The following is a 113,587-nucleotide window of genomic DNA, read 5'->3' as shown; positions in this document are numbered from 1 at the left end:
GCCCGGCACTGGCGCAAGCCCAGGATCGCGATGGTCCTCGAAACGCAGGAGAACGGGGTCCTTGTAGAATAGCGGGAGGAGCGATTTTGTCGGATTTTCTCGTGTGTTTTTGGTTATCGTCAACTCAGGTTCCAGTCTGGCGAGGAGCGCCGTGATCGTTCAGCCCATGTTGCTCTTGCATTGCCGCTTTCATGATGTTCGCGTTTCGCATCGAACGCTTCGCAGCGGATCAGCTCTGACTATGCTCGTTCACGCCGCTCGCCATCAGAATTTGACGTTGAAGTTGAAGCGGGCCGACTGGTCGGACATTCCCGAGCCGAACTGGCCGCCATAGGAGACGCCGAGGGTGGCGCTGGACGTAATCGCGTAATCGAGACCGGCTTCGATCACCGCGGCATCCCGGGCGATCGGAGCCCCGCCGACGGCGAAGGCATTGCTGCCGTCGCCCACAAAGCGCACGGTCGAGGTCGGCGCCATGTCACCGAAAGCATGACGCCAGCCGACCATGCCCTTCGCATTGAGCGCGGTCCCGCCGATGTCGAAGGTCGTCGAGGCACGAAGGCCGAACGTCGTGAAGGTCGAGTCGGTGTTGGCCGAGGCGCCGGTCAGCGCCGCTGCGCCGCCCTGCTCGGTGAAACCATCGGTATGGAAGTTCACGTAGGCAAGGTTGGTAAAAGGCTCGACTCGGGCGCTACCCGCGCTGAATCCATAGGCGAGTTCGCCGAACATCTGTGCTGTTGCTGTGTTGTAGCCGCCCTTCAGGCTTCCGTCGAAGCCGGGAAACGCCACGCTCCGGTTGGTCGAGACGTCGTGCCAGGTGTAGGCAGCACCCGTCCGGAACGCGAGATCACCCCAGGCCGTGCCGCCGTAGAGTCCGACATAGTAGTTGTCGCTTGAACCAGAGGAGCGGCGATCCTTCACGTCGAAGGACGTTTGGCTGTAACCGGCGACGGCGCCGAAGCGCCAGGTGTCGAACACCGGCGCATCGGCGCCGATGAAGAAGCCGCCGGTCTTGCGGCCGAGACGGGCGGCGTTGCCGTCACTACTCGTATGGCCCCACGAGCCGAACGCCTGGCCCCAGACCGCGAAACGGTCGGTATTCGCCTTCACCGTCACAGGCTTTCCGCCCTCATAGGTCGAGACCGTACCCGACGCGCCGACGGCATCGAAGGCGGCGCGAATGCGATCATTGATGGCACTGCGGACGAAGCGGCTGTCCTCGATCAGCGCGGTCTTGGTTGATGAGTGGATCTCGCCTGAGAGCTGATTGAAGGCATATTGCGCCTGTGGAGCGGACAGGTTCAACACCGCACTGTAGACCCGATTGCCGAAGCCCAGACTTTCGACGCCGCCGCCAGTGGCGATCTGGTTCGCCGTAATGCCGATTGCGGCGAAATCGATAGCGTTGCGGGTCATCGTCAGAGTAACGTCGCTAGCGTCATAGCCGAGCGTCGGCGTGAGGAAGGCCAGATTGGAGCTGACGCTATCGAACGTCCCCGTCCTGCCGCCATTGGTCGTCGTGCTGAGGATGATGTAGGTGGTGCTGGGCGCATAATGGCCCGAACCCGCCAGCACATTGACCGAGCCGCCATTGATCGCGATCGATCCCGTGGCGTTGATGCGACTAGCCTGACCGGCGGTGTTGACGGTGACCTGATAGATCGAGCCTGCATCGAAGGTGACGTTGCCGGCCGCGCTCATCGTGCCGATGCCGCCTGCCACGCCCGGGGCGACGGTCGCGCCGCTGGCGATCGTCAGGCCGCCGACCGAACCACTACCCGTGAACAGGCCGCCCGAGACCGCGGCGGCGCCGGTGATGGTGCCGTTGTTGGCCGTCGTTCCCGCAGTCTGAATCAGGCTGCCATTGATCGTCCCCTCATTGTTGACGATACCCGACGTGTTGAAGTTGCCGCTCCATATTCCGCCGGCCGTATTGTTGATCGTGCCGGAATTGGAGGCCACAGTGGCATTGTAGGTGCCGTTGTTGGTGACGAGCCCGGCATTGTCGAGAGCGTCTGTCAAGGTGCCGTTGTTCGTAATGACGCCGCCGGCACGGTTGAGAATGCCGCCGGGCGCCGTCAGCGAGCCGCCCGCAGCGACCGTGACGGCGCCACTGTTGGTCAGCAGCCCCGCGAGGGTGTAGTCGCCAGTCGCGGACACCGTGAGGGTCGCGCCATTGGCGTTGTTGAAAGTGCTGTCGCCGGTCAGCGTGCCGCCAACAGTGAAGATGCCGCCGGCATTGTTGGCGATCGCGCCATTCAGCGCACCGCCATTGGCGTTCACGGTGCCGTAGTTGATCACGTCGCTCGAGACGCCACCCCCCGTCTGGGTGAAGATCGCGCCGGCATTGTTGGTCACGCTGCCGGCCACCGTGCCGGCGTTCCGGAACGTGGCGTTGTTGATGACATCGGAGGTGATACCGCCGGTCGCCGTGATCGCCAGCGTGCCACCATTGATGGTCGTCGTGCCGGTGTAGGTGCTCATCGCCGAGAGCGTCAGCGCACCACCGCCGGCTTTGGTCAGGCTCTTGCCGTCCCAGCCGCTGGCGAAGGGACCGGTCTGGTTTGTCAGCGCCACATCGACATTGAAGGCGTCCGTGCTGTTCGTCAGCGTGAAAGTGCCGTTGCCTTGCGCCGCGCCGACGGTCCAGATCAGGCCGAGGCCGATGTTGTAGTCGAGATTGTCAACGCTCCTGCCACCCGTCACCCTCAGGTAATCGACCGGGTTTGACGAGCCGCCGATGGTGATGTTTGCGAAGTCGCCGGAAATGCCGTTCGTCGTCGCGAGGACCGTGAACTGGGTGCCCGCCAGTGCGCTGGCAGACGAAGGCGCCGTGAGGCCGGCAATTTTCAGGGTTCCGCTCAGCGACGCGGAGTCCGCCGTGATGGTCGGCTCGTTCGCGCCCAGGGTGACGTTCAGTGTCGAGCCGGTGTCCTGCGTGAAGGCTCCGGTCACGGCGAGTTGTGCGGCTCCGCCGATGGCCGTGACCGCACCGCTCTGTGTCGTGTAGCTTGCGGCGCTGAACGTGCCGGTCTGACCGAGCGCCAGCGTGCCATTGCCGACCGTGACCATGCCCACCGAACTACCCGCGCCGGTCAGCGTGGTCGTGCCGCTGCCGATCTGATTGAGCGCGCCGTTACCCGACATTGCGCCGGCGAAGGTGAACGCATCGGAGCGGTTGAAGGCCAGCGTGCCGTTGTTGGCGACATGGCCCGTGATGCTGCCGGTCGCGCCCCCCTCGCCGATTTGCAGCGTGCCGCCCGAAATCGTCGTGCCCCCGCTATAGCTGTTGGCGCCAGTCAGGATCGTCGTGCCCTGGCCGATCTGCTGGACAGCGCCGCTGCCGGAGATATCGCCGCCAAATGTCACCACGTCAGAGCGGTTCAAGGCGAGCACGCCGTCGTTGGAGACATTGCCGGTGATCGAGCCGATTACACCGCCATCGCCGAGTTGCAGCGTTCCGCCCGAAATCGTCGTGCCGCCCGCGTAGGTATTGCTGCCGGCGAGGATCGTTGTGCCGCTGCCGATCTGCTGGACAGCGCCGGTGCCGGAGATGTCGCCGGCGAAGGTCACCGCATCGGAGCGGTTAAAGGCGAGGACGCCGTTGTTGACGACGTTGCCGAGGATCGAGCCGGTTACACCGCCATTGCCGATTTGCAGGGTGCCTCTCGCGATCGTCGTGCCGCCGCTATACGTATTGTCGCCGGTCAGGATGGTCGTGCCCCCACTGATCTGCCGCACCGCGCCGCTGCCCGAGATCACGCCGCCAAAGGAGGCAACATCACCGCGATTGAAGGCGAGCACGCCGTCGTTGACGACGTGGCCGAGGATCGAGCCGGTCGCGCCGCCGTTGCCGAGTTGCAGGGTGCCGCCGGAAATCGTCGTGCCGCCAGTATAGGTGTTGTCCCCCGTCAGGATCAGAGTGCTGCTGCGCCGCGCCGCTGCCCGAGATGTCGCCGGCGAGTGTCAGCGTCCCGGTTCGGTTGAACGCGAGCACGCCGTCGTTGATGACGTTGCCGATGATCGAGCCGGCGCCGCCGGCGTTGCCGAGTTGCAGCGTACCGCCCGCGATCGTGGTGCCGCCACTGTAGGTGTTCTCGCTGGTCAGGATCGTCGTGCCCGCGCCGATCTGCCGGACAGCGCCGCTGCCCGAGATGACGCCGGAGAAAGTCACTACGTCGCTGCGGTTGAAGGCCAGCGTGCCGTTGTTGGTCACGTCGCCCGTGATGCTGCCAGTCGCGCCACCGTCGCCGATCTGGAGCGTGCCGCCCGAAATCGTCGTGCCCGCCGAGTATGTGTTGCTGCGGGTAAGGATCGTCGTGCCGTGGCCGATCTGCCGCACGGCGCCGCTGCCGGAGATGTCGCCATAGAAGATCACCGCATTGCTGCGGTTGAAGGCGAGCACGCCGTTGTTGACGACGTCGCCGAAGATCGTGCCCGCCCCGCCGCCATTGCCGAGTTGCAGCACACCGTCCAAAATCGTCGTGCCGCCGCTATAGCTGTTGACTCCCGACAGGGTCAGCGTGCCCCCGCCGGTCTTGACCAGCGCGCCGCCGGCGCCTGAAATAACGCCGCTCACCTCGGTCGAAAACCCGTTCGAGCCGACCGTCAGTTCGTTGCCGCCGAGGTTGTAGTCGCCGGCGCCCGCGATCGACCCAGCGCTCAGCTTGCCGTCGCCGTTCGGGCCTAAGCTGCCCGAAAAATCGACCGTGCCGACCAGACTATTGGTGATGGCGGCATTGCCCGCCGTGCTGGTGCCGTAAAAATACAGGCCGCCGTTGTTGGTGATGGCGGCGCCGCCCGCCGTGCCGTTGTCGACGAAAGACAGGACGGCGTTGCTGGTGATGGTGGCGCCGCCCGCCGTGCTGCTGCCGTAGAAAGACAGGCCGTCGTTGTTGGTGATGGTGGCGTTGCCGGCTGTGCTGCTGTCGCTGAAAACCATGGAGCCGCTGTTGGTGATGGTCGCATTGCCCGCCGTGCTGCTTCCGTGGAACGACAGGTTGCCGTTGTTGGTGATGGCGGCGCTGCCGGCTGTGCTGGCGTTCCAGAAATATAGGTATTGGTTGTTGGTGATGGCGGCGCTGCCGCCCGTGCTGTTGTCGTAGAACGACAGGTAGCCCTCGTTGGCGATGGTGGCGCTGCCCGCGCTGGTGCCGTTGCGGAAATTCGTCGTGCCGGTGTTCGTGATGCTGGTGATGCCGCTGGTATCGGCGTTGACGACATCGAACGTGCCGCTATAGCCCGCCACGTTCACAGCGCCCAGGATCGCGCCGGCCATGCTTGAATCGCCGAGTTGCAACGTGCCGGCGTTGATCGTCGTGCCGCCGGTGTAGCTGTGTGCGCCCGTCAGAACCGTCGTGTCGGGGCCGCCCTTGGACAAGGACGCCGTACCGGCCAGCGTCGTGCCAATCGCGCCGGGGCCCCAGAGGTAAATGCCGCCCGCGGCCTCGATCGTGCCCGCGCCGGTGGCGGTGCCGCCATAGAAGTTGAGGAACTGCACGCTGAGCTTGTGGCCCGCGGCGATATTCAACGTCGCCCCGGCGGCATTGGTGAAACTGTTCACCCAGGACATGTCGCCGCCGGTGAGCAAGACGCTGCCGCCGCTCTGATTGTTTAAATAGCTCAACCCCATCCGGACGTCGCCGCCGATGACATTGATCTGGCCGCTGTTGTAGACGTTACCCGCTGGCGACAATTGCGCCGTGCCACCGGGGCCTTCGAAGGTGATGACGCCGCCGGCATTGTTGTTGATGTCGCCATTGCTCCTGACGATGCCGTCGGTGCCGACATTGATGGCGGCGTCGTTGTTCAGCACGCTGCCAGTGTCGTAGAGGGCGGCGCGCGCGCCCAGATTGATCCGGCCCGCGCCAGTGTTGGAAATCGACCCGGCGAGCAGGTTGTCATCACCAACGTTGACGACGCCGCCCGCATTGGTCAGGCTGGTGATGCCGCTGGTGTCGGCGTTGACGACATCGAACCTGCCGCCGGATCCCAGCGTGAGTGCGCCGATGATCGCGCCGGTCGCGCCGCCGTTGCCGAGTTGCAGAATGCCGCCCGAAATCGTGGTACCGCCGTTATAGCTGTTGGTTCCCGACAGGGTCAGCGTGCCCGTGCCGATCTTGGCCAGCGATCCACCCGCGCCTGAAATGACGCCGCTCACCTCGGTCGAAAGCCCGTTCGAGCCGACCGTCAGTTGGTTGGCGCCGAGGACATAGCTGCCGGGCCCCGCGATCGAGCCCGCGCTTAGCCTGTGGTCGCCGTTCGGGCCGGTGCTGTACGAAAAATCGACCGTGCCGCCCGAATTGTTGGTGACGGCGGCGTCGCCCGCCGTGCTGGCGTCCCAGAAAGTCAGCTCGTAGTTGTTGGTGATGGCGGCATTGCCGGCCGTGCTAGTGTCGTAGAAATACAGACCGGCGTTGTTGGTGATGGCGGCACCGCCCGCCCTACTGTTCTCGAAGAAAGACAGGCCGGCGTTGTTGGTGATGGTGGCGCCGCCCGCCGTGCTGGTGCCACGGAAAGACAGACTGCTGGTGTTGGTGATGGTGGCATCGCCGGCCGTGCTGTTGTCGAAGAAATACAGATAGCCATAGCTGGCGTTGGTGATGGCGGCATTGCCCGCCGTGCTGGTGTTGTTGAAAGAAAGGTAATTGTCGTTGATGATGGCGGCGTTGCCCGCCGTGCTGGCGTCGTAGAAGTACAGGTTGCCGTTGTTGGTGATGGCGGCGCTGCCCGCCGCGCTGTTGTTGTAGAAATACAGGTTGCCGTTGTTGGTGATAACGGCGCTGCCCGCCGTGCTGGCGTTGTTGAAATCCAGAGTGGAGGTGTTGGTGATGGTGGCGCCGCCGGCCGTGCTGTTGTCGTAGAAAGCCAGGTAGCCGCTGTTGGTGATAGCGGCGCTGCCGGCGCTGCTGTTGCTGTAGAAGTATAGGCCCCCGTTGTTGGTGATGGCGACGCGGCCACCGTTGGCAACGATGCCGGCGCCGTTGAAGGTGAGGGCACTGCCGTTGATGAAATCGTAATCCGGGCCACCCGCATTGAACGTCCAGCCGTCTATTATGGTATTTGAGGAAAACGACAGGCTGGTGACGGACGAAGCGCCGAACGTGGCCGTGGTGGTCGGCGCGGCGCCGGAACTCCAGTTGGCGTCGTTATTGTAATTGCCGTCGGCCGGACTGGCGAGCCAGGTCGCGTCCTGCGCCCGGGCCGGAGCCGAATAGGCCGTGGCTGTCAGCGCCGTCGAAACCAGCAATGAGGCGCGCAACAGGCGGCCCGATGACGTTGCGCGGTTCCAAACGACGCCGCGCGATGAAGCAGCGCCGCGGTCGGAGGTCGAAACTGTTCTTGAACCCATGTTCCCCGGCTCCAACAGAGACGCGCGGCCGCTGGATGCCGGATTTCGATTCACCCCCGCCTACGTCATTCCTGTCCGTTTCTGTCATCGCGCGCCGGGGAAGTCCTGAATCGGCCACCGCCATGTTCTGAAGCTTTCCGACATTTTCTGAATGGACCGCATCTGGCCGCGTTTTATGGTAATTGGAGACATTTTTAGCGGCTGTTTGCCGTTGCGGGGGTAGTACGGCGTGTTGCAATTTTTAGGATTTGAACTGGATCGGAAACGCGTGGAACTGCGCGGGCCGGACGGCGCCGTCATCAAGGTCCGGCTGAGAAGCCTCGAAATGTTGAAGTTTTTCGCCTGCAATGCGGGGCGAGTTCTCAGCAAGCAAGAACTGATGGAGGCGGTTTGGCCTGGCGTCCATGTCGCCGAAGATAGCCTGTTCCAGTCCATTCGCGAGCTTCGCAGCGCGCTGGGCGACGAGCAGCGGCAGATCATCAAACTGATGTCCGGCCGCGGTTACCTGTTCGTGGCTGAGGTGTCGGACACGATGGACAGGGACGCGCCGGAACAGCCGGCCCCGCCGTTCGTCCCCGAGACAAACAACGAATCGGCGCTGGGCCGGCACCGTTTTGGCATGCGGCGCCGCGCCGCACTCCTGGCCATGGCGGGACTGGGCGTATCGGCCTTGACGGCGGCGCTCTGGCTGCCCCATCTCCTGATGGGGTCACCCATGACCATCGCCGTGATGCCCATGGCGGCGGGCGACAACCCGCAGGCCGCCCGGATGGCGGCTGACGTCACCCGTGACCTCACCGACGGACTCGCGAAAATCGACGCCATCCGTGTGGTGGTTCCTTCCGACGCCGCGAAGGGCGCCGATTACGTCGTCAGCAGCGAACTGGAGAAGGCAGCAACTGCGTGGAATTTGCGTGCGCGCATGACCGAACCGGCAACCGGCGCGGTCAAATGGACAATATCGCTTTCCGTTGATCTGGCCGCCGCCGATGCGCAACGTCAGCAGACCCGCCTGACCGCTGGAATGGGCCACGCGCTGTCGCTGCGCATCAATGCGCTTCAGAATACCGATGAACGCCGGGCCGAAGGCGTGCCGACCGGCCCCGCCAAGGTCGCCATCGAGCAGGCGACGGCCTCGATCGACCAGACGACGCTGGAACGCTTTCGCGCCGCGCAGGTGATCCTGGAAAAAGCCCTTGCCGACGACGCCGACAATGTCGACTTGCAGGTCGCGCTGGCGGCTTTTCAGCTCCGCGGCATTCAGATGGCCTGGTATCCCACCGAAGAGCGAGAGACGGTCGAGACCAGCATCGGGGCGATCATGGCGCGCGCGTTGCGCGCGCAGCCGGACTACATCCCGGTGCTGGAAGCGCATTGCCGGTATCTGTCGACGACAAACCGATTCGTCGAAAGTCTGGTCGCATGCGGCAAGGTGCTCGCCCGCGATCCATGGGATGGGATCGCGCTGTACCTCATCGGGCTGTCCCAGGTTTTCCTCGGCCGCTTCGACGATGCACTCGCCACGTTCAAGCAGGCGGACAGCTTCGATACGCCCCCGGTCGCGCGTTGGACCTGGGCGATTGGGGCAGGTTTCACCTATCTGCTCATGGGCCGCGCCGAAGAAGCCTTGCCCTGGTTGCAACGGTCGATCGCGATCACGTCGGCCAGCGGGCGCACACATCTGCTGTTGGCCGCCGCCTATCAGCAATTGGGCCGCGTCGCCGAAGCCCGGGCGACGATGACCAAGGCCCTTGAGCTGAGGCCCGGCTCGACCACGCTCAATGTGCCGGCGCCGACCAAAAACACCAGCCCGGTGTATCTCAAGGCTTCCGAACGGATCGTGAGCCTGATGGCGGCAGCCGGGCTGCCGGAGAAATAGCGCTGCGCAGGAGTGGTAAGGACAACAGTGTGGGCCCGGCCGAAATCGTCGGACAGTTCTGCCGCCCGACCTAATGGTTCATACGCGGACCAAAATGCGCCCCCTCGGATGCGCTGGCGTAGACCGTCGCGGCCCAGATGAGCGCAGCCGGAAAAATGCGCTTCGAGCGGCCAAACGCCCCCCCATCGTAGGAACGAAAATAGAAGAGAAGCAGAACTTTCGTGTGCAGTTTTTGCACACGGTCTCAGATACCTAGTTGATTTTATTCGCTTATATGTCCAGTCCACCATCGGGGCGATTGCCGCCTTATGCTCTTGGTATCTCGACATTTTTAGCGTCAATTGGTTGGTTGATGCGGGCGGCATGGCCACCGATCCTCATATCGGCGACATATACGAAGTAGGTAAGCTCCTCGCTCGAGCGGTAAGTCTGAAGGCAGTCCTTCTGCGCCTACCAAATCCTATGGCCTGAAGTGCTGTCTTCTTTCGAGTGCTGGGCGGAATCCTTCCGAAATATCGGAAGCTTGCGCCCGGTTTTTGCTGCACCTTGGAAAGTGGCACGCTGTTTTGTGACCTGGTCGATGGTCTTTCAACTGCGGCGAACAGGACGGGGAACCGCCTTTCCAAGATTGGCAGTTGCCGACCACAAGCAGATGGTGGCCATCCTGGGCTGCGCCGCACTAGGCGTTCGCAGACACAATGGCAAACGGACAAACAGTAAAATCGGCGCCGGGAGCCGGCACCGTTTTCGACTACAGTCGGTCCAGAACGTTACCGCCGCAGCGCGTACACGCGCCCCGCTGGCTCGTTGCCCACCGACAGGGCCATGTCGTCATCCAGAAGCCGCGTGATCCGGGCGAAGCCGGTGAACGCCTTCCTGGCTTCTTCAGCCGACATCTGCCCCGACAAGGCGGCCGCGCAGCAGTTCAGCGCGCATTGATAGACGGGGCCACGTCGCCCGGTCGGCCACTTACGCAAAAACACCATGGCCTCGGCAACACTGTCGATTTCCTCGATAGGGTGTCCCTGCCCGCGTGAGATCCGCACGGGCGAAAAAAAATGCAAATAATCCATCGTATCCTCCCGCTCGGTCGCGACGTGTTCGACCGAACCCCATCAAACGCGCCATCATCCACTTGGTTCCATAAAAAACGGACGCTTGGCAAAAAAAGGGCAGGTTTGCCCGCCGCGACTGCGATGTCGTCGCGCCGGCGCTTGAAAGCGCCACGAATCGGACTCGCCGGTCAGAGTGCAAGCATCATGCCGCGCGATAAGCGCGATCCCCATTGAATATCTTTAAGGCCAAAGCCGGCAAATCAGTCGATTGCCCCTTCCCTCGCGTCAGGCGTAACCTTGACGGTCAACGCGTGAGGGCGCGTGCTGCAAGAAGGGGACAATTGCAATGACGATACAAGGCGCATCGCCGGATCTATATAACGAGGATCTCGCACCGGCCAAGATACGAAACTGGGGACCATTCTCGATCTTCAACGTCTGGACGTCGGACGTCCACAGCCTCTGGGGCTATTACCTCGCCGCCAGCCTTTTCCTGTTCTGCGGCGGCTTCGTCAACTTCATCATCGCCATCGGCATCGGCTCGCTCATCATCTACGCGCTGATGAACATGGTCGGCTATGCCGGCGTGAAGACCGGCGTGCCTTACCCAGTGCTCGCCCGTGCCTCCTTCGGCATCTGGGGCGCCAACATACCGGCGCTGGTGCGCGCCATCGTCGCCTGCTTCTGGTACGGCGCACAGACGGCGGCCGCTTCCGGCGCCATTGTCGCGCTGCTGATCCGCTCGCAATGGTTCGCCGATTTCAACGCAAACACCCATTTCCTCGGCCACTCCGGACTGGAAGTGATCTGCTTCGTGGTCATCTGGGCGCTGCAGCTGCTGATTATCCAGAAGGGCATGGAGACGGTGCGCCGCTTCCAGGATTGGGCCGGGCCGGCAGTCTGGGTGATGATGCTGATCCTGGCCGTCTATCTCTGCGTCAAAGCCGGGACCTTCGCCTTCACCAGTGACATTCCGATGGATGTGCTGCTCGAAAAGACCAAGGATGCGGGCGTGCCAGGCACGCCGGGATCGTGGACGTCGCTGTTCGCCGTCGCCGCGATCTGGGTGACCTATTTTTCGGCTCTCTATCTCAACTTCTGCGATTTCGCCCGCTATGCACCGGACAAGGCATCGCTGCGCAAGGGCAATATTTGGGGTCTGCCGGTCAATCTCATCCTGTTCTCGCTGGTCGCTGGCGTCACCACCATTGCCGCTTACGACGTCTATCACGAGGTGCTGCTGCACCCCGACCAGATCTCGGCGAAATTCGGCAGCTGGTTCCTGGCCGCGCTCGCCGCGTTGACCTTCGCGGTGGCGACGCTCGGCATCAATGTCGTGGCCAACTTCGTCTCGCCGGCCTTCGACTTCTCCAACGTCTTCCCGCGCCAGATCGACTTCAAGAAGGGCGGCTACATCGCGGCACTGATCGCGCTCGTGCTCTATCCCTTCGCGCCTTGGGAAGGCAGCGCTGCATCCTTCGTCAACATCATCGGCGCGACGATGGGGCCGATCTTCGGCGTCGTGATGGTCGACTACTACCTGATCCGGAAGGGGGAGGTCGACGTCGAAGCGCTTTATCGCGAGGATGGCGAGTTCCGCTTCCAGGGCGGCTGGCATGTCAATGCCTTCATCGCTGCCGGCATTGGCGCCGTCTTCTCCTCGATCCTGCCGAACTTCACCAACTGGCTGCCATCCTGGTGGGGCGTCTATGGCTGGTTCTTCGGCGTCGGGATTGCCGGCATCATCTATTACATGCTGCGCACCGCGGCCGTGGGTGCCGGCGCCAAGACGGCGAAGGCTTGAAATGAGGCAGTAGGCAGAAAGGCAGGGAAAGCAGCCGCCTCCTCCCTACTGCCTACTGCCTACTGCCTGCTGCTACCATCTCGGCCAACCGGCGCACCGTGTTCCAGTTGCGCGACGTGCCGATGCCCAGGCGTTTGTGATTGGCGGCCGCGAGCAGCCGTGACCTCGGTCGTTCTCGCGAAAAGACGACCCAGATGTCGCCGCCGCGTGACATCACCTTCTCATCGGCGGCGGCATAGGTCTCGAGCGCCGCCGCCGCATCGTCGGGCACGGGCTTGCGCATTATCCGTACCGCCACCTGGTCACCGGTCTCGGCGGATTCAGCCGGAAACGGATTGCCGGCTGCAAGCCTCAGCCAATCTTCGGCAGCGCGCACGATGATGTCGACATGGCGGCCGAAAGCTTTTTTGAAGGCGGCTTCGAGACGCTGCTCGAGAACGGCGACGTCCGTCGCCGGTGCCTCGAAGACAAGATTGCCCGTCGCCACGAGCGTACGGACATTCTTCAGCCTGAGGTCCTCCGCCATCGCCTTCAGGTCGGACATCACGACCCGGCGCCCTTCTCCCAGGACGATGCTGTAGAGAAGGGCGACATAGGTCTGCATCAGTTGCCGAACCCCGCCTGGTGCCGCCTATACCAGGCGCGATTGTTCGACCGCCGCCTCGATGAAGCTGGCGAACAGCGGATGCGGGTCGAGCGGCCGGCTCTTCAGCTCGGGGTGGTATTGCACGCCGATGAACCAGGGATGGTCGGGGTATTCGACCGTTTCGGGCAGCACGCCGTCGGGCGACATGCCGGCAAACACCAGGCCGCAATCCTCCAGCCGCTGCTTATAGTCGATATTGACCTCGTAGCGGTGGCGGTGACGCTCGGAAATCTGCGTGTCGCCATAGATGTCGGCGATCTTGGAACCCTTGGCGAGCTCGGCCTGATAGGCGCCGAGCCGCATCGTGCCGCCGAGATCGCCGGTTGCCCGGCGCTTCTCCAGCATGTTGCCCTTCAGCCACTCCGTCATCAGGCCGACGACCGGCTCCTTGGTCGGGCCGAACTCGGTCGAGGAGGCCTCATCGACCCCGGCCAGGGATCGCGCCGCCTCGATGCAGGCCATCTGCATGCCGAAGCAGATGCCGAAATACGGCACCTTGCGCTCACGCGCGAATTTCGCCGCCAGGATCTTGCCTTCCGAGCCGCGCTCGCCGAAACCGCCGGGCACCAGGATGCCATGCACCTTTTCCAGCCACGGCGTCGGATCCTCCTTCTCGAAGATTTCCGATTCGATCCAGTCGAGCTTGACCTTGACGTGGTTGGCCAACCCGCCATGCGACAGCGCCTCGATCAGCGATTTATAAGCGTCCTTGAGGCCGGTATATTTCCCGACGATGGCAATGGTCACCTCGCCTTCCGGATTGTGGATGCGGTTGGATACGGCCTGCCACGGCTCCATGCGCGGCTTCGGCGCCGGGTCGATGCCGAAAGCGGCCAGCACTTCCGAATCGAGCCCTTCCTTGTGGTAAGCCATCGGCACGTCGTAGATGTGCGGCACGTCGAGCGCCTGGATGACCGCGCTCTCCCTGACATTGCAGAACAGCGACAGTTTTCTGCGCTCTTCCTTGGGTATGGCCCGGTCGGCGCGGACCAGCAGGATGTCGGGCGCGATGCCGATGCCGCGCAGCTCCTTGACCGAATGCTGGGTCGGCTTGGTCTTCAATTCGCCCGCGGTCGGGATATAGGGCATCAGCGTCAGATGCACATAGACGGCGTTGTTGCGCGGCAGGTCGTTGCCGAGCTGGCGGATCGCCTCCAGGAAAGGCATCGCCTCGATGTCGCCCACGGTGCCGCCGATTTCGCACAGCACGAAATCATAGTCATCATTGCCGTCGAGGACGAAATTCTTGATCTCGTCGGTGACGTGCGGGATGACCTGCACGGTGGCGCCGAGATAATCGCCGCGCCGCTCGCGCTCGATGATGTTCTTATAGATACGGCCGGTGGTGATGTTGTCCTGCTGGTTGGCGGAACGGCCAGTGAACCGTTCGTAATGGCCAAGATCGAGATCGGTCTCCGCGCCATCATCTGTGACGAACACCTCGCCATGCTGATACGGCGACATCGTGCCTGGATCGACATTGAGGTACGGATCGAGTTTTTTGATGCGTGCGCGATAGCCCCGCGCCTGCAAGAGAGCCCCTAGGGCCGCTGCGGCAATGCCTTTTCCAAGTGAGGAGACCACGCCGCCTGTGATGAATACATATCGCGCCATGGGAGTCATCGCTTAACGCGGCCGGATTGATTCCGCCAGAGAAAAAACCGCCGCTAAGGCTTTTTCCCAAGAAGGCGCTCGAACCGTGATCCGAAAATGGGATCCGGTTTTCGGATAGGCCCATCGAACGGGCTGGCCCGTTCCACTGGAACGCGACCGTGAACGAGGCAAAACAAAAGGGCCGGCTGAACCGGCCCTTCTGGCAAGCTGCTGCAAACGTCAGATGATGACGACCTTGGTGCCGACCTTGACACGGCTGTAGAGGTCCATGACGTGCTCGTTCATCATGCGGAAGCAGCCATTGGAAGCGCTGGTTCCGATCGACTGCGGCGCGATGGTGCCGTGGATGCGCAGATGCGTGTCCTTCTTGCCGTCATAGAGGTAGATGGCGCGAGCGCCGAGCGGATTCTGACCGCCGCCGGGCATGCCGTCCTTGTACTGGGCATAATGCTTGGGCTCGCGCTTCTGCATGTCCAGCGTCGGAATCCAACGTGGCCACTCCTGCTTGTCGCCGACCGCCACGGTGCCCTTGAACTGCAATCCTTCGCGGCCGACCGCGATGGCGTAGCGGCGGGCGGTGGACGATGATTCCACCAGATAGAGCCGGCGAGCACTCGTATCGATGACGATCGTGCCGGCCTCGTAACCGGTGAATTCCACGTCCTGTGGCACGAACTCCGGCTTTACCTTGAATGGCTTCTTGGCGTTTTTCCTGGCGAGCGCCGAATCCAGCGCACGGGTCTCGGGCAGATAATTGATCGAGGACGATGCCATCTGGCCGCCAAACAGTCCGGCGAAGAGGCCGCCGCCGGTGCGCTGCTTCTGGCCAGGCAGCTCGCTGCGCAATTCGCCATTATTGCCGGTCAGCGCAACGTTCATCACCTCGGCCGATTCCGGTTCGGCTGAAGGAATCGGCTCGATCGGCGTCAACGGCTCGATGATCTTCGTGATCTTCTTGACCGGCTTGGCCGCAGCCACTTCGGTCGCCGGGGCAGTCTTGCCTCTCTTGGCCAGGAACGCCTGCCGTTCCGCCTCGGCCTTCGCCTTCGCCGCCTCGCGCATCGCCATCTTCCTGGCTTCCAGCGCCTTGGCCTTGGCAGCTTCCTTGTCAGCGACGATCTTGGCCTCGATCTTTTTGATCTGGGCGAGATCGTCCGGTGTCGGATTTTTCTTCTTCTTGAGAAGCCTCAACTGCGCCGCATCGCTCTTGGCTGCGACGTTGATGGCATCGGTCTTGCCGACCGACTGATTGGCGGCCAAATTGGCTGGCACGCCGGCGAAAGCCGGGGAGCTCATGCCGAGTGCGGCGCAAAGTCCCAGGAAGATGAAGCTGCGAAGCTGCATGGCGAAGATCCGATCGTTCAATATTTGTTGCCCACGGCGTCGCCCGGCGTCCCCCAAGGACACCGAAAATGCCGCGCGCAATCTATAGTCGAATAAGCGCGGGCGCCTCAAGCGCGAGGCCGCTGCACTTCCCGTCGAATCTTCGTGATGCCGCCGCATTTGCCGCGACTGTGGTCAAACGACAACAGATCGGCTTATGAAGATCAGAGCGCCGAGAGACTGGCCGCGAGAACCCGAGCTGAAAGCAGTTCGGTTACGACGGCCGCAAGCGCCGGAAGCCGGCGTTCGCACGCCGGCATTACCTTGCTGTCACATGGTCTTGAGAAGGAGCCCAGACTACTGGTTCGGAACCTGCGGGGCTGCAGGCGCGGTGCTGGTGCCGTTGGCCGCCGGCGGCGTGGCCGGAGCATTGGCTGGCGGCGTCGTCGCGGCTCCGTTGCCGGAAGGCGGCGTCGGGGTGGTCGTGCCAGGCAATTGGTTGAGTACGCCCTTGCCGGCGCCGTCCGATGTCGCGGGAACGCGGTCGAGGATGTCGATCGGCTTCTCGCCGTAGCGGGCAATGATCGACAAGGTCAGCGACGTCACGAAGAAAGCGGCCGCCAGAATCGCCGTCGCCCGGGTCAGCGCATTGGCGGCGCCGCGCGCCGTCATGAAGCCGGATCCGCCACCAATGCCAAGGCCGCCGCCTTCGGAGCGCTGCAGCAGCACAACGCCGACAAGGGCCAGAACGACCATGAGGTGGATGACGATCAGTACGGTTTGCATAGTTTATCCTGGCAATGCCCTGCCCGGCCGCGGACACGACCGGGGAATTGGAGGCGGCTCAATACAATGCTTTCACGGCATTTCCAAGCCCGTGGCCGGAATATGGGAAGCAAGGCGTCCTTTACAACGATTTCCCGTGCGCCGCGGCAGCTTCGGCGCCGCGCGAAGTCATCAAGAGATGCTGCGATAGGCTTCCGCGATGCCCAGGAAGTCGGCCGCTTTCAGGCTGGCGCCGCCGACCAGCGCGCCGTCGACATTCCTGACCCCAAGCAGTTCCACTGCATTGGAGGGCTTGACCGACCCGCCATAGAGAATGCGCATCTTGCCTGCGGCGGTGCCGAGCTTGTCCGACAGTTTTTCGCGAATATGCGCATGCGCCTCGGCTACATCCGCGACGGTCGGCGTCAGGCCGGTGCCGATCGCCCACACCGGCTCATAGGCAACGATCGTGTTGGACGCGGTGGCGCTTGCCGGCACCGAACCCGCAACCTGGCGTGACAACACGTCCAGCGTCGCGCCCGCTTCGCGCTCCTGTCGCGTCTCGCCGATGCAGACAATGGCCACAAGCCCGGCGCGCCAGGCTGCGGAGGCCTTGGCCTGGACTGTGGCATCATCCTCGCCGCGCTGTTCGCGGCATTCGGAATGGCCGACGATGACGTGGGTCGCGCCCGCATCCTTCAGCATCTCCGCGGAGATGCACCCGGTATAGGCGCCGCTCTCCTTGGCGTGGCAATCCTCACCGCCGGCATGAACCGGCGTACGCGACAGAATCTCGGCGGCATAGGCGAGCAAGGTCGCGGGAACGCAGACCAGCGCCTCGGTATCTGCGTCGAGCCCGCTCATGAAACCGTTGCCGATCATCCTGAGTTCGTTGAGCGAGGCCCTGGTACCGTTCATTTTCCAGTTGCCTGCGACGAGCGGGCGAATTCCTGGCGTCATCGTTTGCTTCTCCGGGTGACATTCGGCTGGCGTTCTCACTACCAAAATCAAGCCACAAAGCAATCGACAGTGGACCGGAAGGGCGCTATTGCGCTTGTTTCAGACTCGGCGCATCCGAAATGCGCATAAATCGGAAGTAACGATGCTTGGTATATTGAGAAGCGCGGCGGGCACCTGGGTCGCGAAGTTACTGCTTTCGCTGCTGGTGGTCAGTTTTGCGGTCTGGGGCGTATCGGGACGGCTGATGGGTGGTCTTGCCGGCCACGACTCCGTCATCACGGCTGGCGGCACCAAGGTGTCGATCAACGAATACCGCCTTGCCTATGACCGCCAGCTCGCCGTCATGTCGCAGCAGTTCGGCCAACGCCTCACCCACGAACAGGCAAAGGCGCTCGGCGTCGACAACCAGGTGTTGGCGCAGCTTGTTTCGGGCGCGGTCCTCGACGAACAGGCTCGCAAGCTCGGCCTTGGCCTGTCCAAGGACCGGCTGGCCGAACTCACCCGCGAGGATCCGGCGTTCAAGGGCCCCGGCGGACAGTTCGACCGGAGAGCCTTCGAATACAGACTGCGTGAGGTCGGCATGCGCCCGGAGGATTATTTGAAGAATCGGGCCCAGGTCGCGGTGCGCCAGCAGATCGTCGAGGCGGTTTCGGACGGCCTCAAGGCGCCTGACACCTTCTTCAAGGCGGTGGCCCTGTACCGTGGCGAGGATCGTACGGTCGACTATCTGACCTTGCCGAAGGCGCTGGTCGAACCCATCGAGGCGCCGAGCGACAGCGCGCTGCAGGCCTATTTCGAGGCCAACAAGAAGACCTATGCCGCGCCCGAATACCGCAAGTTTTCCTATGTCAGGCTCGAGCCGCAGGACATCATGGATACGAGCTCGGTGACCGACGCCCAGGTCAGCGACGACTACAACAAGAACAAGGCGCGCTACACCACTCCGGAGATGCGCACCATAGAGCAGCTTGTGTTCAAGACGCCAGACGAGGCCAAGGCCGCGCTCGATTCCTTGAAGTCCGGCGCAACCTTCGACAAGCTCGTCACTGCGGAAGGCAAGACCCCGGCCGACACGCTGCTCGGAACGCTCGCCAAGGACAAGATCGCCGACAAGGCGGTCGCCGACGCTGCTTTTGCGCTCAACGTCAATGAGGTGAGCCCTGTCGTGCAGGGTGCCTTCGGTCCCGTGCTGCTGCGCGTCACCGAGATCAAGCCCGAAGTCGTGAAGCCGCTGGCCGAAGTGTCGGACCAGATCCGCAAGGACCTGGCGCTGGGCGAGGCAAGCCGCATCCTTCTGGACGTGCACGACAATTACGAGGACAGTCGCGCCGCCGGCAGTTCGCTGGCTGACGCTGCCGCCAAGCTGAAGCTGAAGGTCGTCACCGTCGACGCGATCGATCGCAGTGGCCTGCGGCCCGATGGCTCCATCGTCAAGGACCTGCCGGAATCGCCTGCTCTGATCAAGGCCGCCTTCGAAGCCGAACCGAATACCGAAAACGAGGCGCTGACCACGGCCGATAACGGCTTCATTTTCTATGAAGTGGCTTCGATCACGCCGGCCCGCGACCGCACGCTGGACGAAGTTCGCCAGAAAGTCGTTGCCGACTGGACTGCGGCCGAGACGGCCAAGCGGTTGACCGCCAAGGCGCAGGAGCTGGAAAAGCGGCTCAAGGCCGGCGCAACGCTCGACGTCATCGCCGGCGAGCTCAAGCTGGAAAAGCAGACCAAGCGTGGCCTGAAGCGCGAGGCCGACGACGCCGATTTCGGCAAGGAAGGTGCAGCGGTGATGTTCGGCGTCGGCGAAGGCGGCACCGGCCTGATCCCCTCTCCCACCAGCGACGCGCAAATCCTGTTCAAGGTCGCCGAGGTGTTCGAACCCGCCGGGGCCGACGCCAGTTCGGTGCCCGAGGACGCGCGCAAGTCCTTCACCGCCGGCATGTCGGACGACCTGCTCGACCAGTTGGTAGCGCAGTTGCAGACGCAGTACGGCGTCCGCGTCGACCAGGCCGCCGTTGCCCAAGCCTCGACAAGATGAGCGCGCTGAAAACCCATATCGCCAAGGTCGCGACCGGCACCGCCCTGTCCTTCGACGAGGCGCGCGAGGCCTTCGACATCATCATGTCGGGCGATGCTACGCCCGGTCAGATCGGCGGCTTCCTGATGGCGTTGCGTGTGCGCGGCGAGACGGTGGACGAGATTTCGGGCGCCGTCGCCACCATGCGCGCCAAGATGCTTCGCGTCGACGCACCTGTCGGCGCCATCGACATCGTTGGCACCGGCGGCGACAATTCGCACTCCGTCAACATCTCGACGGCATCCGCTTTCGTCATCGCCGCCAGCGGGGTTCCGGTCGCCAAGCATGGCAATCGCGGGTTGTCTTCGCTGACCGGTGCGGCCGACGTCCTGACCGCGCTCGGCGTCAAGATCGATCTCACGCCGCAGGCCATCGGCCGCTGCATCCACGAGGCCGGTGTCGGCTTCATGTTCGCGCCGGCACATCACCCGGCGATGAAGCATGTCGGCCCGACCCGCGTGGAGCTCGGCACCAGGACCATCTTCAACCTGCTCGGTCCGCTCTCCAATCCGGCCGACGTGCGCCGGCAGATGGTCGGCGTGTTCATGCCGGAATGGATCATGCCGGTGGCCGAGACGCTGAAGGCATTGGGCACCGAGCATGCCTGGGTCGTTCATGGTGACGGCTACGACGAGATCACCACCACGGGCGAAACGCATGTCGCCGAACTGATCGGCGGCGAGATCCGCACCTTCACCTTGACGCCCGAAACGGTTGGTCTGGCCCGTCACACCAAGGAAGAACTGCGCGGCGGCGACGCTGCCTACAACGCCGAGGCGTTGCGCGCTATGTTGGGTGGCGCCGTGGGCGCTTTTCGCGACACCGTGCTGATGAACGCCGGTGGCGGCTTGGTGGTGGCTGGCAAGGCGACGACGCTCGCCGACGGCATGGCGACGGCGGTGCAAGCCATCGACAGCGGTCGGGCGCTGCAGGTTCTCGACCGGCTGGTCGAGATTTCGAACGGTTAGACAGATGTCGGACATCCTGCGCAAGATCGAGGCCTACAAGCGCGACGAGATCGCGACGGCCAAGGCGCGCGTGCCGCTGGCCGAGATCAAGGCGCGGGCGAAAGACACTGACGCGCCGCGCGGCTTTCTCGCGGCACTTGAGGCGAAGCGCAGGTCCGGCGGCTTCGCTCTGATCGCCGAGATCAAGAAGGCAAGCCCGTCCAAGGGCTTGATCCGCGCCGACTTCGATCCGCCAGCGCTCGCGCGGGCCTATGCAAAGGGCGGCGCCGCCTGTCTTTCGGTGCTGACCGACGCACCGTCCTTCCAAGGCGCGCCGGAATTTCTCACCAAGGCAAGAGCCGCCGTCACCCTGCCCGCGCTGCGTAAGGATTTTCTGTTCGATCCTTATCAGGTCCATGAAGCTCGCGCCTGGGGGGCGGACGCCATCCTGATCATCATGGCCAGCGTCGATGACGATTTGGCGAGCGAGCTTGAAGCGACGGCATTCGAACTCGGCATGGATGCGCTGATCGAGGTCCACGACGAGGCCGAGACGGAGCGCGCACTGAAGCTGTCGTCGCAATTAATCGGCATCAACAACCGTAATCTGCGAACATTCGAGACCCGTCTCGAAACCTCGGAACGACTGCGGGCGATGGTGCCGGGCGGTTACTTGCTGGTCAGCGAAAGCGGCATCTTCTCTCATGACGACTGCCTCAGATTGCAAAAGAGCGACATCGGCACCTTCCTGGTCGGCGAAAGTTTGATGCGCCAGCAAGATGTGACCGCCGCAACGCGCGCGTTGCTCACCGGCAAGGCAGCGGCCGAGGCTGTCTGACGATGACGGCCGCCCTCACCCATCTCGGCGCGCAGGGCCAGGCCAACATGGTCGATGTTGGCGGCAAGGAGGAAACGACGCGCACCGCTGTCGCCGAGGGTTTCGTCTCGATGCGGCCCGAGACGCTGAAGATGATCCTGGCCGGCAATGCCAAGAAAGGCGATGTGCTGGGCACCGCGCGCATAGCCGGCATCATGGCGGCGAAGAAGACGCATGAGCTGATCCCGCTCTGCCATCCGCTGCTCTTGACCAGGGTCTCCGTCGACATTGAGCCCGATCCTGCCCTGCCCGGACTGAAGATCACCGCGCTGGCGCGCGTCACCGGCAAGACCGGCGTCGAAATGGAAGCGCTCACCGCGGCTTCGGTTGCCTGCCTGACCATTTACGACATGGCCAAGGCGGTCGACCGCGCCATGGTCATCACCGGCATCCGGTTGGTCGAAAAGACCGGTGGCAAATCGGGCGATTACAAAGCCGCTGGCGAAGATGGGGCGGTCGCCTGATGGCGCTGCTTCCGGTCGCAGCAGCGCTCGAACGCCTGCTGGAGGGTGCTGCGCCGCTTGCGAGCGAAAGTGTTTCGCTCCTCGAGGCCATGGATCGTGTTCTCGCGGAACCGGTGGTGGCGTTGCGCACCCAGCCGCCCTTCAACGCCTCTGCCATGGACGGATACGCGGTCCGCGCCATCGATGTCGCGTCCGTGCCGTCCCGGCTTTCGGTGATCGGCATGGCGGCGGCCGGGCGCGGCTTTGACGGCGCCGTCGGCAAGGCCCAGGCCGTGCGCATCTTCACCGGTGCTCCGCTGCCGCAAGGCGCAGACACCATCGTCATCCAGGAAAATGTTCGTGACCTCGGCGGCGGCAGCATCGAGGTGGTCGAACCGACGGCCGAGGGTCGCAACATCCGCCGCTTCGGGCTCGATTTCTCCGAAGGCGACATCCTGCTGGAAAAAGGCCGCGTGCTCGATCCGGCAGCACTGTCGCTTGTCGCCTCGGCCAACCATCCCCGGGTGGGCGTCGTAAAGCGACCGCTGGTTGCCATCATCGCCACCGGCGATGAGCTGCTGCCGCCCGGCAGCGAACTCGGCCCCGACCAGATCATTTCGTCAAACGCCTATGGCGTCGCCGCCGCCGCGCAATCGGTCGGTGCGCATGCGCTTGATCTCGGCATTGCTGCCGATCGTGAGGAAGCCATCGCGGCGCTGGTCAGGAAAGCGGTCGCGGCCGGCGCTGATGTCATCGTCACGCTCGGCGGCGCCTCGGTCGGCGACCACGATCTGATCCATGACGTGCTGACCGGCGAAGGCATGACGCTCGGTTTCTGGAAGATCGCCATGCGTCCCGGCAAGCCGCTGATGTTCGGCCGCCTCGGCGACATCAGGTGCATCGGCCTGCCCGGCAATCCGGTGGCGAGCCTCGTCTGCTCGCAACTGTTCCTGAAACCGCTTCTGGCACGCCTCGGCGGCCGCAATTTCCGGCAAGATATCCGTCAGGCACGGCTGGGCGCCGCGATGCAGGCCAATGATCTGCGCCAGGACTATGTGCGGGCGGTGGTCAGGCAAGAGGCCGGCATGCTGGTGGCAACCCCTTTCAGCATCCAGGATTCCTCGATGCTGAGGATGCTGGCCGACGCCAACGGACTGATCGTGCGCGAACCATTTGTATCCACCGCGGCTGCAGGAGACGCTTGCAGCGTTCTCATGCTGAGGTGAATATTCCCCACATAACTCGCTGATTCTAGCGACAAATCAGATCGTTGACTCCGCTAGCAAAGCTCGTGTCAGCGGATGCGCCGGATCGGCCAGGCCTTCGACAATGTCGTAATGATGTCGGTCCGGCTCGACCACCGCGCTCGTGACGGCACCAAGCCCTGTCCAGATATTGGCCAGCAAGGCGTTCTGGCGCAAGAACTCGGACCGCTCGCCGCCTCCGGCCCAGCACGTGATGCGCGCGCCATCCATGGGCCGCAGCAGCGCCGGACTTTCCGTCAGCGCCTCGGCTTCATCGATTTTCAGCGCCGCGTTCATGCCGGTGCGCATGAGCGGACGCAGGTCGTGCAGGCCTGAAATCGAAACGACGTGGCGTACGCGCCTTGCCACGTCGGCTGCCAGGGGCGTGGACGTCGTCGCCATGCGGCTGGCGAGATGGCCGCCGGCCGAATGCCCGGTCAGCATAAGCGGTCCCCCGACCATCGCCGCCGCCGTGCCGATCGCCGCGCCGATCTCGTGGGAGATGCCGGCGATGCGTATGTCGGGGCAGAGCGTATAGGACGGCATCGCCACGGCAAAGCCGCTGTCAACCGAGCCCCTGGCGAGATGCGACCAGGTATCCTTGTCGGACTCCAGCCAGTAGCCGCCATGAATGAACACGACGAGCCCCTTGGGCATGGCGGCGGGAAGGAAGAGATCGAGCCGGTTGCGCGGCCTGTCGCCATAGGCGATATCGAGCTGAGCCCTGCCCTTTGCCGCAAGCGCATCGCGAAATGCCTGCGCTGGTTCGACCCATGCAGCCGGCCAGCGATCGCTGCCGGCGATGTTGGCGCCATTGGCGTAGGCATTGTCCCAATCGGCAATGCGATGTTCGAGCATCGGCACCCTCCCCCGGACGGCATCGTTTCAGCGCTAGCAATGGCCATCGACAGCGGCAACGTCAATGCTCCCAGAGCAAAACATTTTAGGCTTGAAACAAATTTCGACTGGTGCGATCCTGTGCCCTGTTCAGCGATGGGCGTGAGGCAGACAGGGGCAGCCGAAAATGCTTGGGCCATCAGCGCATATCGATACCTTCACGCGCGATAACCTGCCGCCGCCCGACCAGTGGCCGGACTTCCTGCTCGACGGCTTCGACTATCCCGAGCGGCTCAATGCCGGCGTCGAACTGACCGACAGGCTGGTCGAGAAAGGCCTCGGCGACCACACCGCGCTGATCGGCAATGGCCGCCGCCGCACCTACAAGGAATTGTCCGACTGGACGAACAGGCTGGCGCATGCGCTGGTCGAGAATTACGGCGTCAAGCCAGGCAACCGGGTGCTGATCCGCTCGGCCAACAACCCCGCAATGGTGGCCTGCTGGCTGGCCGCCACCAAGGTCGGCGCCGTCGTGGTCAACACCATGCCGATGCTGCGCGCCGGCGAACTGGCCAAGATCGTCGACAAGGCCGAAATCACCACAGCGCTGTGCGACACCAGGCTGATGGACGAGATGACCGCCTGCGCCAAGGACAGCGCGTTCCTCAAGCAGGTCATCGGTTTCGACGGTACTGCCAACCACGATGCCGAACTCGATCGCGCAGCCCTCGACAAACCCGTGACATTTGCCGCGGTGCAGACCGGGCGCGACGACGTCGCCCTGCTCGGCTTCACCTCGGGCACGACGGGCGTGCCGAAGGCGACGATGCATTTTCACCGCGACCTCCTGATCATCGCCGACGCCTACGCCCGCGAGATCCTGCAGGTGAAGCCGGACGACATCTTCGTTGGCTCGCCGCCGCTGGCCTTCACCTTCGGCCTTGGCGGGCTCGCCATCTTCCCGCTGCGTTTCGGCGCCGCGGCGACGCTGCTGGAACAGGCCACGCCGCCCAACATGGTCCACATCATCGAAAGCTACAAAGCGACGATCTCCTTCACCGCGCCCACCGCCTATCGCGCAATGCTCAAGGCCATGGACGAAGGGGCCGATTTATCGTCGCTGCGGGTCGCGGTTTCAGCCGGCGAGACCTTGCCCGCGCCGGTCTTCGAGGAATGGACTGAGAAGACCGGCAAGCCGATCCTCGACGGCATCGGCGCCACGGAAATGCTGCATATTTTCATCTCCAACCGCTTTGACGACATGAAGCCCGCTTCCACCGGCAAGGCCGTTGGCGGCTATCAGGCGCGCATCGTCGACGACGAAATGCGTGAAGTGCCGCGCGGCACCGCAGGCAGGCTCGCGGTGCGGGGACCGACCGGCTGCCGTTATATGGCCGATGCCAGGCAGAGCGACTATGTCCGCGACGGGTGGAACCTCACCGGTGACACGTTCTGGCAGGACGAGGACGGTTTCTTCCACTTCGCCGCGCGCTCCGACGACATGATCGTCAGTGCCGGCTACAACATCGCCGGCCCCGAGGTCGAAGCGGCGCTGCTGGCGCATGCCGATGTCGCCGAATGCGCGGTGGTCGGAGCCGAGGATGCCGAACGCGGCCAGATCGTGGAAGCGCATGTCGTGCTCGTGCAAGGCGTGGCGCCGGACGCGCTGACCGTCAAGCGCCTGCAGGACCACGTCAAGGCCACGATCGCGCCCTACAAATACCCGCGCTCGGTAAAATTCATCGCCGCTTTGCCCAAGACGCAAACCGGCAAGATCCAGCGCTTCCGGCTGCGCGCGGAGAAGATCAATTGAGCAAGCCCTACGACCCTTCCACCGAGGGCGCGGAAATGTCGTTCAAGGAGCGCATGTCCTACGGCGACTATCTGCATCTGGAAAAGGTGCTCGAGGCGCAGCAGCCGCTTTCGTCAGCCCATGACGAGATGCTGTTCATCATCCAGCACCAGACATCGGAACTCTGGATGAAGCTCGCGCTGCACGAAATCGGCGCCGCAATCCGCTCCATCCGCGCCGACCGTCTCGAACCGAGCTTCAAGATGCTTTCGCGCGTCGCGCGCATCTTCGAGCAGCTCAACAATGCCTGGGACGTGCTGCGCACGATGACGCCCAGCGAATACACCGAATTCCGCGATGCGCTCGGCCAGTCCTCGGGCTTCCAGTCCTGGCAATACCGCGCCATCGAATTCATGGCCGGCAACCGCAACCTCGCAATGCTCGGGCCGCACAAGCATCGGCCGGACCTCAGCGAGAAACTGGAGGCGATCCTGGCGCAGCCGTCGCTCTACGACGAGGCGCTGCTGCTGCTCGCCCGCAACGGCTTCGACATCGGCGCCGACGCAAGGCGCACGGACTGGCGCGAAACGCGGACCGAGAACGAAGAGGTCCTGGTCGCCTGGCAGACCATTTACCGCGACCCGCAGCGTTACTGGATGTTCTACGAACTCGCCGAGAAGCTGGTCGACTTCGAGGATTATTTCCGCCGCTGGCGCTTCAACCACGTCACCACGGTCGAGCGCATCATCGGCATGAAGCGCGGCACCGGCGGCACATCGGGCGCGTCCTATCTGAAGAAGATGCTGGAGGTCGAGTTGTTCCCGGAGCTGTGGAAGGTTCGCACCCGGCTCTGACGTAGCTTTGCCGAGTGCATATCGTTATCTCGAAACCGCTGCGCTTTTCTGAGCGACAGGCTCTTAAGTTACCGCCGCCTTGACGGCGAAACGCGCCTCCTGCCAGGCGTCCGTGCGCAAAATGTCTTCCAGCACCTCGACCGCCTGCCAGACATCGACATAGCCGACATAAAGCGGCGTGAAGCCGAAGCGAATTGTGGATGGCGCGCGGAAATCGCCGATCACGCCGCGCTCGATCAGGGCCCGCATCACCTGATAGCCATGCGGGTGGAGGAACGACACCTGGCTGCCGCGCTCATTGCCGTCGCGCGGGCTTTCGAGTTCGAGGCCGTAGACGCCGCATTTTGCCTCGACGAGCTGGATGAACAGATCGGTCAATGCGATGCTCTTCCTGCGCACCTCTGCCATGTCGACGTCGTTCCAGACATCGAGCGCCCCTTTGAGCGCGCGCATCGACAGGACAGGCTGCGTGCCGCACAGAAACCGGCGGATGCCTGTGCCGGCAGCAAAACCCTGTTCGAAGGCGAAAGGCCGCGCATGGCCCCACCAGCCGCTGAGCGGCTGGCGGACATCGCGATGGTGGCGCTCGGCCGCGTAGATGAAGGCCGGGGCACCCGGGCCGCCATTGAGATATTTGTAGGTGCAGCCGACGGCGAAATCTGCGTTCGAACGGTCGAGCTCGACCGGCAGGGCGCCGGCGGTATGGCAGAGATCCCAGACGATCAGCGCGCCGGCATCATGCGCCCTGCGCGTCAGCGCGGCCATGTCGCGCAGCTGCCCGGATTTGTAGTTGACGTGGTTGACCAGGATGACCGCGACCTGCTCGTCGATCAGTTCTTCTATGGTCGGCGCATCGACGCCCTCGAGCCGCAGCACCGTGCCCGGCCGCGTCGAGGCAACGCCCTCGGCCATATAGAGATCGGTCGGAAAGCTGTCCCCCTCGGCGACGATGACCGACCTGTCCGGCCGCATCCCGAGTGACGCATGCAGCACCTTGTAGATGTTGATCGAGGTGGTATCGCAGACCACCGTCTGGCCGGCGGCGGCCCCGATCAGGCGCCCGAGCTGGTCGCCGAGTTCGACCGGCATGTCGAACCAGCCGGCGGTGTTCCAGGCGCGGATCAGATCCTGCGCCCACTCCTGCGTGGCGGCCTGCTGCAGCTCGCCGAACACGGCGGGCGAAGCGGCGCCGAGCGAATTGCCGTCGAGATAGATCACCCCTTGAGGCAAGGTGAAGCGGTCACGCATGGCACGCAGCGGATCCGCGGTGTCCATTGCCTCGATCGCTGCGAGATCGGGAATTTTGCTCATGGTCACGATGTTCCTCGGTGAGAAGAGCGCCCCGGAAACGGGCCGGCCGTTTTGCCGCCGGGGCAAGGGCTGGCCGCATAGAGGCGCAAAAACAGGGTGAACGCCCGGTTCGATCTTTGCTCGATTTCCGGCCGAGGCAACTCCTCGAGCACCCCGACGATCCGGCGAACCTGGAGATCGCCGATCAAAAGCCGGACGTAGATGTCGGCGGCTTCGGCAGGATCGTCACAGGCGATCAGGCCGACCCGACTTGCGGTTCGAAGCAGGTCGCCAACAAGCGGCATTATGGTATTGCGGCCGAATTGCGCGATCGACTGGCCAAGCGTGCCTGTATCGTTGACGTCGCCGGCTGCGGCGCGATTGAGCGCCACCGCCTTGTCGCCCGTCACAAGGGTCAGCAGGACTGGCCCGAGCAAGTTCAGGGTTTCGAGAGGATCGCGCGCCTGGCGAAGGGCGTCCTCCAGCAGCTTCCTTGCTTCTCCCGCATTGGCTTCGATCAGGGATCGAAACAGGACCTGCTTGTTGCCGTACCAGTTGTAGAGGGTTTCGTTCGAGGCCGATGCCCGCTTGGCGATGGCAAGCAGGGAGGCGCTTTTGTAGCCGGTTTCCCGGAGCACCGCATAGGCGGCCTCCTCTATCCGTTCACGTCGCGCGGCCTGCTTCGGCGTGGTCATTGGTGTCCCTCTTCGAAAACCGTACATTGTTATACGGTTTAGTCAAGCGAGCCGGAAGCAAGGAGCGAACGAACGCAGCCCGTCGCATTCGGTGATGCCTGGCCGCTTTCCGGCAGGAAGTTGGCTTTTTGGTTTCGTTTCGTTCACGAGCCGCGGAGATTTTGATCCGCCCCAAAAGGCAGCCGGCACCTGCCGGCCACACGGTTTGCAGGCTTGTACCAAGAGTGGAGATCGGCCGGGCCACAGGCCATTAACCAAAATAGTTTCAAAGAGGCTGAGAGCGCATTGACGACAGACCGCGCTGGCAGGATGCTGGCTGCGGGAGGGCCTTTCGTTTCCGCCGCCTTAACAAATTCATTAAACTTTAAATGGTTGCGGAACACAACTGGAACAGATAGTGTTTGTTCTGGGTTTGTTTTCTGATTCTGGTTCCAGACCCTTCGTGCAATGCCTTTGGGGGCCGCCATGCTCACGCGCAAGCAACATGAACTCTTGATGTTCATCCATGAACGGCTGAAGGAAAGCGGCATTCCGCCGTCCTTCGACGAGATGAAGGAAGCGCTGGACCTCGCCTCCAAGTCGGGAATTCATCGGCTGATCACGGCTTTGGAGGAGCGCGGCTTCATTCGCCGCCTGCCGAACCGGGCGCGCGCGCTGGAGGTGCTGCGCCTGCCGGATTCGATCGCGCCGGGTCTTAACGCGGCAAAGAAGTTCTCTCCGAGCGTCATCCAGGGCAGCCTTGGACAGGGCGGCCTTAACAGGCAGATCAAGCCGGCGGCGCCCTCGCGCCTGCCCGCCGCCGGCAATGACGACGACGCGGTTTCAGCGGTTTCGATCCCGGTCATGGGCCGTATCGCGGCCGGCGTGCCGATCGACGCTATCCAGCATCAGACGCATTCCATCTCGGTGCCGCCGGACATGATCATGGGCGGCGAGCATTATGCGCTGGAGGTCAAGGGCGATTCGATGATCGAGGCCGGCATCTTCGACGGCGATACGGTCATCATCCGCAACGCCGACACCGCAAGTCCCGGCGAGATTGTCGTGGCCCTGGTCGACGAGGAGGAAGCGACGCTGAAGCGCTTCCGTCGCAAGGGCGCCTCGATTGCGCTCGAGGCTGCCAATCCGGCTTATGAAACACGTATTTTCGGACCGGACAGGGTCAAGGTGCAAGGCAAGCTGGTCGGACTGATCAGGCGCTACTGAGCGGGTTCGGCGTTGGGCTTTTCGGGTTTGCGGTAGGGCGGCAGTCCCCGTGCCTCGCGCGAGAATTTTCGCTGTTCGTGCCAGGGGCGATATGGCCTGTCGACGGCAAAGCTGGCCTGGGCCGGTGCCGTCGCCGATTGCTGGTCGAAGAAGACGGCGGCACTTCCGTTCCGAGCGAGCTGCCGCTTGGTGATGACGAGAACCAGCGGATTGTGGCAGGGGTCGTAGCCCCGGGGGTCGTCGATGACGATCAGATCCGCATAGGCGCAGGCCCTCCAGGCATCCTTGCGATCCTCCACCTGCGCGATGATCGCCCCGGAGGGATGCCGGGCCATGCACAGGCCGGTGAAGCAATAGAAAGGCGCTCCCGCCGGAAGTTGCGCAGGATCGAAGATGTCGAACTGTCGGTCTCCGCTGTCGAACAGCTCCGGCGCAACTATGGTTTCGGATTTCAGCGCGCGTTTCCAGTTGTCGACGGTGAATTCGTTCGGGCGCGCCCGGTTGATCGCGAGCTCGCCGCCGCCGATCGGCAGCGCCACCAGGCGGGCATCCTCCGAAATCAGCACGTCCGGCGTGCGCGTGTCCGAAACGGTCAACAGGCCGGCGAGCGCGAAGGGAAGTGCCGCCAGCCGCAGCCATGTCGTGGCCATCGTCGCGATGACCAGGGCGATCGCGACCAGAAGGACGGATTGCTGCGAAATCAACCCGACCGCGTCGACCGGCGAGCGTTGCGAGATCCATCCCGATATGGCGATCATCATGGTCAGTCCCTTGCCCATCAGATAAAGGGATGGTCCATCGAACTCGAACGGCATCAGCAGCGCGCTGGCAACCGCAAGGAACATCACGACGGAAACGATCGGCATGACTGCAAGATTGGCGAACAGGCTGAGTGGTGAAACGCGCTGGAAATGCCAGATGGCGAAAAGCGCCGTGGCGCTTCCCGCGATGATCGAGGTCATCGCCAGCCCACCTGTCGCCAGCAGCAATTTTCGCGTCAGGAGGCCAGGCAAGGTCCGTTGCGGCGGCGGGGTCCGCGCTTTGTCGGCTTTGCGATCCGACCAGCCGGCATAGGCGCCGACCAGGGCCGCGGTGGCGGCGAACGACATTTGGAAGCTCGGCCCTACCACCTCGTGCGGCGACACCACGATGACGGCGATCGCCGAAATAGCCAGATTGCGCATGGTGAGTGCCGCCCGATCGAACAGGACGGCGATCAGCATCACCGCCAGCATGATGAAGCTGCGTTCGGCGGCAACGACGACGCCCGAAATGACGAGATAGGCGGCGATCGAGAAAAGTGCCGCCGCGGCCGCGTATTTCTTGACCGGCCGGCGGGAGGAAAAGTTCGGGAACAGCGCGAAGCCACCACGCAGCAGCCCCATGACGGTGCCGGCGACCAGCGCCATGTGCAGCCCGGAAATGGAGATGATGTGGTAGATGCCGGTGCGTCGCATCGCTTCGTTGATTTCGTCGGGAATCCCGGCGCGCACGCCCACGATCAGCGCCGCGGCGATCTCGCCCTCGGCGCCGCCGATGCTGTCCCTGATATGGTCGGCAATGCTTTCACGAGCACTCTCGATGGCGGCTGAAAGGGCGGCCCACAGCGGCCTATCATCGGCCGAGACGATCTTGGGATTTCCGAGAAAGAACCCGCTGGCACCGATGCCGGCGAAGTAGCTGTCGAAGGAAAAGTCGTAGCTGTCCGGCCGCACCGGCCCGGTCGGCGGCAACAGCTTGGCATAGCCGGTCACGAGCGAGCCGGCCGTCACCTCAGCCGGCACCTTGCGCGCCGAAAGGCGGACGCGCTCCGGCGCGTAGCGTAGTTTCGGCCGTGCGGTCGATGTCACGTCGATGGTCAGCCGGATGCGACCGGTCTCCATCTGGTCGACTGAAACGACGCGGCCGGTGATTTGCGTGGAGATTTCCGAGCCCAGCATCCGCGTTCCCGCCCGCCAGGTCTCGACTTTGCCGGCGAGCATGCCGAGCGCGCACAACAGCGCCGCCATGAAGCACAGATGGGTTTTCGACCATGAGCGCGAAACGAGCGCGCACAGCGCCATCAGGATCGCGATCGCGAGAGGCTTGGCAAAGCCCGGCTCCGCCGCCAGCGAAAAATAGGCCACCGATCCGCATGCCAGGAACACCGGTATCAGCAGGAAGGCTACGCCCCGATCGAGTTCGAGCTCGGCGGCTCTGGCCACTCCGTTGCGCAGGCGAGGCCATGAAGCACGACCGAACTCCCGGCGCAGGCGCGAGGCCGCGCGGACAGCAGGGACGCCAGGCGGCGCGGAAACATCCGGCGGCAGCGACTTGCCCGGCTGCTGCAAGGGCGGCGGCGCCAGCGGCAATGAGACCGGCGCGGGCATGGCAAAAAGCGAGCGTTCGCTGACGCCAGCAACGACGTCGTCGCCTTCCTCCGCGGCCCGGCCCGCTCCAGCCATCGGGTCTGCCCCTTGCGCCCTCGACACCCTATGCTACATGAACGCGCGGCGCGCGAAAGTGCGCGTGATCCGCACCCCACTCCAGACGTTTCCCGAGAGTTGTATGTCCGACAAGGTTGTCACCCGTTTTGCCCCCTCGCCCACCGGCTACCTGCACATTGGCGGCGCGCGTACGGCGCTGTTCAACTGGCTCTATGCCAGGCACACCGGCGGTACGATGCTGCTGCGCATCGAGGACACCGACCGCGAGCGCTCCACCGATGCGGCAACGGCCGCCATTCTCGATGGGCTGACCTGGCTCGGCCTCTCCTGGGATGGCGGGGCGGTGTCGCAGTTCGAGCGCGCGCCGCGCCATCGCGAGGTGGCCGAGGAGCTGGTGCGCATGGGCAAGGCTTACTACAGCTACGAGACCCCCGCTGAGCTTGAGGCAATGCGCGAGGCGGCGCGGGCCAAGGGCCTGCCACCGCGCTATGACGGAAGCTGGCGTGACCGCGACCCTTCGCAGGCGCCTCCCGGCGTCAAGGGCGCGATCCGCATCAAGGCGCCGACCAAGGGCGAGACGGTGGTGCATGACCGTGTCCAGGGCGACGTGCGCTTTCCCAACAAGGATCTGGACGACTTCATCATCCTGCGCTCGGACGGCAATCCGACCTACATGCATGCCGTCGTCGTCGACGACCACGACATGGGCGTCACCCACATCATCCGCGGCGACGACCACCTCACCAATGCCGCTCGCCAGACCGTGATCTACAACGCCATGGGCTGGGATGTGCCTTCAATGTCGCACATACCGCTGATCCACGGCGCCGACGGCGCCAAGCTGTCGAAGCGGCACGGCGCGCTGGGCGTGGAGGCCTACCGCGCCATGGGCTACCTGCCCGAAGCGCTGCTGAACTATCTGGCTCGGCTCGGCTGGAGCCACGGCGACGACGAGATCATGTCGATCCAGGACATGATCGCCTGGTTCGATATCGGCGACGTGAATAAGGGCGCCGCCCGCTTCGATTTCGCCAAGCTCGAGGCGCTGAACGGCGTCCATATGCGCCGCATGGGCGATGCCGAGCTGTTCGACATCTTCATCGCCACCCTGCCCTATCTCGAAGGCGGCCCGGCGATGGCCGCACGCCTCGACGACAGGAACAGGGCGCAGTTGCTGGCAGCGCTGCCGGGGCTGAAGGAGCGCGCCAAGACGCTGGTCGAACTCGTCGATGGCGCCGCCTTCCTGTTTGCCGCGCGGCCGTTGCCGATCGACGAAAAGGCAGCCCTGCTGCTCAATGACGATGCGCGCAAGGTCCTGCGTGGCGCTCACGACGCCCTCAAGGCGGTTTCAGGCGACTGGACCGCGGCCTCGGCTGAAGCCGCGATCCGCGACTATGCGACGGCCGGCGGCCACAAGCTCGGCGCCGTCGCCCAGCCCTTGCGCGCCGCCCTGACCGGCAAGAGCACCTCACCCGGCGTGTTCGACGTTCTCGCCGTGCTTGGTCGCGAGGAGAGCTTGGCGCGCATCGCGGATCAAATCGATTAGGAGCAATCTGGCCCAAGAAGATTGGCATTGAAAGGCGCGTTTCGCAGTGCAACATTGGGCCTTGGCCCAATCTGGCACGCACCCCCTAAAATGCGGTCGCGAATACGCGCATTCGGTGACTTCGACGTGTCGCTTTGCAGAATTTGCCTTTGCCGGCATGAGGAAACAAGAAGGAGTTTGCAATGACCGAAGCTGCGACAAGACGGGAACTGGGCGGCAAGACCCAGGAAGCCACCGCAAAGCTGGAATTCGCCGGCAAGACGCACGAATTCAAGGTGCGAAGTGGTTCGGTCGGGCCTGACGTCATCGACATCGCCACGCTCTACAGCACCACCGGTGCCTTCACCTACGATCCCGGCTTCACTTCGACGGCAAGCTGCGAGTCCGAGATCACGTTCATCGATGGCGACGCCGGCATCCTCCTGCATCGCGGCTATCCGATCGACCAGTTGGCCGAACATGGCGACTTCCTGGAAGTCTGTTATCTCCTGCTCTACGGCGAACTGCCGACCAAGGCGCAGAAGGACGATTTCGACTACCGCGTGACGCGCCATACCATGGTGCATGAGCAGATGTCGCGCTTCTTCACCGGTTTCCGCCGCGACGCGCATCCGATGGCGGTGATGTGCGGCGTGGTCGGCGCGCTGTCGGCCTTCTATCACGACTCCACCGACATATCCGACCCGTACCAGCGCATGGTGGCGTCGATGCGGCTGATCGCCAAGATGCCGACGATCGCGGCCATGGCCTACAAATACCATATCGGCCAGCCCTTCATTTATCCGAAGAACGAACTGAATTTCGCCGCCAACTTCCTGCACATGTGCTTTGCCGTGCCGTGCGAGGAATACAAGATCAACCCGGTCCTGGCGCGCGCCATGGAACGCATCTTCATCTTGCACGCCGACCACGAGCAGAACGCCTCGACTTCGACCGTGCGGCTCGCCGGCTCGTCGGGCGCCAATCCGTTTGCCTGCATCGCCGCCGGCATCGCCTGCCTGTGGGGTCCGGCGCATGGCGGCGCCAACGAAGCGGCGCTGAACATGCTGGGCGAGATCGGCCATGTCGATCACATTCCCGAATTCATCGCCCGCGCCAAGGACAAGGACGATCCGTTCCGGCTGATGGGTTTTGGCCACCGTGTCTACAAGAACTACGATCCGCGCGCCAAGATCATGCAGAAGACCGCGCACGAAGTGCTGGGCGAGCTCGGCATCAAGGACGATCCGCTGCTCGACATCGCCATGGAACTGGAGAAGATCGCACTCACCGATCCCTACTTCATCGAGAAGAAGCTCTATCCCAATGTCGACTTCTACTCCGGCATCACGCTGAAGGCGCTGGGCTTCCCCACCACCATGTTCACCGTGCTGTTCGCCGTTGCCCGCACCGTCGGCTGGATCGCGCAGTGGAAGGAGATGATCGAGGATCCGCGCCAGAAGATCGGCCGCCCGCGCCAGCTCTATACCGGCGCGCCCGAGCGAGACTATGTGCCGATCGCGAAGCGGTAAAATAAGGCAGTAGTGAGTAGTCAGTAGTCAGTAGGGAAAAGAGCGGCATTTCCTACTCACTACTCACTACTCACTACTCAGTACTCACTCCTTTGATATACCTCATCACCACTTGCGCGGCGATGTCGCCTGACGGCTTGGCGGTTGTCATGCGCCGCGCGATCTCGGCGAACCCGTCCTTCTGCCATCTGCGCATGCCTGTGTCGGCGAACAGCGCTTCGAGCTGGCGGGCCAGATTGTTCGGCTTGACATACTCGTTGTAGAATTCCGGGATCAGCGCCCGATCCGATATCAGATTGGGCAGCAGCGCCGACCAGACCGAAACGAGATATGGCGCCACGATGCGCGCAACAGGGTCAAGCCGGTAGCAGGAGATCATCGGCACATCGGACAGCGCCAATTCAAGCGAAACCGTGCCGGACGCGATCAGCGCCGCGTCGGCCTTGCCGAAGGCCTGCCACTTTCGCTCAGCGTCGAGGATGATCTCGGGCTTCTCGTCCCAGCGAGCGACCGCGGAGCGCACGACATCGGCGACATGCGGCACGGTCGGCAACATCAGCCGCAGGCGATGCCCGCGTGCCCGCAGCATCGACACGGTCTCCCCAAACGGCTCGAGCAGCCGCCGCACTTCGCTGCGTCGCGAGCCGGGCAGGACGAGCAGCGTCTTCAGGCGATCCGGCGAAAGGTCCCGCGGTTGGGCCTGTGTCCTGGCCGCCGACAGCACGCCCGCGTCATGGGTGAGGCGATGTCCGACATAGGTGCCTGGCGGTCCGCCGAGCCTGCCTAGCTCCTTCACCTCGAACGGCAGGATGCAGAGGATGTGGTCGACATAGGGCTTCATCGCCACCGCCCTGCCCGGCCGCCATGCCCAGACGCTGGGGCAGACATAGTGGATGATCGGGATGGACGGGTTGGCCGCGCGCACTTTCCTGGCCACGCGCAGCGAAAAGTCGGGACTATCGATGGTGATGAGGCAGTCGGGTTTCTCATCCGCGACCATCCTGGCCAGCTGTCCGATCCGCCACATCAGCCTTGGCAGGTCGCGCAGGATGGCGCTGAAGCCCATGAGCGCGATCTCGCCGGCGTCGAACGGCGAGACCAGCCCGAGCGCCTGCAGATGGCGGCCGCCGAGACCGACGATCTGCACCTCGCGGCCCGTCGACTGCTTGATCGAGCGCACGATGTCGGCGCCAAGCAGGTCGCCGGATTCCTCGCCGGCCACGATTGCGATCTTCAGCGCCTTGTCAGCCATGCGCCGGCTCCGCCGCTGGCAGCCCGACGATGAACAGGCCGAGCGCGTTCGCCCGCGACAGCGTTGCGGGTCCCTCCAGGATCAGCGAGCGCCCCGCTTCGATGGCAATGCCGGCAAGCCCCGCCGCATGGGCTGCTTCCACCGTCTGCGGTCCGATCGACGGCAGGTCGGCCCGCAGCTCCTGGCCGGGTTTGGCGCATTTGACCAGCACCCCGCGGGTCTTTCCGGCAAGCCTGCCATGGCCACGCAGCGCGCGCGCTCTTTCGAGCAGGCCGCTCGTGCCCTCAATGCCTTCCAGCGCGATCGCCCGGCCTCCGATCGCAATCGCCGCCTGCCCGATATCGAGCGCGCCGATGGCCTTGGCGGCCAGCCTGGCCGCCTCGATGTCACGCCAGTCGGATTGCTTTGGTTTCGCCGCGGTCAACGTGCCTTCGCCGGCCGCCAGTTCGGGAACGACCTCATGCGCGCCGACAACTTTGATGCCCCGCTTCTCCAGGCCGCGTGTCACCACCTTCAAAAGTCCGTCGTCGCCGCGCGCCAGCGCCATGATCACCGACGGCACGATCGCCAGCAAGCCGAGGCTAGGACGGATGTCGGTCAGCCGGGGCCTGCGTTTGATTTCGCCGGCAAGGACCACATGAGTTATGCCGTGGCGCTTCAGCGTCGCCACCAGTGAACCGATCTGCTCGAGGGCGAGGCTGTCGTGCTCGTATCGGAGCAACTCCTGCTGGCGGTCGGCCTCACCTTCCATCAAGAGGATGAAGGGCGGGTAGCCATGCCCGGCCAGTCCTTGCGCGACTTCCACTGGCAGGCTGCCGCCGCCGGCGACGATGCCGACCCTGGCTCCCGGCGAGAGAACGAAATCCGCTGCAGCCGCCTCAGTCTTCGTCATCGCCGTCATCGCCATCGCTCCCCTTGAGCGATGGCACAGCATAGTGCCGCTTGCCGCGACTGGAGATGAAATCGATGATCTTCATGGCGGTCGGTGACGTGGCGAATTCCGCCTTGGCGAGTTCGATGTTCTCGCCGACGGTGCGCGAGCGGTCGAATATTGTCTTATAGACCCTGCGCAGCAGATAGATCTCGGATCTTGGCAGGCCGGAGCGCTTGAGCCCGATGATGTTGAGGCCGCGCAGGCTGGCCCGATTTCCCGCCGCCATGGCATAGGGAATGACATCACCAACAAAAGCCGAGCACCCGCCAAGAAAAGCGTTGTCGCCTACCCGCACGAATTGATGAACGGCGCTGAGACCGCCGATATAGACGTTGTCGCCGATTTCGCAGTGTCCGCCCAGCGTCGCGCCGTTGGCGAAGGTGGCGTTCTTGCCGACGACGCAGTCATGGGCGATGTGGGCGTAGGCGAGAAAATTACCATTGTCGCCGACCGTCGTTTCGCCGCGGCTGGTATCGGTGCCGACATGCATGGTCACGCCTTCGCGAATGGTGCAATTCTCGCCAATGACGAGCGTGGTGCGGCCCCCCTTATGCTTGGTGTTCTGCGGCGGCCCCCCCAGTATCGCCATCGGATAGACCTTGGTCGACGCGCCGATCGTCGTCGCGCCGATCACCGAGACATGGCTGACCAGTTCGACGCCGTCGCCGATCACGGCATCTGCGCCGACATAGCAGAGCGGTCCTATGCGAACGCCCTGGCCGATTTGAGCGCCTTCCTCCACGACGGAAGAAGGATGGATGGATGTGTTGATTTTCATAAGCATTCGATTTGTCAGTCGCCGGTGACCATCATGGCTGAAATCTCGGCCTCGGCGGCCTTGTTGCCGTCGACCAGGGCTTCACAGGCGAATTTGAGCAGGTTGCCGCGTTTCTTGATTTTCTTGACATGGATCTTCAACTGATCGCCGGGAACGACCGGTTTGCGGAACTTGGCGTTGTCGATGGTCAGGAAATAGACCAGCGACGGCTTTTCAGTGCGAAGACTGCGGATGCAGATGGCGCCGGCAGTCTGTGCCATCGCCTCGACGATGAGCACGCCCGGCATGACCGGCTGCTCAGGGAAATGACCCTGAAAATGCGGCTCGTTTATGGTCACGTTCTTGATGCCGGTAGCGGATTCGTCGCCATCGATGTCGACGATCCGGTCGATCATCAGGAACGGATAGCGATGCGGCAGGAGCTTCATCAGCGCCAATATATCGACTGCTTCCAGCGTCGTCGCCGCGGTCATGTCAGCCATTGCTCCCCTCGCCCTGTTTGCGGGTCCTGGCGAGCTTGCGCAGCATGGCTATCTCGCGCATGGCTTCCGCCATCGGCTGTGCCGGATAGCCGCCCCAGATCTCGCCCGCGGGCACATTGCTCATGAATCCGCTTCTCGCGGCAAGCTTCGCTCCCGACCCGATGGTCAGGTGGTCCGCAAGCCCGACGCCGCCGCCCATGGTGACATTGTCGCCCACGACGACGGAGCCGGAGATACCCGAAAGCCCGGCCACGATGCAGTTGCGGCCAATGCGGACGTTATGCGCGATCTGCACGAGATTGTCGATCTTGGTGCCTTGGCCGATGATCGTGTCGGACATGGCGCCGCGGTCGACGGTGGAATTGGAACCGATCTCGACGTCGTCCTGGATGATGACGCGGCCGATCTGCGGAACACGTTCCGGCCCCTTGGCACCGGCAACGAAGCCAAAGCCGTCCTGGCCGATCCGGGCGCCGCCATGGATGATGACGCGGTTGCCGATCAAGGCATACTGGACGCTGGCGCCTGGGCCGATATAGCCGTCCCGCCCGATCTGGCAGGAACGGCCGATGACGGCATGAGGCGCAATGACGGTGCCGGCGCCAATGGACACTGCCGGACCGATCACCGCCCCGGCTTCGACGACAGCACCTTCCTCGACATGTGCGCTCGGATCGACATGGGCATGCGGCGAGATGCCGGTTTCACCGGTCATCGGCCCCGGTGTCGCCGCTGTCGGAAACAGCAGTCGTCCGACCAGCGCGAATGCCTGTTGCGGACGGGGATGTACAAGGACTGCGATGGCGGCAGGCGCCTTGCCGGCGAACTCCGCCGGGCACAGCACAGCGGCCGCCCGCAGCGACGGCATCAGCACGGAATTGCGTTTGCCATCGACGAAAACGAGTGCATTCTCGCCGCCTTCGTTGGCAGGCGCCAGGGCGTCGATGAAAACGCCGGACTGGCCGGAATCGACAAGCACCGAGCCGGTCAGATTCGCGACTTCGCCCGCCGTATACCGGCGTGATGGCGCGAAGAACACCGGATCGGTCATTCCAGAAGCTATATCCAGCTAGATCGGAACATTTTCTCCCGGATCTCAACGACCCGGGAGCATCGGTATCCGCCGATCAGAAGCGGGTCGATATGCCGAAGTTGAATTCCTGCACGTCGTCCCTCGCTTCTTTCTTGACCGGGATCGCATAGTCGATACGGATCGGGCCGAACGGCGAAGCCCACATCAGGCCGACACCGACGGAGGCGCGCCATTTCATGCCCACGGATGATTGGTCAACCAAATCATTGGCAACCTTGCTGCCATAGAGTGTTGCCGCGTCTGCAAAGACCGCGCCGCGCAGACCGAAGCTTTCTGGAACGACCGGCAGCGGGAATTGAGCCTCTGCCGACGCGTTGAAATAAGTGGTGCCGCCAAGGTGGTCACCCGCACCGTCGCTGTCGACTGGGCCGATGCCGCCATAAGCGAAACCGCGGATCATGCGATCGGTGCTCTGGAAGTGATCGAAGATGCGGAGATCGCCGTCGCCGCCGTAGCCTTCGACATGGCCTGCGCCGCCCGAAATGAGGCCGACAAGATCGAACTGCTCGGACAGCGTCTGATAGACGCTGCCGCGTCCGGTGACCTTCACGAACTTGGCGTCGCCACCGAGGCCGGCCACTTCAACCGTGGAGGTGGCATAGATACCCTCATGCGGGTTCTTCATGTCGTCGATGGTGTTGTAGACCAGTCCCAGGCTGACCGACGACTTGATCCACGGGCTTTGCTCGATGCCATCCAACACGGCTCGGGAAATATCGCAGTTGCCGCTGGGATCTACATCGGTGGCATCGCAACCGTCGTCTACCTCATACTTCTCCCGGGAGATATTGTACGCCAGCTGGGTCGAGATGCTGTCGGTGATCGGCAGACCGAAGCGCACCGTCGCGCCCACAGTATCGCTGTCGTAGTCGTCGTATTCCCTGGTCCGCTTGTAGATATCGAAGCCGGCGGCGATACGACGCCCGAGGAAATACGGCTCGGTGAACGAAAGGCTGTAATCGCGCGAGTTCTTGCCGCCACCCGCCGACACCTTGATGAATTGGCCGCGGCCGAGGAAGTTGCGCTCGGTGATCGATCCTTCGACGGACGGACCGGCGGTGTCGCCCCCGGTCGAATAGCCGGCACCGACCGAGAACTCGCCGGTCGACTTTTCGACCACATCGACCACCAGCACGACCTGGTCCGGCGCCGAGCCGGGAACCGTCGAAACCTCGACTTTGTCAAAGTAATTGAGATCTTCCAGCCGCTTCTTCGCGCGCTGGATCAGCACCTGGTTGAACGCGTCGCCTTCGCTGACGTCGAACTCGCGGCGGATGACATAGTCGCGTGTGCGGTCGTTGCCGCGGATCTCGATACGCTCGACATAGGCCTTGGTGCCCTGGTCGATGGTGTAGACCACCGAAATCGTATGATTCTCGAAATTGCGGTCGCCACGCGGCGTCACCTGCGCGAAGGCGTAGCCAGAGCCGGCCACCTTCTCGGTCAGGGCAATGATGGTGTCCTCGACGTTCTTGGCGTTGTAGACGTCGCCCTTATGGGTCTCGACCACCGATTCAAGCGCCTTCGAGTCGACTTCCGGAATCGTGCTTTCGACGCTGATGTCGCCGAACGTATAACGCTCGCCTTCCTGGACGGTTATGGTGACCGTGTACTTGTTGGTCGCGTTGTCGAGTTCGCCGACAGCGGATACGACCTGGAAGTCGGCATAGCCGTGATTGTAGTAGAAGCGCCGCAGCAGCTCCTGGTCGGCGCGCAGCTTGTCGTCGTCATAGACGTCGTCGCGCAGGATGAACGAAACCCAGGACGAGCGCTTGGTCGAGATCACATCTGACAGGCGGCGGCTCGAATAGGCGCTGTTGCCGACGAAATTGATCGCTGCGATCTGCGTGCGATCACCTTCATTGATATGGAAGACCACGTTCACGCGGTTGTCGCCGAGCTGCATGACCTCGGTGGTTACGGCGGCATCGTCACGGCCGATACGCCTGTAGGCGGCCTTGACCGACTCTACATCGGCGTCGAGCGCCGCCTGCGAGAACGTGCCGCGCGGCTTCAACTGTACGGCAGCCGCAAGCGCGTTGTCCTTGAGCTTCTTGTTGCCCTGGAACAACACCTGGTTGACGACCTGGTACTCGGAAACCTTGACCACCAACGTCGAACCGACCTGATTGATCTGCACATCCGAGAACAGCCCGGTGCCGAACAGCGCCTTGACCGCGCTGTCGATATCGGAGCTGGAGAAGGATTTGCCCGGCTTGATGGTGATGTAATTGCGGATGGTATCGGCGTCGACACGTTGGTTGCCGCTCACCTCCACCCTGCTGACGACAGCGGCTTCGGCCGCCGATGTGGCAACGAACTGCACTGCGAGCGCACCTGGCACGACCAAAGCCGCGGACAGGGCTGCCGCGGAAGCGGCGCTCAAAAACTTGGATGCTGCCTTCATCGGGCTTAATAACCTTTTCTCGTAGTCCCCACGGCGAGAAAACCGGACGTGCGGTAATTTCCCGTACCGTATTAACCGGATTTTCCCTACACGCAAGGCTTCTGGTTAATTTGTATTTACTTAACCCTGGTGCGTGGCTTTCGCGTCACTCATATCCCCGTGCATGGTAAACGGCGTCTCAACATCGACCATGCCGAAGCCAAATTTCTTCATGATTTCAGCACCCAAACAGATCGTTCCAGAATACGAAACCCATGAAGCCCAAAACCAGAAGCAGACCGGCCCGATAGGCCATTTCCATCATCCGTTCCGACACCGGCCGGCGGATGACGGCCTCCACCCCGTAGAACAGGAGATGGCCGCCGTCGAGGGGGGGAATCGGCAAAAGATTGAGGATGCCGATGCCCACGGACAGCAGCGCAACGAGCTGCACGAGCCATTCGAAGCCGAGCTTCGCCGCCTTGCCGGCCATGTCGGCGATCTTCACCGGGCCGCCAAGCTGGCACTTGTCCTCGCGCCCGACGACGAAGCGCTGCAGGAACTGGCCGGTGCGCTGGATGACGTGCCCGGTCTCCTCCACCGCCGCGGTCAACGCGCCGGCGGGGCTGTAGGTGACCAGCCTGGGCTGGCCGAGTTCCTTGTTGTTGACGACGCCGATCACAGCCACCTTGACCTTGTTGCCGAGCGCGTCCTGCTGCTCCATCAGTTGCGGCGTGGCGGTCACGGTCACTTCCTTGCCGTCGCGCAGCATGACGAAGGTGATGCTGTCGCCGGCCCGGCCCGAAACCAGGCGTTGGACATCACCGAAGGTTTCGATCTTGCTACCGTCGACGCTGACGAATCGGTCGCCGGGCAGGATGCCGGCTTTCGCCGCCGGACTGTCGGCGGTCACCTCGGCCACCATGGGTTCCGCGACATAGCGGCCATAGGCTGAAAACAGCACCGAAAAGACGACGATCGTCAGCAGGAAATTGAACAGCGGCCCGGCCACCACCGTCGCCGCCCGCTTCCAGATCGGCTGGGTGTGGAAGGCGACCTTGCGTTCCGCGTCGGTCAGCGCTTCGATCTCTTCCGTCGACGGCAGGCTGGAGGTGGCGTTCATGTCGCCGACGAATTTGACATAGCCGCCAAGCGGTATGGCGCAGAGCTTCCAGCGCGTGCCGTGCCTGTCGTTGAAACCGAAGAGTTCCGGGCCGAAACCGATCGAAAAGGCCCTGACGCCGATGCCGCACCAGCGGCCGACGAGATAGTGGCCCATTTCGTGGACGAACACGACCACGGTCAGCACGAACAGGAAGGGCACGAGCGTGCCGAGAAGGAAGCCTTCCATGCCGAAGATCGCGTGAAGAATCTCGTTCAACTCAAATCCTCAGTTCTTCCGCGACATCGTTGCGCCGCGACTGTGACATCAATCCAGGCGAATCCAAGGCGCGCCCGCATCGATCGTGGAACGATGCCGTTCAAATGGGAAACAGCCCCTGTGCCGGCTGATCGGCGCCCGCCGCAATCCAGCCGATGACGTATAGGGCGAAAGCCGCCGCGACAAGCCCGTCGACACGGTCCATGACGCCGCCATGGCCCGGAATGAGCGCGCCCGAATCCTTGCGGCCGTGGCGGCGCTTGACCCAGGATTCCAGGAGGTCGCCAGCCTGGGAGACGATTGAAAGCGCGAGCGCGACGAGACCGAGCAGCGCCAGGTCGCCCGCACCGGCGGCGGCGGCCAGGATGAGCCCCGCAACGACCCCACCGACGGCGCCGCCGAGCGCGCCACTCCGCGTCTTGCCGGGAGAGATGGACGGCGCCAGCCTCGGGCCACCGACGGCCCGGCCGACGAAATAGGCAAAGATGTCGGTCGCCCAGACCACCGCGAACAGGAACAGGATGGCGACGAGGCCGGAATGGTCGCCGTCACGCAGCAGCGCAAGGGAAAGACCCGAGACGGCTGCATAGGCAAGGCCTGACGCATCCCACTGCCCGGCCCCGCGCAGTTGGGCGGCGATGGCCGTGACGGCGACCAGTGCAGCCACCAGCAGCAGCAGCCACAAGGCTGGCAGGCCGGCGATCAGGGCGACGAGGAACACCAGCAGCAGCGCTTCCGGCAAAAAACCCAGCCCGGTCGTCCCGGAGGGGCGGGACATGCGCGTCCATTCATAGAAGATCACCGCGGAAATCGCGGCTGAAAGCAACCGAAACGGCAGGCCGCCGAGCCAGGTCAGGCCAAGCGTCGCGATGGCAAGCACGACCGCCGAAAGGACGCGAAGCTGAAGATTGCTCATCCCGCGGCCGGTCGCGAAGCGACGTCCTGCGGGCCCAGTCCGCCGAAACGGCGTTCGCGGCCGGCAAATTCGCGCAAGGCTTCGGCGAGGTGCTCACGGCTGAAGTCGGGCCAATAGCAAGGCAGGAAAACAAGCTCGCTATAGGCAGCCTGCCACAGAAGAAAATTGGAAAGGCGAAGCTCACCGCTGGTGCGTATGACCAGTTCGGGATCGGGAATGCCTTGTGTGTCGAGGCAGCCGGCAAAGGATTCGGCGGTGATGGCCTCGCTGTCGAGCTCGCCGCGCGCGACGGCCGAGGCAAGTTTGCGCGCCGTGCGCACGATCTCGTCGCGTCCGCCATAGTTGAAGGCGATGATCAACGTCAGCGCCTCGTTGGCTGACGTCAGCGCTTCGGCTTCTTCCAGCAGGAGCCTGATATCGGGCTGCAGCCCTGCCCTGTCGCCGATGATCCTGACACGCACGCCGCTGCGGTGCAGTTCGGCGAGGTCGCGGCGAATGAACAGCTTCAACAGGCCCATCAAGTCGCTGACTTCGGATTTCGGCCGCGACCAGTTTTCCGAAGAGAAGGCATAGACAGTCAGGTAGGAAATGCCGAGATCGGGCGCGGCACGCACCGTCTTGCGCAGTGCCTCTACGCCCGCGCGATGGCCGGCGAGCCGCGGCATGCCGCGCGCCTTGGCCCAGCGTCCGTTTCCATCCATGATGATCGCGACATGCGCGGGCGTTGCCATGATCTCGCTTTCGGGCCAGCCGCCGGCCAGACCCTTAAACCTGCATGATTTCAGCTTCCTTGTCGGAAAGCAGGTGGTCGATGGTGCTGATCGTTTCGTCGGTAAGCTTCTGGACCTGGTCGGAGCGCTTGCGCTGATCGTCTTCGCTGATAACGCCGTCCTTCTCCGCCTTCTTCAGGAAGTCCATGCCGTCGCGGCGCACATGGCGCGCTGCGACACGGGCGTTCTCGGCGTAGCCATGCGAGATCTTGACGAGTTCCTTGCGGCGCTGCTCGTTGAGTTCCGGCAGCGGAATCCTGAGATTGGTGCCGTCCACGATCGGGTTGAAGCCCAGATTGGATTCGCGGATGGCGCGATCGACCGCGCCCACCATCGACTTGTCCCAAACCGACACCGAAATCATGCGCGGCTCAGGCACCGTGACATTGGCCACCTGGTTGATCGGCATGCTGGTGCCATAGGCCTGCACCTGGATAGCGTCGAGCAGGTTGCTGGAAGCGCGACCGGTCCGCAGCGAAGCCAGGTCATGCTTGAACGCGGCGATTGCCCCATCCATGCGCCGCTTGAGATCGTCGTACTCACCACTCATTTTAGTCTCCTCGACCCGTCTGACGCGGGTTCACTGCTTTCGGGGCACGGCCCCGTGTTCGAGCCTGATTTCGAAACCGGTTTTCGCCTTTTTCCGCGATCAGGCCCCGGATCAATCGTCCGCGACGACCGTGCAGCGGCCGCCGCCCCTTAGAATATCGCCGAAACCACCTTTTTCGTGGATCGAATAGACGATTATCGGAATGTTGTTTTCGCGCGCAAGTGCAATCGCAGCCGTATCCATGATGGAAAGCCCGCGATTTATCACTTCGGCATGGCTGATGCGCTCGAAACGCGTCGCGTTCGGGTCCTTCTTCGGGTCGGCGGAATAGACGCCGTCGACCTGTGTGCCCTTGAACAGCGCGTCGGCGCCGATTTCAGCGGCGCGAAGTGCCGCGGCCGAATCAGTGGTGAAGAACGGATTGCCGGTACCGCCGGCAAAGATCACCACCTTGCCCTGGTTCATGTAGGCGGTTGCCTGGCGCTGCGAAAAGCTCTCGCAAAGCTCAGGCATGGCGATCGCGGAAAGAACCACCGCATCGACGCCGATCTTGTTCAGCGAGGTGCGCAGCGCCAGCGAATTGATGACGGTGGCGAGCATGCCCATATGGTCGCCGGTGACGCGGTCGCCACCCTTGGAGGCAACCGCCACACCGCGAAAGATATTGCCGCCGCCGATGACGACGCCGACCTCGATGCCCAGTGCGCGGGCTTCGGCGATGTCGCCGGCGATACGGTCGACGACCGAGACATCGATGCCGAAATGCTGTTCGCCCATCAATGCTTCACCAGACGCTTTCAGCAAGACACGTCGGTAGAGGGGCTTCACCGTCATCTGGTCCTCGTCATTTGCATGTGGTGCGCCCGGGCGTGGCCACCCCCTTCGCGCAGGCGCCGCCCCCGAACAATGGCGCGATGCCGAGTTCCGATACACGAAGGGCGCCGCGATGTCACGCAGCGCCCGACGGCAAATGGCGGCCGGCGCCCCGGCGGATCGATCAGCTGGTGGAGACGCTGGCCGCCTCGCCTTCGACAAGCACCGGCAATGCGTAGCCCGAGGGCTTGTCGCCGGTCGTCGCGCCCCCGGTGACGCGCGCTTGTATCTGCGATCCGAAATAGGAATAGGGAAACGGTGCGGGAGTTCCGCTGACCGAATCCAGCCGGTCGCGAAGCGCGGCTGGGATCTCGAAGTCCAGCGCCCCGAGATTGTCCTGCATCTGATCGAGCTTCGTTGCGCCGAGAATGACGGTGGCGATGCCCGGCTGTGTCGCCACCCAGTTGAGTGCGACCTCGGCCATGCCGCGGCCAAGCTCGGCCGCGACCTTCTCGAGTTCGGCCACGATCGCCCAGTTGCGCTCGGTGAATTTCTGGAAGCCCGGATGCGTCGAGTTGCGGAACCCGTCGAGCCGGCCGGCATTGCCGGCCTGCATCGGCCGGTATTTGCCGCTGAGCAGGCCACTGGCCAGCGGGCTCCAGACCATGATGCCGGCGCCATGGCGCGTGCCGAAAGGCACGAATTCGTTTTCGATCGTGCGCTCGGCGAGCGAGTATTCAAGCTGCAACGCCGAGACCGGCTCATAGCCGCGCAATTCGGCGATCGCCTGCGCCCGAGCCGCGTACCATGCGGGCACGTCGGACAGGCCGACATGGCGTATCTTGCCCGCACGCACGAGGTCGTCCAGCGTGCGCATGACCTCCTCGGCCGGCGTCAGCCTGTCCCAGACATGCAGGAGATAGAGGTCTATATAGTCTGTACCCAACCGCTTCAGCGAAGCGTCGACCGCCCGCATGATGTTCTTGCGCCCGTTGCCGCCGGCATTCGGATTGCCGGGCTCGGTGTTCATCGTGAATTTGGTGGCGATCACCGCTCTGTCGCGCAGGCCGCGCTCGGATACGAACTCGCCCAGCCAGGTTTCGGCGGTGCCGCCGGTATAAAGATCGGCGGTATCGAAGAAATTGCCACCGGCCTCGACATAGGCGTCGAATATGGCGCGGGCGGTCTCCCTGTCCGCTCCCCAACCCCATTCGGTGCCGAAGGTCATCGTACCCAGCGCCAGCCGGCTGACGCGCAGGCCGCTGTTGCCGAGAGTATAGTAATTCATGGTCATGATATCGTTCCCATTCTGATCGCCGGATGCCGCCGTTCACTGGCCGGGCGTGGTCTTCACCCAGGGGTTGCCGCGCTCATGCGTCATGCGGAATATGAAGCCATCCACCTTCCAGCCGGCGTCGGAACGGATGAAATGGTGCTCGTATGTGCCCCAGACTTCCCAGAGCGGATCGCCATTGCCTTCCATGCGGTTCCAGGCATAGCCGTTCGACAGGACGGTCGCTGTGTCCGCTTCGAGAACGACCTGGTGATTGGTGCGCAGATGCAGGCTGGTCTTGCTGCCCTTGAGGTTGCCTGCCCAGGCGCCGATCAGGTCGTCGGAGGCGATGTCGGCCGCCGGCTGTCCGGACAGGCTGCTGAAATCCGCAGTAACCCGATCCGCGAAATAGCTGCGGGCAAGCTTCCAGTCCTGTGCATCGACGGCGCGGTCGATGGCATCGGCGATGCGGATGACCGCGCGCTCGTCGGCAAGCGGCTGCCACTCCGCCGGTTCGACTCCCCCGGCATCGATCGGCGCCAGCGCCAGTCCCGCGGCGAAGGTCACATGTTTCAAAGCGTTCATGTCTCGTCTCCTGGAAATCAGCTCCCCCGCTGTATCGGGGACAATGTGGATCAATGCGCCACCGTCGATAAGATTGCATTGTTCGCAAAGACTATGCGATACCATTCATGAATGGACCGGGACCTCCTCACCCACCTGCCCGTCATCGTTGCCGTGGCGCGACGCGGCGGCTTCGCGCTTGCCGCGGCCGAGCTCGGCATGAGCCCGTCGGCGGTCAGCCATGCGGTGCGGCTGGTGGAAGAACGCATCGGCCAGCCGCTGTTTGCGCGCACGACACGTAGCGTCTCGCTGACAGAAGCCGGCAAGGCACTGGTGGAGACAGCGGGCCCTGCCCTTCAGGACATCGCGGAGCGGATGGACCGCATCCGCGGCGTCAAGGGACGGCCTTCCGGTCTGCTCAGGATCAATGCCTCCAACATCGCGATCCCTTTGGCGGTGACGCCTCTGCTCGCAGCCATGGCCGATCGCTATCCGGATGTGACGGTCGAGGTTTTCGCCGATCAAGCCCTGGTCGATATCGTCGGGGAAGGTTTTGACGCCGGCATCAGGCTGGGCGAGATGATCGCGCAGGACATGACCGCCATACGGCTGACGCAGCCTTTCAAGGCCGTGCTCGTCGCCTCGCCGGACTATATCGGAAAGCGCGGCCGTCCACGCGACGTGGCCGACCTCGAGAACCATAATTGCATAGGCTACAGGCTTGTCCGCTCCGGCGCGCTCTATCGTTGGGATTTGAACGACAACGGCAAGGATGTCGGGGTCGAGACGCGTGGCACCGCCGTCGTGACCGATTCGCTGGCGGCGATCGACCTTGCGCTTGCGGGGGTCGGGGTCGCCTATGTGTTCGAGCCGCTGGTGCGCGCCGATCTTGCCGCCGGACGCCTCGTCCAGGTCCTGCCAAAGACGGCAATCGAGGAACCTGGCCTTTTCCTTTACTTTCCGCGCCGGGCGTCGATGGCGCCGAAGCTGAGGGCCTTCATCGACACCGCACAGGAAATCGGCCGGGCATCCAAGCGGACACCCGGCCGAGTTGCCTGAGCTGTTCAGCCGTACTTGGTCTTCGGGCTATTTCTTGACCGCCGCCGCGACTTCCGCCGCGAAATCGGTCGCTTCCTTCTCGATGCCTTCGCCGAGCGCGAAACGCAGATAGGCCGAGATCTTGGCCGGAGCGCCGATCTCCTTCTCGGCATCCTTCAGCGCCTTCTCGACGGTGATGTCGGGATTGAGCACGAAGGCCTGCTTCAGGAGCACGACTTCCTCATAGAACTTGCGCAGGCGGCCCTCGACCATTTTCTCGATGATCGCCTCCGGCTTTCCGGACTGGCGCGCCTGGTCGGCGAAGATCGCCTTCTCGCGCTCGACCGCCGCGGGATCGAGTTCCTCGGTGGTCAGTGCCATCGGGTTGGTGGCGGCGACATGCATAGCGACCTGACGGGCGAATGCATTGGCGGCGTGCTCGTTGCCCGTGGTCTCGATGGCGACCAGGACGCCGAGCTTGCCAAGGCCGTCGGCAACCGCATTGTGAACGTAGGTCGCGACGGCGCCGTGCGGAACGGTGAGCTTGGCCGAACGGCGGAAGCCCATGTTCTCGCCGATGGTGCCGACGGCGTCCTTGATGGTGTCGGTGACCGACTTGTCCGAACCCGGGTACTTCGCGGCAGCCACGGCCTCGCTCGTGCCATAGGCCAGAGCCACCTTGGCGACGTTGGCGACGATCTCCTGGAAGGCGGCGTTGCGGGCGACGAAGTCGGTCTCGGAATTGACCTCGACGACCGCAGCCTCGCGCACGCCGGAATCGACGCCGATCAGGCCCTCGGCCGCGGTGCGGCCGGCCTTCTTGTCGGCCTTGGAGATGCCCTTCTTGCGCAGCCAGTCGACGGCCTCTTCCATGTTGCCGTTGGTCTCGTTCAACGCCGCCTTGCAGTCCATCATGCCCGCGCCGGTCAAGTCGCGGAGTTCTTTGACCTGTGCAGCCGAAATGCTCATTGTCGCCTCTTTGTTCAAATGCGCCGACGCACCATCGAATCTCGACGGTGCGTCCGTTTAACGCGTCAAAATATTAGAAAGATGAAGGCCGTGACCGGCCTTCGCTATCACGCTTCCGGAGTTTCCGCCGCCGGAGTTTCGCCGAGCACCGGCTCGACCGGAGCTTCCACCGAAGCGCCGATGTCGACGCCGAGCGCGCCCTGCTGGCGGGCGATGCCGTCGATGGCAGCCTTGGCGATCAGGTCGCAATAGAGCTGGATGGCGCGCGCGGCGTCGTCATTGCCCGGGATCGGGAAGTCGATCTTGTCCGGATCGCAGTTGGAATCGATGATGGCCACGACCGGAATGCCAAGGCGCTTGGCCTCGAGGATGGCGATCGCCTCCTTGTTGGTGTCGATCACGAACATCAGGTCGGGCGTCGAGCCCATGTCCTTGATGCCGCCGAGAGCCTTGTCGAGCTTCTCGCGCTCGCGGTCGAGGTTGAGGCGCTCCTTCTTGGTCAACCCTTGCGCCTCGCCGGCCAGCATCTCGTCGAGCTTGCGCAGGCGCTGGATCGAGTTCGAGATCGTCTTCCAGTTGGTCAGCATGCCGCCGAGCCAACGCGAGTTGACATAGTACTGGGCCGAACGCTGCGCGGCATCGGCGACGATGTCGGACGCCTGGCGCTTGGTGCCGACGAACAGCACGCGGCCGCCCTTGGCGACGGTGTCGGAAACCTGCTTCAGCGCCTGGTGCAGCAACGGCACCGTTTGGCTGAGGTCGATGATGTGGATGTTGTTGCGGGCGCCGTAGATATAGGGCGCCATCTTTGGGTTCCAGCGGTGGGTCTGGTGGCCGAAGTGAATGCCAGCTTCCAAAAGCTGGCGCATGCTGAAATCAGGCAGAGCCATTCTCATTTTCCTTTCCGGTTAGCCTCCACGGACACAGGCATTTTCGGACGAAGTCCTCGATGCCACCGGAGGTTTCAGCCGGATTTCTCCCGGGCAGACACCAAAGTCCGTGTGTGGAATGAGCGCGCATATAGAGGGGAAGTGCTCTAAACGCAAGCGCGACGACACATTGCGGCGCGCCTGCGGCGATCCGCGCGTGCTTCAACGCTTTATCTTACCCTTTGGCACCCTCACCCGCCGGAAGATCGCGACGATCTCCTCGCGGCTGCACTCGATGGCGCCGAGCCGCACCGCGCGGTCGCGCTCGAAACCGGTTATGTCATAATGCGGCGCCGATGTCTTCGGCGGCCCCTGGTAGGATGAGCGCTTGATGCCGAGTTGCGCGGCGAAGCGATGCAGTTCATCGGTGTCGTCGGCCATCAGATGGCACCAGCGATGACCAACCCATTTCCAGATCGCCGCGTCGACATAGACCGCCATGAGGCTCGCCGCATTCCTTCTTTTGCCGACCGGTGGTCCGCGACGAGCGATGATAGAAGGGATTCGCACAGAAGATGAAGCGGCCGGCGGCCTCGAGAAGATGAGAAGCCGCCGCGGCGCTTTCAAGCCGTGGACCGCGACGGCTGCGTCGAAGCTTATTTCGTCGGGCAGGCCTTCGTCTGGTCGAACAGCGACAGATTGACCAGCTTGCCGGTCATGGAGAAATCGCCATAGTCCATGGTTAGATCTCGGGTGATGCCGTTCTCGTGCAGCTTGAAGCTGATCCGGTATTCCGGCGTCTCTTCTCCGTTCTTGGCACTGTCGTCGAAATAGGCGATGTCGACCGGCCAGTATTTGTCGGTAGCGAGCTTGGCCAGCGCCGGCGCTTCCGGATCGGCCTTGTCGGCATCGGTCCTCTTGCCGACGACGACGGTGGTGGACATCACCTTGTTGGCGTCCTCGGAACCGTCGAACAGATTGGTTTGATAGAAGTTTTCACCCTTCTCGGCCTTGTCTATCAATTCGACCAGATGCTGGGTCGGAAACTGGGTGGCGGCAAGTTCCAGGCTGCTCTTCTCGGGCTTGTCGATGTCGACCTTCAGCCCTTTCGTTTCCTTCGTGGCGACGCCCTTGACCTCCTTGTCAAGGTTCTGGTCGACAAAGGATTTGGTCACGAACGAGAAGGTCTTGCCTTCGGCATCTTCGAATGTCGTCGTCTGCTGGTCGGTCAGCTTGGTGTTGTCGCTGGTGGCGATCTGGGTGACAAAGCGGAATTTCACCGTATAGCCTTCGCAGGCCGACCCGTTGAATTCATAGACCATGCGGCCGGTAATGCCGGTGATGCCGGAGCGGTCGTCCGCCTTCTTGAGCGTAAGATCGTAAACGGCGCGATGCGCCTGCAGCGCCGGCACGGCGAAAGCGGGACCTATCGAAAAGACCGCCGGCAACAGGACGGCATGGAATGCAAGGCGCGTTGCGCGCATGAGAGGCTCCGATCGTCGCGGCTGATGGCAGGCCGCAGGGAAAGATGGTCCAGCTTAAAAAAAGTCGTGGCGGAAGCGAGGCAAAAATAGCAATTTCGGCCCGGCTGACGCGGCGCCTTCCAGCAATAGGGAAAAGCAATGAGTGAAACAATCGAAAAGCGGCTAAACGACCTCGGGGTCACCATTCCCGCGGCCGCGGCGCCTGCCGCCAATTACGTGCCGCATTGCAGGACCGGAAATCTGCTTTTCACCGCCGGACAGTTGCCGCTCAAGGACGGCAAGCTGCAGGCGAGTGGACTGCTTGGCCGCGACGTCGACACAGCAACCGGCAAGGAAGCGGCAAGATACTGCGCGATCAACATTCTGGCGCAGGCCAAGGCAGCACTTGGCGATCTCGAGAAGATACGCCGGCTGGTCAAGATCACCGTCTTCGTCGCCTCCGCGCCGGATTTCGTCGAGCAGCATCTGGTCGCCAACGGCGCCTCCGATTTCCTGGTGGCGGCGCTCGGCGAGCGCGGCAAGCATGCCCGTTCCGCCGTCGGCACGGCTTCGCTGCCGCTTAATGCCGCCGTGGAAATCGAAGCGATCTTCGAAGTCGAGTGAGCGAGCCTGACATGACCGACCTTTCCTGGCTGATTGCCCGGCCTGTCGCCCATCGCGGCTTTCACGACATGAACAAGACGCGCTGGGAAAACACCCTCTCCGCCTTTGCCGCCGCGGCCGAACGCGGCTATGCCATCGAATGCGACGTGCACCTGTCGTCGGACGGAGTTCCCGTCATTATCCATGATGGGGACTTGCAGCGGCTGACCGGGCACGACGGTTTCGTCTGGCAGCGCACGGCAGCCGAACTGGCGGCGCTCAGGGTCGGCGGCACGTCTGATCATGTGCCGACGCTGCGCGAGGTGCTCGATCTGATCGACGGCCGGGTGCCTTTGGTGGTCGAGCTGAAAGGCGTGGCTGGATACGACAATGGCCTGGTAGCGAGCGTCGGCAGGCTGCTCAAGCGCTACAAGGGCAACGTGGCGATCATGTCGTTCGACCACTGGCTGATCCGCGATTTCGCCAGGGACGCGCCGGGCATACCGGCTGGATTGACCGCCTATGGCAAGGACGACAGGCTGATCGAAGCACATTTCGCCATGCTGGCGCATAAGATCGACTTCACGTCCTACGCCGCCGGCGACCTGCCGAATCCATTCGTCAGCTTTGTGCGTGAACGGCTCAAAATGCCGGTCATCACCTGGACGGTGCATGACCAGCCGGCGGTCGACCTTACATTCAAATACGCGGACCAGATGACGTTCGAAGGGTTCGAGCCTGATCTGGTCAAAGTCGCTTGAGGCAGGGTGCCTAGAACGTGACTTGTAGCGGTCCGGATGGAGCTTAAATAAGCCTCATGGATCAGGGCGACGACGGCGACGGGCAAACGGTTGATGCGGAGTATGCGATCCGCATTGCGGCGGGCATCGGCGCCTTCACCTGCGAAGAGTGGAACGGTTTCGCGGGAACCACGCGCAGTGATGCCGAAAACGGTTATAACCCCCTCGTTTCATATGCTTTTCTGAGCGCACTCGAGGATTCCGGCTGCGCCGTGCGGCGCACCGGCTGGCAAGGTCATCATCTCAGGCTGGAGAATGGTCAAGGCACGCTGCTCGGCGCGGTCCCCTGCTATCTCAAATCACACAGCCAGGGCGAATATGTGTTCGATCACGGCTGGTCGGATGCCTTCGAGCGCGCCGGCGGCCGTTACTATCCCAAGCTGCAATGCTCGGTACCGTTCACGCCGGTCACCGGCCCTCGCCTGCTGGTGAGCGGGGGCCAGGATCCCAGCACCGTCAAGGCCGGGCTCGCCGCGGGATTGAAGGCGGTGACGGAAAGGCTCGGCGTCTCTTCCGCTCATGTTACCTTCGCGCAGGAGAGCGACGTGGACGTGCTGGAGGCGGCGGGCTTCCTGCATCGCACCGACCAGCAGTTCCACTTCGTCAACGAGGGCTTCTCGACCTATGACGATTTCCTCGCCACGCTCGCCTCGCGCAAGCGCAAGGCGATGAAGAAGGAGCGCCGCGAGGCGCTTGCCGACGGCATCTCCATCGACTGGCTTACCGGCAAGGGCCTTACCGAACGGGCCTGGGACGACTTCTTCGCCTTCTACATGGACACCGGCAGCCGCAAATGGGGCCGGCCCTATCTGAACCGCGAATTCTTCTCGCTGATCGGCGAGCGCATGGCCGACGACATCCTGCTGGTGATGGCCAGGCGCAACGGCCGCTATATTGCCGGCGCCATCAACTTCATCGGCTCGGATGCGCTCTACGGCCGCAACTGGGGCTGTATCGAGGATCATCCCTTCCTGCATTTCGAGGTCTGCTATCACCAGGCCATCGACTTCGCCATCGAACGCAAGCTGAAGGTGGTCGAGGCGGGCGCACAGGGCGAACACAAGCTGGCGCGAGGCTACCGGCCGGTGATCATGCATTCCGCGCATTACATCGCACATCCCGGCCTGCGCAACGCCGTCGCCGACTATCTCAGGCGCGAACGGCGCGAGGTTGAACGCATGGGCGAATACCTGGAAGAGCACACACCGTTCCGCAAGGACCTCGAGGAGTAGGGCATCCCACGAGGCAGGAGCATATGTCAGGTTCGGTATCCCTTGGGTTGGCAGTGCACGCCTGTCGGGATCGGCTTCATCGATCTCGCCCGATCGTCTTGCCGCTCACGAGAGGCTTCGCTACACCAACTGGCGAGGCACAATCCGGAGCGTTCGCCATGGCCGAAACCGCCTATGACACCGACAACATCTTTGCCAAGATCCTGCGTGGTGAAATTCCCTCGCACCGCGTCTACGAGGACGAAGCGGTCGTTGCCTTCATGGATGTGATGCCACAAGGGCCAGGCCATACGCTGGTGGTGCCGAAGGCGCCGTCGCGCAATCTGCTCGACGCCGATCCGGCAACGTTCGGCCCGCTTTTCACCGTCGTGCAGACGGTGGCGGTCGCCGTCCGCAAGGCATTCAACGCCGATGGCGTCACCGTGATGCAGTTCAACGAGCCGGCCTCCGGGCAAACCGTCTATCACCTTCACGTCCATGTCATTCCACGCTTCGAAGGCATCGCGCTGAAGCCCCATACGGGCCAGATGGAGAAACCCGAGGTGCTGGCCGAGAATGCCGGCCGGATAAAGGCCGCCTTGCTATCATGAAGCCTGGCTTCCAGCGGTTCCCAGCAACTGCGACCGTCTGGGAAGGTTACGCAGTTGCGCATCGAAAACCATGGATCCGAGCCGCCAGGACATCAGCGTGATCGCCATTCCGCCGAACACATCAATCAGATTATGCCCGCCATGGATGAGGATCGGGCAGCGCGGCTGAGATTCATTCTCATCGCTCGCTTGGCGCGCGATCAGGACAGCTTGTTTGCGGAGAACGCCGAAAGCCTCTCAAACGCCGTCGGAGGCTCTACATTTTGCCTGAGCCGCCGGCGGATCGCATCCGCACATTGTGCTGGCGTCAGAAGCGATGTGTCCACTTCCAGATCATACACGCCGGGCCGGTGTACCTCCTCCTGCCACAGACGCACCGCCAACGGTACGGGATCGTCAGGCGACCCGGTCACATATCCCCTCCCCGCCGGACTGGCGGCACGCCTCTGCAGGATGATTTCAACCGGGCAGCGGACACCGACAAACAGAACCGGCAGGCCTGCGGGGCGCCGGGCGCAATCGACAAGGCAATCAAGGGGTTGCGAATAGCTGTCGTGATGGCCGAGATCGGCCACGATATTCAACCCCACCCTGCTGTGGGCGGCGATCGATTCGTAGAGCGCGGCATAGAACCGAGGCACGAGACCCTCGAGATCCGGGCGCTCGCCGCCGGGCCGCAAACCTATCCCCGGGCGACAGCGCAGCGGTGTGACCTGCTCATAGATGTCGACTCCCAAATTCATCCATAGGCCCTCGAAGCTCTTCTGAACTGCCTGGACGATGCTTGATTTCCCCGATCGCGGTGCGCCGTTGAGGATGATGATCTGGCCTGGTCCGGACATAAAATTCCCAATCTCATGGAAATGAGCGCGCGCAGCCATCTGGCGAACGGCTGTTGTTCGCAATGCTGCTGTAATCCTGACGGATGACAAGGGCGCCGGCGAGACGTGGACGTGCAATGCGGGTTCTGTTGATCGAGGACGAAAGAGAAATGGCTGACGCGCTCACCAGGGCGCTTGGCAAACAAGGCGTTGTCGTCGATCACACCGTGCTCCTTGGCGATGCTATCGAACTGTCGCGCCAGCACGTCTATGAGGCAATCCTGCTCGACCGAACATTGCCGGATGGAGAGGGACTGAGCTTCATTCCCAGGCTGCGGGCGGCAGGTGTCGATGCGCCGGTGATCGTCCTGACGGCACGCAATGAGCCAAGAGAGCGCATTGAGGGGCTCGATGCCGGCGCCGACGACTATCTGGGCAAACCATTCCTGATCGATGAACTGATGGCGCGGCTGCGGGCGGTGTTGCGCAGGCCAGCAGCCTTGGCGGAGCCGCGGATCACCGTTGGCATGGTCACCATCGACCCGCTGAATTTCAGCGTGACGGTCGGGTCCAGCCCCGTCGATATACCGAGACGCGAACTGTCCGTCCTGCTCGCCCTGGCAAAGCGGCGCGGAAAGACTGTCATCCGCTCCACGCTGGAAGAAGCCGTCTACAACTACGAGGACGAGATCCAGTCGAACGCCATCGACGCCCATATTTCGCGCCTGCGCAAAAGGCTGACGGATGCCGGCGCTGGGGTGGCCATCCACAACATCAGGGGCGTCGGTTATCTCCTCAGGGAAGTAAGATGATGCAGCGGGGCGCCTCGCTGCGATGGACGTTGATCTGGCAGCTCAGCGTCGTTCTGACGTCAGTTGTTGCCGCCGTCATTGTCGGCCTGTGCTTCTACGGAAAAAGGGTCCTTTCGCCCAACGTGGCCCTGGAGCACAGGCTCACCGCTGCCATAGCCGAATCCATCAAACTCGGCCCTCGGCGAAATATCGAGATCCAGGACAGGCCGAGCCTGACCTCGCTCAAGCAGGAGAACAAGAACCTCTGGTATGTCATTGTCACAGCTGACAGCAGGTCGGTCTCCTTTGGCGCCATACCGTCGGTCTATCTCGACGTCGCGCGCAACGTGCACCTCTTTCACGATGCCGACTTGCGCGGCGTCGACGGCACGGACGAGATCGCATCGATCGAAGAGTTTGATACGCCAGCCGGCGAGATGCGGATGCTGTTCGGCGGAAATTCCGGCAATGACTCGGTTCTGGTCGCACTGATAAAAGAGGTGAGACGGATATATGTGCCTCTGCTGGCCCTCGCCCTGCCGGCGATATTCCTTAGCGTGCCCCGGATTGTCCGCCGCGCCCTCACCGGCCTGAGCGACGTCGTTGGCAAGGCGATGGAGATCGAGCTTCGCAGCCAGGGCGCTCGCCTTCCAACCGAAGCCGTTCCGCGCGAAGTCGTGCCGCTGGTGGCGGCATTCAACGGGGTTCTGGAGCGTCTCGAGCGCGAATTTCAAAAGCGCCAACGTTTCCTGGTCGATGCCGCCCATGAGCTTCGCACCCCCATTGCAATCATGCAGACGCGGATCGAGGGAATGGAATATGGCCAGGATCGCGAACGCCTGCTGCAAGATGTCGCCCGGCTTGGCGAAACCGCCGAACAACTGCTCGATTTCGAGCGCAACGACCAGAACAGGGAAAATTACGGGACAGTCGATCTCGTCGATATCGCGAGAACCGTCGTGGCCGACCTTGCGCCGCTTGCGATAGCGGCCGGCTACGAGATCTCCTTCCTTCGCGAAATCGATGGATTGGAGCGCCAGGGCAACCGTCCCGCGCTGGTTAGGGCGATAACCAATCTGGTCCGCAATGCCATCGAGCATGGGGGAAATCGCGGCATGATCTCGGTGTCCGTCACCGCCGATGGGCAGATCACCGTGGCCGATCAGGGCCAGGGGATATCGCTGGACCAGCAGGAGCTCGTCTTCGAGCCGTTCTATCGCACCACGCCGCGCAGCACCGGCGCCGGACTGGGGCTGGCTCTCGTCAGGCAGATCGTCACCAATCACGGCGGGCACGTGGCGGTCGACAGCGGGAGCCACGGAACGATGTTCCGCATCCAGATGTGACCGAGACCAGGGCACGCTGCACGGGCAGATCAGACGATGCCATTCGTCTGACGATGGATGTCCAAGCCGCGTAATGTTGCTGTAATTCAGTGACTTCAGGACTCTTCCCGTCGATCAACAAGGGAAGGCCCGACGACCAATGCTCAACACTGTAACACCTAGACCACGCGCCGCGGCCACGTGGTCGGCCCGGATGCTGCGATTGAAGATTGCTTGTATCGGGCTGTCTCTGGCGCTTGCCGGTTGCAGTTCCGTTCCCCTCAAGGAGGCAGGAACCTTGACCTCCTACAATCAGCTCGGCCCGGCAAAGGGCAAGTTCAACAAATCACGTACGTTCGTGGATGCCAAAGCACTGGGGAGCATCAGATCCGTCAGCATCTCGCCGACCGTTTTTTCCCCGAGCGCCGCCTCCCGTGTCAAGGAGGCTCGGGATCGCGCTCTGGTTCTCAACGCACTCGACCGGGCTATGTGCGTCGCGCTGAGCGACAAATACCAGGTGGTCCCTGCCGGCCAGCCTTCGGATCTGACCGTCAAGACCGTGATCGCCGACCTGGTGCCTACGGACAAAATCACTGCGGGCGTCTCCAAGGCGGTTTCTCTGGGCAGCAGCGCCGTGCTGCCGGTTTCCATTCCGCGCCTTCCCCTGGGTTTTGGAGGGCTCGCGGTCGAGGCGGAGGCACTTGACCGGAACGGCACGCAACGCGCAGCCATGGTCTGGTCCCGCGGAGCGAACTCCTTTACCACCGAGGCCAGGGTCTCAGAGATCGGCGATGCGTACAGTCTGGGCGCTACTTTCGGAGACGACTTTTCGCGCATGCTCGTCACCGGCAAGGCGCCATCGGGATGGCATATCTCGATACCGTCGGGTCAACGCATAAAATCGTTCCTCGGCGGCAAGCCGAAATACGCGGCCTGCGAGGTCTTTGGCCGCGCGCCCGGGCTGTTCGGCATGGTCGGCGCCAAGGTGGGAGCACCACCGTCCTGGACGGACAAATCAGCCAAAACCCGCCCAACGCCGCTTGCTGTCCAGGGGCCGCCGGCAACGCTTCAGTGATCGTCCTGTCCCAACAAAAAAGCCCCGTTTCCGGGGCTTTTTTCGAGGGAGTGCCTATCAGCTCTTGCGCGGCAGTTGCGGCACCAGGCTGCGCTTGCCGCCGTCCTTGCCCTTGGGCTCGGGCTTCTGCGCGACGGCCTTCTTGGCTGCCGGCTTCTTGGCCGCTGCCTTGCGCGGCTTGGGGGCGTCTTCCGGTTCTTCCTTCTTGGGCTTCACCGGTGCCTCGTCGGCGAGCGATTCGAGCTTCAGGCCGGTCTCGCCGGTTTCCTTCTTCTCGACGCTGACGCGCACCGTGCCGCCCTTCTTGAGCTTGCCGAACAGCACTTCGTCTGCCAGCGGCTTCTTGATGTGCTCCTGGATGACGCGGCCGAGAGGACGCGCACCCATGCGCTCGTCATAGCCCTTGTCGGCGAGCCAGGCGATCGCCTCCGGCGACAGGTCGAAGGTGACGCCACGCTCGGAGAGCTGGGCCTCCAGCTGCATGACGAACTTCTGCACCACCTGATGGATGACCGGCACCGGCAGCGAGCCGAACGGGATGATCGCATCGAGACGGTTGCGGAACTCCGGCGTGAACAGCCGGTTGATCGCCTCGACATCGTCGCCTTCGCGCTTGGTCGAACCGAAGCCGATCGCCGCGCGCTGCGCATCCGACGCGCCCGCATTGGTGGTCATGATCAGGATCACATTGCGGAAGTCGATCTGCTTGCCGTTGTGGTCGGTCAGCTTGCCATGGTCCATCACCTGCAACAGGATGTTGAACAGGTCCGGATGTGCCTTCTCGACCTCGTCCAGCAGCAGCACGCAATGCGGATGCTGGTCGACGCCGTCGGTCAAAAGGCCACCCTGATCGAAGCCGACATAGCCGGGAGGCGCGCCGATCAACCGCGATACGGTGTGGCGTTCCATGTATTCCGACATGTCAAAACGGATCAGCTCGACCCCGAGCGACGCAGCCAATTGCTTGGCGACTTCCGTCTTGCCGACGCCGGTCGGACCCGAGAACAGGTAGGAGCCGATCGGCTTCTCCGGTTCGCGCAAACCGGCACGCGCCAGCTTGATCGCCGAGGTCAGCGCGGTGATGGCGGTGTCCTGGCCGTAGACGACGCGCTTCAGCTCGATGTCGAGCCCCTGCAGCACCTTCTCGTCGTCGGCCGAAACAGTCTTCGGCGGGATGCGCGCCATCGTTGCGATCGTCGCTTCGATCTCCTTGATGCCGATGGTCTTCTTGCGCTTGGCCTCCGGCACCAGCATCTGTGAGGCGCCGGTCTCGTCGATGACGTCGATCGCCTTGTCCGGCAGCTTGCGGTCGTTGATGTAGCGCGCCGACAGCTCAACCGAAGCCTTGATGGCTTCCGTCGTGTAGCGGACCTTGTGGAACTCCTCGAAATAGGGCTTCAGACCCTTCATGATCTCGATGGCGTCCTCGATGGTCGGCTCGTTGACGTCGATCTTCTGGAAGCGACGTACGAGCGCGCGGTCCTTCTCGAAGAACTGGCGGAACTCCTTGTAGGTGGTCGAACCAATGCAGCGGATCGCCCCCGAAGACAGTGCCGGCTTCAACAGGTTCGACGCATCCATGGCGCCGCCCGACGTCGCACCGGCGCCAATGACGGTGTGGATCTCGTCGATGAACAGCACAGCGCCCGGATAATCCTCGAGCTCCTTGACGACCTGCTTCAGCCGCTCCTCGAAATCGCCGCGATAGCGCGTGCCGGCCAAAAGCGTGCCCATGTCGAGCGCGAAGATGGTGGCGTTGTGCAAGACCTCCGGAACATCACCTTCGACGATGCGCTTGGCGAGGCCCTCGGCGATCGCCGTCTTGCCGACGCCGGGATCGCCGACATAGAGCGGATTGTTCTTGGAGCGGCGGCACAGCACCTGGATGGTTCGGTTGATCTCGGACTCGCGCCCGATCAGCGGATCGATCTTGCCGGCCTTGGCCTTGTTGTTGAGATTGACGCAATAAGCGGTCAGCGCGTCCTGCTGCTGCTTTTTCTTGCCACCTTCCTCTTGCGGCTCGGCGCCGTTCGCGCCGCCCTGCTCGTCATCGGCCCCGCGCGGCGAACGCGTCTCCGACGCGCCCGGACGCTTGGCGATGCCGTGCGAGATGTAGTTGACCGCGTCGTAACGGGTCATCTGCTGTTCCTGCAGGAAATAGGCGGCATGGCTCTCGCGTTCGGCGAAGATGGCGACGAGCACGTTGGCGCCCGACACTTCCTCGCGGCCAGACGATTGCACATGGATCACCGCCCGCTGAATGACGCGCTGGAAGCCGGCGGTCGGCTTGGAATCCTCGTCATAGCCGGTGACCAGATTGTCGAGCTCGGTGTCGATATAGGTCAGAACAGTGTGCTTCAACTCGTCGAGATCGACATTGCATGCACGCATGACGGCGGCGGCCTCGGTGTCGTCGATCAGGGCGAGCAGCAGATGCTCAAGGGTTGCATATTCATGGTGCCGCTCGTTGGCGAGCGTCAGCGCTTGGTGAAGCGCCTTTTCCAGGCCTTGGGAGAAAGCCGGCATGTTACCTCACTTCTTCTCCATCACGCATTGCAGCGGATGCTGATTTTGTCGGGCGAAATCCATGACCTGGGACACTTTGGTCTCGGCCACCTCGAATGTATAGACCCCGCACTCGCCCACTCCATGATTGTGAACATGAAGCATGATGCGTGTGGCGGCTTCGCGGTCCTTCTGGAAAAAACGTTCCAGCACGTGAACCACGAACTCCATCGGTGTGTAGTCGTCGTTCAGGATGAGGACCCGATAGAGGCTGGGTTTCTTGGTCTTGGTCTTTGTGCGCGTGATGACCGCCGTGCCGCGGCCAGCCTCATTGCCGTCGCCGCTGCCGTTCTGCATCCGTGCCCTGGTGGCAGTCAAACCGATCGTCACGTAATCCTGCCTCTTTCGAATCCTCATGTGAGTTCGACATGTAGGTGTTCGATGGACGATTTTAAGCCCTTCTGGTTAGCTGACAATATGGCTAGGTGCCCAACTTGGCGGATTTTCGCAATCGTGAAGGCGAGCCAGGCCCCTGATCGGAAATTGACACGAAAAAACCCGGCCGCGCTTGCGCGGCCGGGCTCTGTCTGGGCCCAATGGGCCAAATCTCGGTACTGCCGGACGAATTATTTCGCCTTGGCAACGATCGATTCGAACGGCTTATAGGCTTCCTTGGCGAGTTCGGCATAGAGGTCGCCGATCTTGGTGGCCTCGGCGACGAACGCCTCATAGGACTGCTTGGCATAGTCGGACTGGACCTCGATCGCCTTGTCGAGCGACTTGGCCGAGACAATCTTCTCGAAAGCGGCGCTGCCGGCCTCGAAGCTCTTCTTGGTATATTCGCCGGCCTCGGCCGCAATTGCCTGCGCGCCCTTGGACAAGGAGGCAAAGCTCTTCAATCCGGTGTCAGCGAACTCCTTGCCGTATTTGCTGAAGTCCTCGTAGGTCTGCGTCATTTCAATTCTCCCTGGACGGTTGATGCGCCCTGCCCCGAGCGCCTTGTGCAATGCACCCGAATATATTGTGCGGCGCACAAAAGTCAAGAAATCGCCTGCTTCTGTCCCAGCCGGCGGGGGCAATGGCTAAAATTCGAATAAAGAGAGGATCAAACCACCAGAAAATGGTGAACGCGGCGGTTACCATAAACGGATTGGTAACGCTGGCTCGATAGCTTGCCGGAAGCGAGGCAGGATCCCTTTGCCGCCTCCAGCGCAACAAGAAATTCAAAGGAACTATCAGTGCGTCAGGCGTTGTCGGGCATCGTTTCCAAATCCGTGTCCCCTTTCAAAACGATCATGATCATCGCCGCGGCGATGACCATCGTCGTTGCAGGTGCGGCCTCGTCGCTCGCCGCGAAGTCCGCGGCCATCGTGGTCGACGCCAAGACCGGCAAGGTGCTCTACTCCTCGGATGCCAACGCCCGGCGTTATCCAGCCTCGCTTACCAAGATGATGACGCTTTATTTGACTTTCGAGGCTCTGGCCAAGGGCAAGATCAGCCGGAACTCGCCGGTCGTCTTCTCGGCTCATGCCGCGGCAGAGCCGCCGACGAAGCTTGGCGTGAAGCCGGGCGGGTCGGTGGCGGTCGAGACCGCCATCCTGTCGATGGTGACCAAATCGGCCAATGATTCGGCCACCGCGCTCGGCGAAATGCTCGGCGGCAACGAGACCAACTTCGCCCGCATGATGACTGCCAAGGCGCGGCAGCTCGGTATGAACGGTACCGTGTTCCGCAACGCCAACGGCTTGCCCGATCCCGGCCAGTTCACCACTGCGCGCGACATGGCAACGCTCGGCATCGCGCTGCGCGAACATTTCCCGCAATATTACGGCTATTTCTCGCAGCGCTCCTTCCTCTATGGCCGCCAGCGCATCAACGGCCACAACCGCCTGCTTGGACGCATCAAGGGCGTCGACGGCATCAAGACCGGTTACACCCGCGCTTCGGGCTTCAACCTGGTTTCGTCGGTTTCCGACGGCAACCGTCGCATTGTCGGCGTGGTCATGGGCGGCACCTCGGGCAGCAGTCGCGACAATCAGATGGCGGCCCTGATCAACACTTATCTGCCGCGGGCATCGACCCGGGGCGGCGGCGATCTGGTCGCCAAGGCCGATAGCGGCAACCCGGTGACGGCATTGGCCAAGGTGCTGTTGCCCAAGCACGACGCACCGACTCCGGACGAGAAGCCGGTGGCGGTGGCAAGCGCCGATGACGCGGCCGAAGCCGTTGCCGACGACGCGACGGTTGCCCAGGGCGACAGCGATGACGCCGACGATACCGCAGCCGCAGAACCCAAACTGGTTGTTCCGGCAAAGAAAGTGAAGACGGTTATCGTCTCCGCCCCCAAGGTCGCCACGGCACAGGTGGTGTCCGCTTATGCCGAGCCCGCGCCGGCCGTCGACCCGGTCAACACCGCGTCGGTGCCGTCGGGTTGGGCCATTCAGGTCGCCTCGTCGCCGAAACAGTCCGAAGCCCAGGCCTTCCTCGACAAGACCACCAAGCAGGCGCCCAAGGTGCTGGCTGATGCCTCCGGCTTCACCGTCGCCTTCGACAAGGACGGCGTCACCTACTACCGCGCCCGCTTCGGCGGCTTCGGCTCCAAGACCGCTGCCTGGAAGGCCTGCACCGCCCTGAAGAAGAAGAAAATAGAGTGCTACGCCGTCCAGCAGTAGGGACGGCGTGGAAGATATCTCCCGGAAAATTTCTGCGTCGAAGGAGACTAATCGTGATTGGAGAGCAAGACGTCCTTGGCTTCGTTGATCCGCGCCGCCAGGAAAGACGTGCCGCCGATATCGGGGTGCAGGCGCTGCATCAGGCGGCGGTGCGCCTTGCGGACATCCGCCGCGGCGGCCCCCGCTTCAAGACCAAGGACCTTGTAGGCCTCCTCCTTAGTCATGGCGCCCGGACCTGGCGCAATACCCAGCCCTTCGCCACCGTGCGCCTCAGCGTTTTTGCGCCAGACGGGAAATCTGCCGTCAAGATACGTCTCTAGCAGTTGCCGGCTCTCCGGGTCGCCGGAGAGTTCGCGAAACAGCTGCAGCAATTCGGCTCTGCCCATCGCACCAAGCATCTTGCCTTCATGGCGGCCTGCCAGCACAAGGCCTTCAAGGCCGCCTGTATCGTGATCGAGGTCCATTTCCAGCGCCGCTGTGCGTACGGTCGAGCGTCTTCGCGCCGGCATCACGGCTCGCCGGTTCAGCCGCATCGAGCCGTACCAGGCAATCGCAGCGAGCAGGATGATACCGCCAAGACCGCCGCGCCCGACCAGCAGCACGGCGCCGCCGACCAATGCCAGCAAAACCGGCCCAACCTTCCTCATGTCGCCCGCAAGCCTGCTCGGGTCGGCCCGCACGAAAGCCGTAGCCAGGCCCATCAGCACCAGCAGCAATGCGACGACAGCGATGATCGCGCCCATCATGTTCGGCTGCCCCGCAAATGGCCGACGATCAGCGGTATTTCCAGACTATTCCTGAACCTGCGCAAGCCGCCACCGTGCGCAGTTCCTGCGCCGCAATCATGACCTTGCGCAACGCATGGTCCGCATCCCACGCCGCGGCGCGATGTGGTGGGCGCGGATGCGTCAGATATCGAAACCGGATGGTTCCTGTCGCTCATGGTTTTCAAGATGTGGCGTTGTCGCGACGCTTGCAAGTCCAACGGACAGCAACATTGAGGGCCAGCAACCGCAGTCCGCCTATGCGGGCCGACCATGCCGCCAGATTGCCCGGAAGCAAGCCCATGGGCTGCTCGGAACAAGCCGATGGTGATTCAAAGCAGGCCCAGATCGGCGAGCTCGCGCCGGAGTTTCGGCGGCATTTCGACCTGCCCCGGCTTGCCCTTGCCGAGATCGGCAGGTGCATCCGATGGCTTTAGATAGCGCCAGCCCTGAAAGGCGCGGCGCGGCTGCCAGTCGGTGCGCACCACTTGCGGATCCAGCATCAGATGGCAGCGGCCGATGCCCTCGTCATCGGTGAACGGCCGGATCTCGGTGATCAACTGGCGGCATTGGACGCTGCCCTTGATCACCCAGTAGAGCGAGCCGCCGTCGATAATCTCATCGCCACGCGTCGGCACCATGCGGGTGGTGTGCCAATGCTCGGTTGGTTCGCCGGCACGGCGCCGCTCGTCGAGGCGGAACGCGATCCATTCTTCGAGATCCTCGACGCTGTCGCAGCCGACGCAGAGCTTTAGGAGGTTGAGAGCCATTGCCCAAGATTTAATCCGTCGCACGGATGCGTCAACGGCCTGAGCAAGTTCTCCACAGTGCCAGCGGGCTCAACACTCCACCACATTGACCGCCAGCCCGCCGAGGCTGGTCTCCTTGTACTTCTCGTTCATGTCGAGGCCGGTCTGGCGCATCGTCTCGATCGCCGCATCCAGCGGCACGAAATGGGTGCCGTCGCCCTTGATGGCAAGCGAGGCGGCCGTCACCGCCTTGACAGCGCCCAGCGCGTTGCGCTCGATGCAGGGCACCTGCACCAGCCCGCCGACCGGATCGCAGGTCATGCCCAGATGATGCTCCAGCGCGATCTCGGCGGCGTTCTCGACCTGTTCGGGCGTGCCGCCCATGACGGCGCACAGGCCGGCCGCCGCCATAGCCGAAGCGGAGCCCACCTCGCCCTGGCAGCCGACTTCGGCGCCGGAGATGGACGCATTGGACTTGATGATGCCGCCCACGGCGGCTGCCGTGAGCAGGAAATCGCGAATGCTGGGTTGGTCGGCCTCGGGATGGAAATGCAGCCAGTAGCGCAGCACCGCCGGCAGCGTGCCGGCCGCGCCGTTGGTCGGCGCGGTGACGACGCGCCCGCCGGCCGCATTCTCCTCGTTGACCGCCATGGCATAGATCGACAGCCAGTCATTGGCGAGCAGCGGATTGGGCCGGTTCTGCTGCCACTGCTCCTGCAGCTTGTCGTGCAATTGCCTGGCCCGGCGGCGCACCTTCAGCCCGCCCGGCATGATGCCGTCCTGCGACAAGCCGCGGTCGATGCAGCCTTTCATGGCACCCCAGATGGCGTCGAGGCCGGCGTCGAGCTCCTCGCGCGACATTTGTGTTTCCTCGTTGACCCGCTTCATCTCGGCAATGGAAAGGCCGCTTTTGCCCGCCATCTTCAGCATTTCGAGGGCGTTCTTGAAGGGATAAGGGACTTTCCTGCCCTCGGTCGTCACCGAACCCTTGGCTTTCATGCGCTGCAGCTCTTCTTCCGAAACCACGAAGCCGCCGCCAATCGAATAATAGATGCGCTTGAGCAGCAGGCGGTCGCCGGCGTCATAGGCATAAAACGCCATGCCGTTGGCGTGGCCGGGGAGCGGCGTCTTGCGATCGAGCACCAGATCGCTGGCCGGATTGAAACGGTAGGAAGGATGACCGGGCGGTGAAACGAGCTTGTCGGCGGTGATGCGAGCGACAATGTCGTCCGCCTGATCAGGGTCGACCGTCTGCGGCGTCTGGCCGGCAAGGCCGAGAATGACGGCACGGTCGCTGCCATGGCCGATGCCCGTATAGGCGAGCGAGCCGTGCAGGCTGGCGCCGATGCGAGCAACCTTGGCGCCGGCCGGACGCGGCCAGTCGTCTCCGGCGATCTCGTCGAGGAAACGGCGGGCGGCCGTCATCGGTCCCATCGTGTGCGAACTCGATGGTCCGATGCCGATCTTGAACAGGTCGAAAACCGAAAGGAACACGCGCCGCAATCTCCCGAAGCCGCTCTGGGACTACATATAGGAACTCCTGCGATGTTTCCGCTGTTTTGAACGGCGCGGCGCAGCGCCTGCCGACCTTGTTTGCTCCGGCAGCGACATGTCCGTCGATGCCGGCGGACGATCGAAGCAATCGCACTGGATGTGATAGGTTCCGCCAATGGGCGATTCCCTCGATCTTTCGACAGCCGATCTCGCGGCGTTGGCGTTCTTCCTCATTGCGTGGGTTCTGCATACGCTCGCCTCGGACGGCGTGCTGGTCAGTCGCATGTCGCTGACAACGGCGATGAATGCGCAGCGGCAAGCCTGGATGCGCAGGATGGCCGAGCGTGAGATCCGCATCGTCGACACAGCCATCATGGGCGGCCTGCAGCAAGGCACCGCCTTCTTCGCCTCCAGCTCCCTGATCGCGCTTGGCGGCTGCTTTGCCTTGCTCGGTGCCTCGGACCGCGTCCTCGAGGTGTTGAGCACACTGCCTCTGGGCGGCGCCCCGTCGCGCCCGGCTTTTCAGATCAAGGTGCTGGGACTGGTGCTGATCCTGGCGTTTTCGTTCTTCAAGTTCGGCTGGGCCTACCGGCTGTTCAACTATTGCTCGATCCTGATCGGCGCCGTGCCGATCCCGCATGGCGAGGCCTCGCGCAATCCGGTCACCGAGACGGCGGTGTGGAGGGCGGCGCAGATGAACATGCTTGCGGGCAAGCATTTCAACTCCGGCCTGCGCGGCGTGTTCTTTTCGATCGGCTATCTCGGCTGGTTCGTCGATCCGGTGGTGTTCGTGCTGTCGACGCTTCTGCTCCTGGCCGTTCTGGTGCGACGCCAGTTCTTCTCGGCGGCGCGCCGCGCCGTGATCGGTCAGCCGCCGGGTGCGGGAAAAGGCTGATCGATGCGGCCGGACAGCCAATAGGCGAACAGCCCGATCCATTCGCGCATCGCCATGGTCGTGGCCTGCAGCGAATCGGCTGGATTGTCGCGGAACAGGCCGATGCCTTCACGCCCCGACGTCCGATAGTCGACCGGCCACGGAACCGTGGCGAAGCCGGCCTTGTCGAACAGCGCCTTGGCGCGTGGCATATGGTAGGCCGAGGTGACCAGCAGCCAGGTTTCGCCCGGCTTCGGCGCTATCAAAGCCTTGGTGAAGACGGCATTCTCGTAGGTGTTGCGCGATTTGCCCTCGAGGATGAGGCGTTCCGGCGCCACGCCAAGCGCGCCGAGCAGGCGCGGCGCGGTAGCGGCATCGCCCTCGGCGTCGAGGAACAATTCGCCATTGCCGCCCGAGACGACCACCTTGGCATCGGGAAAGCGCCGCGCCAATACGGCGGTCTCCACCATCCGGTCGCCGCCACTGTTCAATTCATAACCGCCGCGCGCCAGGTTGATCGCGCCTTCGAAGCCGCCGCCGAGCACGACGATGCCATCGACCTTTTGCGGCAGCGGCGGGCGTGGAAAGCGTTCCTCCAGCGGGTCGAGCATCATGGCGCCGAGCGACGTCCAGGCCGAAAGCGCCAGAATCAGAAACGCCAGCCCGCCGCCGACGGCTGCCAGCCGTCGGCGGCCGAAGAATGCCGCGACCAGCCCCGCCAGCAGCAGGAAGATCGTCAGGTTGAGCGGCTGGATAAAGAACCAGAAGATTTTCGAAAGATAAAAGAACATCCCTCACCCCTCAGATGAGAAACGATCCTACCACCACTTCTCCGGCTGGAACGTGCCGGCCGCCTGTTCGATGACGGCGGCGGTCTGGAACAGCGTCTCTTCCTCGAACGGCCTGCCGATCAGTTGCAGGCCAAGCGGCAATCCCTTGGGGTCGAGGCCGGCGGGCACGGCGATGCCCGGCAGGCCCGCCATGTTCACGGTGACGGTGAAAATGTCGTTCAGGTACATCTTCACCGGATCGGAAGCCATGTCCTCGTCGGCGATGCCGAAGGCGGCGGATGGCGTCGCGGGTGTCAGGATGACGTCGACGCCGGCGGCAAAGACGTTCTCGAAGTCGCGCTTGATCAGATTGCGCACCTTCTGCGCCTGCAGATAATAGGCGTCGTAATAGCCGGCCGACAGCACATAGGTGCCGATCATGATGCGGCGCTTGACCTCGCGGCCAAAACCGGCGGCGCGGGTCTTTTCATACATCTCGACGATGTCCTTGCCGGGCACACGCAGGCCGTAGCGGACGCCGTCATAGCGCGCCAGGTTGGACGAGGCTTCGGCGGGTGCCACGATGTAATAGGCCGGCAGCGCGTATTTGGTGTGCGGCAGGGAGATGTCGACGATCTCGGCGCCGGCCTCCCTGAGCCAGGCAATGCCCTTCTGCCACAGCGCTTCGATCTCCTCCGGCATGCCGTCGACGCGGTATTCCCGGGGAATGCCGACCTTCATGCCCTTGATCGGCTTGCCGATCGCCGCCTCGTAGTCCGGCACCGGCCGGTCGACCGAGGTCGTGTCCTTCGGATCGACGGAGGCCATCGATTTGAGCAGGATCGCGGCATCGCGCACGTCGCGCGCGATCGGCCCGGCCTGATCGAGCGACGAGGCGAACGCAACGATACCCCAGCGCGAGCAGCGGCCATAGGTCGGCTTGATGCCGACTGTGCCGGTGAAGGCGGCCGGCTGGCGGATCGAGCCGCCAGTGTCGGTGGCCGTAGCGCCCGCGCACAGGAAAGCCGAGACGGCGGAGGCCGAGCCGCCCGACGAGCCACCCGGCACCAGATGCGCATTGTCCAGGGTGCGCGCGGTCCTGGTGCCGCCGGCCGAAACGAAGCCGCCATCGCCCTGATGCGTGGTCGGCATCACCATCGTATCGACGCGCGAACGCCGCCACGGATTGACCACCGGCCCGTAGTAAGACGTCTCGTTGGACGAGCCCATGGCGAACTCGTCCATGTTGAGCTTGCCCAGCATGACCGCCCCGTCGGCCCACAAATTGGAGGTGACGGTCGATTCGTAATGCGGCTTGAAGCCGTCGAGCACATGGCTGCAGGCCTGGGTGTGCACGCCCTCGGTGCCGAACAGGTCCTTGATGCCGAGCGGAATGCCTTCCAGCGCACCGCCCTCGCCCTTGACCAGCCTGGCGTCGGAGGCCTTGGCCATGTCGCGCGCCTTGTCACCCGTTACCACGACATAGGCGTTGAGCGCCGGATTGGCGCGCTCGATCGCCGCGAGATAGGCGTCGGCGATCTCGGTCGCGGTGATTTCCTTGGCGCGCAGCTTGGCGCGAGCCTGCGAAATCGTCAGTCGGGTCAGGTCGCTCATCAGGCAAGGCTCTTTTCGTAAAATACCGACCACTCGGAATCGGGATAATCCAGCACCGGGCCGCAACGCGAGAAGCCGGCACGTTCATAGACAGTCCAGGCGGCAGGATGGCGATCGCCCGTTTCCAGCACCAGACGCTTCAATCCTTCCTCGCGCGCCAGCGCTTCGACACGCTCCACGATCCTGGCGCCGATTTTCTGGCCGCGATGAGTGGGCCGCGTGTACATGCGCTTGACCTCGCCTATGGCACCATCATGGCGCTTCAGCGCCCCGCAACCGACGGCAAGACCGTCGTCGCGGGCGACGAAGACCGTGGTGTCCCGGCCGGCCATCTGCTCGACGGTCAGATGATAGCAGTGTTCCGGCGGCGTCAGTTCGAGCAGCGTCTCGTTGAGTTCCGCGACCAGGCCGCGCGCATCGTCCTGCAGCGGCGTCTCGATGGCGATTTCGATGGCCATCGGCCTGTTACTCCACGACCTTCGGCACGAGGAAGAAGTTCTCTTCGGTGGCTGGCGCGTTGGCGACGATGTCGGCCGCCTTGTTGCCGTCGGTGACGACATCCTGGCGCTTCTTCATCTCCATCGGAGTAACCGAAGTCATCGGCTCGACACCGGAAACATCGACCTCGTTCAGCTGTTCGACGAAGCCCAGTATGGCGTTCAGCTCGCCGGTCATGCGTTCGGCATCTTCCTCGCTCACCGCAATGCGGGCGAGACGCGCGACGCGCTTCACTGTCTTGACGTCAACGGACATGTTTGTGCCTCGGGAAAACCAGCCCCGGCCTATAGCGGCGCCGCGCGCGGCGCGCAACATGTGCATGCCCACAATCGGGCAAATGACCTCACGGCAGGGCCATGCCCTCGCACAGATAGTAGCTGCCGCTGTTGCCGCTCGCCTCGCTCTCGTCTTCGATGGGCCGGACGGAGACGAGATCGATCTGCGTCGGGCTCATCTGCGTCACCGAGAGCACGTCGGGAAAGACGTAGCCCGGCTCCTGGCAAATGGCCGTCACCGCCCAGCTTGGCGAGCGTGTCGCCTTACTGATCTGCAAGAACTCGCAATTGTATTCGACCCCCTGCAGGCCATGGGCCGACAGCACGATGTTGCCGGCATCGATCAGCGTCTGCAGGGTGTCTTTCCTGGCTTGTGCGCAGAGCTCCTCGGACTTGAGGTAGACCCCTTCGATGAAATCGTCCGCGGCAAACGCCGGCGACGCCGCAAACAGCATCGAAACGCAAAGAGAGTTCCTCAAACCCATGGTCTAATTCCGTTTTCAATTTATAGAATTTCTAGCGTGTTATAGCGTGACCGCCTCGCCGATCCCAGGCACGACGACATTCACGCCCGACCCCTCCATTCCGGCGACGAATTTGTCGGGCGTCTGGTCGAGCAGGCCGAAAGTCGCATAGTGGCATGGCACGGCGACATCGAACTTGAAATAACGGCGGCAGGCGAGAGCCGCGACGGCGCCTCCCATGGTAAAGCGGTCGCCAACCGGCACCAGGCCGATCTTCGGCTCATGCAGTTCGTTGACCAGCGCCATGTCCGAGAAGATGTCGGTATCGCCCATGTGATAGAGCGTCTTGTCGTCGTGGAAATGCAGGACCAGCCCGCAAGGATTGCCCATATAGATGCCGTCGCCATAGGACGAGGAGTGCAATGCCTGGACAAAAGTCGTCGTGAACGGGCCGCAATCTACCGTACCACCGGTGTTGCCCTGGTTGATATTGTTCTGGTCGACGCCCTGGCCGCCGAGATAGCCGCAGACCTCGGGATTGGCGACCAGCATCGCTCCCGTCTTCTTGAGGATCTCCAGCGCATCGCCGACATGGTCTCCGTGACCATGCGTCAAAAGAACGTGGGTGACACCTTCGGCCGGGCCTTCCCAACTTTTCTTCCAAAGCGGATTGCCGCTCAGGAACGGGTCCATCAGGATGCTTGCGCCCGCCACCTCGATCTTGAAGGCGGATTGTCCGTACCAGGTGAGTTTCATCGGCGAGTTCCTCGATTTTTGCTCCGTCGGAGGATAGAACGGCGTCAGCTCAAGAGCAAAGTGTTACGGTGTCCTCGCGTATTGAAAACGCCGCGACGGCACTGTCGGGTCAAAGGAAAACCGTTGGCTATCATTACCATCGAGGAATTGCCGGCACGGCTGGCCAGCGGCAGGACGCTTGCCGGGCTCGATCTCGGCGACAAGACCATCGGCGTCGCCGTTTCGGACCGTGGCTTTTCCTTCGCGCATCCGCGTCCTGTCATCATGCGACGGAAATTCTCGCTCGACGCGGCCGTGCTGCTGGATCTGCTGCAAAAGGAGAATGCAGGCGCGGTGGTGATTGGACTGCCGGTCAACATGGACGGCTCGGAGGGTCCGCGCGCACAGAAATCGCGCGCCTTCGTACGCAACATGGCCGCCTTGAGCGACCTTCCCTTCCTGCTGTGGGACGAGAGGCTGTCGACGGTAGCCGCCGAACGGACGCTGATCGAGATGGATTTTTCGCGCGCCAAGCGCGCCGGCAAGATCGATTCGGCCGCCGCCGCCTTTATTCTGCAGGGAGTTTTGGACCGGCTTCGCTCGCTCGGTGCAGCCGCTCGAACGGCACCTGAACCGCCGCCCGCCTCTTGATCCAGCCGATGATTTCACGGCGGCGGCGAAACGCCCAGATCGCCAGCAGCAGCAGGCCGTCGAATATACAGGCTCTTCCCACCATGCCGGGAATGATTGCCGGGTCGATGCCGAGCATCTGGCCGTAGAGTTGGAAGACGAAATCGTGCAACTGCCGGCTCAGCATGACGTAGCCGAAATTCATGTCGTTGAGCGACAGGTAGAACCAGCCCCAGAAAAGCGCCATCGGAGCCGCCCACAATGCGAAGATGTAACGCATCAGCGGCCTCCCTTCCGGGTCGGCTCGGGTCGGCCCGATATCAGCGAAAGCAGCGAATTGTGGGCTGCGGCCCTGGCCATGCTGTGCGCCGTGGCGTGGATTTCGACCTCATCCGATGCGGCCAGGGTGCGGCGCTCGGCAAGCATGGCGACATAGGAGGCCAGAAGTGCGGCCAATTGCACGGCGACGACCAGGAATAGCCCGTTGATGCCTTGCGCCGCGCCTCCGACCAGGATGAGCGAAAGCACGCCGGAAGCGCTGATGAAGGCGACGCGGGCAACGCTGTCGGCGCCCGGATTGCTGGCATTGTTGATCAGCGCCTCGACAAAGGCCCAGAAGAACAGCACCGCCACGACAAGCAGGGCCGTGGCCAGAGGCGCAACCACGACGACATTTTCGAGGTCGACGAAGCGGGCGCTCTCGATTGTCACGCCCAGCACGCCAAGCGCCCCGGCCACGCCGCGGTTTCCATCGATGCAGATGATCGCCAGCAGGGCGAAAACGATCGTCCAGTGCAAGGCGAGAAAAGAGGTCAATACCTGTCGCATCGTGATTCCTGCTTCGACAGGAATGACAGTGGGCTTTGCCGGCAGCCCTCGCAACGGAAACCATTTGTTAAGGTTAACGGCGCAGGGGGACGACCAAGGCTTGGCCCATGGCTGCTGCTCAGTTGGTTGGCGGATAGAGCGTGTCGATGATCATGCGCGCATCATGGCGCGAATCGAGCATGCCGTAGGTGTTGCGCCACTGGCCCGCCAGCCGCGTCTCGACGAAGGCATCGGCGATCCGCCCTGCCCCCAACCGGCGCAATTCCGCCGCCGCCGCCGACAGCGCCAGTTGCTCCGTCAGCAGGCGGGCCGAGCCTTCGTCGGTCGCGGCCACCTGCATCGCTGCCTTCAGCACACCGATGGTGCCGCGTCCGCCCGCGCCCAGGTCGCGATCGATGCCGGCAAGCACCTCCTCGAACAGGCCCGGCGCGCGGCCAAGCACGCGCAGCACATCCAGTGCCATGACATTGCCCGACCCTTCCCAGATAGCGTTGACCGGTGCTTCGCGATAGTAGCGGGCGAGCGGCGCCTCCTCGACATAGCCGTTGCCGCCGAGGCATTCCATCGCCTCGTAGAGCAGCGGCGGCGCGATCTTGCAGACCCAATATTTGACGACCGGCGTCATGGCGCGGGCAAAGGCCGCCTCGCCGCGATCGCTCGCCGCTTCGTCGAAGGAACGCGCCAGACGGAACGACAGCGCCGTGGCAGCGGCGACGTCGAGCGCCATGTCGGCCAGCACGCGCTGCATCAGCGGCTGCTCGATCAAATTGGTGCCGAACACCTGGCGATGGCGGGCGTGATGAACGGCTTCGGCCAGACCCGCCCGCATGATCGCCGAAGACGCCACGGCGCAGTCGAGCCGGGTCAAGGTCACCATGTCCATGATCGTCTTCACGCCGGCGCCCGGCTCGCCGACCATCTCGCCGATCGCGTTGACGAACTCCACCTCGGAAGACGCATTCGACCGGTTACCGAGCTTGTCCTTCAGGCGCTGGAAACGGAAGCCGTTGCCCGAGCCGTCGCCAAGGACGCGCGGCACGAGGAAGCAAGACAATCCCTCGGGCGCCTGCGCCAGCACGAGGAAGGCATCCGACATCGGCGCCGACATGAACCATTTGTGGCCGGTCAGGCGATAGAAGCCGCTGCCTACGCGCTCGGCCTTCGTCACATTGGCGCGCACATCCGTGCCGCCCTGTTTCTCGGTCATGCCCATGCCGAGCGTCAGCCCGGTCTTCTCGACCGGCGGCTTTTGGCTCTGGTCATATTTGCGCGTCGTCACGCGCGGCGCCCACTCGCGAAACAGTTTCGGGCTCGCCATCAGCGCCGCCAGCGAAGCGCTGGTCATGGTGATGGGACACAGATGTCCGGTCTCGAGTTCGGCCGTCAGGTAGAACCGGGCCGCGCGCACCTGATGGCGGCGGCCGATCTCGGCATCGCCGTTCTCCCAGACCGAGGAGTGCAGCCCGTTGGCGACGGAACGGCGCATCAAGGCGTGATAGGCGGGGTGGAACTCGACCAGATCGATGCGCCGGCCCTGGCGATCATGCGTCCTGAGCCTCGGCGTTTCGACATTGGCGAGGCGGGCCAGTTCCTGGGCCTCCTGGGTCAGCACGAAGCGGCCGAGCCCGTCGAGATCCTTGCGCACCGGATCGGAAAAGCGCTCGGCAAGCTGGATCAGCAACGGATCGCCCCGCCAGGCGTTGCCGCCTGTCAGCGGCGGCGGCTGGTTCGTCACGTCGTCGGTCACGCTTCATCCTTACTGCCAGGCGGCTACGAATCCGGAGCCATCGGCTAGATATAGCCCAAGGCGCGCGACGAAAATACCGGGGAGAACAGCCGCAATCCAAAGCTGGCGCTTGCAGCCATGGAACGTCCACCCTATAGCAGCCCCTTGAGATGACCGACGCTTCGTCCCTGCCACTCTATCCCCACCGCCATCTTCTGGGCATCCGCGATCTTTCCCCCGCCGACCTCGAGCTTCTGCTCGACAGGGCGGACCGGGCGGTCGCGATCTCGCGGCAATCAGAGAAGAAAACCTCGACGCTGCGCGGCCGCACCCAGATCAATCTGTTCTACGAGGCTTCGACGCGGACGCAGTCGTCGTTCGAGCTGGCCGGAAAACGTCTCGGCGCCGACGTCATGAACATGTCGGTGGCGAGTTCCTCGGTGAAGAAGGGCGAGACGCTCATCGACACGGCCATGACGCTGAACGCCATGCGGCCCGACATATTGATCATCCGCCACCAGTCGGCGGGTGCGGCCGCCCTTCTGGCGCAGAAGGTCGGCTGCTCCGTGGTCAATGCGGGGGACGGCGCACATGAGCACCCGACACAGGCGCTGCTTGACGCGCTGACCATCCGTCGCGCCAAGGGTCCGCTGTCGAAACTGATCGTGGCGATCTGCGGCGACATCCTGCATTCGCGCGTCGCCCGCTCCAACATCATGCTGCTCAACGCGCTCGGCGCGCAGGTGCGCGTCGTCGCACCCTCGACGCTGCTGCCCGCGGGCATCGACAGGATGGGTGTGATCGTCTGCCGCTCGATGGCAGAAGGCCTCAGGGATGCCGACGTGGTGATGATGCTACGCCTGCAGCGCGAGCGGATGGAAGGCGCCTTCGTGCCTTCGGTGCGCGAATATTTCCGCTATTTCGGCCTCGATGCCGAGAAGCTGAAAGCCGCGAAAGACGACGCGCTGGTGATGCATCCGGGCCCGATGAACCGTGGCGTCGAAATCGCCTCGGAGATCGCGGACGGCCCGCAGAGCGTCATCCAGGAACAGGTAGAGATGGGCGTCGCCGTGCGCATGGCAGTTATGGAAGCGCTGCTCGACGCGCGGCGCAACCATGAGGGCCGCGGCGCATGAGCATCACGGTGTTCGAGCGCGCCCGCATCATCGATCCCTCGCGCGGCGTAGACGAGACCGGGACGGTTATCGTCGATGGAAAGAAGATCGCCGCCGCCGGCAAGGCTGCGCTGAACCAGGGGGCGCCCGCAGGGGCCACCATCGTCGACTGCTCCGGCAAGGCGGTCATTCCGGGCCTGATCGACGGCCGCGTCTTCATCGGCGAACCGGGCGGCGAACATCGCGAAACGATCGCGTCGGCAAGTGTCGCCGCGGCTGCCGGCGGCGTCACCTCGATCGTCATGATGCCCGATACCGATCCCGTTATCGACAATGTGGCCTTGGTCGAATTCGTGTTGCGCACCGCCAAGGACACGGCCATCGTCAATATTTTCCCGGCCGCAGCCATCACCAAAGGCCTCGACGGCCGCGAGATGACCGAATTCGGTCTGCTGCGCGAGGCCGGCGCCGTGGCCTTCACCGACGGCCGCCACACCATATCAAGCGCGTTGGTGATGCGCCGGGCGCTGACCTATGCCCGCGATTTCGGCGCAACCATCGTGCACGAAACCCAGGATGCCGACCTCGCGTCGTCGGGCGTGATGAACGAGGGACTCTACGCCAGCTGGCTAGGACTTTCCGGCATTCCGCGTGAGGCCGAAACCATCCCGCTGGAGCGCGACCTTGCCCTGGCGCGCCTGACGCGCGGTTCCTACCACGCGGCAAAGATATCGACGGCGATGGCGGCGGCGTCGGTGGCGCGCGCGAAGGCCGACGGCGCGACCGTCACATCGGGCGTGTCGATCCACAATCTGTCACTCAATGAAAACGATGTCGGGGAATACCGCACCTTCTTCCGCCTGACCCCGCCGCTGCGCGCCGAGGAAGACCGCCTGGCGATGATCGAAGCGATCAGGGACGGCACGATCGACATCATCGTCTCCTCGCACGATCCGCAGGACGTCGACACCAAGCGCCTGCCCTTCGCCGACGCGGCAGCCGGCGCCATCGGGCTGGAAACGTTGCTGGGCGCGGCCTTGCGGCTCTACCACAATGGCGACGTGCCGCTGCCACGGCTGATCGAGACCTTGTCCACGGCGCCGGCACGGCTGTTCGGCCTGCCTGGCGGCACGCTCAAGCCTGGCGCTCTCGCGGACCTTGCGCTTGTCGATCTGGATGAACCCTGGATCGTCAGCGAAAGCGGCATCCGCTCGCGCTCGAAAAACACCTGTTTCGAAGGCGCGCGCCTGCAGGGCAAGGTCTTGCAAACGCTGGTGGCGGGCCGCACAGTGTTCTCGGTCTGAGTTGGCGGCGGCGCATCGCGCCGAATCCAGCCCGTCAGGGGGGAAATGCGGGGGGAACAATGACTTACAACCTGATCCCGGCGCTGGTGCTCGGCTATTTCTTGGGCTCGATTCCGTTCGGGCTTCTACTGACCCGTGCGGCAGGGCTTGGCGACGTGCGCCAGATCGGCTCCGGCAATATCGGCGCCACAAATGTGCTACGCACCGGCAATAAGGGCCTTGCCGCGGCCACGCTGCTGCTCGACGCACTGAAGGGCACGGTCGCCGTGCTGATCGCGGGCCATTTCGCGACCGAACTCGGCGCTTGGGCCGGCCTTGGCGCCTTCCTCGGCCATCTCTTCCCGATCTGGCTCGGCTTCAAGGGAGGCAAGGGTGTCGCCACCTATCTCGGCGTGCTGATCGGCCTTGCCTGGCAGGTGGCGCTGATCTTCGCCGTCGTCTGGCTGGCCATGGCATTCCTGTTCCGCTACTCCTCCCTTGCAGCGCTGACGGCCGCGGTCGCCGTGCCGATCGCCCTCTATTTCCTGAGCACACCGCAGATTGCCGCATTGTTCGTCGTGATGAGCCTGATCGTCTTCATCAAGCACCGGGCCAACATTTCACGCCTGCTTGCCGGCACCGAGGGCAAAATCGGGGCGAAGGAGTGAGCAAGCCGGTCGCCGGGCCGCGCCTCAGCGACCGGCAGCGGTTGAGCTGGCTGCGGCTGATCCGCACCCAGAATGTAGGTCCCGCCTCCTTTCGCGACCTGATCAACCGCTTCGGTTCGGCCGAGGTCGCGCTGGAAATGCTGCCGGAACTGATGATTTCGGGCGGCGCCAGCAGGATCGCCCGCATTCCCTCGATCGCCGAGGCCGAAGTGGAACTGGAGGCCGCAAGGCGGTCAGGCGCCCGCTTTGTCGGTATCGGCGAGCCGGACTATCCCGCTTTGTTGAAAAACATGGACCATCCTCCGCCGCTGCTGGCGGTGAAAGGCGAAGACGCCGTGTTCCGGCTGCCCGCGGTGGCTATCGTCGGCGCCCGCAACGCCTCGCTCGCCGGCATCAAGATGGCGCGCATGCTGGCGACCGACCTTGGCCGCGACGGTTACGCCATCATCTCCGGCCTCGCGCGCGGCATCGACACTTCAGCGCATCAGGGCAGCCTCTCGACCGGCACGATCGGCGTACTGGCCGGAGGTCTCGATCTGCCCTACCCGCCTGAGAATGCGGGCTTATGCGATGAGATCGTCGAGCGCGGCGGCGCCATCATTTCGGAGATGCCGTTCGGCTGGCAGCCGCGCGCCCAGGATTTTCCGCGCCGCAACCGCCTTGTCGCGGGTGCGGCAGTCGGTCTGGTGGTGGTCGAGGCGGCGCAGCGTTCCGGGTCCCTGATCAGCGCCAGGCTTGCAGGCGAAATGGGCCGGCTGGTGTTTGCCGTACCCGGCTCGCCGCTTGATCCACGCGCCGCCGGCACCAATGGCTTGCTCAAGGACGGCGCCACCTTGGTCACCGAAGCAGCCGACATTCACAGAGCAATCGCGCCGCTGACCGGTTTGCGGGCCCCCGAACTGCCGCCCTTTGAAGATCCCCCCGATTTCTCGGCCACGCCGCCACCCGGCGAAAACGACCGCGCCAAGGTGATCGAAGCGCTCGGCCCGACCCCGGTGGCCATCGACGAGATCATCCGCCACACCGGCCTGCACCCGGCACAGGTGTTCATGGTGCTCCTGGAGCTCGACCTTGCCGGCCGGCTCGAACGTCATGCCGGCGGCAATGTCTCGCTGGTTTTCGCGGAAGGCTGACAGCCTCCGTCAGTGGCGGTCGCGCTTCTTCTGTTCGGCCTCGGTGTAGTCGGGCGTGTTTGCGCCGAACAGGTCCCTCTCGACGGCCTTTCGCCAGACGGCATCGGCGTCTTCAGGACGCGATGGATCGAAAGTTGTCTCGGTGTCCTGCATGCGCCGGTGCGAACGCCGCCGGAGCCACGCGGGCATGATCTCGTGAATGAGGCTGGTGAACTGGACCATTGATCAACTCCCTGAACCCGTTCTTCAACATGCAAGATGCCTCTGCGCGGCCTCAGCTCTGCCGGGCAGTGGGCTGGACCACCTCCTCAAACCGGCCCGTGCCGGATTGGTCGTGGCATAGGGATTCGAGCCAGTTAAGGGTCTCGCCGACATCGGCCAGCGCGTGGCGCGCCGCGGTTTTCCCTTGCGGTTTGATGCGGACCGAAATGCCGTCCATTTCATTGACGGCTTCGAAGCCGTTCTCATCCGACGTGTCGTCTCCGAGGAATACGGGAACCCGCCCGCTGAAAGCCGGCAACTCGCAGAAACGCCTGATTGCCGCTCCCTTGGCCGCTTCGAGCGGCATCAATTCCACCCCGGCATTGCCGGCTAGGACCCGATACCCCCGCGGAAGCCGCTCCAGCGCCTGTTCGACCAGTTGCGTCGCCCGTTGCAGCAACTGCGGCGCCGCGCGCGTATGGATGGCGAGGATCGGGCCCTTGCGCTCGATATAGACATCCACATTGTCCAGTTCCGCCTCGATTTCCTCGGCAAGCGCGGCAATGTCGGCGGGCTCGCCTGCGGCCTCGACCGGCCCATCGCGCACAAGCCGGTGTTCCAGGCCATATAGACCGGCGGCCGGCAGGCGCAGCGGCTGGAAGAGCCGGTCGACGGCGGAAACGGATCGGCCAGTTATGAAGGCCAATGCGCCGGCCAAGCGCCCGTCCAGCGTTGTCAGCATGCTCCGCAACGCCTCGCCCACGACCACCGCGTCGGGATGCGCGGCATGTTCGAGAAGCGTGCCGTCAATGTCGAGGAAGAGTGCCCACGGCTCTTTCGGGACGGTCGGTGCAGGCAGGCTTGTCGATCCCGACATCACAGCGCCGCGACCCGTTTGCGATCAAGCAGCGATATCACATTGGCCGCGGCAACCGAGCCCGGCCCGGCGGGATCGATCGCGGCCCGCTTGCGCAAGCGGGCGGCATCGAGAAGCATGCTGCCCGCCCAGCGATAGACATTGTTGTCGCGGACGATCTCGCGCATGCGTTGCATGCGCTGGCGCTGCTCGGCGGGCACCATGGTCAATGCCTGCAGCAACGCCTCGGCCATCATCGTCTCGTCATAAGGATTGACGATCAGCGCCTCGAGAAGCTCCTTGGAGGCGCCGGCAAACATGCTGAGCATCAGCACGCCTTGCTCGTCGTCGCGCGCGGCGACAAATTCCTTGGCGACCAGGTTCATTCCGTCGTGCAGGCTGGTCACCATGCAGACATCGGCGGCTCGGTAGATTTCGTAGACCTGCTCCTGGGAATGGTGTTCAGCCACCATCAAGACAGGCGTGTAGCCGTCCCGGCCATAACGCTCGTTGAGCTCCGCCGCGCAACGCAGGCATTCCTCGTGCAGTTGCTGGTAGGCCGGCAAGGTTCCACGGCTTGGCGCCGCGATCTGCAGGAAAGCCACCTTGCCGATCCACTCCGGGTGTTGCTTGAACAATTCGTCCAATGCGTGAAACCGGTCGAGAATGCCTTTCGTATAGTCGAGGCGCTCGACGCCGACACAGAGGCTGACATTGTCCGCCAGCCCGAATTTTTCGCGAATTCGCGCGCGGCACTGCGCGATGGCGGGCAATTTCCCGAGTTGAGCCGGCGGCCACTCTATCGAGATCGGATAGGCGTGGACCAGGCTGGTCTGGCCGCCATAGGAGATCGCCGAGTCCTCGCGCTCGATCCTGCTTTCCAGGAAGCGGTCGACGCTCTCGATGAAGTTGTTGCAGTGGAACTGCGTATGGAAGCCGATGATCGAGCTTCCCAGCAGGCCGTCCAGGATCTTCTCCCGCCAGGGGCAGATGCTGAAGACTTCCGAATTCGGCCAAGGAATGTGCCAGAAGGTGATGACGATCGCATCGGGCAGGCGTTCCCGGATCATTCGCGGCAGCAGCGCGAAATGATAGTCCTGGACGAGGACGATCGGGCGTTCGTTCCGGGCTTCGGCAACGACGGTATCGGCGAATTTCTGATTGACGGCTTCGTATGTCTCCCAGTCGGACGTGCGGAAGACGGGCCGTGTAAAGGCTATGTGGCACAAGGGCCAGAGACCTTCATTGGCAAAGCCCAGATAGTAGCCTTGCTGTTCCTCCTCGGTCAGCCAGACACGGCGCAACGTATAGGATGGGTTCTCAGGTGGGACCTCGATGCGGTCGTTCTGGTCCACGACGAGATGATCCGCCGAGCCGCCGCCATAGGCTATCCAGGTCCCCGCACAGGCACGGGTGATCGGCTCCAGCGCCGAGACAAGTCCACTGGCCGGCACAACCAGGTCGACATTGTTGTCCCTGAGATTGTGAATGTAAGGCTCGCGGTTGGAAACGACGATCACCTGCGCATCCGGCAGTTCCTTCGCCAGGATTTCGCGTAATGTCGAGGGCGACCAGTTGACGAGCGCCGCGTCGGCGGAATGGCCATTTTTTTCGAATTCACGCAACACGACGCGAGCCGGTGCCGGCTCGACATTGGCCAACTCCGGCGGGATCCGGCGGGATCGCAGCGCGGAAATCACCAAGGCAACGAGGGAAACGCAGAGGCTGGCAAGAATGACGAACCATAGAGCGGAGGCGGAATGGAGAAAGTCGAAACCGTTGTCTGCCATTGATGTGAATTGCTCCGGCCTAAATCGCGCCACTCGTGGGGTGATTGTGCAACGCACGTCGCCGGTGATGGTTCCGGTTTTTAGCTGCGCACGATCAAAGGCGCCAACCCCTCATGGCGGTCGGCCAGGAAGGCGCCCACACGATCCCCTACCCGCTGGAACGTCAGGTCGACTGCCGTGCCCGCCACCGCGAGATGGCGGATCACTAGGCTATCGATGCCGATTGGCAGGCGTGGCCTTGTGACATGGATTTCGCCGGCCCAGCCGTCGATATGGAGGCCTAGACAGGCCTGCATCAGCATGAAGGCGGAACCCGCCGACCAGGCCTGCGGCAGGCAAGCGACCGGATACGCGATCGGCGCCTCGCCCGGAGCGCGGGTGAAACCGCAGAAGAGTTCGGGCAGGCGCATGTTGAAATGGACGGCGGATTCGAACGTCCCGCTCATCAGCCGCACCACATTGTCGCGGATTCCGTATCGCGCAAGGCCTGCCGCGCAGATCGCGGTGTCGTGCGGCCAGATGGAGCCATTGTGATACGACATGGGATTGAAAAATATCGCGTCGTCGGCGAGCGTCCTCAGTCCCCAGCCGGAGTGGAAAGAAGCCGACAGCAACTGATCGGCGACGATCCGCGCCCGATCAGGATCCGGAAGTCCGACATAGAGCAGATGTCCGGCATTGGATGTGCGCACCTCGCATGGCTGGCCGTCGCCATCGAGCGCCAGCGCATAGTAACCCAGCTCTTCGATCCAGAAATGGCTTTCAACCCGCTGGCGGATCTCTTCGGCCCGCCTTTCCCAGCCCTCCGCCCTTTCGGTTTCGCCGCGCCGCCGGGCCAGTTTCGCCAGCCCCTGGAACGCCGCGAAGACGTAGCCCTGCACCTCGACCAGTGCGATCGGTCCCTTCGGAATACGACCGTCGGCATGAAAGACGGAATCGAAGCTGTCCTTCCATCCTTGGTTGGCGAGACCCGATTCCGCAGCGCGCCGGTAGGTGACGAATCCGGTCGGCCCGCTTGCCGCTTCGATCCATTCGGCGGCCGCACATAGCGACGGCCATAGACCGTCGATAAAGGTCATGTCTCCGGTGCGGTCCGCATAGGCGCAGGCGAGATGAATATAGAGCGGAGTGGTGTCGACGCCGCCATAGTAGCGGCCGAACGGCAACTCGCTCAGCGCCGTCATTTCGCCCTTGCGCGTTTCATGCATGATCTTGCCGGGCTGGGAGTCGCTGAAGGGCGAGGTTTCGGTTGCCTGATGCTGCGCAAGAAAGGCAAGCACGCCGCGCGCCAGGCCGGGATTAAGCCAGAGCATTTGCAACGCCGAGATGACGCCATCCCTGCCGAAGGCGGTCGAGAACCACGGAATGCCGGCATAGGGATAAGGACCGGTCGCGAGTTCGGTGGTGAGCAGCGCCACATCGGCACGGGCGCGCTCCATCCAGTCGTTGAACACCCTGCCCGAACTGTGCAGCGTCGCGCCATGGCGGCGCTTGGCGCGCATGCCGAAACGCGCGCGCGCCGCTGCGGCGCGAAACCGGTCACGGTCGGGAACATCCGCTATTTCGCTGCCGACTTCCACATACAGCGTCTTGCGGCTGCGCTTGGTGACGGCAATGTAGAAATCCGCCCGGTCGGAGGTCAACTCGTCGGGTTTCTGCGAAAACGTTATCGTCGAGGTCCGCACCACCTTGTCCAGGCCCTCGTAGCGAAGCAGCACCGAATTCTCGCCTATCTCGGCCGTATGGGCGGTGCCGCGTTTCGGGCGCGTCGAGCCACGAACTTCGAACATGTCGCGGAAATCGGCGGCGAAGCGCAACGAAAGCAGGATGGTCGAGTGTTCCTGGCTGTAGTTGGAAAGGGTCAGGCGCTCATACAGCCGGTCCTGCCACAGCAGCCTGACACGCTCGATGTGGATCGCTCCTTGCGGCATGGGCCGGCCGCCGGCGCTCTCGATCGGCAGATTTGTCAGATTGCTGGTGAACAGGACATTGTCCTGGCTCAGCGATGCTCCCAGCAGTGATGTCGAACGCCCGCCGACCGCCAGGCGGAATTCGGAAAGCACGCGCGTGTCGTCGCGGAAGAAGCCGTCGCCCACACCGCGTATGTCGCCATAGGAATCGGCGACGGCGAAGCAGTCGCCATGTTTGAGTGCGAAAAGCCGGTGCGGTTCCCTCGGCGCGGTTTCGTCCAGGGAGGCCAGTGCTATTGCGGGATCGAGCTTGCGCTCGTCAAGTTGGGTGATGGTCAAGAAGACTGTCCCGTGCTTGTTTCTGAACGGGGCGCTGTACTAGGAAGCCCGGATTTGTTGAGTGTCGATTGCCTGTGAATAGGTCGCGACATAGTCGCGCGCCATACGGTCGGCTGAGAACCGTCCTTCGAAAACGGCCCTTATCCGGCGCCTGTCGAGCTGGAGCAGAGCCGGCATGGTAGCGACGGCATCCTCGATGGTTTCGACGACGAAGCCGGTCACGCCGTGATCGATGATCTCCGGCATGGCGCCGCAGCTCCAAGCCATGACAGGGGTTCCGCAGGCCATCGCCTCGATTACCGCCAGACCAAAAGGCTCGGGCCAGTCGATGGGAAACAGCAAGGCAGCGGCGTTACCGAGAAACCTGCTCTTCTGGTCCTCGCTGATCTCGCCGACATATTCGACGCGATCGCCATCGATCAGCGGCTGAACGACTTCCTCGAAATAGGCCCGGTCGCCGTCACCCACCTTGGCCGCGAGCTTGAGCCTGAGGCCCGTGCGCCTGGCAATCTCGATCGCCCGGTCCGGCCGCTTGTCGCGCGACATCCGGCCGAGGAACGCCAGATACGTGCCGTCGGAGCCGGCCTCGAAATCCGGCCTATAGAGATCGAGCGGCAGCCCATGATGGATGGTCGCCAACCAGTTGGCGGACGCGAGCCTTGTCCTTTGGCTGCGTGAAATGGAAATCATTGGAAAGCGTGGGAACCGCTCATAGGCCTGTGCCAGATCCACATAGTCCAGCCTGCCATGCGGCGTCGTCACCGTTCGCTCCGGCATATGGCGGAAAAACGGGAAATGCACGAAGTGGCTGAGATGGAAGTGAAGAATGTCGAAATCGTCGGCCTGTCTCCGGACTTCCTCGAGCATCGACAGATGCGCCGCGATCTCCGACTTCAACGGCCTGGGATCGAGGCGCAGCGCCCGTTCCCGGCATGCAACCAGCCGGGCGGAGGTTCTCGTATCGCCGCTGGCAAACAACGTCACATCGTGGCCGAGCCCCACCAGAGCTTCGGTGAGATAGGAGATGATGCGCTCGGTGCCTCCATAGAGCCTGGGCGGCACGGATTCGTACAGCGGCGCGACATGGGCGATCTTCATTGGCCTGCGTTCCCTCAATGAGCTGGTCACAGGCGAAAATGCATCAGCGGCGGTATCGTTCCTCCGCCATCGGCAGATGCGTCACTCTCGTGTTTGATGTTCTCCCGGGCGGCCCTATTTCTTTAGATGCTGCTCCTGTGCGCGACGACCACCCCGAGGAGGTTCCGATGCAGCAACCGAAGGACATTGCGGCCCGGCGGCTGGACATGATCATCGAACAATATGTCGAAGCCAGAAAAAAACAGCGCTTCGGCTATGTTTCGACGGACCAGGCCGCCAGGGTCATTCACAGAATCCTGAAACCCACGCCTTCCGATCCCTCCTTTTCGGATCACGAGCTCGACGACATGGTCGCCGCCCTCGCCGTCAAGAACGGATTGGCCGTCGTCTTCGACCGCGGCGTCAGAGGGTCGGTCGGCGGTAGCGAGGCGGAGCTGGACAGAAAGGACCCGGCCATGAGAGCACCAGCGGAAGGCCCCGACGTTGCCGGCGCGGTGGACGCGATCCTGGTTCAGCAAAAAACCGCCCCGCCATCGATGAGGGCGATGATCTCACTGCTGCGCGAACGCACCGGCACCAGCCGATCGGACGCGGACCTGGAAGGACTGATCGCCAAAAAGGCCGCTGTCCTGAATGTGCATTTGCGGAGCGACTGAGTGGTGAGCGCGATGGGATTCGAACCCATGACCTACTGATTAAAAGTCAGTTGCTCTACCGGCTGAGCTACGCGCTCCCGTGGGCTGGAAACGGCGCCCTCGAAATTGCGCGGAACATAGGGAGAGTGCCTCGACCGGTCAACCGGAAAAAACGGGCCACCAAGCCATGCGTTCCCGCCGTGCCGGCTCTCCCGGCCGGCCGTTTCGGCAAGGACATGCCGGACCTTTGCCAGGCAGGCGAAAGACTCTGTTGCTGCCATCGACGCCAAACCGGAGAAACATTACAAATCAGCAACTTGCCTTTTTTTCCAGGAACAATTCGCGAGCGTGCCCGTTTCCTCCGCCACAAGGGACGTCAACCTTTCAAGGAGAAGATCATGAACAAGGTCCTGTCGGGTTTGCTGGCGACCACACTGTCAGCTTCGTTCGCAGTGGCGGCTGCCATGCCGGTCGAAGCCGCACCGGCCTATGTGCCGCAGCCTGCGTCGGTCTCGTCTGATGTCCAGACCGTGCAGTACAGGCCGTGGGAGCGGCGCCGTAACTTCCGCGGCGAGTTTCGCGGCAACCGCAACTTCTACCGCGACAACCGCGGAGCCTACTGGAACGGCCATCGCGGCTACCGTGAATACCGTCCAGGCTATCGCCGTCACGGCGATTTCTGGTTCCCGCTTGCTGCTTTCGCCACTGGCGCGCTGATAACCGGCGCGATCGCCAACAACCGGAACCGCGTCTATGAAGGCAATTCGCACGTGCAGTGGTGCTATGACCGTTACCGTTCGTACCGCGCCTCCGACAACACGTTCCAGCCGTATAACGGCCCGCGCCAGCAGTGCATTTCCCCCTACTGATGGGCGGCAGTGTTCGTCAGAGGGATAGAAAGTCAAAGCCCGTGCCGGATGTGGCGCGGGCTTTCTCTGGCTGGCGAAAGACCGACAGACAGGTTGTGATCAGTTGGCCCAGTTGATGGTCTTCAAGATCAAATACAGACCGCCTTGGACGCTCGGGGAGCGGTAGGCTCCCAGTGCATTGCAAATCCTGACCGTGGCGCCGGTCAGTCCCCAGCCGAGCGCTTCGAGGTGGTCGGTATCGGTCACGTAAGCCTGAGCCAGTTCATCGATGCCGTTCTCCTCACCGAAGGATCGAACCCGCTTCGCATCGTCAAGGACCTCCCCAGGCAAGTTTGAGTTTGCCCAGGCCCAGAGCCAGTTATTGGCTCTGACACTCGTGGTGCCCGCAACCTGGATCGGCGGCGACCTTGACGACGCGCCTTCCTCCGAAAAAAGAAGCGTGCCCGCCGTCAAGTCGTAATCATAGCGGGACCAGCTACCGAGGCGGAAATCGCGCAGGCGTGTATTCTTGGCCTTCAGTTCATCGAATGCCTCGTCGCGCCACGCTGGATACCAGTCTGGATGCTTCATCCTTCCCGCCCCGTCGCCGAGCCTTTCACAGCGCTCCTTGCTATGGCACGCTTAGCGTCCTGCGAACAGCATCGCGCCACCCCGCCAGCTTGGCCGAGCGTACCGATGGTTCCATGTCCGGTCTGAAGCGCCGGTCGAGCGCCCACGTCTTGGCGAATTCCCGCGCCTTCGGCCACACGCCCGCCTTCGAGCCGGCAAGCCAGGCGGCACCGAGCGCGGTCGTCTCCAGAATGGTCGGCCGGTCGACCGGGGCGTCGAGAATGTCGGCCAGCCGTTGCATGGTCCAGTCGGATGCCACCATGCCACCATCCACCCGCAGCACCGTCTTGGCCGCCGTACCCTTCCAATCCTTGCGCATGGCATCGAGCAGATCGCGCGTCTGATAGGCCACGGATTCGAGCGCGGCGCGGGCAAACTCCGGCGGCCCCGAATTGCGGGTCAGGCCGAAGATCGCACCCCGCGCCTCGGCATCCCAGTGCGGCGCGCCGAGCCCGACAAAGGCCGGCACCAGATACACGTCCTGGGTCGGATCTGCCTCGGCCGCCAGCTTGCCGCTCTGCTCAGCCTTGCCGATCACCTTGATGCCGTCGCGCAGCCACTGCACGGCGGCTCCGGCGATGAAGATCGATCCTTCCAGCGCATAGGTGGTCTTGCCGTTCAGCCGGTAGGCAATGGTGGTCAACAGCCGGTTCTTCGAGCGCACCAGATCGGCGCCGGTGTTGAGCAGCGCGAAACAGCCGGTGCCGTAGGTCGATTTCATCATGCCGGGCTCGAAACAGGCCTGGCCGATGGTCGCGGCATGCTGGTCGCCGGCAACGCCGAAGATTCTTATCTCGGCGCCAAAGAGATTTTTCTGCGTGATTCCAAAATCATCGGCGCAGTCCTTCACCTCAGGGAGCATCCTTGCCGGGATGTTCAATATGGCCAGCAGCTCGTCGTCCCAGGTGTTGTTCTCGATGTTGTAGATCAGCGTGCGGGAGGCATTTGTGGCGTCGGTGGCATGCACCTTGCCGCCCGTCAGACGCCAGATCAGGAAACTGTCGATGGTGCCGGCCAGCAATTCGCCCTTCTCGGCGCGTTTCCTGGCGCCTTTCACCTTGTCCAGCATCCAAGCGATCTTGGTGCCGGAGAAATAAGGATCGAGCAGCAGGCCGGTCTTCCTGGTGAAGGTCTTTTCCAACCCCTGCTTCTTCAGCTTCCGGCACAGCGGCGCGGTGCGCCGGTCCTGCCAGACGATGGCGTTGTGGATCGGCTTGCCGGTCGCCCTGTCCCAGATGACGACGGTCTCGCGCTGGTTGGTGATGCCGAGCGCGGCGACGTCCGATGCCTCCCGCCCGGCATTCTTCAATGCGCCCTTCACGGTCGCCACGACGCTGGCCCAGATATCTTCCGGATCATGCTCGACCCAGCCGGAAGCAGGATAGTGCTGGGTGAACTCTTGCTGGCTGCTGCCGACGACTTTCATGTCGCCGCCGAACAGAATCGACCGGGTCGATGTCGTGCCTTGGTCGATTGCCAGGACAAAGCCATTCATTCGCACTTCCTCCGCCATGATACAAAGAAGGGAGACGGCAACGTGCCGCCTCCCTGAATTTCACACGGGCGCGAGCGCCCGCATAGGACAGTCCTACTTCTGCCAGCTCTTGACCAGTTCGTCATAGTTGATGGTCTGCGGCTTCTCCTTCTCGTTTTCGATCTTGAGCTGAGGAGCGAGATTGCCGGCCTTGACCGCGTCGGCGTTCCAGTAGGCGAGATCATGTTCCTCGGCGAGCTTCGGCCCGATGTCGCCTTGGACGCCGGATCTCTCGATGCGGCCCATGACCTTCTCCTGCTCGGCGCAAAGCGAATCCATCGCCTCCTGGGCGCTCTTTGCGCCCGACGAGGCATCGCCGATCGCCTGCCACCACAGCTGTGCCAGCTTCGGATAGTCCGGCACGTTGGTGCCGGTCGGCGACCATTGCACGCGGGCCGGCGAGCGATAGAACTCGATCAGGCCGCCGAGCTTAGGTGCGCGCTCCGTGAAGCTCTTGTCGTGAATGGTGGAGTCGCGGATGAAGGTGAGGCCGACATGGCTCTTCTTCACGTCCACCGTCTTCGAGGTGACGAACTGGGCGTAGAGCCAGGCGGCCTTGGCACGGTCGGTCGGCGTCGACTTCATCAGCGTCCAGGAACCGACATCCTGGTAACCGAGCTTCATGCCGTCCTTCCAATAGACGCCGTGCGGCGACGGAGCCATGCGCCATTTCGGCGTGCCATCATCGTTCATGACGGGCAGGCCGGGCTTGACCATGTCGGCGGTGAAGGCCGTGTACCAGAAGATCTGCTGGGCGATGTTGCCCTGCGCGGGAACCGGGCCGGACTCCGAGAAGGTCATGCCCTGCGCTTCCTGCGGTGCGTAGGCCTTCAGCCAGTCGAGATACTTCTGGATGGAGTAGACGGCGGCCGGACCGTTGGTATCGCCGCCACGGGCCACGCAGGAGCCGACCGGACGCGAGTTCTGGTCGACCTTGATGCCCCATTCGTCGACCGGCAGGCCGTTCGGAATGCCCTTGTCGCCATTGCCGGCCATGGACAGCCAGGCATCGGTGAAGCGCCAGCCGAGCGACGGGTCCTTCTTGCCGTAGTCCATATGGCCGTAGACCTTCTTGCCGTCGACGTCGCGGCCGGTGAAGAACTCGGCAATGTCCTCATAGGCCGACCAGTTGACGGGAACGCCCAGATCGTAGCCATATTTGGCCTTGAAGTCGGCCTTGTTCTTCTCGTCGTTGAACCAGTCGTAGCGGAACCAGTAGAGGTTGGCGAACTGCTGGTCGGGAAGCTGATAGAGCTTCTTGTCTGGCGCGGTCGTGAAGGAGGTGCCGATGAAATCCTTCAGATCGAGATTCGGATTGGTGACGTCCTTGCCGTCGCCCGCCATCCAGTCGGTCAAATTGCGCACCTGCTGGTAGCGCCAGTGCGTGCCGATAAGGTCGGAATCGTTGACCCAGCCGTCATAGAGGTTCTGGCCGGTCTGCATCTGGGTCTGGATCTTCTCGACGACGTCGCCTTCCTGGATGACGTCATGCGTGACCTTGATGCCGGTGATGGCGGTGAAGGCCGGCGCCAGCACCTGCGATTCATACTGGTGGGTGGCGATGGTTTCCGACACGACCTTGATGTCCATGCCGGCGAACGGCTTGGCCGCATCGATGAACCACTGCATTTCCTTTTCCTGATCGGCGCGCGAAAGCGTCGACAGATCGCCTATTTCCTTGTCCAGGAAAGCTTTTGCCTCGTCCATGCCGGCGTAGGCGTTGCCCACGCCGAGCAGCAGGACAAGGGCGGTGGTCGATGTTAAAAATTGCCGTCGCATTGTGTTTCCTCCACGTTTTGAAAAGATTTCAAGTGCGATCTGGAGCGGTCGCCAGCAAGCGGCCGCTCCAACAGTTTCCCCCTCTATGCGTAGCGGAAGACGCCGATGGCGTAGACCACGGAGAGAGCGAGAGCCCACCACAGACTGGGTCCGACAAGACCCAGCCAAGCGAGATGGATGAAGGCGCTGCCAAGCAGCGAAACGAAGAGACGGTCGCCGCGCGTCGTCTTGAAACGCAGCACGCCGATGCGCGGATTGCCGCCCGGCGAGGCATATTCCCAGACACCCATGCCAACCAGCAGCAGCGCGATGACGGCGAAGAAGGCGGCCGTCGGCCAGGTCCACGCCATCCAGGAGAAGTCGAGGTTCATGGTCACACCCTCCCCAGGGCGAAGCCCTTGGCGATGTAGTTGCGGACGAACCAGATGACGAGCGCCCCGGGGATCAGCGTCAGCACGCCGGCTGCAGCGAGCAGGCCCCAGTCCATTCCCGACGCCGACACAGTGCGGGTCATGGTAGCGGCGATCGGCTTGGCATCGGTGGTGGTCAGCGTGCGGGCGATGAGCAGTTCCACCCATGAGAACATGAAGCAGAAGAAGCAGGCGACGCCGATGCCGCTGGCGATCAGCGGCATGAATATCTTCACGAAGAAACGCGGAAACGAATAGCCGTCTATGTAGGCCGTTTCGTCGGTCTCCTTCGGCACCCCGGACATGAAGCCCTCAAGGATCCACACCGCCAGTGGCACGTTGAACAGGCAATGCGCCAGCGCCACCGCGATATGCGTATCGATGAGGCCGAATGCCGAATAAAGCTGGAAGAATGGCAGCGCGAACACCGCCGGCGGGGCCATGCGGTTGGTCAAAAGCCAGAAGAACAGATGCTTGTCGCCGAGGAACCGGTAGCGCGAAAAGGCATAGGCCGCCGGCAGCGCCACGGCGACCGAGATCACCATGTTCATCACCACATAGGTGATCGAATTGATGTAGCCCGAATACCACGACGCATCGGTGAAGATGATGGTGTAGTTGCGCAGCGTCGGCGCATGCGGATAGAGCGTCAGCGAATTGACGATCTCCGCATTGGTCTTGAAGCTCATATTGATGAGCCAGTAGATCGGCAGCAGCAGGACGATGATGTAGAGCGTCGGCACGATCCACCACCAGCGCGATTCCTCGCCACGGCGGCGCATGCGCCTGTCCAGCTCACTTTGCGACAGCGAACTGGCGAGTCTTTCCGAAGCGGCGGTCCCGTTCACCAGGTTGCGCTCGGTGCGTTCGTTGGCGCCGGCCATATCAGCGCTCCGCGTCGTAGTTGGTCATGACGGTGTAGAACACCCACGACAACAACAGGATGATCAGGAAGTAGACCAGCGACATCGCCGCCGCCGGACCGAGGTCGAACTGTCCGAGCGCGGTCTTGACGAGGTCGATCGACAGGAAGGTCGTCGAATTGCCCGGACCGCCGCCGGTGACGACGAAGGGTTCGGTGTAAATCATGAAACTGTCCATGAAACGCAGCAGCACGGCGATCAGAAGCACGCGCTTCATCTTCGGCAATTGGATGTAGCGGAACACCGCCCAGCGCGAGGCGCCATCGATCTTGGCCGCCTGGTAGAAGGCGTCGGGGATCGAGACCAGGCCGGCATAGCAGAGCAGCACGACGAGGCTGGTCCAGTGCCAGACGTCCATGATGATGACGGTAACCCAGGCGTCGAACGGATCCTGCACGTAATTGAAGTCGATGCCGATCGCGTTGACGTAGTAGCCGAGCAGGCCGATATCGTTGCGGCCGAACACCTGCCAGATGGTGCCGACGACATTCCACGGGATCAAGAGCGGCAGCGCCATCAGCACCAGGCAGACCGGCACGCCCCAGCCCCTTTTGGGCATGTTGAGGGCAATGAAAATGCCGAGCGGCACTTCGATCGCCAGGATGATGAAGGAGAAGATCAGGTTGCGCACCATGGCTTCCCAGAAGCGATCGGAATGCAGCAACTCCTCGAACCATTCGGTCCCCGCCCAGAAGAAGACGTTGTTGCCGAACGTGTCCTGTACCGAGTAGTTGACGACGGTCATCAGGGGGATGACGGCCGAGAACGCCACCAGCACGAGCATCGGCAGCACGAGGAACCAGGCCTTGTTATTCCAGGGCTTTTCCATTTACGCCCCCATCTCGACACGCCAGGAATCGGCGTAGATGTTGATTCCGGCCGGATCGAACCGCACTTTTGGATCGGCGGGAACGGTTTCGTCCTCGCCGATGACGGCGGCGATCTCGCGGCCTTCCAGACTGGCCCGCACGACCTTGTGGCGGCCCACATCCTCGACCTTGCTGACGTGGACGGCCATGCCATCGCGGCCAAGCCTGACATATTCAGGACGGATGCCGAGTTCGACGACGCCGCTTCCGGCCTTCGGCGCGCCTGGCAATTGGATGCGCTGGGAGCCAAGCGTCGCCGTCTTGCCATCGATCGCTACCGGCATGACGTTCATGCCGGGCGAGCCGATGAAGTAGCCGACGAAGGTGTGGCGCGGCCGCTCGAACAGCTCGGCCGGCGTGCCGATCTGCACGATGCCGCCATCATACATGACCACCACCTGGTCGGCGAAGGTCAGCGCCTCTGTCTGGTCGTGCGTGACATAGACCATGGTGTAGCCGAAGCGGCGGTGAAGCTGCTTCAACTGCGAGCGCAGCACCCACTTCATGTGCGGGTCGATGACGGTCAGCGGCTCGTCGAACAGGATCGCATTGACATCCGAGCGCACCAGTCCGCGGCCGAGCGAGATCTTCTGCTTCTGGTCGGCGGTCAGGCCCCTCGCCTTCTTCCTGGCCCAGTCTGCCAGGTCGATCATGTCGAGCGTCTCGCGCACCTTGCGGTCGACGTCGGCCTCCGGAACGCCGCGGTTGCGCAGCGGGAAAGCCAGGTTGTCGTAGACGGTCATCGTGTCGTAGATGACCGGGAACTGGAACACCTGGGCGATGTTGCGCTCCTGCGTCGACAGTCGCGTGACATCCCTGCCGTTGAACAGCAATTGGCCGTGCGAGGGGTGGAGCAGGCCGGAAATGATGTTGAGCAGCGTGGTCTTGCCGCAGCCGGATGGGCCTAGCAGCGCATAGGCGCCACCGTCCTCGAAAGTGTGGTGCACCTCCCGCAGTGCGAAATCCGCATCGGTACGCGGGTTCGGCAGATATGAGTGCCTGACATGGTTGACGTCGATGCGCGCCATCGTTTTCTCCTCAGGCCGCCAGCTTTGCCGCGGCCACGGCGACGCCGTGCTGGTCGAAAACCATGATGTGACGCGGGTCGATGAACACTTCGACCACGTCGTCGGTCTCGAAATCGCGGATGCCATGGGTCAGCATCACCCAGCGCGCGTCGGCGAAATCAAGATGGATGAAGCTTTCCGAGCCGGTGATCTCGGTGATGGTGACCTTTGCCCGCACCGGCACGGCTCTCGCATTCGGCCGCTCGAGCGACAGTTGGTGCGGCTGGAAGCCGATCGTGTAATTGCCGTCGGCAATGCCGACAAGTTCCGGCGGCACCGGCAGCTTGACGCCGCCCTCCAGCAGGAAATCGGGCCCGTTCTTGGCCAGCACGATCGTGTTGAGCGGCGGATCGGCGAAGGTCCTGGCCGTCACCAGGTCGACCGGTTTGCGGAACACCTCGATGGTCGGGCCGAACTGGGTGATGCGGCCTTGCGACAGCGTCGCCGTGTTGCCACCGAGCAGCAGCGCCTCGTGCGGTTCGGTCGTGGCATAGACGAAGATGGTGCCGGCGGCGGCGAAGATCCTCGGCAGTTCTGCGCGCAATTCCTCGCGCAGCTTGTAGTCGAGATTGGCGAGCGGCTCGTCGAGCAGCACCAGGCTTGCGTTCTTGACGATGGCGCGCGCCAGCGCGGTGCGCTGCTGCTGGCCACCGGACAGGCTGAGCGGCGTGCGGTCCAAATAGGGCGTCAGCTTGAGCAGGGCAGCGGCTTCACGCACCTGACTGTCGATCTTGGCCTTCTCGACGCCCGCTACCCGCAGTGGCGAAGCGATGTTTTCGTAGACGCTCATCGCGGGGTAGTTGATGAACTGCTGGTAGACCATGGCGATCTTGCGCTTTTGAACAGGCTGTCCGGTGACGTCCTTGCCGTCGAACCAGACCGAGCCGGAAGTCGGCGCGTCGAGGCCGGCCATCAGCCGCATCAGGCTGGTCTTGCCGGACAGCGTCGGCCCGAGCAGCACGTTCAGCGAGCCATGCTGGAGCGTCAGCGACACGTCGCGGATATGCTCCACCGCGCCGACCGTCTTGGTGACGTTCCTCAGTTCCAGCATGATGCCTCCTCCCAGGCCTTGTGCATCAGCAGCCCTTCATTCCGCGGCCGCGACGTGGCGGCGGCTTATGCCGCGCATGAATTCATCCAACGCCGCCGTCTGCTCGCGGCTGAAATGCAGGCCGCGCTTGGTCCGGCGCCACAGCACATCTTGCGATGTGACGGCCCATTCGTTCTCGACGAGGTAGCGCACCTCGGCCTCGTAAAGGTCGGCGCCGAAATTGCGGCCGAGGTCGGCATTCGATTTGGCAAGGCCAAGCAGCATCTGCGCGCGCGTGCCGTAGAGCCGCGTGAGCCGGCGCGCCAAACGCTGGTCGAGAAAGGGATAGGCGCTCTTCAGCCTCGCCACTTGCGCATCAAAACCGGTCGCCGCGAAATCGCCGCCCGGCAGCGGCGCATTTGCCGTCCACGGCTTGCCGCGCCTGCCGAGAAAGCCTTCGATCTTCTCCAGCATCGATTCCGACAGCCGGCGATAGGTGGTGATCTTGCCGCCGAACGTGTTGACGATCGGGGCTGTGCCCTCGCCGCCATCGGCCTTCAGCACATAGTCGCGTGTCGCCTCCTGTGCCTTCGAAGCGCCATCGTCGTAGAGCGGACGCACGGCCGAATAGGTCCAGACGATATCCGAGCGCTTGACGGGTTGGGCGAAATACTCGCTTGCCGCCGCGCAGAGATAGTCGATCTCGGTGTCGCTGATCTTCACGTCGTGCGGATCGCCGGGATAGTCCTGGTCGGTGGTGCCGATCAGCGTGAACTCGTCCTCGTAAGGAATGGCGAAGATGATGCGGCCATCCTTGTTCTGGAAGAAATAGGCGCGCGGATCGTCGAATTTCTTCGCGATGACGATGTGACTGCCCTGCACGAGGCGGACATTGTGCACATCGTTGAGGCCGACGACGCCGGAAAGCACATGATCAACCCAGGGGCCGGCGGCATTGACCAGCAGCCGCGCCTTGACCTCTTCGGTCTCGCCAGTCCGCAGATTTTCGATCCTGATCGTCCACAGCCCGCCTTCGCGGCGCGCCCCGACCACCTTGGTGCGGGTGCGGATGGTCGCGCCCCGGTCGGCGGCGTCACGCGCGTTCAGCGTCACCAGCCGCGCATCGTTGACCCAGCCATCGGAATATTCGAAGGCCTTCTTGAACAATGGTTTCAATGGCTTGCCGGCAGGGTCGGTAGCCATGTCCAGGGTCCTGGTCGCCGGCAGCAATTTGCGCCCGCCAATGTGATCGTAAAGGAAGAGGCCGAGCCTGATCAGCCAAGCCGGACGCAGGCCCTTGGCATAGGGCAGCACGAAGCGCATCGGCCAGATGATGTGCGGCGCGTTCTTCCACAGCACCTCGCGTTCCATCAGCGCCTCGCGCACCAGGCGGAATTCGTAGAATTCGAGATAGCGCAGGCCACCATGGATCAGCTTGGTCGAGCCTGAGGAGGTTCCGCTGGCGAGATCATCCATCTCGGCCAGAAATACCGAAAACCCGCGGCCGGCGGCATCACGGGCAATGCCGCAGCCATTGATGCCACCGCCTATGACGAAAATGTCACGGATCGAAGATGCGTCCACCAATTCCTCCAGCAATTTCGCAATGCACCATTTGGCTCTTTTGCGAAACCGTGGCGGGATTATTTCGAACTCATAACGAATGTCAAACGAAATATCACAAGCCCGTGAAAGCGCTCCAACATCCTCAATCGAGCGAGGTTTCGATCAGTTGAACCTCGGCCTCCTGGCAGATCTTGCGCACCGAGGGGATATCGCAGCGGTCGGTGATGAAGGTGTTGACCTGCGACAGATGGCCGATGCGAACCGGCGCTGTGCGCTCGAATTTGGTCCGGTCGGATACCAGGATGACGTGCCTGGCATTGGCGATGATGGCTTGCGCGACCTTGACCTCGCGGAAATCGAAATCGAGCAAGGCGCCGTCATGGTCGATTGCCGAGGCGCCGATGACGGCGTAGTCGACTTTGAACTGCCTGATGAAATCCACCGCCGCCTCGCCGACAACGCCGCCATCCGAGCCGCGGACCACCCCGCCCGCGATCACCACCTCAATTGAAGGATAGATGCGCATCCTGTTGGCAACATTGATGTTATTGGTGATGACCATGAGGCCGCTGTGGTCCAGCAGCGCCTTGCTGACCGACTCCGTCGTGGTGCCGATGTTGATGAACAACGAGGCGTTGTCCGGGATCAGCCTGGCGGCGGCGCTACCGATCGCCTCCTTCTCCTCGGCGGCGATCTTGCGCCTGGCTTCGTACTCCATGTTCTCGATGCCGGAAGGAAACAGGGCGCCGCCATGGATGCGCGACAGCAACCGCTGGTCGCAAAGATCGTTGAGGTCCTTGCGGATGGTTTGCGGCGTGACGTTGAAGTGGGTGGCCAGATCGTCGACCAGAACGCGGCCATGATCCTTGGCCATTTGGACGATTTCGGCATGGCGCGGCGACAGATACATCTGAAGACCTTCTGCTTTCGTTTTTCTTGACCATAGACGAAAACGAAAGCAATGAAAAGGCGTGAGCCGGCTAATGGAAACTGCATGATAGCAAAGGCAAACTTCGTCGCAGTTCGACTCAGCCGGTTCAGGTTAGTCCGCGCGCGATTTCGGTGATGGAGGCAAAAGCCGAATCGACATCCGCCGCGGTCGCCTCGAACTGGCCGACCTGGAAGCGGATGGCGACGCGCCCGTTCACCCTGGTCTGTGTCAGGTAGATGCGTCCGTCATCATTGATCGCATTGACCAGCCGGAGATTGTGTTCGTCGGCATCGGCTCCCTCCGCCTTGTGCCGGAACGAAAACAGCGACAGCATCGGCTCGGTGACGATCTCGAAATCCGGCTCGCTGGCCAGGCGCGCTGCCAGGCCTTCGCTCCAGGCGACGTGGTTGCGGATCATCGTGCGCAGGCCTTCCAGCCCATGCGCGCGCAGCAGGAACCACAGTTTCAGCGCGCGGAAGCGGCGTCCGAGCGGCACCGACCATTCGGAATAGTTGATGATGCCGTCATGACCGTGCGTCTTCAGATAATCCGGCTTGATGGCGAGCGTCCTGACATGGCTTTCGGGGTTGCGCAGGAACTGAATCGAGCAATCGAACTGTGCGCCCAGCCATTTATGCGGGTTGAAGACGATGGAATCCGCCTGCTCCACACCAGCCCAGAAATGCCGGTATTCCGGGCAGATCATCGCCGATCCCGCCCAGGCGGCATCCACGTGAAGATAGACCCCGTGGCGTTTGGCGATCGCGGCGACGCCGGCGATATCGTCAGTGCCGCCAGTGCTGGTGCCGCCGACGCAGGCGATGATACCCGCGGGCAGCAGTCCTGCCTTCTTGTCGGCGACGATCGCCGCCTCGAGGGCCGCTATGTCCATGGCGCGAAAGCGGCCGGCGACTGGAATGCGCACGAGATTGTCCTCGCCAATGCCGGCCACCCAGATCGCCCGGTCGATCGAGGTATGCACCTGATCCGACGAATAGATGCGCAACCGCGCCTGCCCCGCCAGGCCCTTTTTGTTGCCTTGCCAGTCGAGCGCGCGTTCGCGCATCGTCAGCACCGCCGCCAGCGTCGCCGAAGAGGCAGAATCCTGGATGACGCCGGAAAAGCCTTCCGGCAGGCCGAGCGCCTGGCGCATCCAATCGACAGCCCGCGTTTCGAGCTCTGTCGCCGCCGGCGAGGTCTGCCACAGCATGCACTGCGCGGCCATCGCCGAGACCAGATACTCAGCCACCACAGAAACTGGTGCCGCGTTGGCCGGAAAATAGGCGAAGAAGCGGGGATGCTGCCAATGCGTCATGCCCGGCACGATCTTCTCCTCGAAATCGGCGAAGATCCTGTCCATCGGCTCCGCGTCTTCGGGCGGCGACGCTTCTATGCTCCTGAATATGTCGCCGGGCTCGATCCGCGGCCGCACCGGGCGCTGGCGCAGCGTTTCGCGGTAGTCGGCGCCCCAGTCAGCGGCCCGCCGCGACCATTGCCGGAAATCATCACTGTTCATCCTGTCCTCCCGACATGATCGCTTCACCAGCGCCCTTCGCCCCGGTTGTCAAAAACCACTGTTAAGCATTTGCAGCCACCGGAGAAATCCGGCGCGTCCTTATCCCGGAAAATCCGGCAGACTGGCAAACGCCGTCTTCAAGGCGCTCGACCAGCCCTCGGAGATCGTGCGGTAGTACGGGTCGTCATGGCCGATCCGCTTCTTCAACCCGACCTGGAAGGCGTCCTTTTCCAGGAAAAGCAGATCCAGCGGCAGCCCGACCGACAGGTTCGACTTCAGCGTGGAATCGAACGACACCAGAAGCAGCTTCACGGTCTCCGCCAGACTCATAGACCGTTCATAGGCACGGATGATGATCGGCTTGCCGTATTTGGTCTCGCCGATCTGGAAAAAGGGCGTGTCATCCGTCGATTCGATGAAATTGCCCTCGGGATAGATCATGAACAGGCGCGGTGCGCTGCCCTTTATCTGGCCGCCCAGGATGAAGGAGGCGTTGAAGTAGGAATCGGCCTTGTCGCCGGCGGGCGAGGAATGGGCGATGACGTCCTTGACGGTTTCGCCGACCAGCCGCACGGTCTGGTACATGGACGGCGTTTCGAGCACTGCCGCGTGGCGATCCGCCACTGCTTTCGGGCGCTCGTCGAGCATGCTGATCACGGCCTGCGTCGTCGCCAGATTGCCGGCCGACATCAGCACGATGACACGCTCGCCGGGCTCTTCCCAGACATGCATCTTCTTGAAGGTGGAGATCGAATCCATGCCGGCATTGGTGCGCGTGTCCGACATGAACACGAGCCCCCGATCGATCTTGAGGCCGACGCAATAGGTCATGATTACTCTTCCGGCGGTCAATCCTTGCGGGATTACTGCTCTACCGTGACCGTGACCGCAAGCTGTTCTTCCGCCTGCCCAAGCCGAATTCCCGAAACCGGCGAGGCGTCGCGATAGTCGCGGCCGATGGCTACCTTCACATAGCGTTCATCGGGAGAAATACCGTTGGAGGCGTCGAAAGCAACCCAGCCGAGGCCCTGGACATGCGCTTCGGCCCAGGCGTGGCTTGCGGCCTGCTCTACGGCGGCGTCCATCATCAGATAGCCGCTGACATAGCGGGCCGGAAAACCCATGGCGCGCGCGGTGGCTGCAAATATGTGGCTATGGTCCTGGCAAACTCCGGTTTTCAGCCCCAGTGCCTCCTCCGCCGGTGTCGACGCATTGGTGGCGCCCGGCGTGTAGGCGACCCGCTCGGAGATGATCGCCATCAGACTGTGCAGTCTTTCGATGTCGGTGCCCTTGCCGGCCGTCTCGGCGAGTGTGCGAATGCCGTCGCCGATCATGGTCAAAGGCGTCTCCTGTGCGAACAGCCAGAGCGGCGCAAAGCCCTGATGCGGCCCGCAAACGCCCGATGTATCGCGCGTCACGACTTCGCCCGATGCCTCGACCGTAATGAAATCATGGTCACCCTCGACGCTCAACAATCGGGTGTCATTGCCGTAATGGTCGGTAAATCGCACTTCCTCGCGCGCGCCGTCCACCTTCAGGTCCCAGGACAGCACCGTCTGCGTCCGCCCGCTCACCGGAAGCAGCCGTAGCCGCTGCAGCAGGTAATGCACCGGTGCATCGTAACGGTATTCGGTCCGATGGGTGATCTTGAGCCGCATGGCCTCCTCAATAGAACCTGTAGTCCTGCGCGATCTCGTCGCCGAGCCTGGTGTTGTCGCGAATGAAGCCGGCAAGGAATTCGTGCAAACCGGCGTCGAAAATATCTTTGATCGAGCCTGCCCGCAGCATGGCCTGGGTTTTTTCCGCCGTCGCATGGCAGGCATGGCGCTCGCCATAGTCGTCGCCGAGGAACTTCAGGTGCTCGGCCAGGAAGCGATAGCAGAAGGTCAGCGATCGCGGCATGCGCACGTTGAGGATCAGGTAGTCGGCGATGTTGGTCGGCTTGTAGTCGGCATCGTAGACCCAGCGGTAGGAGCGGTGCGCCGATACCGAGCGCAGGATCGATTCCCACTGGTAATTGTCGAGCGTCGAGCCGACCCAGGAGATCGACGGCAAAAGCACGTAGTACTTCACGTCGAGGATGCGCGCCGTGTTGTCGGCGCGCTCGACATAGGTGCCGAGCTGCGAGAAATCGAATATCTCGTTGCGCAGCATGGTGCCATAGAACGAGCCGCGGATCAGCGCCGTTTCGCGCTTGATCGCATCGAGCACGCTTGGCAGGTCACGCTCGTCGATCGGCCTTGCCAGCATGCGCTTCAGCGCCATCCAGGCCTCGTTGATGCTTTCCCAGGTCTCGCGCGTCAGCGCGGTGCGCACCATGCGGGCATTGTTGCGTGCCGTCTCGATCGACGACATCGTACTCGACGGGTTCGACGCATCGCGCAACAGGAAGTCGGCTACATCGGCCGCCGTATAGTCCTGGTATTTCTGCGTGTAGGCGACGTCGGAGCCGGCGCTGAGCAGCACCGAATTCCACTCTTCCGACGCGCTCTGGGTGCGCGTCAGCGCCATGCGCAAACCGGCATCCACCAGACGTGCCATGTTTTCCGCACGCTCGATATAGCGGTTCATCCAGTAGAGCCCGTTGGCGGTGCGGCCGAGAAGCATGTCAACGTGCCCCGATGAGCGAATAGCGAATAGCGAGTAGCGAATAGCGCAAAGAAATTTTCATGATTTCTGTTGCAGGCTCCTGATCATCGAACGCAGCATCTTCCCAATTTCGTCAGTCTGGCCAAGCAAGTTGGTGGCCTCCGCTTCGATCATCAATCCTACCTCCCCACACAGGATGATATGTGTCTCCAACTCCTTTAAGGAGCCTGTGCCACGCGAAGAAACTGAATGAAGGCTCCTGTACTTTCTCGTCCATGACCTTCAGCGACGTTCGTTGCGATGGAAGCCGCCGAGCGTCGTATCTGAGAGGTCATTCCGTATACTTCGCTGTTCGGAAAGCCTTTCGTGGCCGCGTAGCAATTCACTGCCAACGCTAGGGCCGCCTTCCAAACAATAAGGTCCCTGTAGGAATTAATCGTTGTCGTATCCCCTCTTTCCCCATTTCCTACTTCCTACTCCCTACTTCCCTATTCGCTACTCCCTATTCGCTACTCCCTACTCCCTACTCCCTACTCGCTACTCGCTATTCGCTCTTTCAATCATCCAGCACCCAGGTATCCTTCGTGCCGCCGCCTTGCGAGGAATTGACCACCAGCGAGCCCTCCTTGAGCGCGACGCGCGTCAGCCCCCCCGGCACGATTTGGATACGGTCGGAGACCAGCACATAGGGCCTTAGGTCGACATGGCGCGGGGACAGGCCCTTTTCGGTCAGGATCGGACAGGTCGAGAGCGCCAGCGTCGGTTGGGCGATGTAATTGGACGGCTTGGCCTGCAGCTTCTTGGCAAAATCCTGGCATTCCTTCTTGGTCGCCGCCGGTCCGACCAGCATGCCGTACCCGCCGGAGCCATGCACTTCCTTGATCACCAGCTCATCAATATGTTCGAGCACGTATTTCAGGCTGTCCGGCTCGGAACAGCGCCAGGTCGGGATATTGCCGAGGATCGCCTTGCGGCCGGTGTAGAATTCGACGATCTCGGGCATGTAGGAATAGATCGCCTTGTCGTCGGCGATGCCGGTCCCCGGCGCATTGGCGATCGTGATGTTGCCGGCGCGGTAGACATCCATTATGCCCGGCACGCCAAGCGCGGAATCCGGCCGGAAGGTCAGCGGATCGAGGAAGGCATCGTCCACCCGGCGATAGAGCACGTCGATCTGCTTGTAGCCTTCGGTCGTGCGCATCGCGACATGGCCATCGACCACGCGCAGATCCTGTCCCTCGACCAGTTGCACCCCCATCTGATCGGCCAGGAAGGCATGTTCGAAATAGGCGGAGTTGTAGCTGCCGGGCGTCAGCACGGCGATGGTCGGCGTGCCCTTGGCGTTCTGCGGCCGCACCGCCGCCAGCGACTGGCGCAAAAGCTGCGGATAGTTCTCCACCGGCCGCACCTTGATCTGTTGGAACAGCTCGGGGAAGAGCTGCATCATCGTCTCGCGGTTTTCCAGCATGTAGGAAACGCCCGACGGGGTGCGCGCATTGTCCTCCAGCACGTAGAACTCGTTTTCGCTGATGCGCACGATGTCGACGCCGATGATGTGGGTGTAGACGCCCGCGGGCGGCCTGACCCCGATCATCTCGGGCAGGAAGGCTTCGTTCCTGGCGATCAGGTCGCGGGGAACACGTCCGGCCCGCAGGATTTCCTGACGGTGATAGATATCGTCGAGAAAGGCGTTCAGCGCCTGCACGCGCTGCTCGATGCCTTGCGTGAGGCGGCGCCACTCATTGCCAGAAATGATGCGCGGAACGATGTCGAAGGGGATAAGTCGCTCGGAGGCTTCCTGCTCGCCATAGACGGCGAAGGTGATGCCGGTTTTGCGGAAGACGCGTTCGGCGTCCTGCATTTTCTCGGTAAGCCTGGCCGGGTCCTGCTCTTTCAGCCAGCGATCGTAAGCCGAATACGGTCTTCTAAGTCCGGAGACCTCCGGAAGCATTTCATCGAACGCTGCCAATCGCATACTCCCCTGTCACGCCATTTCACTGGCGCCGCTGGAGAAAATCAAGCGCAATCGGTGATTTGAGGAATGCGGGCGATCAGTATGTCGCCCCTGCCTAAAATTGAGGCAGCTGAAATACGGGCTTGGTCAGGCTTTGCCTCATGCTCGGGCAAATGCGCTCCGACGCTAGAAGGCGCGAAAGGTGACGACGGTGAACGTGTCCTTGATGCCGGGGAGAATCTGCACCTTCTCGTTGACGAAGTGGCCGACATCCTCCTCGTCGTCGACATAGAACTTGGCGAGCAGGTCGTAATTGCCGGCAGTGGAGTAGATTTCCGAGGCGATCTCGGCATCGGCGAGCGCGCTGGCAACCTCATACGACTTGCCAAGCTCGCATTTGATCTGCACGAAAAACGCCTTCATGGCTTCGCCCTGCTAAACGTCCAATCCAAGCGGCCCTTCTGGCAGACTGGAGGCGGGCTTTCAAGCACTGGAACGGTACTTAGCCAGTTCGGGGCGTTGGCCACGCTCCCGCAATTCCGCCAAGGCTGCCTGGACTTCGTCCCGCGACAACACTGAATATTCGCCGCCGGTGAAACCCTGAAGCGCCACCAAACGTATGTTAGGATGCCTGCACGGCAGGATTTTTCGAAGGCAAGTTCTCGAAAGACAACGGAAACAGCTATGCGCCGCACGTTTTTCGCATTCGCATTCGTTCCTCTCTTCCTGCCGTCGTCGGTGTTTGCCGGCGAGGCTGAGGTCAAGGCGGCGCAAGCGGCCATTGACGGCCAGCTGAAAGCGTTCCTCGCCGACGACGGCGCCACCGCCTACAGCTTCGCCGCACCAAACGTGAAGCGGATCTTCCCGACCGTCGACACCTTCATGAACATGGTGACCAACGGCTACGCGCCGGTGCGCAACCCACGGAGCTACTCGTTCGGCAAGGTCGAGGGGACGGGTCCGACCTCGATCATCCAGCAGGTGCTGATCGTCGGCCCTGACGGCAAGGACTACGAAGCTGTCTACACGTTGGAGCGACAGCCCGACGGCACGTTCCAAATCACCGGCTGCAGCCTGCGCGCGTCGAATTCGCTGAGCACCTGAACCGTCACAGCGCCGGGATATCGCCCCTCGCCCAGCCCTCGGTAATTTCGGCAGCGCGTGCCTCGAAAGTGCCGGTCTCGATCGCGGCGCGTATGTCCTGCATCAGCTTCTGATAATAGGACAGATTGTTCCAGGTCAGAAGCATCGCACCGAGCGCCTCTTGCGAGCGCACGAGATGGTGCAGGTAGGCGCGGGAATAATCGCGTGCCGCCGGGCAGTCGCTTTCCTCGTCGAGGGGGCGCGGATCGTCGGCATGGCGGGCGTTGCGTAGATTGACCTTGCCGCGCCTTGTATAGGCAAGCCCATGCCGGCCGGCCCGCGTCGGCATTACGCAGTCGAACATGTCGATGCCGCGCGCCACCGATTTCAAGATGTCGTCCGGCGTGCCGACGCCCATGAGATAGCGGGGTTTGTCATCAGGCAGTTCCGGGCAGGTGATGTCGAGCATGTCGAGCATGACCGCCTGCGGTTCACCGACGGCAAGGCCGCCAACCGCATAGCCTTTCAGATCCATCGCGCTCAGCGCTTGCGCAGAACGCACGCGCAAATCCGCATTGTCGCCGCCTTGCACGATGCCGAACATCGCCTTGCCGGGTTGGTCGCCGAACGCCGTCTTGCAGCGCTCGGCCCAGCGCAGCGACAATTCCATGGCGCGCTCGATTTCCTTGCCCTCCGCGGGTAAAGCGGTGCACTCGTCGAGCTGCATCTGGATGTCTGAATCGAGCAGGCCCTGGATCTCGATCGAACGTTCCGGCGACATTTCGTATGCAGCGCCATCGATATGGGAGCGGAAGGTGACGCCCTTCTCGGTCAATTTCCGAAGCTTCGACAGCGACATCACCTGGAAGCCGCCGCTGTCAGTCAGGATCGGATGCGGCCAGCGGGCGAATTCGTGCAGGCCGCCGAGCTTCGCCACACGTTCGGCGCCGGGCCGCAGCATCAGATGATAGGTATTGCCCAGGATGATATCGGCGCCGACGCCGCGCACCTGATCCATGTACATCGTCTTGACCGTGCCGCCGGTGCCGACCGGCATGAAGGCAGGCGTGCGGATTTCGCCGCGCGGCATGCTGATCAGGCCGCGCCGCGCCTTGCCTTCGGTCGCCAGCACCTTGAAGGTGAACGTCTCAGCCATTGAATTCCTTGTCGTGTGCCGGTGCGCCCGGAGCCTGTTCGTCCAGCGACTGGCGATAGTGGATGCAGCCGCGCATGAATTTTGGCCAGGGCGGCACGGCGATTGCCGGATCGATCTTCTCGGGCAGCAGCTCCCACAAATCGGGGTGATGCCAGCAAAGATCGTGCCCCGATGCATCGCGATGCTGGCGAATGCCGGCGCGCAATTTTTTGACTTCGGCGATCAAACTGTCGCGGTCCAGCCTGTCGAGGTCATCGTCCATCGCTCATCTCCGCTCGATAAAGCAGGCTTGCATCTCCGTAGGAGTAGAATCTGTAATCGTGCTCAATGGCATGCGCATAGGCGGCGCGCATCGTCTCGAGGCCGCTGAACGCCGAAACCAGCATGAACAGCGTCGAACGCGGCAGATGGAAATTGGTCATCAGCATGTCTGCGGTGCGAAAACGGTAGCCGGGCGTAATGAAGATATCGGTCGGCCCGGACCATGCAGCCAGCACGCCATCCTCTCGTGCGGCGCTTTCCAGCAGGCGCAGCGACGTCGTACCGACGGCAATGACGCGCCCGCCCCTCGCCTTCGCCGCATTCAACGCGTCGGCAGTTGCCTCGCTGACCGAGCCCACCTCCGCATGCATCTTATGGTCGGCGGTGTCGTCCGCCTTCACCGGCAGGAACGTGCCGGCGCCGACATGCAAGGTGACGAAGCGGCGCTCGATGCCCTTGGCGTCGAGCGCGGCAAACAGCTCGGGCGTGAAATGCAGGCCGGCCGTCGGCGCTGCGACGGCGCCTTCCTCCCGGGCATAGATGGTCTGGTAGTCGGCCCGGTCGCGCTCGTCGTCGTCGCGCTTCGAGGCGATATAGGGCGGCAGCGGGATGTGGCCGACCGCATGCAGCGCCTCGTCGAGGAAAGGGCCCGACAGGTCGAAACCGAGCAGCGCCTCGCCCGCCTCGCCCTTTTCGATCACCGTGGCGTCAAGCTGGCCGAGGAAACAGGAATTGCCGTCATGGCCGAAATGGATGCGGTCGCCGACGGCAACGCGCTTGCCCGGCCGCATGAAGGCCAGCCAGCGGTCCGGCGCCACCCGCATGTGCAATGTGGCTTCGACCTGCGCCGCCGCCTCGCCGCGCCGCCTGATGCCCTTGAGCTGCGCCGGAATGACCTTGGTGTCGTTGAAGACCAGCACGTCGCCGGCCTGGAGCAGGGAAGGCAGGTCGCTGACCGTCCGGTCCGAAACCCCCTCGCCCGGCCTGACCACCAGCATCCTGGCGCTGTCTCGCGGCTCTGCCGGGCGAAGCGCGATACGGTCTTCCGGCAGGTCGAAATCGAACAGATCGACACGCATCAGAAGAGCCTGATAAGCAGCGCCCCGGCCAGAAGCAGCACCGCGCCGGCCACGCGGCCGAGCGAGATTTCGCGAACCGCGACGCCGAGGAACCCGACGCGGTCGATCAGCATGCCCGCCAGCAACTGGCCTGCCACCAGGAACGCCATCAGGGCGGCGGCGCCGATGCGTGGCGTCAGGATGGTGGATAGCGTGACGTAGAAGCCGCCCAGCATGCCGCCGGCGATGAACAGCCAGGGCGCGGGCGCCTTCCAGTCGAGCGAGATGCCTTGCAGTCTCACCACCGCGACGGCAATGATGCCGAGCACGATGGCGCCCGACAGGAACGAAAACGCAGCCGCCGCGACCGGGAGCCCCAGGCCGCGCGCCAACTGCGAATTGATCGGCGCCTGAATGGCTATGAAGGCGCCGGACAGGATGCCGAGAAGCGACCAGACGACGCCCATCATTGTCCCGTCGCCTTACTTGACGTCGGCCGCGACCTTCAACGACACGATCTTGTCGGGATCCTGCACCGGCTCGCCGCGCTTGATCTTGTCGACGTTGTCCATGCCTTCGATGACCTGGCCCCAGACCGTGTACTGGCGATTGAGGAAGGCTGCATCGTCGAAGCAGATGAAGAACTGCGAATTGGCCGAGTTCGGATTCTGCGAGCGCGCCATCGAGCAGGTGCCGCGGCCGTGGTTGGCATTTGAGAATTCGGCCTTGAGATCCGGCTTGTCGGAACCGCCCATGCCCGCGCGAGAAGGCGCGAAAGAGGGCTTGCTCGAATTGCCGAACTTGACGTCGCCGGTCTGCGCCATGAAGCCCTCGATGACGCGGTGGAAAACCACTCCGTCATAGGCGCCTTCGCGTGCCAGTTCCTTGATACGGGCGACATGGCCGGGCGCCAGGTCGGGAAACAGTTCGATGACGACCTCGCCCTTGGTCGTTTCCATGATGAGCGCGTTTTCGCGATCCTTGATGTCGGCCATGTCTGATATCCTTTTCAAAAAACAGAACTATTTGTCGGCGGCGATGCGCACCTTGATCATCCGGTCGGGATCGGTGACGGTGCCGTTGTCGGCCTCGTCGCCCTTCTTGATGTGATCCACCAGTTCCATGCCGCTGACCACATTGCCGACGATGGTGTACTGGCCGTCGAGCGGCGGCGCCGGCGCGAACATGATGAAGAACTGCGAGTTTGCGGAGTTCGGATCCTGCGAGCGGGCCATGCCGACCACGCCGCGCTTGTAGTGCTCGGTCTGCGAGAATTCGGCCGGCAGGTCCGGCAGGTCGGAGCCGCCGGTGCCGACGGCCTGGGGGTTGAAGCCCTTGTTCATGTTGCCGAATTTGACGTCGCCGGTCTGCGCCATGAAGCCGTCGATAACCCGGTGGAAGGCGACGTTGTCATAGGCATGCTCACGCACCAGCTTCTTGATCTGCGCGACATGCTTGGGCGCGAGATCGGGACGCAGCGCGATGGTCACGTCGCCGTCCTTCAACGTTATGATCATGGTGTTTTCCGGGTCGGCGGCATAGGCCGAGACCGATGCGGTCACAAGACCGGCAAGCACGATGAGGAACGAGGCGAGCTTTTTCAGCTGCATGGTCTTCTCCGAGAAACCTATTTTGCGAATTTAGCGGTGAGCGCACCGGCAACGGCGGCCGGCACGAAGGGGCGGATGTCGCCGCCCATCGAGGCAATCTGGCGGACAAGTGTGGCCGTAATGGTGCGCACCGAGGGGCTGGCGGGCAGAAAAACCGTCTGCAGCTCAGGCGCCATGGTTTCGTTCATGCCGGCCATCTGCATCTCATAATCGAGATCGGTGCCGTCGCGCAGGCCGCGGATCATGATCGAGGCGCCCTGTTTCCTGGCCGCATCGATGACCAGCCCGTCGAAGGCGACCACCTTGATGCGCGTGCCGTCGCGGCCGAATTCGGCCTTGGTCGCGGCCTCGATCAGTTCGACCCGTTCCTCGAAGGAAAACAGCGGCTTCTTGCCGGGATGGATACCGATCGCCGCATAGACGATGTCGGCCACGGCCAGCGACGCCTTCAGCACGTCGAGATGGCCGTTGGTCAACGGGTCAAAGGAGCCGGCATAAAGGGCAATGCGCTCGGTCATGCCGGTGCTTCTAACGGGCGCGCGGACGGAAGGCAAATCTCATTGATGCGATCCCCGTGAACCTTTTGCCGGGATGAACGACAGATGAATGCGCCGATCACGAACGCTTCACGCAGCGTTCACTACCTTGCCCCTTTAAGAAGATGAAACCAAAGTCCCATTTAACCGTTGTAAGGCGCAGGAGAACACGCAAATGCTGATCTACATGCTCGCCACCGCAATGACCGTCGCCATGCTGATCGCCACCGTATTTGGGCTGCATCAGGAGGCCCAGCGCGTCCGCATCAAGACCAACGCCAAACGCTTCGAAGGGTTCGGCCCCCGCAAGCCGTACCGTCACTACTGAATTTGCCCGAATTTGTTGCGACGCGCCGGCCGATCGGCCGGCGTTGCCATGTCTGGGCCAAGCCAGACTTATTGCGCGTCTTCCGGGCCGGCATCCGCCGTCGGATCGATCTCGACACCAACCTCGACGATTTCTTCCTCGTCCGATTGCGGCTCGGAAATCCGCTCGACCGAAACCACCTTCTCGCCTTCCGCCGTGTTGAAGATGGTCACGCCCTTGGTGGCGCGGCTGGCGAAGCGGATGCCGTTGACCGGCACCCGGATGACGGTACCCCCATCCGACACCAGCATGATCTGGTCGTCATTGCCGACCGGGAAAGTCGCCACCAGCCTGCCGATCTCGGCCACCTTCGACACATCGGTGGCGCGGATGCCCTTGCCGCCGCGTCCTGTCAGACGGAAATCGTAGGACGACGAGCGCTTGCCATAACCGAATTCGGTGACCGTCAGCACGAACTGCTCATGCCCTTTCAACTCTTCATAGCGGAGATCTGGAAGTTCAGCTTCTTCGCCAACCTCTTCATTGGTCAGCGTGATCTCTTCCTCTTCGCCAGTTGCGATGCCCGCCGCGAGACGCCGTTCGGCGGCCGAACGCTTGAGATAGGATGCGCGCTCGCCGGGCGATGCCTCGACATGTTCGATCACCGCCATCGAGATCACCCGGTCGGTATCGGACATGGCGATGCCGCGCACGCCGACCGAATTGCGGCTCTGGAAGACGCGCACGTCACTGACCCGGAAGCGGATGCACTGGCCGGAGCTGGCAGTCAGGAGCACATCGTCATTGTCGGTGCAGGTCTCGACGCCGAGGATCTCGTCGCCCTCCTCCTCCAGCTTCATGGCGATCTTGCCGTTGCGGTTGACCTGGACGAAGTCGGAGAGCTTGTTGCGGCGCACCGTGCCGCGCGTGGTGGCGAACATCACGTCGAGCTCGCCCCAGCTCGTCTCGTCCTCCGGCAGCGGCATGATTGTGGTGATGCGCTCGCCCTGCTCCAGCGGCAGCATGTTGATCAGCGCCTTGCCGCGCGACTGCGGATTGCCGATCGGCAGGCGCCAGACCTTCTCCTTGTAGACGATGCCGCGCGAGGAGAAGAACAGCACCGGCGTGTGCGTGTTGGCCACGAACAGGCGGGTGACGAAATCCTCTTCCTTGGTCGACATGCCCGAGCGGCCTTTGCCGCCGCGGCGTTGCGCCCGGTAGAGCGACAGCGGCACGCGCTTGATGTAGCCGGAGTGGCTCACCGTCACGACCATGTCCTCGCGCTGGATCAGGTCCTCGTCTTCCATATCCGCGCCGCCTTCGCTGAGCTCGGTGCGGCGCGGCGTGCCGAATTCGTCGCGCACGGCCGCGAGCTCGTCCTTGACGATCTGCTGGACGCGGGCGCGGGACGACAGGATATCGAGATAATCGACGATCTCGGCGCCGATCGTGTTCAACTCGTCGGCGATTTCGTCGCGGCCGAGAGCGGTCAGGCGCTGCAAGCGCAATTCAAGAATCGCGCGCGCCTGTTCCTCGGACAGATTGTAGGTGCCGTCCTCGTTGATGCGGTGGCGCGGGTCGTCGATCAGCAGGATCAGCGATTCGACGTCGCCGGACGGCCAGCGCCGCTCCATCAACTGCTCGCGCGCCGTCTGCGGGTCCGGCGCGGTGCGGATCAGCTTTATCACTTCATCGATGTTGGCGACGGCGATTGCGAGGCCGACCAGCACATGGGCCCGGTCGCGCGCCTTGCGCAGCAGGAACTTCGTGCGCCGGGTGACCACCTCCTCGCGGAAGGACACGAATGCCCTCAGCATGTCGGTCAGCGTCAGCAGTTCGGGCTTGCCGCCATTCAGCGCCACCATGTTGGCGCCGAAAGAGGTTTGCAGCGGAGTGAAGCGATAGAGCTGGTTAAGGATGACGTCGGCCACGGCGTCGCGCTTCAGCTCGACGACGACCCGATAGCCTTGGCGGTCGCTCTCGTCGCGAATGTCGGAAATGCCCTCGATACGCTTGTCGCGCACCAGTTCGGCCATCTTCTCGATCATCGACGACTTGTTCACCTGGTAGGGAACTTCGGTGATGATGATCGATTCGCGGTCATTGCCGCGCGCCTCGATGTTGACCTTGCCGCGCATGACGATGGAGCCGCGGCCGGTCGAATAGGCGCTGTAGATGCCGGAGCGGCCGAGCACGATGCCGCCGGTCGGGAAATCCGGCCCCGGAATGATTTCCATCAGCACCGGAAGGTCGATGGCCGGATTGTCGATGATGGCGATCGCGGCGTTGCAGACTTCCCCCAGATTGTGCGGCGGGATGTTGGTGGCCATGCCGACGGCGATGCCGCCCGAGCCATTGACCAGCAGATTGGGAAAGCGCGCCGGCAGAACCTTCGGC

The 113,587-nt window shown here is 63.0% G+C and carries 105 protein-coding genes, 1 tRNA gene and 1 pseudogene (1 of these 107 running past the window's edge); 31 read left to right on the top strand and 76 right to left on the bottom strand.

The window, feature by feature from the left end; genetic code table 11:
- Positions 1-264: 264 nt before the first annotated feature.
- Together FJ964_RS01040 and FJ964_RS01035 are read right to left on the bottom strand one after the other, a co-directional pair.
- The gene (locus FJ964_RS01040; protein WP_140548416.1) at positions 265-3,804 is read right to left on the bottom strand and encodes an autotransporter domain-containing protein; all 3,540 of its coding nucleotides are present in this window, start codon (positions 3,802-3,804) and stop codon (positions 265-267) included.
- Positions 3,782-7,351, bottom strand: a complete 3,570-nt coding sequence (locus FJ964_RS01035; protein WP_140548414.1) for an autotransporter-associated beta strand repeat-containing protein — start codon at positions 7,349-7,351, stop codon at positions 3,782-3,784. The genes FJ964_RS01040 and FJ964_RS01035 overlap by 23 nt, the downstream gene beginning before the upstream one ends.
- Before the next feature lie 268 nt (positions 7,352-7,619).
- On the opposite strand from FJ964_RS01035, the gene FJ964_RS01030 reads away from it, so the two are divergent.
- The gene (locus FJ964_RS01030; RefSeq protein WP_224713318.1) at positions 7,620-9,230 is read left to right on the top strand and encodes a tetratricopeptide repeat protein; all 1,611 of its coding nucleotides are present in this window, start codon (positions 7,620-7,622) and stop codon (positions 9,228-9,230) included.
- A 770-nt stretch (positions 9,231-10,000) separates the two neighbouring features.
- Here the strand turns inward: FJ964_RS01030 and FJ964_RS01025 are convergent.
- Positions 10,001-10,303 (bottom strand): DUF982 domain-containing protein, encoded by a 303-nt coding sequence (locus FJ964_RS01025; RefSeq protein ID WP_140548411.1) that lies wholly within the window; start codon positions 10,301-10,303, stop codon positions 10,001-10,003.
- A gap of 328 nt (positions 10,304-10,631) precedes the next feature.
- On the opposite strand from FJ964_RS01025, the gene FJ964_RS01020 reads away from it, so the two are divergent.
- Entirely contained in the window at positions 10,632-12,089 is a 1,458-nt protein-coding gene (locus FJ964_RS01020; protein ID WP_140548410.1) for an NCS1 family nucleobase:cation symporter-1, read from the top strand.
- Between the two features lie 52 nt (positions 12,090-12,141).
- Here FJ964_RS01020 and FJ964_RS01015 read toward each other — a convergent pair whose 3' ends face one another.
- The 5 genes from FJ964_RS01015 to tpiA form a co-directional block, all read right to left on the bottom strand.
- The gene (locus FJ964_RS01015; RefSeq protein ID WP_140548409.1) at positions 12,142-12,693 is read right to left on the bottom strand and encodes a DUF1697 domain-containing protein; all 552 of its coding nucleotides are present in this window, start codon (positions 12,691-12,693) and stop codon (positions 12,142-12,144) included.
- Between the two features lie 27 nt (positions 12,694-12,720).
- Positions 12,721-14,358 carry a CTP synthase gene (locus FJ964_RS01010; protein ID WP_140498648.1) on the bottom strand — a complete coding sequence of 546 codons (1,638 nt, stop codon included), beginning with the start codon at positions 14,356-14,358 and terminating at the stop codon, positions 12,721-12,723.
- Positions 14,359-14,568: 210 nt separating this feature from the next.
- Entirely contained in the window at positions 14,569-15,693 is a 1,125-nt protein-coding gene (locus tag FJ964_RS01005) for a L,D-transpeptidase (RefSeq protein WP_140548407.1), read from the bottom strand.
- 336 nt (positions 15,694-16,029) lie between these two features.
- Positions 16,030-16,458 (bottom strand): preprotein translocase subunit SecG, encoded by a 429-nt coding sequence (secG, locus tag FJ964_RS01000; RefSeq protein ID WP_140548405.1) that lies wholly within the window; start codon positions 16,456-16,458, stop codon positions 16,030-16,032.
- 171 nt (positions 16,459-16,629) lie between these two features.
- Entirely contained in the window at positions 16,630-17,397 is a 768-nt protein-coding gene (gene tpiA / locus FJ964_RS00995) for a triose-phosphate isomerase (RefSeq protein WP_140548403.1), read from the bottom strand.
- 142 nt (positions 17,398-17,539) lie between these two features.
- Between tpiA and FJ964_RS00990 the strand changes: the two genes are divergently transcribed.
- The 5 genes from FJ964_RS00990 to glp are packed head-to-tail and all read left to right on the top strand — an operon-like array spanning position 17,540 to position 22,964.
- Positions 17,540-19,432 (top strand): SurA N-terminal domain-containing protein, encoded by a 1,893-nt coding sequence (locus tag FJ964_RS00990; RefSeq protein ID WP_140548401.1) that lies wholly within the window; start codon positions 17,540-17,542, stop codon positions 19,430-19,432.
- The gene (trpD, locus tag FJ964_RS00985) at positions 19,429-20,439 is read left to right on the top strand and encodes an anthranilate phosphoribosyltransferase (RefSeq protein ID WP_140548399.1); all 1,011 of its coding nucleotides are present in this window, start codon (positions 19,429-19,431) and stop codon (positions 20,437-20,439) included. The genes FJ964_RS00990 and trpD overlap by 4 nt, the downstream gene beginning before the upstream one ends.
- Positions 20,440-20,443: 4 nt before the next feature.
- The gene (trpC, locus tag FJ964_RS00980) at positions 20,444-21,256 is read left to right on the top strand and encodes an indole-3-glycerol phosphate synthase TrpC (RefSeq protein ID WP_140548397.1); all 813 of its coding nucleotides are present in this window, start codon (positions 20,444-20,446) and stop codon (positions 21,254-21,256) included.
- A gap of 2 nt (positions 21,257-21,258) precedes the next feature.
- The gene (gene moaC / locus FJ964_RS00975; RefSeq protein WP_140548395.1) at positions 21,259-21,759 is read left to right on the top strand and encodes a cyclic pyranopterin monophosphate synthase MoaC; all 501 of its coding nucleotides are present in this window, start codon (positions 21,259-21,261) and stop codon (positions 21,757-21,759) included.
- Positions 21,759-22,964, top strand: a complete 1,206-nt coding sequence (glp, locus tag FJ964_RS00970) for a gephyrin-like molybdotransferase Glp (protein WP_140548393.1) — start codon at positions 21,759-21,761, stop codon at positions 22,962-22,964. Before moaC ends, glp begins: the two co-directional genes overlap by 1 nt.
- A gap of 36 nt (positions 22,965-23,000) precedes the next feature.
- Here the strand turns inward: glp and FJ964_RS00965 are convergent, their stop codons facing one another.
- The gene (locus FJ964_RS00965) at positions 23,001-23,840 is read right to left on the bottom strand and encodes an alpha/beta hydrolase (protein WP_140548391.1); all 840 of its coding nucleotides are present in this window, start codon (positions 23,838-23,840) and stop codon (positions 23,001-23,003) included.
- 166 nt (positions 23,841-24,006) lie between these two features.
- On the opposite strand from FJ964_RS00965, the gene FJ964_RS00960 reads away from it, so the two are divergent.
- Both FJ964_RS00960 and kynA read left to right on the top strand, forming a co-directional pair.
- Positions 24,007-25,632 (top strand): AMP-binding protein, encoded by a 1,626-nt coding sequence (locus FJ964_RS00960; RefSeq protein WP_140548389.1) that lies wholly within the window; start codon positions 24,007-24,009, stop codon positions 25,630-25,632.
- On the top strand, positions 25,629-26,465 hold the full coding sequence (kynA, locus tag FJ964_RS00955; protein ID WP_140548387.1) for a tryptophan 2,3-dioxygenase: 837 nt from the start codon (positions 25,629-25,631) through the stop codon (positions 26,463-26,465). The genes FJ964_RS00960 and kynA overlap by 4 nt, the downstream gene beginning before the upstream one ends.
- A gap of 63 nt (positions 26,466-26,528) precedes the next feature.
- Here kynA and kynU read toward each other — a convergent pair whose 3' ends face one another.
- Complete coding sequence (gene kynU, locus FJ964_RS00950; protein WP_140548385.1) at positions 26,529-27,776, bottom strand: kynureninase; 1,248 nt, start codon at positions 27,774-27,776, stop codon at positions 26,529-26,531.
- Positions 27,777-27,778: 2 nt separating this feature from the next.
- Positions 27,779-28,450: a TetR/AcrR family transcriptional regulator gene (locus FJ964_RS00945; RefSeq protein WP_140548383.1), complete on the bottom strand. Its 672-nt coding sequence runs from the start codon at positions 28,448-28,450 to the stop codon at positions 27,779-27,781.
- Positions 28,451-28,915: 465 nt separating this feature from the next.
- On the opposite strand from FJ964_RS00945, the gene lexA reads away from it, so the two are divergent.
- Positions 28,916-29,656, top strand: coding sequence for a transcriptional repressor LexA (gene lexA / locus FJ964_RS00940; protein WP_140548381.1), 741 nt, complete (start codon positions 28,916-28,918; stop codon positions 29,654-29,656).
- On the opposite strand, the gene FJ964_RS00935 is transcribed toward lexA, so the two are convergent.
- On the bottom strand, positions 29,650-32,100 hold the full coding sequence (locus tag FJ964_RS00935) for a ComEC/Rec2 family competence protein (RefSeq protein ID WP_140548379.1): 2,451 nt from the start codon (positions 32,098-32,100) through the stop codon (positions 29,650-29,652). The genes lexA and FJ964_RS00935 overlap by 7 nt on opposite strands.
- A 103-nt stretch (positions 32,101-32,203) precedes the next feature.
- On the opposite strand from FJ964_RS00935, the gene gltX reads away from it, so the two are divergent.
- Both gltX and gltA read left to right on the top strand, forming a co-directional pair.
- Complete coding sequence (gene gltX, locus FJ964_RS00930; protein ID WP_140548377.1) at positions 32,204-33,628, top strand: glutamate--tRNA ligase; 1,425 nt, start codon at positions 32,204-32,206, stop codon at positions 33,626-33,628.
- A 182-nt stretch (positions 33,629-33,810) separates the two neighbouring features.
- Positions 33,811-35,139, top strand: coding sequence for a citrate synthase (gene gltA, locus FJ964_RS00925; protein WP_140498678.1), 1,329 nt, complete (start codon positions 33,811-33,813; stop codon positions 35,137-35,139).
- A 73-nt stretch (positions 35,140-35,212) separates the two neighbouring features.
- Here gltA and lpxB read toward each other — a convergent pair whose 3' ends face one another.
- The 13 genes from lpxB to FJ964_RS00860 all read right to left on the bottom strand — a co-directional run bounded on the left by lpxB (position 35,213) and on the right by FJ964_RS00860 (position 48,352).
- A complete protein-coding gene (lpxB, locus tag FJ964_RS00920) occupies positions 35,213-36,391 on the bottom strand; it encodes a lipid-A-disaccharide synthase (RefSeq protein ID WP_140548375.1) in 1,179 nt (392 codons plus the stop codon).
- Positions 36,384-37,298 (bottom strand): LpxI family protein, encoded by a 915-nt coding sequence (locus FJ964_RS00915; protein WP_140548373.1) that lies wholly within the window; start codon positions 37,296-37,298, stop codon positions 36,384-36,386. The genes lpxB and FJ964_RS00915 overlap by 8 nt, the downstream gene beginning before the upstream one ends.
- Positions 37,270-38,103 carry an acyl-ACP--UDP-N-acetylglucosamine O-acyltransferase gene (gene lpxA / locus FJ964_RS00910; protein WP_140548371.1) on the bottom strand — a complete coding sequence of 278 codons (834 nt, stop codon included), beginning with the start codon at positions 38,101-38,103 and terminating at the stop codon, positions 37,270-37,272. The genes FJ964_RS00915 and lpxA overlap by 29 nt, the downstream gene beginning before the upstream one ends.
- A gap of 14 nt (positions 38,104-38,117) precedes the next feature.
- On the bottom strand, positions 38,118-38,585 hold the full coding sequence (gene fabZ / locus FJ964_RS00905) for a 3-hydroxyacyl-ACP dehydratase FabZ (RefSeq protein WP_140548369.1): 468 nt from the start codon (positions 38,583-38,585) through the stop codon (positions 38,118-38,120).
- Positions 38,578-39,636, bottom strand: a complete 1,059-nt coding sequence (gene lpxD / locus FJ964_RS00900; RefSeq protein WP_140548367.1) for a UDP-3-O-(3-hydroxymyristoyl)glucosamine N-acyltransferase — start codon at positions 39,634-39,636, stop codon at positions 38,578-38,580. The genes fabZ and lpxD overlap by 8 nt, the downstream gene beginning before the upstream one ends.
- A gap of 76 nt (positions 39,637-39,712) precedes the next feature.
- Positions 39,713-42,085 (bottom strand): outer membrane protein assembly factor BamA, encoded by a 2,373-nt coding sequence (bamA, locus tag FJ964_RS00895; RefSeq protein WP_140548365.1) that lies wholly within the window; start codon positions 42,083-42,085, stop codon positions 39,713-39,715.
- Between the two features lie 217 nt (positions 42,086-42,302).
- Entirely contained in the window at positions 42,303-43,445 is a 1,143-nt protein-coding gene (gene rseP / locus FJ964_RS00890; RefSeq protein ID WP_140548363.1) for an RIP metalloprotease RseP, read from the bottom strand.
- 100 nt (positions 43,446-43,545) lie between these two features.
- A complete protein-coding gene (locus tag FJ964_RS00885) occupies positions 43,546-44,361 on the bottom strand; it encodes a phosphatidate cytidylyltransferase (protein ID WP_140548361.1) in 816 nt (271 codons plus the stop codon).
- Positions 44,358-45,092, bottom strand: a complete 735-nt coding sequence (locus FJ964_RS00880; RefSeq protein ID WP_140548359.1) for an isoprenyl transferase — start codon at positions 45,090-45,092, stop codon at positions 44,358-44,360. Before FJ964_RS00880 ends, FJ964_RS00885 begins: the two co-directional genes overlap by 4 nt.
- 34 nt (positions 45,093-45,126) lie before the next feature.
- Positions 45,127-45,681 (bottom strand): ribosome recycling factor, encoded by a 555-nt coding sequence (gene frr, locus FJ964_RS00875; RefSeq protein ID WP_140498698.1) that lies wholly within the window; start codon positions 45,679-45,681, stop codon positions 45,127-45,129.
- Positions 45,682-45,792: 111 nt separating this feature from the next.
- On the bottom strand, positions 45,793-46,515 hold the full coding sequence (gene pyrH, locus FJ964_RS00870; protein WP_140498986.1) for a UMP kinase: 723 nt from the start codon (positions 46,513-46,515) through the stop codon (positions 45,793-45,795).
- A 163-nt stretch (positions 46,516-46,678) separates the two neighbouring features.
- Positions 46,679-47,788, bottom strand: a complete 1,110-nt coding sequence (locus tag FJ964_RS00865; protein ID WP_140548357.1) for an aldo/keto reductase — start codon at positions 47,786-47,788, stop codon at positions 46,679-46,681.
- 36 nt (positions 47,789-47,824) lie between these two features.
- Positions 47,825-48,352: a nuclear transport factor 2 family protein gene (locus FJ964_RS00860; protein ID WP_140548355.1), complete on the bottom strand. Its 528-nt coding sequence runs from the start codon at positions 48,350-48,352 to the stop codon at positions 47,825-47,827.
- Positions 48,353-48,463: 111 nt separating this feature from the next.
- Here FJ964_RS00860 and FJ964_RS00855 point away from each other — a divergent pair, with 111 nt between their 5' ends.
- The gene (locus tag FJ964_RS00855) at positions 48,464-49,390 is read left to right on the top strand and encodes a LysR family transcriptional regulator (protein WP_140548353.1); all 927 of its coding nucleotides are present in this window, start codon (positions 48,464-48,466) and stop codon (positions 49,388-49,390) included.
- A 27-nt stretch (positions 49,391-49,417) separates the two neighbouring features.
- On the opposite strand, the gene tsf is transcribed toward FJ964_RS00855, so the two are convergent.
- From tsf to FJ964_RS00835, 4 genes are all read right to left on the bottom strand, one after another.
- Positions 49,418-50,338 carry a translation elongation factor Ts gene (tsf, locus tag FJ964_RS00850; protein ID WP_140498706.1) on the bottom strand — a complete coding sequence of 307 codons (921 nt, stop codon included), beginning with the start codon at positions 50,336-50,338 and terminating at the stop codon, positions 49,418-49,420.
- Between the two features lie 107 nt (positions 50,339-50,445).
- Positions 50,446-51,228, bottom strand: a complete 783-nt coding sequence (rpsB, locus tag FJ964_RS00845) for a 30S ribosomal protein S2 (RefSeq protein ID WP_140498708.1) — start codon at positions 51,226-51,228, stop codon at positions 50,446-50,448.
- Between the two features lie 201 nt (positions 51,229-51,429).
- Positions 51,430-51,708, bottom strand: coding sequence for a DUF4031 domain-containing protein (locus FJ964_RS00840; protein ID WP_140548351.1), 279 nt, complete (start codon positions 51,706-51,708; stop codon positions 51,430-51,432).
- A 155-nt stretch (positions 51,709-51,863) separates the two neighbouring features.
- A complete protein-coding gene (locus FJ964_RS00835) occupies positions 51,864-52,691 on the bottom strand; it encodes a cell envelope integrity EipB family protein (RefSeq protein ID WP_140548349.1) in 828 nt (275 codons plus the stop codon).
- Between the two features lie 138 nt (positions 52,692-52,829).
- Here FJ964_RS00835 and FJ964_RS00830 point away from each other — a divergent pair, with 138 nt between their 5' ends.
- The 4 genes from FJ964_RS00830 (at position 52,830) to FJ964_RS00815 (ending at position 55,895) form a co-directional block, all read left to right on the top strand.
- Positions 52,830-53,294, top strand: coding sequence for a RidA family protein (locus FJ964_RS00830; RefSeq protein WP_140548347.1), 465 nt, complete (start codon positions 52,830-52,832; stop codon positions 53,292-53,294).
- A gap of 11 nt (positions 53,295-53,305) precedes the next feature.
- Positions 53,306-54,034 (top strand): glycerophosphodiester phosphodiesterase, encoded by a 729-nt coding sequence (locus FJ964_RS00825; protein WP_140548345.1) that lies wholly within the window; start codon positions 53,306-53,308, stop codon positions 54,032-54,034.
- Between the two features lie 56 nt (positions 54,035-54,090).
- Positions 54,091-55,305 carry a GNAT family N-acetyltransferase gene (locus tag FJ964_RS00820; RefSeq protein ID WP_140548343.1) on the top strand — a complete coding sequence of 405 codons (1,215 nt, stop codon included), beginning with the start codon at positions 54,091-54,093 and terminating at the stop codon, positions 55,303-55,305.
- A gap of 158 nt (positions 55,306-55,463) precedes the next feature.
- Positions 55,464-55,895 (top strand): HIT family protein, encoded by a 432-nt coding sequence (locus FJ964_RS00815; protein WP_140548341.1) that lies wholly within the window; start codon positions 55,464-55,466, stop codon positions 55,893-55,895.
- 200 nt (positions 55,896-56,095) lie between these two features.
- On the opposite strand, the gene FJ964_RS00810 is transcribed toward FJ964_RS00815, so the two are convergent.
- Positions 56,096-56,737 carry a chloramphenicol phosphotransferase gene (locus tag FJ964_RS00810; RefSeq protein WP_140548339.1) on the bottom strand — a complete coding sequence of 214 codons (642 nt, stop codon included), beginning with the start codon at positions 56,735-56,737 and terminating at the stop codon, positions 56,096-56,098.
- Positions 56,738-56,853: 116 nt separating this feature from the next.
- Between FJ964_RS00810 and FJ964_RS00805 the strand changes: the two genes are divergently transcribed.
- From FJ964_RS00805 to FJ964_RS00795, 3 genes are all read left to right on the top strand, one after another.
- Positions 56,854-57,528, top strand: a complete 675-nt coding sequence (locus FJ964_RS00805; RefSeq protein ID WP_140548337.1) for a response regulator transcription factor — start codon at positions 56,854-56,856, stop codon at positions 57,526-57,528.
- Complete coding sequence (locus tag FJ964_RS00800) at positions 57,528-58,853, top strand: HAMP domain-containing sensor histidine kinase (protein ID WP_140549360.1); 1,326 nt, start codon at positions 57,528-57,530, stop codon at positions 58,851-58,853. Before FJ964_RS00805 ends, FJ964_RS00800 begins: the two co-directional genes overlap by 1 nt.
- A 193-nt stretch (positions 58,854-59,046) precedes the next feature.
- A complete protein-coding gene (locus tag FJ964_RS00795; protein WP_224713317.1) occupies positions 59,047-59,907 on the top strand; it encodes a DUF3313 domain-containing protein in 861 nt (286 codons plus the stop codon).
- 57 nt (positions 59,908-59,964) lie between these two features.
- Here the strand turns inward: FJ964_RS00795 and clpA are convergent, their stop codons facing one another.
- The 3 genes from clpA to FJ964_RS00780 all read right to left on the bottom strand — a co-directional run bounded on the left by clpA (position 59,965) and on the right by FJ964_RS00780 (position 63,368).
- Positions 59,965-62,433: an ATP-dependent Clp protease ATP-binding subunit ClpA gene (clpA, locus tag FJ964_RS00790; protein ID WP_140548333.1), complete on the bottom strand. Its 2,469-nt coding sequence runs from the start codon at positions 62,431-62,433 to the stop codon at positions 59,965-59,967.
- 6 nt (positions 62,434-62,439) lie between these two features.
- On the bottom strand, positions 62,440-62,769 hold the full coding sequence (clpS, locus tag FJ964_RS00785) for an ATP-dependent Clp protease adapter ClpS (RefSeq protein WP_027051901.1): 330 nt from the start codon (positions 62,767-62,769) through the stop codon (positions 62,440-62,442).
- A 269-nt stretch (positions 62,770-63,038) separates the two neighbouring features.
- Positions 63,039-63,368, bottom strand: a complete 330-nt coding sequence (locus tag FJ964_RS00780; RefSeq protein ID WP_140498728.1) for a phasin family protein — start codon at positions 63,366-63,368, stop codon at positions 63,039-63,041.
- Positions 63,369-63,650: 282 nt separating this feature from the next.
- Between FJ964_RS00780 and FJ964_RS00775 the strand changes: the two genes are divergently transcribed.
- A complete protein-coding gene (locus tag FJ964_RS00775) occupies positions 63,651-65,084 on the top strand; it encodes a D-alanyl-D-alanine carboxypeptidase (RefSeq protein WP_140548331.1) in 1,434 nt (477 codons plus the stop codon).
- A 47-nt stretch (positions 65,085-65,131) separates the two neighbouring features.
- Here FJ964_RS00775 and FJ964_RS00770 read toward each other — a convergent pair whose 3' ends face one another.
- The 3 genes from FJ964_RS00770 to FJ964_RS00760 form a co-directional block, all read right to left on the bottom strand.
- On the bottom strand, positions 65,132-65,830 hold the full coding sequence (locus FJ964_RS00770) for a DnaJ domain-containing protein (protein ID WP_181172324.1): 699 nt from the start codon (positions 65,828-65,830) through the stop codon (positions 65,132-65,134).
- A gap of 350 nt (positions 65,831-66,180) precedes the next feature.
- A complete protein-coding gene (locus FJ964_RS00765) occupies positions 66,181-66,618 on the bottom strand; it encodes a DUF1489 family protein (protein WP_140548329.1) in 438 nt (145 codons plus the stop codon).
- 69 nt (positions 66,619-66,687) lie between these two features.
- The gene (locus FJ964_RS00760) at positions 66,688-68,091 is read right to left on the bottom strand and encodes an L-serine ammonia-lyase (RefSeq protein ID WP_140548327.1); all 1,404 of its coding nucleotides are present in this window, start codon (positions 68,089-68,091) and stop codon (positions 66,688-66,690) included.
- Positions 68,092-68,266: 175 nt separating this feature from the next.
- Here FJ964_RS00760 and FJ964_RS00755 point away from each other — a divergent pair, with 175 nt between their 5' ends.
- Entirely contained in the window at positions 68,267-68,986 is a 720-nt protein-coding gene (locus FJ964_RS00755) for a DUF599 domain-containing protein (protein WP_140548325.1), read from the top strand.
- Here FJ964_RS00755 and FJ964_RS00750 read toward each other — a convergent pair.
- The 6 genes from FJ964_RS00750 to FJ964_RS00725 form a co-directional block, all read right to left on the bottom strand.
- Positions 68,959-69,756, bottom strand: coding sequence for a YdcF family protein (locus FJ964_RS00750; protein ID WP_140548323.1), 798 nt, complete (start codon positions 69,754-69,756; stop codon positions 68,959-68,961). The genes FJ964_RS00755 and FJ964_RS00750 overlap by 28 nt on opposite strands.
- A gap of 27 nt (positions 69,757-69,783) precedes the next feature.
- The gene (locus tag FJ964_RS00745; protein ID WP_140548321.1) at positions 69,784-71,349 is read right to left on the bottom strand and encodes an amidase family protein; all 1,566 of its coding nucleotides are present in this window, start codon (positions 71,347-71,349) and stop codon (positions 69,784-69,786) included.
- Positions 71,349-71,807, bottom strand: coding sequence for a GNAT family N-acetyltransferase (locus FJ964_RS00740; protein ID WP_140548319.1), 459 nt, complete (start codon positions 71,805-71,807; stop codon positions 71,349-71,351). Before FJ964_RS00740 ends, FJ964_RS00745 begins: the two co-directional genes overlap by 1 nt.
- 7 nt (positions 71,808-71,814) lie before the next feature.
- Entirely contained in the window at positions 71,815-72,102 is a 288-nt protein-coding gene (gatC, locus tag FJ964_RS00735) for an Asp-tRNA(Asn)/Glu-tRNA(Gln) amidotransferase subunit GatC (RefSeq protein ID WP_027044576.1), read from the bottom strand.
- A gap of 88 nt (positions 72,103-72,190) precedes the next feature.
- The gene (locus FJ964_RS00730) at positions 72,191-72,607 is read right to left on the bottom strand and encodes a hypothetical protein (protein ID WP_140548317.1); all 417 of its coding nucleotides are present in this window, start codon (positions 72,605-72,607) and stop codon (positions 72,191-72,193) included.
- A 39-nt stretch (positions 72,608-72,646) separates the two neighbouring features.
- Positions 72,647-73,342, bottom strand: coding sequence for a metal-dependent hydrolase (locus FJ964_RS00725; protein WP_140548315.1), 696 nt, complete (start codon positions 73,340-73,342; stop codon positions 72,647-72,649).
- A gap of 123 nt (positions 73,343-73,465) precedes the next feature.
- Here FJ964_RS00725 and ruvX point away from each other — a divergent pair, with 123 nt between their 5' ends.
- The gene (gene ruvX, locus FJ964_RS00720) at positions 73,466-73,972 is read left to right on the top strand and encodes a Holliday junction resolvase RuvX (RefSeq protein WP_140548313.1); all 507 of its coding nucleotides are present in this window, start codon (positions 73,466-73,468) and stop codon (positions 73,970-73,972) included.
- On the opposite strand, the gene FJ964_RS00715 is transcribed toward ruvX, so the two are convergent.
- The 3 genes from FJ964_RS00715 to FJ964_RS00705 form a co-directional block, all read right to left on the bottom strand.
- Entirely contained in the window at positions 73,890-74,231 is a 342-nt protein-coding gene (locus tag FJ964_RS00715; protein WP_140548311.1) for a DUF6105 family protein, read from the bottom strand. The genes ruvX and FJ964_RS00715 overlap by 83 nt on opposite strands.
- Positions 74,231-74,779, bottom strand: coding sequence for a hypothetical protein (locus tag FJ964_RS00710; RefSeq protein ID WP_140548309.1), 549 nt, complete (start codon positions 74,777-74,779; stop codon positions 74,231-74,233). Before FJ964_RS00710 ends, FJ964_RS00715 begins: the two co-directional genes overlap by 1 nt.
- A gap of 118 nt (positions 74,780-74,897) precedes the next feature.
- Entirely contained in the window at positions 74,898-76,526 is a 1,629-nt protein-coding gene (locus tag FJ964_RS00705; RefSeq protein ID WP_140548307.1) for a DNA alkylation response protein, read from the bottom strand.
- Between the two features lie 149 nt (positions 76,527-76,675).
- On the opposite strand from FJ964_RS00705, the gene FJ964_RS00700 reads away from it, so the two are divergent.
- The 4 genes from FJ964_RS00700 to dprA are packed head-to-tail and all read left to right on the top strand — an operon-like array spanning position 76,676 to position 80,704.
- Positions 76,676-77,641 carry an aspartate carbamoyltransferase catalytic subunit gene (locus FJ964_RS00700; RefSeq protein WP_140548305.1) on the top strand — a complete coding sequence of 322 codons (966 nt, stop codon included), beginning with the start codon at positions 76,676-76,678 and terminating at the stop codon, positions 77,639-77,641.
- Complete coding sequence (locus FJ964_RS00695) at positions 77,638-78,924, top strand: dihydroorotase (protein WP_140548303.1); 1,287 nt, start codon at positions 77,638-77,640, stop codon at positions 78,922-78,924. The genes FJ964_RS00700 and FJ964_RS00695 overlap by 4 nt, the downstream gene beginning before the upstream one ends.
- A gap of 59 nt (positions 78,925-78,983) precedes the next feature.
- A complete protein-coding gene (gene plsY, locus FJ964_RS00690) occupies positions 78,984-79,571 on the top strand; it encodes a glycerol-3-phosphate 1-O-acyltransferase PlsY (protein WP_140548301.1) in 588 nt (195 codons plus the stop codon).
- A complete protein-coding gene (gene dprA / locus FJ964_RS00685; RefSeq protein ID WP_140548299.1) occupies positions 79,568-80,704 on the top strand; it encodes a DNA-processing protein DprA in 1,137 nt (378 codons plus the stop codon). The genes plsY and dprA overlap by 4 nt, the downstream gene beginning before the upstream one ends.
- Before the next feature lie 9 nt (positions 80,705-80,713).
- Here dprA and FJ964_RS00680 read toward each other — a convergent pair whose 3' ends face one another.
- From FJ964_RS00680 to FJ964_RS00660, 5 genes are all read right to left on the bottom strand, one after another.
- Positions 80,714-80,926, bottom strand: a complete 213-nt coding sequence (locus FJ964_RS00680) for a hypothetical protein (protein ID WP_140548297.1) — start codon at positions 80,924-80,926, stop codon at positions 80,714-80,716.
- Between the two features lie 52 nt (positions 80,927-80,978).
- Positions 80,979-81,782, bottom strand: coding sequence for a trehalose-phosphatase (gene otsB / locus FJ964_RS00675; RefSeq protein ID WP_140548295.1), 804 nt, complete (start codon positions 81,780-81,782; stop codon positions 80,979-80,981).
- Positions 81,782-83,551: a trehalose-6-phosphate synthase gene (locus FJ964_RS00670; RefSeq protein WP_140548293.1), complete on the bottom strand. Its 1,770-nt coding sequence runs from the start codon at positions 83,549-83,551 to the stop codon at positions 81,782-81,784. The genes otsB and FJ964_RS00670 overlap by 1 nt, the downstream gene beginning before the upstream one ends.
- A gap of 80 nt (positions 83,552-83,631) precedes the next feature.
- A complete protein-coding gene (locus tag FJ964_RS00665; protein ID WP_140549358.1) occupies positions 83,632-85,794 on the bottom strand; it encodes an amylo-alpha-1,6-glucosidase in 2,163 nt (720 codons plus the stop codon).
- A gap of 45 nt (positions 85,795-85,839) precedes the next feature.
- Complete coding sequence (locus FJ964_RS00660; RefSeq protein WP_140548291.1) at positions 85,840-86,898, bottom strand: glycosyltransferase family 4 protein; 1,059 nt, start codon at positions 86,896-86,898, stop codon at positions 85,840-85,842.
- Positions 86,899-86,987: 89 nt separating this feature from the next.
- Between FJ964_RS00660 and FJ964_RS00655 the strand changes: the two genes are divergently transcribed.
- Complete coding sequence (locus tag FJ964_RS00655) at positions 86,988-87,554, top strand: hypothetical protein (RefSeq protein ID WP_246676162.1); 567 nt, start codon at positions 86,988-86,990, stop codon at positions 87,552-87,554.
- A gap of 1 nt (position 87,555) precedes the next feature.
- On the opposite strand, the gene FJ964_RS00650 is transcribed toward FJ964_RS00655, so the two are convergent.
- Positions 87,556-87,631 (bottom strand) — tRNA-Lys (locus FJ964_RS00650).
- Between the two features lie 300 nt (positions 87,632-87,931).
- Here FJ964_RS00650 and FJ964_RS00645 point away from each other — a divergent pair.
- Positions 87,932-88,402 carry a BA14K family protein gene (locus FJ964_RS00645; protein WP_140669967.1) on the top strand — a complete coding sequence of 157 codons (471 nt, stop codon included), beginning with the start codon at positions 87,932-87,934 and terminating at the stop codon, positions 88,400-88,402.
- A 99-nt stretch (positions 88,403-88,501) separates the two neighbouring features.
- Here FJ964_RS00645 and FJ964_RS00640 read toward each other — a convergent pair whose 3' ends face one another.
- From FJ964_RS00640 to FJ964_RS00560, 17 genes and pseudogenes are all read right to left on the bottom strand, one after another.
- The gene (locus FJ964_RS00640; protein WP_140548287.1) at positions 88,502-88,972 is read right to left on the bottom strand and encodes a DUF6882 domain-containing protein; all 471 of its coding nucleotides are present in this window, start codon (positions 88,970-88,972) and stop codon (positions 88,502-88,504) included.
- Positions 88,973-89,012: 40 nt separating this feature from the next.
- Positions 89,013-90,506, bottom strand: a complete 1,494-nt coding sequence (glpK, locus tag FJ964_RS00635) for a glycerol kinase GlpK (protein ID WP_140548285.1) — start codon at positions 90,504-90,506, stop codon at positions 89,013-89,015.
- Positions 90,507-90,599: 93 nt separating this feature from the next.
- Positions 90,600-92,324: an ABC transporter substrate-binding protein gene (locus FJ964_RS00630; protein WP_140548283.1), complete on the bottom strand. Its 1,725-nt coding sequence runs from the start codon at positions 92,322-92,324 to the stop codon at positions 90,600-90,602.
- An 83-nt stretch (positions 92,325-92,407) separates the two neighbouring features.
- Positions 92,408-92,695 carry a DUF2160 domain-containing protein gene (locus tag FJ964_RS00625; protein WP_140548281.1) on the bottom strand — a complete coding sequence of 96 codons (288 nt, stop codon included), beginning with the start codon at positions 92,693-92,695 and terminating at the stop codon, positions 92,408-92,410.
- Positions 92,696-92,697: 2 nt separating this feature from the next.
- Positions 92,698-93,618: a carbohydrate ABC transporter permease gene (locus FJ964_RS00620; RefSeq protein ID WP_140548279.1), complete on the bottom strand. Its 921-nt coding sequence runs from the start codon at positions 93,616-93,618 to the stop codon at positions 92,698-92,700.
- A 1-nt stretch (position 93,619) separates the two neighbouring features.
- Positions 93,620-94,486, bottom strand: coding sequence for a sugar ABC transporter permease (locus tag FJ964_RS00615; protein WP_140548277.1), 867 nt, complete (start codon positions 94,484-94,486; stop codon positions 93,620-93,622).
- Positions 94,487-95,554, bottom strand: coding sequence for an ABC transporter ATP-binding protein (locus FJ964_RS00610; protein ID WP_140498794.1), 1,068 nt, complete (start codon positions 95,552-95,554; stop codon positions 94,487-94,489).
- A gap of 10 nt (positions 95,555-95,564) precedes the next feature.
- A complete protein-coding gene (locus FJ964_RS00605; RefSeq protein WP_140548275.1) occupies positions 95,565-96,644 on the bottom strand; it encodes an ABC transporter ATP-binding protein in 1,080 nt (359 codons plus the stop codon).
- A gap of 36 nt (positions 96,645-96,680) precedes the next feature.
- The gene (gene glpD / locus FJ964_RS00600; protein WP_140498798.1) at positions 96,681-98,207 is read right to left on the bottom strand and encodes a glycerol-3-phosphate dehydrogenase; all 1,527 of its coding nucleotides are present in this window, start codon (positions 98,205-98,207) and stop codon (positions 96,681-96,683) included.
- Positions 98,208-98,331: 124 nt separating this feature from the next.
- Positions 98,332-99,099, bottom strand: a complete 768-nt coding sequence (locus FJ964_RS00595) for a DeoR/GlpR family DNA-binding transcription regulator (protein ID WP_140515319.1) — start codon at positions 99,097-99,099, stop codon at positions 98,332-98,334.
- Between the two features lie 127 nt (positions 99,100-99,226).
- Positions 99,227-100,636, bottom strand: coding sequence for an aspartate aminotransferase family protein (locus FJ964_RS00590; RefSeq protein WP_140548273.1), 1,410 nt, complete (start codon positions 100,634-100,636; stop codon positions 99,227-99,229).
- Between the two features lie 99 nt (positions 100,637-100,735).
- On the bottom strand, positions 100,736-101,467 hold the full coding sequence (locus FJ964_RS00585) for a peptidase (RefSeq protein WP_140548271.1): 732 nt from the start codon (positions 101,465-101,467) through the stop codon (positions 100,736-100,738).
- Positions 101,468-101,499: 32 nt separating this feature from the next.
- Positions 101,500-102,294 (bottom strand): transglutaminase family protein, encoded by a 795-nt coding sequence (locus FJ964_RS00580; RefSeq protein WP_140548269.1) that lies wholly within the window; start codon positions 102,292-102,294, stop codon positions 101,500-101,502.
- A 7-nt stretch (positions 102,295-102,301) separates the two neighbouring features.
- On the bottom strand, positions 102,302-103,243 hold the full coding sequence (locus tag FJ964_RS00575; protein WP_140548267.1) for an alpha-E domain-containing protein: 942 nt from the start codon (positions 103,241-103,243) through the stop codon (positions 102,302-102,304).
- A gap of 60 nt (positions 103,244-103,303) precedes the next feature.
- Positions 103,304-103,617, bottom strand: a pseudogene (locus FJ964_RS00570) (four helix bundle protein).
- A gap of 164 nt (positions 103,618-103,781) precedes the next feature.
- On the bottom strand, positions 103,782-105,194 hold the full coding sequence (locus FJ964_RS00565) for a circularly permuted type 2 ATP-grasp protein (RefSeq protein WP_181172323.1): 1,413 nt from the start codon (positions 105,192-105,194) through the stop codon (positions 103,782-103,784).
- Positions 105,195-105,365: 171 nt separating this feature from the next.
- The gene (locus tag FJ964_RS00560; protein WP_010909609.1) at positions 105,366-105,602 is read right to left on the bottom strand and encodes an Lrp/AsnC family transcriptional regulator; all 237 of its coding nucleotides are present in this window, start codon (positions 105,600-105,602) and stop codon (positions 105,366-105,368) included.
- 261 nt (positions 105,603-105,863) lie between these two features.
- Between FJ964_RS00560 and FJ964_RS00555 the strand changes: the two genes are divergently transcribed.
- Entirely contained in the window at positions 105,864-106,283 is a 420-nt protein-coding gene (locus FJ964_RS00555; protein ID WP_140548263.1) for a DUF4864 domain-containing protein, read from the top strand.
- Between the two features lie 4 nt (positions 106,284-106,287).
- Here the strand turns inward: FJ964_RS00555 and tgt are convergent, their stop codons facing one another.
- From tgt to coaD, 7 genes are all read right to left on the bottom strand, one after another.
- Positions 106,288-107,418, bottom strand: a complete 1,131-nt coding sequence (tgt, locus tag FJ964_RS00550; protein ID WP_140548261.1) for a tRNA guanosine(34) transglycosylase Tgt — start codon at positions 107,416-107,418, stop codon at positions 106,288-106,290.
- Complete coding sequence (locus tag FJ964_RS00545; RefSeq protein ID WP_140548259.1) at positions 107,411-107,680, bottom strand: hypothetical protein; 270 nt, start codon at positions 107,678-107,680, stop codon at positions 107,411-107,413. Before FJ964_RS00545 ends, tgt begins: the two co-directional genes overlap by 8 nt.
- On the bottom strand, positions 107,670-108,758 hold the full coding sequence (gene queA, locus FJ964_RS00540; RefSeq protein ID WP_140548257.1) for a tRNA preQ1(34) S-adenosylmethionine ribosyltransferase-isomerase QueA: 1,089 nt from the start codon (positions 108,756-108,758) through the stop codon (positions 107,670-107,672). The genes FJ964_RS00545 and queA overlap by 11 nt, the downstream gene beginning before the upstream one ends.
- Positions 108,758-109,207 (bottom strand): DMT family transporter, encoded by a 450-nt coding sequence (locus tag FJ964_RS00535; protein WP_140515312.1) that lies wholly within the window; start codon positions 109,205-109,207, stop codon positions 108,758-108,760. The genes queA and FJ964_RS00535 overlap by 1 nt, the downstream gene beginning before the upstream one ends.
- 12 nt (positions 109,208-109,219) lie before the next feature.
- Positions 109,220-109,732 carry a peptidylprolyl isomerase gene (locus tag FJ964_RS00530; RefSeq protein ID WP_140548255.1) on the bottom strand — a complete coding sequence of 171 codons (513 nt, stop codon included), beginning with the start codon at positions 109,730-109,732 and terminating at the stop codon, positions 109,220-109,222.
- 27 nt (positions 109,733-109,759) lie between these two features.
- Positions 109,760-110,254: a peptidylprolyl isomerase gene (locus FJ964_RS00525; RefSeq protein WP_224661293.1), complete on the bottom strand. Its 495-nt coding sequence runs from the start codon at positions 110,252-110,254 to the stop codon at positions 109,760-109,762.
- 110 nt (positions 110,255-110,364) lie between these two features.
- Positions 110,365-110,865 carry a pantetheine-phosphate adenylyltransferase gene (gene coaD, locus FJ964_RS00520; RefSeq protein ID WP_140498825.1) on the bottom strand — a complete coding sequence of 167 codons (501 nt, stop codon included), beginning with the start codon at positions 110,863-110,865 and terminating at the stop codon, positions 110,365-110,367.
- Positions 110,866-111,058: 193 nt separating this feature from the next.
- On the opposite strand from coaD, the gene FJ964_RS00515 reads away from it, so the two are divergent.
- Positions 111,059-111,211 carry a hypothetical protein gene (locus FJ964_RS00515; protein ID WP_140548251.1) on the top strand — a complete coding sequence of 51 codons (153 nt, stop codon included), beginning with the start codon at positions 111,059-111,061 and terminating at the stop codon, positions 111,209-111,211.
- A 68-nt stretch (positions 111,212-111,279) separates the two neighbouring features.
- Here the strand turns inward: FJ964_RS00515 and gyrA are convergent, their stop codons facing one another.
- Positions 111,280-113,587 carry the 3' portion of a DNA gyrase subunit A gene (gyrA, locus tag FJ964_RS00510; RefSeq protein WP_140548249.1) on the bottom strand. 491 nt of this gene lie beyond the right edge of the window, so 2,308 of the gene's 2,799 nt are visible here — the last part of the coding sequence; its start codon lies beyond the right edge, outside the window; it ends in the stop codon at positions 111,280-111,282.

Origin of the sequence: Mesorhizobium sp. B2-3-2, from assembly GCF_006442295.1 — a bacterium.
GTDB lineage: Bacteria > Pseudomonadota > Alphaproteobacteria > Rhizobiales > Rhizobiaceae > Mesorhizobium.
The sequence above is the reverse complement of the archived record's forward strand: the minus strand, read 5'-3'. Positions and strand labels throughout refer to the sequence as shown.

Bases quoted from the DNA above. Each gene is read 5' to 3' on its own strand.
- FJ964_RS01035 (WP_140548414.1), bottom strand. From the start codon at position 7,351: ATGGGTTCAAGAACAGTTTCGACCTCCGACCGCGGCGCTGCTTCATCG.
- FJ964_RS01025 (WP_140548411.1), bottom strand. From the start codon at position 10,303: ATGGATTATTTGCATTTTTTTTCGCCCGTGCGGATCTCACGCGGGCAG.
- FJ964_RS01020 (WP_140548410.1), top strand. From the start codon at position 10,632: ATGACGATACAAGGCGCATCGCCGGATCTATATAACGAGGATCTCGCA.
- FJ964_RS01015 (WP_140548409.1), bottom strand. From the start codon at position 12,693: ATGCAGACCTATGTCGCCCTTCTCTACAGCATCGTCCTGGGAGAAGGG.
- FJ964_RS01010 (WP_140498648.1), bottom strand. From the start codon at position 14,358: ATGACTCCCATGGCGCGATATGTATTCATCACAGGCGGCGTGGTCTCC.
- FJ964_RS01005 (WP_140548407.1), bottom strand. From the start codon at position 15,693: ATGCAGCTTCGCAGCTTCATCTTCCTGGGACTTTGCGCCGCACTCGGC.
- secG (WP_140548405.1), bottom strand. From the start codon at position 16,458: ATGCAAACCGTACTGATCGTCATCCACCTCATGGTCGTTCTGGCCCTT.
- tpiA (WP_140548403.1), bottom strand. From the start codon at position 17,397: ATGACGCCAGGAATTCGCCCGCTCGTCGCAGGCAACTGGAAAATGAAC.
- FJ964_RS00990 (WP_140548401.1), top strand. From the start codon at position 17,540: ATGCTTGGTATATTGAGAAGCGCGGCGGGCACCTGGGTCGCGAAGTTA.
- trpD (WP_140548399.1), top strand. From the start codon at position 19,429: ATGAGCGCGCTGAAAACCCATATCGCCAAGGTCGCGACCGGCACCGCC.
- trpC (WP_140548397.1), top strand. From the start codon at position 20,444: ATGTCGGACATCCTGCGCAAGATCGAGGCCTACAAGCGCGACGAGATC.
- moaC (WP_140548395.1), top strand. From the start codon at position 21,259: ATGACGGCCGCCCTCACCCATCTCGGCGCGCAGGGCCAGGCCAACATG.
- glp (WP_140548393.1), top strand. From the start codon at position 21,759: ATGGCGCTGCTTCCGGTCGCAGCAGCGCTCGAACGCCTGCTGGAGGGT.
- FJ964_RS00965 (WP_140548391.1), bottom strand. From the start codon at position 23,840: ATGCTCGAACATCGCATTGCCGATTGGGACAATGCCTACGCCAATGGC.
- FJ964_RS00960 (WP_140548389.1), top strand. From the start codon at position 24,007: ATGCTTGGGCCATCAGCGCATATCGATACCTTCACGCGCGATAACCTG.
- kynU (WP_140548385.1), bottom strand. From the start codon at position 27,776: ATGAGCAAAATTCCCGATCTCGCAGCGATCGAGGCAATGGACACCGCG.
- FJ964_RS00945 (WP_140548383.1), bottom strand. From the start codon at position 28,450: ATGACCACGCCGAAGCAGGCCGCGCGACGTGAACGGATAGAGGAGGCC.
- lexA (WP_140548381.1), top strand. From the start codon at position 28,916: ATGCTCACGCGCAAGCAACATGAACTCTTGATGTTCATCCATGAACGG.
- FJ964_RS00935 (WP_140548379.1), bottom strand. From the start codon at position 32,100: ATGGCTGGAGCGGGCCGGGCCGCGGAGGAAGGCGACGACGTCGTTGCT.
- gltX (WP_140548377.1), top strand. From the start codon at position 32,204: ATGTCCGACAAGGTTGTCACCCGTTTTGCCCCCTCGCCCACCGGCTAC.
- gltA (WP_140498678.1), top strand. From the start codon at position 33,811: ATGACCGAAGCTGCGACAAGACGGGAACTGGGCGGCAAGACCCAGGAA.
- lpxB (WP_140548375.1), bottom strand. From the start codon at position 36,391: ATGGCTGACAAGGCGCTGAAGATCGCAATCGTGGCCGGCGAGGAATCC.
- FJ964_RS00915 (WP_140548373.1), bottom strand. From the start codon at position 37,298: ATGGCGATGACGGCGATGACGAAGACTGAGGCGGCTGCAGCGGATTTC.
- lpxA (WP_140548371.1), bottom strand. From the start codon at position 38,103: ATGAAAATCAACACATCCATCCATCCTTCTTCCGTCGTGGAGGAAGGC.
- fabZ (WP_140548369.1), bottom strand. From the start codon at position 38,585: ATGGCTGACATGACCGCGGCGACGACGCTGGAAGCAGTCGATATATTG.
- lpxD (WP_140548367.1), bottom strand. From the start codon at position 39,636: ATGACCGATCCGGTGTTCTTCGCGCCATCACGCCGGTATACGGCGGGC.
- bamA (WP_140548365.1), bottom strand. From the start codon at position 42,085: ATGAAGGCAGCATCCAAGTTTTTGAGCGCCGCTTCCGCGGCAGCCCTG.
- FJ964_RS00885 (WP_140548361.1), bottom strand. From the start codon at position 44,361: ATGAGCAATCTTCAGCTTCGCGTCCTTTCGGCGGTCGTGCTTGCCATC.
- FJ964_RS00880 (WP_140548359.1), bottom strand. From the start codon at position 45,092: ATGGCAACGCCCGCGCATGTCGCGATCATCATGGATGGAAACGGACGC.
- frr (WP_140498698.1), bottom strand. From the start codon at position 45,681: ATGAGTGGTGAGTACGACGATCTCAAGCGGCGCATGGATGGGGCAATC.
- pyrH (WP_140498986.1), bottom strand. From the start codon at position 46,515: ATGACGGTGAAGCCCCTCTACCGACGTGTCTTGCTGAAAGCGTCTGGT.
- FJ964_RS00865 (WP_140548357.1), bottom strand. From the start codon at position 47,788: ATGACCATGAATTACTATACTCTCGGCAACAGCGGCCTGCGCGTCAGC.
- FJ964_RS00860 (WP_140548355.1), bottom strand. From the start codon at position 48,352: ATGAACGCTTTGAAACATGTGACCTTCGCCGCGGGACTGGCGCTGGCG.
- FJ964_RS00855 (WP_140548353.1), top strand. From the start codon at position 48,464: ATGGACCGGGACCTCCTCACCCACCTGCCCGTCATCGTTGCCGTGGCG.
- tsf (WP_140498706.1), bottom strand. From the start codon at position 50,338: ATGAGCATTTCGGCTGCACAGGTCAAAGAACTCCGCGACTTGACCGGC.
- rpsB (WP_140498708.1), bottom strand. From the start codon at position 51,228: ATGGCTCTGCCTGATTTCAGCATGCGCCAGCTTTTGGAAGCTGGCATT.
- FJ964_RS00840 (WP_140548351.1), bottom strand. From the start codon at position 51,708: ATGGCGGTCTATGTCGACGCGGCGATCTGGAAATGGGTTGGTCATCGC.
- FJ964_RS00835 (WP_140548349.1), bottom strand. From the start codon at position 52,691: ATGCGCGCAACGCGCCTTGCATTCCATGCCGTCCTGTTGCCGGCGGTC.
- FJ964_RS00830 (WP_140548347.1), top strand. From the start codon at position 52,830: ATGAGTGAAACAATCGAAAAGCGGCTAAACGACCTCGGGGTCACCATT.
- FJ964_RS00825 (WP_140548345.1), top strand. From the start codon at position 53,306: ATGACCGACCTTTCCTGGCTGATTGCCCGGCCTGTCGCCCATCGCGGC.
- FJ964_RS00820 (WP_140548343.1), top strand. From the start codon at position 54,091: ATGGATCAGGGCGACGACGGCGACGGGCAAACGGTTGATGCGGAGTAT.
- FJ964_RS00815 (WP_140548341.1), top strand. From the start codon at position 55,464: ATGGCCGAAACCGCCTATGACACCGACAACATCTTTGCCAAGATCCTG.
- FJ964_RS00810 (WP_140548339.1), bottom strand. From the start codon at position 56,737: ATGTCCGGACCAGGCCAGATCATCATCCTCAACGGCGCACCGCGATCG.
- FJ964_RS00805 (WP_140548337.1), top strand. From the start codon at position 56,854: ATGCGGGTTCTGTTGATCGAGGACGAAAGAGAAATGGCTGACGCGCTC.
- FJ964_RS00800 (WP_140549360.1), top strand. From the start codon at position 57,528: ATGCAGCGGGGCGCCTCGCTGCGATGGACGTTGATCTGGCAGCTCAGC.
- FJ964_RS00795 (WP_224713317.1), top strand. From the start codon at position 59,047: ATGCTGCGATTGAAGATTGCTTGTATCGGGCTGTCTCTGGCGCTTGCC.
- clpA (WP_140548333.1), bottom strand. From the start codon at position 62,433: ATGCCGGCTTTCTCCCAAGGCCTGGAAAAGGCGCTTCACCAAGCGCTG.
- clpS (WP_027051901.1), bottom strand. From the start codon at position 62,769: ATGCAGAACGGCAGCGGCGACGGCAATGAGGCTGGCCGCGGCACGGCG.
- FJ964_RS00780 (WP_140498728.1), bottom strand. From the start codon at position 63,368: ATGACGCAGACCTACGAGGACTTCAGCAAATACGGCAAGGAGTTCGCT.
- FJ964_RS00770 (WP_181172324.1), bottom strand. From the start codon at position 65,830: ATGATGGGCGCGATCATCGCTGTCGTCGCATTGCTGCTGGTGCTGATG.
- FJ964_RS00765 (WP_140548329.1), bottom strand. From the start codon at position 66,618: ATGGCTCTCAACCTCCTAAAGCTCTGCGTCGGCTGCGACAGCGTCGAG.
- FJ964_RS00755 (WP_140548325.1), top strand. From the start codon at position 68,267: ATGGGCGATTCCCTCGATCTTTCGACAGCCGATCTCGCGGCGTTGGCG.
- FJ964_RS00750 (WP_140548323.1), bottom strand. From the start codon at position 69,756: ATGTTCTTTTATCTTTCGAAAATCTTCTGGTTCTTTATCCAGCCGCTC.
- FJ964_RS00745 (WP_140548321.1), bottom strand. From the start codon at position 71,349: ATGAGCGACCTGACCCGACTGACGATTTCGCAGGCTCGCGCCAAGCTG.
- FJ964_RS00740 (WP_140548319.1), bottom strand. From the start codon at position 71,807: ATGGCCATCGAAATCGCCATCGAGACGCCGCTGCAGGACGATGCGCGC.
- gatC (WP_027044576.1), bottom strand. From the start codon at position 72,102: ATGTCCGTTGACGTCAAGACAGTGAAGCGCGTCGCGCGTCTCGCCCGC.
- FJ964_RS00730 (WP_140548317.1), bottom strand. From the start codon at position 72,607: ATGGGTTTGAGGAACTCTCTTTGCGTTTCGATGCTGTTTGCGGCGTCG.
- FJ964_RS00725 (WP_140548315.1), bottom strand. From the start codon at position 73,342: ATGAAACTCACCTGGTACGGACAATCCGCCTTCAAGATCGAGGTGGCG.
- FJ964_RS00715 (WP_140548311.1), bottom strand. From the start codon at position 74,231: ATGCGTTACATCTTCGCATTGTGGGCGGCTCCGATGGCGCTTTTCTGG.
- FJ964_RS00710 (WP_140548309.1), bottom strand. From the start codon at position 74,779: ATGCGACAGGTATTGACCTCTTTTCTCGCCTTGCACTGGACGATCGTT.
- FJ964_RS00700 (WP_140548305.1), top strand. From the start codon at position 76,676: ATGACCGACGCTTCGTCCCTGCCACTCTATCCCCACCGCCATCTTCTG.
- FJ964_RS00695 (WP_140548303.1), top strand. From the start codon at position 77,638: ATGAGCATCACGGTGTTCGAGCGCGCCCGCATCATCGATCCCTCGCGC.
- plsY (WP_140548301.1), top strand. From the start codon at position 78,984: ATGACTTACAACCTGATCCCGGCGCTGGTGCTCGGCTATTTCTTGGGC.
- FJ964_RS00680 (WP_140548297.1), bottom strand. From the start codon at position 80,926: ATGGTCCAGTTCACCAGCCTCATTCACGAGATCATGCCCGCGTGGCTC.
- otsB (WP_140548295.1), bottom strand. From the start codon at position 81,782: ATGTCGGGATCGACAAGCCTGCCTGCACCGACCGTCCCGAAAGAGCCG.
- FJ964_RS00670 (WP_140548293.1), bottom strand. From the start codon at position 83,551: ATGGCAGACAACGGTTTCGACTTTCTCCATTCCGCCTCCGCTCTATGG.
- FJ964_RS00660 (WP_140548291.1), bottom strand. From the start codon at position 86,898: ATGAAGATCGCCCATGTCGCGCCGCTGTACGAATCCGTGCCGCCCAGG.
- FJ964_RS00645 (WP_140669967.1), top strand. From the start codon at position 87,932: ATGAACAAGGTCCTGTCGGGTTTGCTGGCGACCACACTGTCAGCTTCG.
- FJ964_RS00640 (WP_140548287.1), bottom strand. From the start codon at position 88,972: ATGAAGCATCCAGACTGGTATCCAGCGTGGCGCGACGAGGCATTCGAT.
- glpK (WP_140548285.1), bottom strand. From the start codon at position 90,506: ATGAATGGCTTTGTCCTGGCAATCGACCAAGGCACGACATCGACCCGG.
- FJ964_RS00630 (WP_140548283.1), bottom strand. From the start codon at position 92,324: ATGCGACGGCAATTTTTAACATCGACCACCGCCCTTGTCCTGCTGCTC.
- FJ964_RS00625 (WP_140548281.1), bottom strand. From the start codon at position 92,695: ATGAACCTCGACTTCTCCTGGATGGCGTGGACCTGGCCGACGGCCGCC.
- FJ964_RS00620 (WP_140548279.1), bottom strand. From the start codon at position 93,618: ATGGCCGGCGCCAACGAACGCACCGAGCGCAACCTGGTGAACGGGACC.
- FJ964_RS00615 (WP_140548277.1), bottom strand. From the start codon at position 94,486: ATGGAAAAGCCCTGGAATAACAAGGCCTGGTTCCTCGTGCTGCCGATG.
- FJ964_RS00610 (WP_140498794.1), bottom strand. From the start codon at position 95,554: ATGGCGCGCATCGACGTCAACCATGTCAGGCACTCATATCTGCCGAAC.
- FJ964_RS00605 (WP_140548275.1), bottom strand. From the start codon at position 96,644: ATGCTGGAACTGAGGAACGTCACCAAGACGGTCGGCGCGGTGGAGCAT.
- FJ964_RS00595 (WP_140515319.1), bottom strand. From the start codon at position 99,099: ATGTATCTGTCGCCGCGCCATGCCGAAATCGTCCAAATGGCCAAGGAT.
- FJ964_RS00590 (WP_140548273.1), bottom strand. From the start codon at position 100,636: ATGAACAGTGATGATTTCCGGCAATGGTCGCGGCGGGCCGCTGACTGG.
- FJ964_RS00585 (WP_140548271.1), bottom strand. From the start codon at position 101,467: ATGACCTATTGCGTCGGCCTCAAGATCGATCGGGGGCTCGTGTTCATG.
- FJ964_RS00580 (WP_140548269.1), bottom strand. From the start codon at position 102,294: ATGCGGCTCAAGATCACCCATCGGACCGAATACCGTTACGATGCACCG.
- FJ964_RS00575 (WP_140548267.1), bottom strand. From the start codon at position 103,243: ATGCTTCTCGGCCGCACCGCCAACGGGCTCTACTGGATGAACCGCTAT.
- FJ964_RS00560 (WP_010909609.1), bottom strand. From the start codon at position 105,602: ATGAAGGCGTTTTTCGTGCAGATCAAATGCGAGCTTGGCAAGTCGTAT.
- FJ964_RS00555 (WP_140548263.1), top strand. From the start codon at position 105,864: ATGCGCCGCACGTTTTTCGCATTCGCATTCGTTCCTCTCTTCCTGCCG.
- tgt (WP_140548261.1), bottom strand. From the start codon at position 107,418: ATGGCTGAGACGTTCACCTTCAAGGTGCTGGCGACCGAAGGCAAGGCG.
- FJ964_RS00545 (WP_140548259.1), bottom strand. From the start codon at position 107,680: ATGGACGATGACCTCGACAGGCTGGACCGCGACAGTTTGATCGCCGAA.
- queA (WP_140548257.1), bottom strand. From the start codon at position 108,758: ATGCGTGTCGATCTGTTCGATTTCGACCTGCCGGAAGACCGTATCGCG.
- FJ964_RS00535 (WP_140515312.1), bottom strand. From the start codon at position 109,207: ATGATGGGCGTCGTCTGGTCGCTTCTCGGCATCCTGTCCGGCGCCTTC.
- FJ964_RS00530 (WP_140548255.1), bottom strand. From the start codon at position 109,732: ATGGCCGACATCAAGGATCGCGAAAACGCGCTCATCATGGAAACGACC.
- FJ964_RS00525 (WP_224661293.1), bottom strand. From the start codon at position 110,254: ATGATCATAACGTTGAAGGACGGCGACGTGACCATCGCGCTGCGTCCC.
- coaD (WP_140498825.1), bottom strand. From the start codon at position 110,865: ATGACCGAGCGCATTGCCCTTTATGCCGGCTCCTTTGACCCGTTGACC.
- FJ964_RS00515 (WP_140548251.1), top strand. From the start codon at position 111,059: ATGCTGATCTACATGCTCGCCACCGCAATGACCGTCGCCATGCTGATC.